114 protein-coding genes, 1 pseudogene and 1 riboswitch (2 of these 116 cut by a window edge) are annotated in these 110545 nt (G+C 68.4%); of the genes and pseudogenes, 51 read left to right on the top strand and 64 right to left on the bottom strand.

The annotated features are described in order from the left end of the window. Positions 1–1858 carry the 5' portion of a TonB-dependent receptor gene (locus ACQ859_RS21610; protein WP_431262689.1) on the bottom strand. Its footprint begins 416 nt before the window's first position, so 1858 of the gene's 2274 nt are visible here — the first part of the coding sequence; its start codon is at positions 1856–1858; its stop codon lies beyond the left edge, outside the window. Positions 1859–2154: 296 nt separating this feature from the next. Between ACQ859_RS21610 and ACQ859_RS21605 the strand changes: the two genes are divergently transcribed. Further along, complete coding sequence (locus ACQ859_RS21605) at positions 2155–2460, top strand: flagellar basal body protein (RefSeq protein ID WP_431262688.1); 306 nt, start codon at positions 2155–2157, stop codon at positions 2458–2460. Positions 2461–2528: 68 nt separating this feature from the next. Here ACQ859_RS21605 and ACQ859_RS21600 read toward each other — a convergent pair whose 3' ends face one another. After that, positions 2529–4487 (bottom strand): bifunctional 2',3'-cyclic-nucleotide 2'-phosphodiesterase/3'-nucleotidase, encoded by a 1959-nt coding sequence (locus tag ACQ859_RS21600; protein WP_431262687.1) that lies wholly within the window; start codon positions 4485–4487, stop codon positions 2529–2531. A 4-nt stretch (positions 4488–4491) separates the two neighbouring features. After that, complete coding sequence (locus ACQ859_RS21595; RefSeq protein ID WP_431262686.1) at positions 4492–5007, bottom strand: GAF domain-containing protein; 516 nt, start codon at positions 5005–5007, stop codon at positions 4492–4494. Between the two features lie 82 nt (positions 5008–5089). Here ACQ859_RS21595 and ACQ859_RS21590 point away from each other — a divergent pair, with 82 nt between their 5' ends. Next, the gene (locus ACQ859_RS21590) at positions 5090–5785 is read left to right on the top strand and encodes a hypothetical protein (protein ID WP_431262685.1); all 696 of its coding nucleotides are present in this window, start codon (positions 5090–5092) and stop codon (positions 5783–5785) included. Here ACQ859_RS21590 and ACQ859_RS21585 read toward each other — a convergent pair. Continuing rightward, positions 5764–6606, bottom strand: coding sequence for a sigma-70 family RNA polymerase sigma factor (locus ACQ859_RS21585; protein WP_431262684.1), 843 nt, complete (start codon positions 6604–6606; stop codon positions 5764–5766). The genes ACQ859_RS21590 and ACQ859_RS21585 overlap by 22 nt on opposite strands. Before the next feature lie 93 nt (positions 6607–6699). Here ACQ859_RS21585 and ACQ859_RS21580 point away from each other — a divergent pair, with 93 nt between their 5' ends. Beyond that, positions 6700–7287, top strand: a complete 588-nt coding sequence (locus tag ACQ859_RS21580) for an ATP-dependent Clp protease proteolytic subunit (protein ID WP_431266623.1) — start codon at positions 6700–6702, stop codon at positions 7285–7287. Between the two features lie 13 nt (positions 7288–7300). Here the strand turns inward: ACQ859_RS21580 and ACQ859_RS21575 are convergent, their stop codons facing one another. The 8 genes from ACQ859_RS21575 to ACQ859_RS21540 all read right to left on the bottom strand — a co-directional run bounded on the left by ACQ859_RS21575 (position 7301) and on the right by ACQ859_RS21540 (position 14374). Then, positions 7301–7777 (bottom strand): DUF2269 family protein, encoded by a 477-nt coding sequence (locus ACQ859_RS21575; RefSeq protein ID WP_431262683.1) that lies wholly within the window; start codon positions 7775–7777, stop codon positions 7301–7303. A gap of 67 nt (positions 7778–7844) precedes the next feature. After that, entirely contained in the window at positions 7845–8234 is a 390-nt protein-coding gene (locus tag ACQ859_RS21570; RefSeq protein WP_431262682.1) for a DoxX-like family protein, read from the bottom strand. Further along, the gene (locus ACQ859_RS21565; protein ID WP_431262681.1) at positions 8216–9097 is read right to left on the bottom strand and encodes an NAD-dependent epimerase/dehydratase family protein; all 882 of its coding nucleotides are present in this window, start codon (positions 9095–9097) and stop codon (positions 8216–8218) included. The genes ACQ859_RS21570 and ACQ859_RS21565 overlap by 19 nt, the downstream gene beginning before the upstream one ends. Positions 9098–9255: 158 nt before the next feature. Next, on the bottom strand, positions 9256–9786 hold the full coding sequence (locus ACQ859_RS21560; protein ID WP_431262680.1) for a GbsR/MarR family transcriptional regulator: 531 nt from the start codon (positions 9784–9786) through the stop codon (positions 9256–9258). Positions 9787–9888: 102 nt separating this feature from the next. Next, positions 9889–11172 (bottom strand): alpha/beta hydrolase family protein, encoded by a 1284-nt coding sequence (locus ACQ859_RS21555; RefSeq protein ID WP_431262679.1) that lies wholly within the window; start codon positions 11170–11172, stop codon positions 9889–9891. A 139-nt stretch (positions 11173–11311) separates the two neighbouring features. After that, complete coding sequence (gene ybaL / locus ACQ859_RS21550; protein ID WP_431262678.1) at positions 11312–13048, bottom strand: YbaL family putative K(+) efflux transporter; 1737 nt, start codon at positions 13046–13048, stop codon at positions 11312–11314. Then, positions 13048–13281 carry a DUF4936 family protein gene (locus ACQ859_RS21545; RefSeq protein ID WP_431262677.1) on the bottom strand — a complete coding sequence of 78 codons (234 nt, stop codon included), beginning with the start codon at positions 13279–13281 and terminating at the stop codon, positions 13048–13050. The genes ybaL and ACQ859_RS21545 overlap by 1 nt, the downstream gene beginning before the upstream one ends. After that, positions 13211–14374 (bottom strand): YgfZ/GcvT domain-containing protein, encoded by a 1164-nt coding sequence (locus ACQ859_RS21540; protein ID WP_431262676.1) that lies wholly within the window; start codon positions 14372–14374, stop codon positions 13211–13213. The genes ACQ859_RS21545 and ACQ859_RS21540 overlap by 71 nt, the downstream gene beginning before the upstream one ends. A 145-nt stretch (positions 14375–14519) precedes the next feature. Here ACQ859_RS21540 and mltG point away from each other — a divergent pair, with 145 nt between their 5' ends. The 12 genes from mltG (at position 14520) to ACQ859_RS21480 (ending at position 22383) form a co-directional block, all read left to right on the top strand. Then, on the top strand, positions 14520–15479 hold the full coding sequence (mltG, locus tag ACQ859_RS21535) for an endolytic transglycosylase MltG (protein WP_431266622.1): 960 nt from the start codon (positions 14520–14522) through the stop codon (positions 15477–15479). Positions 15480–15545: 66 nt separating this feature from the next. Beyond that, a complete protein-coding gene (gene tmk, locus ACQ859_RS21530; protein WP_431262675.1) occupies positions 15546–16157 on the top strand; it encodes a dTMP kinase in 612 nt (203 codons plus the stop codon). After that, complete coding sequence (locus tag ACQ859_RS21525; protein WP_431262674.1) at positions 16151–16639, top strand: hypothetical protein; 489 nt, start codon at positions 16151–16153, stop codon at positions 16637–16639. The genes tmk and ACQ859_RS21525 overlap by 7 nt, the downstream gene beginning before the upstream one ends. Then, positions 16564–17214 carry a hypothetical protein gene (locus ACQ859_RS21520; protein WP_431262673.1) on the top strand — a complete coding sequence of 217 codons (651 nt, stop codon included), beginning with the start codon at positions 16564–16566 and terminating at the stop codon, positions 17212–17214. Before ACQ859_RS21525 ends, ACQ859_RS21520 begins: the two co-directional genes overlap by 76 nt. Positions 17215–17385: 171 nt before the next feature. Beyond that, positions 17386–17712: a PilZ domain-containing protein gene (locus ACQ859_RS21515; RefSeq protein ID WP_431262672.1), complete on the top strand. Its 327-nt coding sequence runs from the start codon at positions 17386–17388 to the stop codon at positions 17710–17712. Positions 17713–17777: 65 nt separating this feature from the next. Further along, positions 17778–18563, top strand: a complete 786-nt coding sequence (locus ACQ859_RS21510) for a TatD family hydrolase (RefSeq protein ID WP_431262671.1) — start codon at positions 17778–17780, stop codon at positions 18561–18563. Between the two features lies 1 nt (position 18564). Then, positions 18565–19320 (top strand): ankyrin repeat domain-containing protein, encoded by a 756-nt coding sequence (locus ACQ859_RS21505; protein ID WP_431262670.1) that lies wholly within the window; start codon positions 18565–18567, stop codon positions 19318–19320. Between the two features lie 196 nt (positions 19321–19516). Beyond that, the gene (locus tag ACQ859_RS21500) at positions 19517–19786 is read left to right on the top strand and encodes a hypothetical protein (protein WP_431262669.1); all 270 of its coding nucleotides are present in this window, start codon (positions 19517–19519) and stop codon (positions 19784–19786) included. 164 nt (positions 19787–19950) lie between these two features. Further along, on the top strand, positions 19951–20613 hold the full coding sequence (locus ACQ859_RS21495; protein WP_431262668.1) for an OmpA family protein: 663 nt from the start codon (positions 19951–19953) through the stop codon (positions 20611–20613). A 461-nt stretch (positions 20614–21074) separates the two neighbouring features. Continuing rightward, positions 21075–21347 (top strand): hypothetical protein, encoded by a 273-nt coding sequence (locus ACQ859_RS21490; RefSeq protein ID WP_431262667.1) that lies wholly within the window; start codon positions 21075–21077, stop codon positions 21345–21347. 263 nt (positions 21348–21610) lie between these two features. Further along, a complete protein-coding gene (locus ACQ859_RS21485; protein WP_067270282.1) occupies positions 21611–21772 on the top strand; it encodes a DUF1328 domain-containing protein in 162 nt (53 codons plus the stop codon). Positions 21773–21834: 62 nt separating this feature from the next. Then, positions 21835–22383, top strand: coding sequence for a hypothetical protein (locus tag ACQ859_RS21480; protein ID WP_431262666.1), 549 nt, complete (start codon positions 21835–21837; stop codon positions 22381–22383). Positions 22384–22579: 196 nt separating this feature from the next. Here ACQ859_RS21480 and ACQ859_RS21475 read toward each other — a convergent pair whose 3' ends face one another. The 3 genes from ACQ859_RS21475 to ACQ859_RS21465 all read right to left on the bottom strand — a co-directional run bounded on the left by ACQ859_RS21475 (position 22580) and on the right by ACQ859_RS21465 (position 23647). Then, positions 22580–22723 carry a hypothetical protein gene (locus tag ACQ859_RS21475; protein ID WP_431262665.1) on the bottom strand — a complete coding sequence of 48 codons (144 nt, stop codon included), beginning with the start codon at positions 22721–22723 and terminating at the stop codon, positions 22580–22582. A gap of 22 nt (positions 22724–22745) precedes the next feature. Continuing rightward, positions 22746–23072 (bottom strand): hypothetical protein, encoded by a 327-nt coding sequence (locus tag ACQ859_RS21470; RefSeq protein ID WP_431262664.1) that lies wholly within the window; start codon positions 23070–23072, stop codon positions 22746–22748. A 95-nt stretch (positions 23073–23167) separates the two neighbouring features. Next, on the bottom strand, positions 23168–23647 hold the full coding sequence (locus ACQ859_RS21465) for a carboxymuconolactone decarboxylase family protein (RefSeq protein ID WP_431262663.1): 480 nt from the start codon (positions 23645–23647) through the stop codon (positions 23168–23170). A gap of 151 nt (positions 23648–23798) precedes the next feature. On the opposite strand from ACQ859_RS21465, the gene ACQ859_RS21460 reads away from it, so the two are divergent. Beyond that, positions 23799–25088: an MFS transporter gene (locus ACQ859_RS21460; RefSeq protein ID WP_431262662.1), complete on the top strand. Its 1290-nt coding sequence runs from the start codon at positions 23799–23801 to the stop codon at positions 25086–25088. Positions 25089–25225: 137 nt separating this feature from the next. On the opposite strand, the gene ACQ859_RS21455 is transcribed toward ACQ859_RS21460, so the two are convergent. Then, positions 25226–25447, bottom strand: a complete 222-nt coding sequence (locus tag ACQ859_RS21455; RefSeq protein WP_431256604.1) for a hypothetical protein — start codon at positions 25445–25447, stop codon at positions 25226–25228. A gap of 335 nt (positions 25448–25782) precedes the next feature. Here ACQ859_RS21455 and ACQ859_RS21450 point away from each other — a divergent pair, with 335 nt between their 5' ends. Continuing rightward, positions 25783–25905, top strand: coding sequence for a hypothetical protein (locus tag ACQ859_RS21450; RefSeq protein WP_431262661.1), 123 nt, complete (start codon positions 25783–25785; stop codon positions 25903–25905). Next, positions 25902–26303, top strand: coding sequence for a hypothetical protein (locus tag ACQ859_RS21445; RefSeq protein ID WP_431262660.1), 402 nt, complete (start codon positions 25902–25904; stop codon positions 26301–26303). Before ACQ859_RS21450 ends, ACQ859_RS21445 begins: the two co-directional genes overlap by 4 nt. Before the next feature lie 92 nt (positions 26304–26395). Here the strand turns inward: ACQ859_RS21445 and ACQ859_RS21440 are convergent, their stop codons facing one another. After that, positions 26396–27091 carry a Bax inhibitor-1/YccA family protein gene (locus ACQ859_RS21440; RefSeq protein ID WP_431262659.1) on the bottom strand — a complete coding sequence of 232 codons (696 nt, stop codon included), beginning with the start codon at positions 27089–27091 and terminating at the stop codon, positions 26396–26398. 105 nt (positions 27092–27196) lie between these two features. Here ACQ859_RS21440 and ACQ859_RS21435 point away from each other — a divergent pair, with 105 nt between their 5' ends. From ACQ859_RS21435 to ACQ859_RS21415, 5 genes are all read left to right on the top strand, one after another. Then, positions 27197–27598, top strand: coding sequence for a GlcG/HbpS family heme-binding protein (locus ACQ859_RS21435; protein ID WP_088406615.1), 402 nt, complete (start codon positions 27197–27199; stop codon positions 27596–27598). Between the two features lie 494 nt (positions 27599–28092). Continuing rightward, positions 28093–29220 carry a glutamine-hydrolyzing carbamoyl-phosphate synthase small subunit gene (gene carA, locus ACQ859_RS21430; protein ID WP_431266621.1) on the top strand — a complete coding sequence of 376 codons (1128 nt, stop codon included), beginning with the start codon at positions 28093–28095 and terminating at the stop codon, positions 29218–29220. 18 nt (positions 29221–29238) lie between these two features. Further along, on the top strand, positions 29239–32505 hold the full coding sequence (carB, locus tag ACQ859_RS21425) for a carbamoyl-phosphate synthase large subunit (protein WP_431262658.1): 3267 nt from the start codon (positions 29239–29241) through the stop codon (positions 32503–32505). Positions 32506–32590: 85 nt separating this feature from the next. Then, a complete protein-coding gene (greA, locus tag ACQ859_RS21420) occupies positions 32591–33070 on the top strand; it encodes a transcription elongation factor GreA (protein WP_088406621.1) in 480 nt (159 codons plus the stop codon). A gap of 11 nt (positions 33071–33081) precedes the next feature. Next, positions 33082–33519, top strand: a complete 438-nt coding sequence (locus tag ACQ859_RS21415; protein ID WP_431262657.1) for a DUF4149 domain-containing protein — start codon at positions 33082–33084, stop codon at positions 33517–33519. 90 nt (positions 33520–33609) lie between these two features. On the opposite strand, the gene ACQ859_RS21410 is transcribed toward ACQ859_RS21415, so the two are convergent. Beyond that, the gene (locus ACQ859_RS21410; protein WP_431262656.1) at positions 33610–34089 is read right to left on the bottom strand and encodes a YhbY family RNA-binding protein; all 480 of its coding nucleotides are present in this window, start codon (positions 34087–34089) and stop codon (positions 33610–33612) included. An 18-nt stretch (positions 34090–34107) separates the two neighbouring features. Between ACQ859_RS21410 and ACQ859_RS21405 the strand changes: the two genes are divergently transcribed. From ACQ859_RS21405 to phoR, 11 genes and pseudogenes are all read left to right on the top strand, one after another. Next, positions 34108–34782: an RlmE family RNA methyltransferase gene (locus ACQ859_RS21405; RefSeq protein ID WP_431262655.1), complete on the top strand. Its 675-nt coding sequence runs from the start codon at positions 34108–34110 to the stop codon at positions 34780–34782. A 263-nt stretch (positions 34783–35045) separates the two neighbouring features. After that, complete coding sequence (ftsH, locus tag ACQ859_RS21400; protein WP_431262654.1) at positions 35046–36950, top strand: ATP-dependent zinc metalloprotease FtsH; 1905 nt, start codon at positions 35046–35048, stop codon at positions 36948–36950. Between the two features lie 204 nt (positions 36951–37154). Next, positions 37155–38003, top strand: a complete 849-nt coding sequence (gene folP, locus ACQ859_RS21395) for a dihydropteroate synthase (protein ID WP_431262653.1) — start codon at positions 37155–37157, stop codon at positions 38001–38003. A 156-nt stretch (positions 38004–38159) separates the two neighbouring features. Then, entirely contained in the window at positions 38160–39497 is a 1338-nt protein-coding gene (glmM, locus tag ACQ859_RS21390) for a phosphoglucosamine mutase (protein WP_431262652.1), read from the top strand. A gap of 375 nt (positions 39498–39872) precedes the next feature. Then, positions 39873–40906 (top strand): annotated as a pseudogene (pstS, locus tag ACQ859_RS21385) (phosphate ABC transporter substrate-binding protein PstS). 169 nt (positions 40907–41075) lie between these two features. Continuing rightward, positions 41076–42089: a phosphate ABC transporter permease PstC gene (pstC, locus tag ACQ859_RS21380; RefSeq protein ID WP_431266620.1), complete on the top strand. Its 1014-nt coding sequence runs from the start codon at positions 41076–41078 to the stop codon at positions 42087–42089. After that, positions 42086–42946, top strand: a complete 861-nt coding sequence (pstA, locus tag ACQ859_RS21375; protein WP_088406635.1) for a phosphate ABC transporter permease PstA — start codon at positions 42086–42088, stop codon at positions 42944–42946. Before pstC ends, pstA begins: the two co-directional genes overlap by 4 nt. A gap of 73 nt (positions 42947–43019) precedes the next feature. Then, complete coding sequence (gene pstB / locus ACQ859_RS21370; RefSeq protein WP_067270340.1) at positions 43020–43805, top strand: phosphate ABC transporter ATP-binding protein PstB; 786 nt, start codon at positions 43020–43022, stop codon at positions 43803–43805. Positions 43806–43824: 19 nt separating this feature from the next. Continuing rightward, complete coding sequence (phoU, locus tag ACQ859_RS21365) at positions 43825–44532, top strand: phosphate signaling complex protein PhoU (protein WP_088406637.1); 708 nt, start codon at positions 43825–43827, stop codon at positions 44530–44532. A 77-nt stretch (positions 44533–44609) separates the two neighbouring features. Further along, positions 44610–45311, top strand: a complete 702-nt coding sequence (gene phoB / locus ACQ859_RS21360; RefSeq protein ID WP_091733626.1) for a phosphate regulon transcriptional regulator PhoB — start codon at positions 44610–44612, stop codon at positions 45309–45311. Between the two features lie 10 nt (positions 45312–45321). Next, the gene (phoR, locus tag ACQ859_RS21355; protein ID WP_431262651.1) at positions 45322–46701 is read left to right on the top strand and encodes a phosphate regulon sensor histidine kinase PhoR; all 1380 of its coding nucleotides are present in this window, start codon (positions 45322–45324) and stop codon (positions 46699–46701) included. 230 nt (positions 46702–46931) lie between these two features. On the opposite strand, the gene ACQ859_RS21350 is transcribed toward phoR, so the two are convergent. The 4 genes from ACQ859_RS21350 to trxA form a co-directional block, all read right to left on the bottom strand. After that, positions 46932–48581, bottom strand: coding sequence for a hypothetical protein (locus ACQ859_RS21350; RefSeq protein ID WP_431262650.1), 1650 nt, complete (start codon positions 48579–48581; stop codon positions 46932–46934). A gap of 218 nt (positions 48582–48799) precedes the next feature. Further along, entirely contained in the window at positions 48800–49069 is a 270-nt protein-coding gene (locus ACQ859_RS21345) for a type B 50S ribosomal protein L31 (protein WP_331614594.1), read from the bottom strand. A gap of 139 nt (positions 49070–49208) precedes the next feature. Further along, positions 49209–50471, bottom strand: a complete 1263-nt coding sequence (gene rho / locus ACQ859_RS21340; RefSeq protein ID WP_067270357.1) for a transcription termination factor Rho — start codon at positions 50469–50471, stop codon at positions 49209–49211. Positions 50472–50707: 236 nt separating this feature from the next. After that, entirely contained in the window at positions 50708–51037 is a 330-nt protein-coding gene (gene trxA / locus ACQ859_RS21335) for a thioredoxin TrxA (protein ID WP_067270361.1), read from the bottom strand. A 195-nt stretch (positions 51038–51232) separates the two neighbouring features. On the opposite strand from trxA, the gene ACQ859_RS21330 reads away from it, so the two are divergent. From ACQ859_RS21330 to ACQ859_RS21315, 4 genes are read left to right on the top strand one after another with little or no spacing between them, the layout of a single operon-like run. After that, a complete protein-coding gene (locus ACQ859_RS21330; RefSeq protein ID WP_431262649.1) occupies positions 51233–53989 on the top strand; it encodes a PD-(D/E)XK nuclease family protein in 2757 nt (918 codons plus the stop codon). After that, a complete protein-coding gene (locus tag ACQ859_RS21325; protein ID WP_431262648.1) occupies positions 53968–54129 on the top strand; it encodes a hypothetical protein in 162 nt (53 codons plus the stop codon). Before ACQ859_RS21330 ends, ACQ859_RS21325 begins: the two co-directional genes overlap by 22 nt. Positions 54130–54152: 23 nt before the next feature. Continuing rightward, a complete protein-coding gene (locus ACQ859_RS21320; RefSeq protein WP_431262647.1) occupies positions 54153–56519 on the top strand; it encodes a UvrD-helicase domain-containing protein in 2367 nt (788 codons plus the stop codon). Continuing rightward, positions 56426–57541: a 3'-5' exonuclease gene (locus ACQ859_RS21315; RefSeq protein WP_431262646.1), complete on the top strand. Its 1116-nt coding sequence runs from the start codon at positions 56426–56428 to the stop codon at positions 57539–57541. Before ACQ859_RS21320 ends, ACQ859_RS21315 begins: the two co-directional genes overlap by 94 nt. A 7-nt stretch (positions 57542–57548) precedes the next feature. On the opposite strand, the gene ACQ859_RS21310 is transcribed toward ACQ859_RS21315, so the two are convergent. Then, positions 57549–58295, bottom strand: a complete 747-nt coding sequence (locus tag ACQ859_RS21310; protein WP_431262645.1) for a hypothetical protein — start codon at positions 58293–58295, stop codon at positions 57549–57551. Between the two features lie 97 nt (positions 58296–58392). On the opposite strand from ACQ859_RS21310, the gene ACQ859_RS21305 reads away from it, so the two are divergent. After that, entirely contained in the window at positions 58393–59085 is a 693-nt protein-coding gene (locus ACQ859_RS21305) for a glutathione binding-like protein (protein ID WP_431262644.1), read from the top strand. A 47-nt stretch (positions 59086–59132) separates the two neighbouring features. Here the strand turns inward: ACQ859_RS21305 and ACQ859_RS21300 are convergent, their stop codons facing one another. Continuing rightward, positions 59133–59360: a hypothetical protein gene (locus ACQ859_RS21300; RefSeq protein WP_421033822.1), complete on the bottom strand. Its 228-nt coding sequence runs from the start codon at positions 59358–59360 to the stop codon at positions 59133–59135. A gap of 45 nt (positions 59361–59405) precedes the next feature. Then, entirely contained in the window at positions 59406–60233 is an 828-nt protein-coding gene (locus ACQ859_RS21295) for a PEP-CTERM sorting domain-containing protein (protein ID WP_431262643.1), read from the bottom strand. Positions 60234–60646: 413 nt separating this feature from the next. Here ACQ859_RS21295 and ACQ859_RS21290 point away from each other — a divergent pair, with 413 nt between their 5' ends. Further along, a complete protein-coding gene (locus tag ACQ859_RS21290; protein ID WP_088406659.1) occupies positions 60647–60904 on the top strand; it encodes a hypothetical protein in 258 nt (85 codons plus the stop codon). Between the two features lie 15 nt (positions 60905–60919). On the opposite strand, the gene ACQ859_RS21285 is transcribed toward ACQ859_RS21290, so the two are convergent. The 7 genes from ACQ859_RS21285 to ACQ859_RS21255 form a co-directional block, all read right to left on the bottom strand. Next, positions 60920–61903 carry a PA2778 family cysteine peptidase gene (locus tag ACQ859_RS21285; protein WP_431262642.1) on the bottom strand — a complete coding sequence of 328 codons (984 nt, stop codon included), beginning with the start codon at positions 61901–61903 and terminating at the stop codon, positions 60920–60922. 7 nt (positions 61904–61910) lie between these two features. Beyond that, a complete protein-coding gene (locus tag ACQ859_RS21280) occupies positions 61911–62381 on the bottom strand; it encodes a PA2779 family protein (RefSeq protein ID WP_431262641.1) in 471 nt (156 codons plus the stop codon). 203 nt (positions 62382–62584) lie between these two features. After that, positions 62585–63382: a hypothetical protein gene (locus ACQ859_RS21275; RefSeq protein ID WP_431262640.1), complete on the bottom strand. Its 798-nt coding sequence runs from the start codon at positions 63380–63382 to the stop codon at positions 62585–62587. A gap of 351 nt (positions 63383–63733) precedes the next feature. After that, a complete protein-coding gene (locus ACQ859_RS21270; protein WP_431262639.1) occupies positions 63734–64504 on the bottom strand; it encodes a hypothetical protein in 771 nt (256 codons plus the stop codon). A gap of 156 nt (positions 64505–64660) precedes the next feature. Continuing rightward, positions 64661–64885, bottom strand: coding sequence for a DUF350 domain-containing protein (locus ACQ859_RS21265; RefSeq protein ID WP_067270396.1), 225 nt, complete (start codon positions 64883–64885; stop codon positions 64661–64663). Positions 64886–65014: 129 nt separating this feature from the next. Beyond that, a complete protein-coding gene (locus ACQ859_RS21260) occupies positions 65015–66616 on the bottom strand; it encodes a DUF4178 domain-containing protein (protein WP_431266619.1) in 1602 nt (533 codons plus the stop codon). A gap of 40 nt (positions 66617–66656) precedes the next feature. Then, positions 66657–67724 carry an SPFH domain-containing protein gene (locus ACQ859_RS21255; protein ID WP_431262638.1) on the bottom strand — a complete coding sequence of 356 codons (1068 nt, stop codon included), beginning with the start codon at positions 67722–67724 and terminating at the stop codon, positions 66657–66659. Positions 67725–67963: 239 nt separating this feature from the next. Here ACQ859_RS21255 and ACQ859_RS21250 point away from each other — a divergent pair, with 239 nt between their 5' ends. Then, positions 67964–68452 carry a spore coat protein U domain-containing protein gene (locus ACQ859_RS21250; protein WP_431262637.1) on the top strand — a complete coding sequence of 163 codons (489 nt, stop codon included), beginning with the start codon at positions 67964–67966 and terminating at the stop codon, positions 68450–68452. Between the two features lie 84 nt (positions 68453–68536). On the opposite strand, the gene ACQ859_RS21245 is transcribed toward ACQ859_RS21250, so the two are convergent. The 10 genes from ACQ859_RS21245 to ACQ859_RS21200 all read right to left on the bottom strand — a co-directional run bounded on the left by ACQ859_RS21245 (position 68537) and on the right by ACQ859_RS21200 (position 78724). After that, the gene (locus ACQ859_RS21245) at positions 68537–70027 is read right to left on the bottom strand and encodes a carbohydrate-binding protein (RefSeq protein ID WP_431262636.1); all 1491 of its coding nucleotides are present in this window, start codon (positions 70025–70027) and stop codon (positions 68537–68539) included. Positions 70028–70256: 229 nt separating this feature from the next. Then, positions 70257–70739 carry a hypothetical protein gene (locus ACQ859_RS21240; RefSeq protein WP_431262635.1) on the bottom strand — a complete coding sequence of 161 codons (483 nt, stop codon included), beginning with the start codon at positions 70737–70739 and terminating at the stop codon, positions 70257–70259. Then, the gene (locus ACQ859_RS21235; RefSeq protein WP_431262634.1) at positions 70739–71083 is read right to left on the bottom strand and encodes a hypothetical protein; all 345 of its coding nucleotides are present in this window, start codon (positions 71081–71083) and stop codon (positions 70739–70741) included. Before ACQ859_RS21235 ends, ACQ859_RS21240 begins: the two co-directional genes overlap by 1 nt. Positions 71084–71342: 259 nt before the next feature. Beyond that, entirely contained in the window at positions 71343–71981 is a 639-nt protein-coding gene (locus tag ACQ859_RS21230; RefSeq protein ID WP_431262633.1) for a hypothetical protein, read from the bottom strand. Beyond that, the gene (locus ACQ859_RS21225) at positions 71978–73516 is read right to left on the bottom strand and encodes an aspartate aminotransferase family protein (RefSeq protein WP_431262632.1); all 1539 of its coding nucleotides are present in this window, start codon (positions 73514–73516) and stop codon (positions 71978–71980) included. Before ACQ859_RS21225 ends, ACQ859_RS21230 begins: the two co-directional genes overlap by 4 nt. Continuing rightward, the gene (locus ACQ859_RS21220) at positions 73516–74178 is read right to left on the bottom strand and encodes a class II aldolase/adducin family protein (RefSeq protein ID WP_431262631.1); all 663 of its coding nucleotides are present in this window, start codon (positions 74176–74178) and stop codon (positions 73516–73518) included. The genes ACQ859_RS21225 and ACQ859_RS21220 overlap by 1 nt, the downstream gene beginning before the upstream one ends. Then, complete coding sequence (locus ACQ859_RS21215; RefSeq protein WP_431262630.1) at positions 74175–75824, bottom strand: xylulokinase; 1650 nt, start codon at positions 75822–75824, stop codon at positions 74175–74177. The genes ACQ859_RS21220 and ACQ859_RS21215 overlap by 4 nt, the downstream gene beginning before the upstream one ends. Beyond that, positions 75824–76762 (bottom strand): TorF family putative porin, encoded by a 939-nt coding sequence (locus tag ACQ859_RS21210; RefSeq protein WP_431262629.1) that lies wholly within the window; start codon positions 76760–76762, stop codon positions 75824–75826. The genes ACQ859_RS21215 and ACQ859_RS21210 overlap by 1 nt, the downstream gene beginning before the upstream one ends. 41 nt (positions 76763–76803) lie before the next feature. After that, positions 76804–77244 carry a DUF2147 domain-containing protein gene (locus ACQ859_RS21205; RefSeq protein WP_431262628.1) on the bottom strand — a complete coding sequence of 147 codons (441 nt, stop codon included), beginning with the start codon at positions 77242–77244 and terminating at the stop codon, positions 76804–76806. Positions 77245–77539: 295 nt separating this feature from the next. Next, entirely contained in the window at positions 77540–78724 is a 1185-nt protein-coding gene (locus ACQ859_RS21200; protein WP_431262627.1) for an MFS transporter, read from the bottom strand. Positions 78725–78964: 240 nt separating this feature from the next. Here ACQ859_RS21200 and ACQ859_RS21195 point away from each other — a divergent pair, with 240 nt between their 5' ends. Beyond that, positions 78965–79627, top strand: coding sequence for a TetR/AcrR family transcriptional regulator (locus ACQ859_RS21195; protein ID WP_431262626.1), 663 nt, complete (start codon positions 78965–78967; stop codon positions 79625–79627). Positions 79628–79699: 72 nt separating this feature from the next. Here the strand turns inward: ACQ859_RS21195 and ACQ859_RS21190 are convergent, their stop codons facing one another. From ACQ859_RS21190 to ACQ859_RS21160, 7 genes are all read right to left on the bottom strand, one after another. Further along, on the bottom strand, positions 79700–80653 hold the full coding sequence (locus ACQ859_RS21190) for a glycoside hydrolase family 6 protein (protein ID WP_431262625.1): 954 nt from the start codon (positions 80651–80653) through the stop codon (positions 79700–79702). Continuing rightward, complete coding sequence (locus ACQ859_RS21185) at positions 80653–81177, bottom strand: hypothetical protein (RefSeq protein ID WP_431262624.1); 525 nt, start codon at positions 81175–81177, stop codon at positions 80653–80655. The genes ACQ859_RS21190 and ACQ859_RS21185 overlap by 1 nt, the downstream gene beginning before the upstream one ends. Next, the gene (locus ACQ859_RS21180; protein WP_431262623.1) at positions 81134–81859 is read right to left on the bottom strand and encodes a hypothetical protein; all 726 of its coding nucleotides are present in this window, start codon (positions 81857–81859) and stop codon (positions 81134–81136) included. Before ACQ859_RS21180 ends, ACQ859_RS21185 begins: the two co-directional genes overlap by 44 nt. 114 nt (positions 81860–81973) lie before the next feature. After that, the gene (locus ACQ859_RS21175; protein WP_431262622.1) at positions 81974–82195 is read right to left on the bottom strand and encodes a hypothetical protein; all 222 of its coding nucleotides are present in this window, start codon (positions 82193–82195) and stop codon (positions 81974–81976) included. Positions 82196–82585: 390 nt separating this feature from the next. Continuing rightward, entirely contained in the window at positions 82586–83200 is a 615-nt protein-coding gene (locus ACQ859_RS21170) for an alpha/beta fold hydrolase (RefSeq protein ID WP_431262621.1), read from the bottom strand. A gap of 58 nt (positions 83201–83258) precedes the next feature. After that, entirely contained in the window at positions 83259–83579 is a 321-nt protein-coding gene (locus ACQ859_RS21165) for a hypothetical protein (RefSeq protein ID WP_431262620.1), read from the bottom strand. Between the two features lie 31 nt (positions 83580–83610). After that, positions 83611–83823 carry a hypothetical protein gene (locus tag ACQ859_RS21160; RefSeq protein ID WP_431257523.1) on the bottom strand — a complete coding sequence of 71 codons (213 nt, stop codon included), beginning with the start codon at positions 83821–83823 and terminating at the stop codon, positions 83611–83613. Between the two features lie 470 nt (positions 83824–84293). On the opposite strand from ACQ859_RS21160, the gene ACQ859_RS21155 reads away from it, so the two are divergent. Then, positions 84294–84677, top strand: a complete 384-nt coding sequence (locus ACQ859_RS21155; RefSeq protein ID WP_431262619.1) for a hypothetical protein — start codon at positions 84294–84296, stop codon at positions 84675–84677. A gap of 137 nt (positions 84678–84814) precedes the next feature. Here the strand turns inward: ACQ859_RS21155 and ACQ859_RS21150 are convergent, their stop codons facing one another. The 11 genes from ACQ859_RS21150 to ACQ859_RS21100 all read right to left on the bottom strand — a co-directional run bounded on the left by ACQ859_RS21150 (position 84815) and on the right by ACQ859_RS21100 (position 96777). Further along, positions 84815–85132, bottom strand: a complete 318-nt coding sequence (locus ACQ859_RS21150; protein ID WP_431262618.1) for a hypothetical protein — start codon at positions 85130–85132, stop codon at positions 84815–84817. A gap of 67 nt (positions 85133–85199) precedes the next feature. Continuing rightward, positions 85200–86162 carry a hypothetical protein gene (locus ACQ859_RS21145; protein WP_431262617.1) on the bottom strand — a complete coding sequence of 321 codons (963 nt, stop codon included), beginning with the start codon at positions 86160–86162 and terminating at the stop codon, positions 85200–85202. Positions 86163–86320: 158 nt separating this feature from the next. Further along, entirely contained in the window at positions 86321–86965 is a 645-nt protein-coding gene (locus ACQ859_RS21140) for a glutathione S-transferase (RefSeq protein WP_431262616.1), read from the bottom strand. Next, positions 86962–87444, bottom strand: coding sequence for a GreA/GreB family elongation factor (locus ACQ859_RS21135; RefSeq protein WP_431262615.1), 483 nt, complete (start codon positions 87442–87444; stop codon positions 86962–86964). Before ACQ859_RS21135 ends, ACQ859_RS21140 begins: the two co-directional genes overlap by 4 nt. Before the next feature lie 82 nt (positions 87445–87526). After that, positions 87527–89113, bottom strand: a complete 1587-nt coding sequence (locus ACQ859_RS21130; protein WP_431262614.1) for a carboxylesterase/lipase family protein — start codon at positions 89111–89113, stop codon at positions 87527–87529. A gap of 149 nt (positions 89114–89262) precedes the next feature. Next, entirely contained in the window at positions 89263–90624 is a 1362-nt protein-coding gene (locus ACQ859_RS21125) for a TAXI family TRAP transporter solute-binding subunit (RefSeq protein WP_431262613.1), read from the bottom strand. A 95-nt stretch (positions 90625–90719) separates the two neighbouring features. Continuing rightward, complete coding sequence (locus ACQ859_RS21120) at positions 90720–92594, bottom strand: carbohydrate-binding module family 20 domain-containing protein (RefSeq protein WP_431262612.1); 1875 nt, start codon at positions 92592–92594, stop codon at positions 90720–90722. A 240-nt stretch (positions 92595–92834) separates the two neighbouring features. Continuing rightward, positions 92835–93731, bottom strand: a complete 897-nt coding sequence (locus ACQ859_RS21115; RefSeq protein WP_431262611.1) for a lysostaphin resistance A-like protein — start codon at positions 93729–93731, stop codon at positions 92835–92837. Between the two features lie 124 nt (positions 93732–93855). Further along, positions 93856–94470, bottom strand: coding sequence for an immunity protein Imm33 domain-containing protein (locus ACQ859_RS21110; RefSeq protein WP_431262610.1), 615 nt, complete (start codon positions 94468–94470; stop codon positions 93856–93858). Positions 94471–94502: 32 nt separating this feature from the next. Continuing rightward, positions 94503–95084: a hypothetical protein gene (locus ACQ859_RS21105; protein ID WP_431262609.1), complete on the bottom strand. Its 582-nt coding sequence runs from the start codon at positions 95082–95084 to the stop codon at positions 94503–94505. Positions 95085–95628: 544 nt separating this feature from the next. Next, entirely contained in the window at positions 95629–96777 is a 1149-nt protein-coding gene (locus ACQ859_RS21100; protein ID WP_431266618.1) for a PrpF domain-containing protein, read from the bottom strand. A 203-nt stretch (positions 96778–96980) separates the two neighbouring features. On the opposite strand from ACQ859_RS21100, the gene ACQ859_RS21095 reads away from it, so the two are divergent. Further along, complete coding sequence (locus ACQ859_RS21095) at positions 96981–97367, top strand: VOC family protein (RefSeq protein WP_431262608.1); 387 nt, start codon at positions 96981–96983, stop codon at positions 97365–97367. Positions 97368–97385: 18 nt separating this feature from the next. On the opposite strand, the gene ACQ859_RS21090 is transcribed toward ACQ859_RS21095, so the two are convergent. From ACQ859_RS21090 to ACQ859_RS21075, 4 genes are all read right to left on the bottom strand, one after another. Beyond that, positions 97386–97847 (bottom strand): DUF2141 domain-containing protein, encoded by a 462-nt coding sequence (locus ACQ859_RS21090; protein ID WP_431262607.1) that lies wholly within the window; start codon positions 97845–97847, stop codon positions 97386–97388. A 168-nt stretch (positions 97848–98015) separates the two neighbouring features. Continuing rightward, complete coding sequence (locus tag ACQ859_RS21085) at positions 98016–98345, bottom strand: hypothetical protein (RefSeq protein ID WP_431262606.1); 330 nt, start codon at positions 98343–98345, stop codon at positions 98016–98018. An 819-nt stretch (positions 98346–99164) separates the two neighbouring features. Beyond that, positions 99165–99548, bottom strand: a complete 384-nt coding sequence (gene crcB, locus ACQ859_RS21080; RefSeq protein WP_431262605.1) for a fluoride efflux transporter CrcB — start codon at positions 99546–99548, stop codon at positions 99165–99167. A gap of 58 nt (positions 99549–99606) precedes the next feature. Next, positions 99607–99675, bottom strand: a riboswitch (Fluoride riboswitch). A 65-nt stretch (positions 99676–99740) separates the two neighbouring features. After that, a complete protein-coding gene (locus ACQ859_RS21075; RefSeq protein ID WP_431262604.1) occupies positions 99741–100859 on the bottom strand; it encodes an ABC transporter substrate-binding protein in 1119 nt (372 codons plus the stop codon). 449 nt (positions 100860–101308) lie between these two features. Here ACQ859_RS21075 and kdpF point away from each other — a divergent pair, with 449 nt between their 5' ends. From kdpF to kdpE, 7 genes are all read left to right on the top strand, one after another. Next, positions 101309–101398: a K(+)-transporting ATPase subunit F gene (gene kdpF / locus ACQ859_RS21070; protein ID WP_431262603.1), complete on the top strand. Its 90-nt coding sequence runs from the start codon at positions 101309–101311 to the stop codon at positions 101396–101398. A gap of 1 nt (position 101399) precedes the next feature. After that, complete coding sequence (gene kdpA / locus ACQ859_RS21065; RefSeq protein WP_431262602.1) at positions 101400–103193, top strand: potassium-transporting ATPase subunit KdpA; 1794 nt, start codon at positions 101400–101402, stop codon at positions 103191–103193. Positions 103194–103389: 196 nt separating this feature from the next. Further along, on the top strand, positions 103390–105471 hold the full coding sequence (gene kdpB, locus ACQ859_RS21060) for a potassium-transporting ATPase subunit KdpB (RefSeq protein WP_431266617.1): 2082 nt from the start codon (positions 103390–103392) through the stop codon (positions 105469–105471). Between the two features lie 16 nt (positions 105472–105487). Then, on the top strand, positions 105488–106201 hold the full coding sequence (kdpC, locus tag ACQ859_RS21055; RefSeq protein ID WP_431262601.1) for a potassium-transporting ATPase subunit KdpC: 714 nt from the start codon (positions 105488–105490) through the stop codon (positions 106199–106201). 93 nt (positions 106202–106294) lie between these two features. After that, a complete protein-coding gene (locus ACQ859_RS21050) occupies positions 106295–107149 on the top strand; it encodes a TorF family putative porin (protein ID WP_431262600.1) in 855 nt (284 codons plus the stop codon). Between the two features lie 35 nt (positions 107150–107184). Continuing rightward, a complete protein-coding gene (locus ACQ859_RS21045) occupies positions 107185–109944 on the top strand; it encodes a DUF4118 domain-containing protein (RefSeq protein WP_431262599.1) in 2760 nt (919 codons plus the stop codon). A gap of 54 nt (positions 109945–109998) precedes the next feature. Continuing rightward, positions 109999–110545: the 5' portion of a two-component system response regulator KdpE gene (gene kdpE / locus ACQ859_RS21040; protein WP_431262598.1), read on the top strand. The gene runs 161 nt beyond the window's last position; the window shows 547 of its 708 coding nt (coding positions 1–547); it begins with the start codon at positions 109999–110001; its stop codon lies beyond the right edge, outside the window.

Here is a 110545-nt window from a genome sequence, read left to right as displayed (position 1 = left end):
TCGGCTCGCCGAAGGCGGTCAGCTCGATGCCCTGGTGACGGTCCTCGCCCTGCGCTTCGAACCCCAGCGTGCTCGTCACGACACCCCGCGGCTTGGCCGTCGAGAAGAACGCGAGCCCGCCGCCCACGCGTCCGGCATCGACCTTCAGGCCGACTTCCTTCTGCTTGGACAGGTAGGGATCCAGCACCTTGCCGATCGCCGCGGTCGCGGTCGACGGTGCGGAGTCGCCCTGCGTCAGGCCCTCGATGTAGTTGCCGTAGACCGAGAGCCACTTGCTGAACTTGAACACGACGCCGCCCATCGGGCTGGTCTTGCTGCGGTCGTAGGGCGTGCCCGGCGCGCCGGTGTTGTAGGCGTAGGTCCGCAGGTCCAGCGACTGGTGCCGCGCGCCCAGTGTCACGCGCAGCGCGTCGTCCAGCATCACCAGCGTATCGGCCACGGCGAGGCTGCGCAGGCGGGTCATGCCGGTGGTGGCGGGATCGTCCAGCCGGTTGCTGACGGAGATCAGCGCGGGCAGCGGCGCGGTGCCCTCGCCGTAGAGGTTGGTCGGGATCAGGCGCGGCGTGGCGGCCGTCGTGGAGACGCCGAAGGCGGCGCGCTTGTCGAGCCGGAAGGCGTTGGCCGACGCCACGAGTTCATGCTTCACCGGACCGGTGGTCAGCAGGCCGCGCAGGCCGACCTCGCCGGTGCGGACGCGGTCCTCGCGGGTGTTGTCGAAACGCGAGGTGGTGCCCGCACCGGTCGTGCTGTTGGTCAGCGTCAGGTTGGCCAGCGAGTTGGCCTCGTCGCTGCTACGCGCGCCGGCGGCGAACCACGCCGTCCAGCCCGTGCCCAGCCAACGGTCCAGGTCGACCTCGCCGCGCAGCGTCCCGAACAGGTCGCGCTCGTTCGAGTAGGTCCAGGGCTGCGCCCAGTTGGCGTCGCCGTCCGGCGCGGCAGGCACGGCGGTGGCGGTCGCGCCGAGGGTGACGTTGGTGCGGGTGCGCTTGAGCTTGTGGTCCTGGTAGCCGATGTCGGCGGACAGCCGCACGTCGCGGGCGCGCCAGTCCAGGCCGACCGAGGCCATGCCGAGGTTGACGCTTTCCTTGTCCACGCTGGTGTCGCCGGCGCGCGAGGCCAGGTTGACGCGCACGCCGGTGGCGTTGTCCGGGCCGAAGCGCCGGGCGACGTCGACGGCCAGGATGGTCTGTCCGCCGCTGGCGGTGCCGACCGTCATCTGCGTCAGCGGCTGGCTGGGCGCGCGCTTGGGCAGCAGGTTGATCGAGCCGCCGATGGCGTCGCTGTTGGGCGTGGAGCCGTTGAGGAAGGCCGAGGCGCCGCGCAGCACCTCGACGCGTTCGAAGAGCTCGGCCGAGATGTACTGGCGCGGCAGCAGGCCGTACAGGCCGTTGTAGGCGACGCTGTCGGAATTCAGGATGAAGCCGCGGATGAAGTAGCTTTCCTGGAAGTTGCCGAAGCCGCGGGCGAGGCGCACGCCGGGATCGTTCAGGAGCACGTCGCCGACGCTGTGTGCCTGCGTGTTCTGGATCAGCTCGTTGGTGTAGGCCGTCGTGCTGAACGGCGTGCTCATGATGTCCTGGTTGCCCAGCAGGCCGACCCGGCCGCCGCGCGCCACCTGGCCGCCGGCGTAGGACTTCACCAGCCCGCCGCGCGAGGCGTCCGCGCTGGCTTCGACGACGACCTTCTGCAGCTGTGTCGTCGCGGCCGAGGAGGCCGCCGAAGCGGGCGCCTCAGGGGCCGAGGCCTGCGTCACCGAGGGGCCAGATGGGGCCGACTGGGCGAAGGCGCCGCCATGCAGCGCGGCGGTCAGGGCGAGCGCCAGGGGCGCGAGGACGGGGCGGAAGGCGGCGGACGACATGACGATGAGAAGAGTTCGCAGATAAGAATGTTTCGCATTATCTGGAGCCCGCATGTCTGTCCGCTGCGGTCGCCACGTATGGCGCAGCAAACACCCCTTCCGAGGTAGGTAAGGGGGCGTTTGGTGGCTGGATTGCCCCGTTCTGGGGCGTTGGCCGTCGTTTTGAGGGGAAACCCGGGCGAAGTCGATCCAGAAAAATGAGCCGGGAACCCATTTCTTTTCTAAAGATCGGCTGGAAAGTGCCGATGACGGCGGGATACCTGGTCGCTTGAGGCCGGGTTCCTGGGGAAAAAGCCATGTCCAACGTCAGCCTGTCGACCGCCTTGTCCGGCCTCTCCGCCGCCAACGAGCGCCTGCGCGCGTCCGCGAACAACGTTGCCAACGCGGCCACGCCGGGGTATCGCCGCGAGCGGATCGAGGCGCAGACCGCCCAGGACGGCAACGGCGTGACGACCAAGGTCGAGAAGCTGCCGGAACCTGGCGCCGACCTGGCGGCGGACGTCGTCGAGCAGAAATCGGCGACCTACGCCTTCGTCGGCAACCTGCGGGTGCTGCAGACGCAGATCCGGGCCGAAGGCGCGCTGCTCGACATCCACGTCTGATCTGTCGCTCCCAATGACAAACGGCCGCGTTGAGCGGCCGTTTGTCGTTTCTGGAGACAGGGCTCCGCTCAGGGCTTCAACTCGAACAGCGACGAACCGTCGCCGTTGTCCTTGACCCGGGTCACCTGCGGCGTGTCTTTCAGATGCGCTGTGGCGCCGTTGCCGGACACGAACTGCAGCGCGACGCCCGGCACGGGCCGGATGCGCCAGGACGAGGCCGCGACCGCCGCGCTCAGCGACGGCTGCGCCGCCAGGAAATGCGCCAGGGCTTCGCGTGTCTCGTCCGGTGCGTCGACGACGACCTTGTCCGCCGCCAGCGCCGGGAAGTGGCCGCCGCCGTAGGCGCGGTAGTTGTTCGTCACGACGAGGAAGTCCGCGCGCTCGTCCAGCGGCTGGCCGCGCCAGCTCAGGTTCACGACACGCTGACCGTCGCTCACGCGCTTGCCATCCTTGTCGAAGCGGGCCGGCTGCGTCAGGTCGAGCTCGTAGCGCAGGCCGCCGTCCTGGCCCAGCATCATGTCGAAGTTGAAGCTCGGATAGCTCGTGTCCACGACGTCCTGACGCGCGGGCCCCTGCGGGTCGATGCGGCGGAATTGTCCGGCGGACATCTCCAGCCAGTCGCGCACCTGGGCCCCGCTCAGCTTCACGACCTTGATCGTGTTCGGGTAGACGTAGAGGTCGGCGACGTGCTTGATCGCCACGGGTCCGGCGGGGATGTCGGTGTATTGCGTCCAGCCCTGGCGGCCGCCCGACTTGAAGGGCGCGGCGGCGCTGAACATGGGCAGCTTCTCCAGCGCCGTGCCCTGGACCGCCTTCAGCGCGTAGGCCAACTGCGCCTGCGCGACCAGCCGCACGGCGGTGCCGTCGAGCACCTGCGAGAAGTAGCTCTGGATCGGCTGGTCCGCCACCGCGACCTGGCTGCGGACGTAGTCCAGCGTCGCCTGATGCTCGGTGGCGATGACGGCGGCCGGCATCGGGTCGGCGTCGACCAGCGGCTTGCGCGCGGTCCGGTCGAAGATCGGGCGCAGGCTGGACCGGCTGTCCGCCACGTGCCAGGTCTTGCCGGTCTGCTTCAAGGTGAGATCCACGATGCCGAGGTGATCGCCCCAGCGGCCGGGCATGACGGCGGGCGTACCGTAGAGCCGGCCCTTCTCGAGATCCACGCCGGGGTATCCGGCGAAGCCGGGACCGGGGAACTCCGTGTGGGCGTGACCCAGCAGCAGCGCGTCCACGCCCTTCACGCGGGCCAGTTGTGCCGCCATGTTCTCGGACAGCTTGGGCAGCTCGGTCTTGTCGATGCCGGTGTGGGCGATGACGACGACCAGGTCGGCGCCGCGCTTGCGCAGGTCGGCGACCTGTTCGGCGGCGGCGTCGACCATGTCGCGCACGCGCACCTTGCCGGCGAGGTTCTGACGATCCCACTCCAGGATCTGCGGCGGCGTCACGCCGATGACGCCGATCTTCAACGCGTGGTCCTTGCCGGACTCGTCGCGCATCGTGCGCTCGAGCATCACGCTGGGCGTGAACGCATGACGGCGGCCGTCGGCCTCCATCACGTTGGCGTTGAGGTACGGGAAGTTGGCGCCGGCGATGGCCTGACGCAGGAAGGGCAGGCCGTAGTTGAACTCGTGGTTGCCGAGGTTGGCGGCGTCCACGTCCAGCAGGTTCAGGATCTTGTAGGCGGGATGGACGTCCCCGGCCTTCAGCGGCTTCACGCGCGCGACGACGTCGCCCAGCGGATTGCCCTGCAACAGGTCGCCGTTGTCGAACAGCAGGCTGTTGGGCACCTCGGCGCGGGCGCGGTGGATCAGCGTGATCGTCTTGGCCAGGCCGAACTCCTGGGCCGGGCGGTCCTGGTAGTAGTCGTAGTTCAGCAGGTTCATGTGGATGTCGCTGGTCTCCAGCACGCGGAGCTTGAGCTCCGCGGCGGACAGCGGCATCGACAACACGCAGAGTCCGGTGAGCGCGACCCGGGCGATCACGCCCCGCGCTTGGCCCCGCAGGGCGCGCATCGACGTCGTGCGCATCGGATCAGGCCCAGTCGGTGCCGGCGACCAGCGCGGCGATCGCACGCTGGAAGCCTTCGGCATCGATCGCGTCGAAGCGGGCGGGCTCGGGGCTGTCGAGGTCGAAGACCCCGCGCAGCCGGCCCCCGGCGACGATGGGCAGCACCAGTTCCGAGCGCGAGGCCGCGTCGCAGGCGATGTGGCCGGGGAAGGCGTGGACGTCCTCGACGAGCTGGACTTCCTGCGTCCGCGCGCAGGCGCCGCAGACACCGCGGCTGAAGGCGATCCGCACGCAGGCGACCTTGCCCTGGAACGGTCCGAGGACCAGTTCCTGGTCGTCCTTCGGATTGACGAGGTAGAAGCCGGCCCAGTTCAGCGTCGGGACGGCGTTGAAGACCAGCGCCGAGAACTGCGCGAGGTTGGCGATCCAGTCGCGCTCGCCGTGCAGCAGGGCCTGGGTCTGGGCGACCAGCGTGTCGTACGAGGCGCGTTTGGCCTCGGCGCTGGACATGTTCAGCAGCGGAGTGGGTTCGAAGCTCATGGGGCGGGATTGTGGCGGAGGTCATGCCGGACGGTCGTCCGTCACGGCGAGAATGCGCCCCGATTCAAGGGAGATCGGAACGATGAACGCACGAGGGAAGGCGACGCTGCTGGCCGTCGCGATGGGACTGACGATGGCGGCGGGTGGCCGCGCCCAGGCGGACACGGCCGGGCCGGCCGCTGTTTCCGCGTCGGCGTCCGCGCCGGCCTCGCCGCTGCTGGGGCCCGACGAGCAGGTCGGATGGGTGACGCAGGGCGAATGGTCGCGCCGCTGGTGGGAATGGGCGCTGTCCTTCGAGGACGAGATCAGCCCCGTTGCCGACCGCTCCGGCGTCCAGTGCGGCAACCGGCAGTCGGGCGACGTGTTCTTCCTCGCGGGCACCTATGGCACCGCCCGCACCGTCCGCACTTGCCGGGTGCCGGCCGACAAGTACCTGTTCTTCCCGCTGATCAACTACGTGTTCACGCCGACGCGCACCGGCATGCCGAGCTGCGCGCAGGTCACGCGGGACGCCGAGCGCATCACGGACGGCGCGGAACTGCTCGTGCTGGAGGTGGACGGCGTGCGCTACGGCGATCTTCAGCGCCACCGGCAGGCCAGCCCGGAGTGCTTCAACGCGTGGGCGCGGCATCCCAGCGGCGCACGGCTGTTCCCCTCGGCGTCCAACGGCTACTACGTGATGCTCAAGCCGCTCCCGCGCGGCCGTCACACCGTGAACTTCGGCGGTGCGCTGCCGCGCATGTCGCAGGCGGTCAGCTACACATTGATCGTCGAGTAGGCCTCTTCTCGCGAGTCCTGCACGCCCAGCGGCAGCACGCACAGCGTGACCCCGTCGAGCGTGAGCACCAGTCCCAGCTGCCCGCCGACCTGCAGGACGCCGGAGGCGGCAGTGCCGCTCGACGCGGCGACGCCCGGACCGGCCGGAGCGGTCGCGGATCCCGCCGCCATCGCGCGGATCGGCGGCTGCCCGAGCATCGCCCAGAGCGCGCGCGGATCGCGCAGTCGCAGGCTGTCGAGGTACTGGCGGAAGACGAGGTCTTCGGCGGCATCGGGGGCCGTGGCGACCTCGACGTCGTCACGCCGCTGCCGCGTTCCGCCTGCCTCGATGGCAGCCTGGCGCAGTCGCGCGAGCGCGCGGCGCAAGCGCTGCCGGCTGGCGGTCTCGGATTGGCCCTTCGCGTGGGCGATCTCCGCGTGTTCGACCTCGAAGACCTCGTGCAGGAGGAGGGCGGCGCCATCCATCGGCGTCAGGTGCCAGGCCATCAGGCGCAGGGTCTGTGCGACTTCTTCCGCGAGCGCCGCCACCCACTCGGTCGACGGCGCCAGGGCGGACGTCGATCCCGGCGCCTCCCCGTGCATCGCTTCCAGCCACTGCCGCATCCAGTCGCGCCGCCGCAGGTGATCGATCGCCAGGTGGCGGACGACGGTGAGCAGCCAGGCCTGGGCGGCGTTCAGGCCCGTCGGAGCCGTCTCCAGCGCGCGGACGTAGGCGTCCTGCACCGCGTCTTCGGCCTCGGCCGGACCCAGCAGGCGGGTGGCCGCGCGGACCAGTCGGCGGTGGTCGGCATCCAGGAGGGGGTGGGCGCTGTCGTCGTGCATGGGGCGAGCTTGCCACAGGCGCTCGCTGTCACGCGGAAGGTGTCTCGTTCGTCAAGGCATCAGTCCAACCACGAGGAAACGCCCCCATGGAGCATCCCCCCCGCCGCCCCGTCCAGCGTCACCGAGCCGCGCACCTCCTACCTGGAGGAGAAGGCCTTCAAGGCGCGCACGCTGCTGATCTTCGGCACCGTCACCGACGTCCTGGCCGCCGACGTGACGCGTCGCCTCATCGCCCTGGACGCCGAGAGCGCCGATCCGATCGACGTGCTGGTCAGCTCACCGGGCGGACACCTGGAGTCCGGCGACGCGATCCACGACATCGTGCGATTCATCGCCGCGCCGGTGAACATGATCGGCACCGGCTGGGTCGGCAGCGCCGCCACCCACCTCTACCTGTCGGTGCCGCGCGAGCGTCGCTACTGCCTGCCCAACACCCGCTTCCTGATCCACCAGCCCAGCGGCGGCGCCGGCGGTCCGGCGAGCGACATCGCCATCCAGGCCCGCGAGATCATCAAGGCCCGGGAACGCATCGCCCGGACCATCGCGCGCGAGACGGGCAAGTCGCTGGAGGGGGTGCTCGAGGACATCGGCCGGGACCGCTGGCTCTCCGCCGAAGAGGCCGTCGAGTACGGGCTCGTGTCCCGCATCATCGAACGCAAGACCGAGCTCCGGGGCGGCTGAGCGGCCGCTCCGCTCAGCCCCACAGCGCCGGCTTGTTCACCATCAGGTAGAAGACGACGAGCACCGCGAGGAAGGCCGGGTAACCCAGGCCCTCCCACCAGCGGGCATAGCGCCAGTAGAGCGCCGGCAGCGGCTGGCCACTGGCGAGCGCCGCGTCGGCCATCTGCGACAGGCGGATCTGCAGCCACACCACCGGCAGCCAGCAGGCGCCCGCGATGACGTACAGCGCGATCGAGAGCGCCAGCCACGGCGTGTCCAGCGCCCAGCCGGCGGTCATGGCCAGCCACACGCCGGTGAGCGGCTGCACGATCACCGCGGGCGTGGTGAACCAGAGGTCCGCGCGCTTGACCAGCCGCGCCACCACGGCCTGCGCCGCCAGGGATCCGCTCCGGTTGGCGAAGAACAGGTAGAAGGCCGAGCCGAAGCCGGTGCCCGCCAGCAGCACGCTCGACACGATGTGCAGCCACTTGATCACGAGGTAGGTGTTCATCTTTTCCTCCTGGAATTCTTCTTCGGGTGTCTTGTCGCCGGCGTCCGCGACGGTGCCGGCCGCGGTGTCAGGCCGGCGCGTCCTCGTCGAGGATCAGCAGCAGGATCGCCACCGGCAGGTTCTTGGTCAGGCAGCCCAGCGGATCCAGCCACAGCGAGGGCAGGATCACGGTCGCCACCGCCGTCATCAGCAGCATCATCCCGCCCGCCAGGCGGTACACCCAGCGGCGGTGCCAGCGCCACATCGCCAGCCCGATCAGCAGGTCGACCAGCGCGCCCGCGACGATGACCGGCGCGATCCAGGCGTCGGGGGTCTGCGCGGCGACCATCAGGTCGCGGCTGCGGCCGTCGAGCTCGATCAGGCTGGCCGCGCCGGTGGACAGCCACAGCGCGATCAGTCCGCCGCGCGCGACGATGCGCGTGCGGCGGTGCCGGAAGTTCACACGTCCGATGCCCATGCGGCCTCCACGAACTGTTCGACGGGAACCGACGGCCGGCCGAGCACGCGCTCGAACGCGGCGGCGTCGCCGATGTTGTCCTGCTCCAGCAGGGCCAGGCTCTCGCTGCTCCAGGGCTGACCGCTGACGAAGTCGCCCAGGCGGGCGCTCCAGCGGCTGGGCGCGTCCGGCAGCGGGATCACGCGGGCCGGTGCCTGCCCGCGCTGCCGCCGGAGTTCCCCGATGAAGGCGGACAGGCTCAGCGCCCGCGGACCGACCGCTGTCACGATCTCGGGGCCGCCGTCCTGCAGCAGCCGGAGCACGGCCTGCGCCACGTCCGGCACGGCGACCGGCTGCACCTGGGCCTGGACCGCCGCGCGCGGCAGGACCAGCACCGGCAGCCGGGCCAGGGTCATGAACAGCGCGGCGCTCGCGCCGCCGCGGCCGAAGACGATGCTCGGGCGCAGCACGGTGCCGTCGAGCCGGCCTTCGGCGCGCAGGCGCAGCAGCCCCTCGTCCGCGGCGCGCTTGGTCGTCGCGTAGCGGGTGGGGCTGTGCATCACGCCGTTCGCGGAGATCTGGATCACCCGCGTCACGCCCGCGCGGGCGCAGGCCTCGAACAGCGCGGCCGGGGCCTGGTGGTGGACCGGTTCGAGTTGGCGGCGCAGGGTGTCGCGCAGCAGGCCGACGGCGTTGACGACGGCGTCGAAGCCGGTCACGCGGGGCAGCCAGACGTCGGGTGACAGGTCTTGCTGGAAGTCCTGGGTGCGGGAGCTGCCCGCGGTCACGGCCAGACCGGCTTCGCGCAACGACCGCACGATGCGGCGGCCGACGAAGCCGCTGGCGCCGCACACCAGCACGGACCGGATGGCGGGCGCGTTCATGAGGGATCTCCGCTGCGGTCAATGCAGGGGATCAGCGAGTAGCTCGTCGGAGCAGCGCGGGAAACGGGGGTGGGGATGGCTCGCATGGCGTCCTCCTGTTTGTGGTGTGTTTGATATTTCAGTAGAGACAGAAATTCATGCTCAAAAAAGGGACCGGGTCAGGTCCCGTCCCCACGCACGAAGCGCTGCACGCTGGCGCCGAGCTTGAGCACCTTCTCGAGCGTCGACGGGGAGAGCCGCATCATTTCCTCGGACCAGGCGCCCAGCGTCTGCATCAGGCGCAGGCACTCGCGCACGCGGTCCTGCGCGTCGGGAGATTCGTCCTGGAAGCCCTTGTCCTCGACCAGCTCCGAGAGCATGCGCACGGTCGGATCGAATTCGCGGTGCTTGCGTTCGCGCACGATGGTGCGGAGCAGTTCCCAGACGTCGGCGGTCGTCTCGAAGTAATCGCGGCGGTCGCCCAGCACATGGGTCACACGGATCAGGTTCCAGCTCTGCAGTTCCTTGAGGCTGGTGCTGACGTTGGAGCGCGCGACCGAGAGGGTGTCGGCCAGCTCCTCCGCATTCAGCGGGCGGCCGTGGAAGTAGAGCAGCGCGTGGATCTGCGCCACGGTGCGGTTGACGCCCCAGGCGCTGCCCATCTCGCCCCAGTGCAGGACGAAGCGGCGGGCGGTGTCGGTGAGTTCCATGCGAACGACTGTAGCTCGACAGAAATTTCTGTCAAGACAGAAATTAATGCTGCGTCGGCGGGCGCTGTCCGCATTCCCCGGCCCGTGCCCCCTGCGCGGTGCTCACTCCCCTGGTTGCCGCGCGCCGTTGGCGTCTTGCGGACGCGTGATCGTCGCCACCTTGCCCATCCATTGCGACGCCGCTCCCGACAACCAGGCGCGGGCGGTTTCGGAGCGCTTGAGTTGAAGGTCGAGGTAGGCGACGCTGACCTGCTGGGCCGCGGTGAGCCCGAGCTGCTGTTCGTGGAGTTGCCGGTAGTCGGGGACGGCGGGCACCGGCGCCAGCCGGGTCGGGCCCTCCTGGCCGCGTCCGCCTCGACCGCCGCCGCGACGTCCCTGCTGCTGGGGCTGCGATTGCGCCTGTTCCTCGGCGCTGCGGATGCGCTTCTGCTCGCGCTCGGCGTCCTCCGGACGCGGCTCGTTCCCGCCGAAGGCCGCGTGGCGGACCTCGTTCACGCTCAGCAGCCAGCCCCGGCCCGGCGGCATCGCGGGGAACGGCGCCCGGCGCCACTGGACGTCGCGCACCAGGCCGAGCACGTCGCTGTCGTCCGGTCCCGTCAGGCCGAGGACGGGCATGGCCACGTCCCGGTAGCGCGCCGGATCCGGCTGCGCGAACACCTGCGGACTGATCACGATCGCGGCGACGGGCTGGACCGCCTTCAAGGCCAGCACCGTGCCGTCCGCCTGCCGTTCGCCCGCCAGCGCCATGGCCGTCTGGGCGCCCAGCTCGTACCCGGCGACGACCGTCTTCGACCAGTCCAGCGAGCGCCAGGGCGCGTCGCCCTGGCGGCCGAGCCGCTGCGCTTCCGCGAGCAATTCGTCGAGCCGGGCCAGGCGCCGGCGCATCTGGGGCTCGGCATAGTGCCGGCGGCCCAGTTCGGTGAATTCCGCGGAGCGGGCCAGCGCCGACGACCAGGCCGTGGCGTCGTCCTCGAGCGGCTGCAGCGACAGCACCGCATACCCCGCCGCCGCCCACGCGCGGCGCCAGCGGATGCCGGCGGCGTCGGACTCGCCGAGACCGGGCAGGTAGAGGATGACCGGACGCGGGGCGGCGCTCGCGCCGGCTGGCAGCGTCAGGGTCAGCGGCACGTCGTCGCCGCGCAGGCGCCAGTTGATCGGCAGCACCGACACGGCCTCGCCCTGCGGCGCGTACCCGCGGGACGCGAACTCGCGTTGCTGCTGCTGTTCCTCGATGCGCGCCTTCGGCGGCCCGCCGCCGCAGCCGCTCAGCAGCAGCGCCGTGCCGAGCAAGGCCGCCGCCGCGAGAGCCAGGGAGCGTGCGGGGGCGTGCGGGGACGGCGTGGCGGCGGAACCGAGACGGAAACGGGGATGGGTCGGGTCGATCATGGGCGGCGACGCTAAGCGGACGATGTAAAGCGGGGATTGCTGGGTGCAAGTCCCGCCGCGCGGGCATGAAAAAGCGGCCCCGCAGGGCCGCTCATCATCGTCGCTCCGGCGCCGGTCACGCGGCGCCGGGGCGGCAGGCTCAATGCGCCGGCGCCGCGACCGGCGACAGGCCTTCCGGGATGTCCGCGTTGAAGCGCTGCAGCACATGACGGCTCATGCCCTTGGCGAGTTCCTCCTCGCCGTAGAACACGGTGCCGAGCTTCTCCCGGCGCAGCAGCTCGGATTCCTCTTCGCCATGCGTGCGCAGCACGATCTCGATGCCGGGGTTCAGCTGACGCGCCGTGTCGGCCATCTGCCGCGCCTTCATCGAGTCGGGCACCGCCACGACCAGCATCGCCGCGTTGGCGATGTGGGCCTGGACCAGCACCATGGGTTCGCTCGCGTCGCCGCTGACCGCCGCCATGCCGCGCTTGCGCAGCGCCTCGACGGTCTCGCGGCCCTCGTCGGCGACGACGAAGGGGATGCCGCGCTCGGTCAGCGCGTCGGCGATGCGCCGCCCCACGCGGCCATAACCGACCAGCACGACCTGACCCTCCAGGAACTGGCGGTCGGTGGACTGCGGCAGTTCGGCGTAGGGATCGTCCCGCTCCTCGAGCTTGCGCGCGAAGGACGAGCGCGCCAGCACCCAGCGCTGCAGCGGCGCGATCATCGCGAACATCACCGGGTTCAGCGCGATCGAGATCAGCGCCGCCGCCAGCACCAGGTTCATCCCGGCCTTGGGCAGCAGCCCCAGCTGGACGCCCAGGCCCGCGAGGATGAAGCTGAACTCGCCGATCTGCGCCAGGCTGGCCGACACCGTCATCGCCGTGTTGAGCGGATAGCGGAACACGATCACCAGCGCCGCGGCGGCGATCGCCTTGCCCAGCATCACGATCGCGACCACGCCCAGCAGGTGCAGCGGCTGGTCGATCAGCGTCATCGGGTCGAAGAGCATGCCCACCGACACGAAGAACAGCACCGAGAACGAGTCCCGCAGCGGCAGCGATTCCTGCGCGGCGCGGTGGCTGTACTCGGATTCGCGCATCACCGTGCCGGCGAAGAACGCGCCCAGCGCGAAGGACACGTGGAACAGCTCCGAGGCGCCGTAGGCGATGCCGATCGCCACCGCGATGACCATCAGCGTGAACAGTTCGCGCGAGCCGGTGCGCGCCACCTGCCACAGCATCCACGGCAGCACGCGCCGGCCGACCACCAGCATCAGCACGACGAACGCGGCCATCTGCGCCAGCGTCTCGGCGATGGTGCGCCACAGCGGCGCATCGGAGGACGCGCCCGGCGCGGCGTTGCCGCCCAGCACCGACGCCAGCGGCGGCAGCAGCACCAGGATCAGCACCGTGGCCAGGTCCTCGACCACCAGCCAGCCGACCGCGATGCGGCCGTTCATGGATTCGAGCGTGCCCCGCGACTCCAGCGCCTTCAGCAGCACCACCGTGCTGGCGCAGGACAGCGTCAGACCGAACACCAGCGCCTGGCCCGCGGGCCAGCCCCACCACATCGCCAGGCCCATGCCCAGCGCCGTGGCCGCGGCCATCTGCACGACCGCGCCGGGCAGCGCGATGCGCTTGACCGCCATCAGGTCCTTCAGCGAGAAGTGCAGCCCGACGCCGAACATCAGCAGCATCACGCCGATCTCCGACAGCTGCGCGGCGATGCCGACGTCCGCGACGAAGCCCGGCGTCGCCGGGCCGATCGCGATGCCGGCCAGCAGGTAGCCCACCAGCGCGGGCAGCTTGAGCCGCTCGGCGATGAAACCCAGGATCAGCGCCAGGCCGAAGCCCGCCGCCAGCGTGGAAATGAGGGAGACGTTGTGTTCCATCAGTGCACCGCTCCCGGACCGGCGACGGCGGCGAAGGCCTCGCGGTGACGGGGACCCTGCGCGAACGCGCCCAGGGCGGCGGCGATCCGGCGCTCCGCGTCCGCCGCGTCGGGCAGGTCGGGGCCGTAGATCTCCATCCAGGTCTGGAAGACCGGATCGTTGTCATGGCGCTGGAGCAGCCGCACCGGCCGTTCCTCGCGTGCCTGTTCGAAGGCGGCCAGCGCGGCCGTCAACTGGTCCGCGTGTACGCGGTAATAGACGTAGAGCTCGACCGGTGCGGTCGAGCGGTCGACAAGACGGGCAGGGGGCGCGGCGGCGCGCGTCGGCGGCGATGCAGTCATTCAGGTTCTCCGATGAGGTAAGGCAGGGGACGGGGGTGAGGACGGCGCCTTGCGCGCTGCCCAGGTGCAGGGTGCCGGACTCGAGCGCGGCGAGTTTCACCTCGGCCAGCAGCAGCGGGCGGCCTTCCTGCCGGCCGAAACCGGCGACCATGCCCGCGGGCTGGTCCGGGTCGGCGCTGTGGAAGATCTCCTGGCCCGGCGTGGCGTCGGCGTCGCTGCCGTCCAGCGCGAACAGGTGGGTGCGGCGCTTGATCGTGCCGCGGTACTGGCTGCGCGCGACGATCTCCTGGCCCGGGTAGCAGCCCTTCTGGAAGTTCACGCCGCCCAGCAGCTCCAGGTTGAGCATCTGGGGCACGAACTGTTCCACCGTGCCCTGGCGCACCCAGGCCAGGCCGGCGGTCACGTCCAGGCCCTGCCATTCCTCGGGATCGATCACCGGCAGGGCCGGCGCGGCGGCATCGGCCGGCTGCAGCAGCAGGAAGCGCGGCGTGAGGCCGTCGTCGGGCAGGCGGGTGGCCAGCGCCTCGCGGCCGTCGGCCAGGGGCACGCGGCCCACGGACCAGGTCGTCGCCGGAGCGGCGCCTTCCCCGGCCTCGGCCAGCCAGTCGCGCGCCTGGGCGCCGGACAGGCCCCAGACCGCCCAGCCCGCGCTGTCGTCGCTCAGCTTGCACTTGGCGCGCAGCACGAACATCGACAGCCGCTTGACCGTCGCCGGCACCACCTCGGCGGGCAGGGCCAGCAGCACGGACTGGTCGTCGGGCTTGACCGCCAGCATCGTCGCGAGCAGGCGTCCCTTGGCCGAGCAGTAGCCCGCCAGCCGGGCCTGGGCGCCGGTCTGCAGGGCCAGGTCTTGCGTCAGCTGGGTGTGCAGGAACTTGGCGGCTTCCTCGCCCTGGGCGCGGATCACGCCCCAGTCGGCGAGCCGGACGGCGCCCAGCGCCGAGGACGGCACGGGCGGCGGAGCGTGGTGGAGGTCTTCGATCATGGTCCGATTATCATCAGCCCCCGCATTTCACGAAGGGCATCGGGTCTTGTCACGCGCGAAAAACAGATCTCGCGGCACCGCGAGGAAAACGAAGAAGCAGTCGGGCCGCATCGGGCGCTGGCTGCTGTCCGCGCTGGTGGCGGCGATGGTGCTGGTCGGCGGGGGCGCGGCCGCGCTCTGGTGGTGGCTGCAGGCGCCGCTGGTGCTGGAGAAGCCGGGCGTCGAACTGTCGATCGAGCCGGGCACGCCGCCGCAGCAGGTCGCGCAGGCCTGGGTGGCGGCCGGCGTGCAGACCGATCCGCGCTTCCTGTACGCCTGGTTCCGGTATTCGGGACAGGCCCGGAAGATCCGGGCCGGCAGCTACGAGATCCATGCCGGCGTCACGCCGCGCGAGCTGCTCGACAAGATGGTGCGGGGCGATCAGGTGCTGGAACAGCTGCGCCTGATCGAGGGCTGGAACTTCCGCCAGTTGCGCGCCGCGATCGCCGCGGCACCCGCCTTGAAGCAGACCACCGCCGCCATGACGGACGCGCAGATCATGGCCGCGCTCGGCGCGCCCGGTCAGGCGCCCGAGGGACGTTTTTTCCCGGATACCTATGCCTACAGCCTGGGCGTCAGCGACCTGACAGTGCTCAAGCGGGCGCATGCGCTGATGCAGAAGCGGCTGGAGAGCGCCTGGGCGGGCCGCGGCGACGGCCTGCCGCTCAAGAGCGCGGACGAGGCGCTGATCCTGGCCTCCATCGTCGAGAAGGAGACCGGCGCGGCGGCGGACCGCGGCCTGGTCGCGGCGGTGTTCGTCAACCGGCTCAAGGTCGGCATGCCGCTGCAGACCGATCCGACGGTGATCTACGGCCTGGGCACGGACTACGACGGCAACCTGCGCAAGATCCACCTGCAGACCGACACGCCGTTCAACACCTACACCCGGGGCGGCCTGCCGCCGACGCCGATCGCGATGCCCGGCCTGGCCGCGCTGCAGGCGACGCTGCATCCGACGCCGTCCAAGGCGCTGTACTTCGTGTCGCGCGGGGACGGCACCAGCCAGTTCAGCGAGGACCTGGCCGCGCATAATCGGGCGGTCAACAAGTACCAGCGCGGCCGCTGAAGCGCCCGCGCTTCGCTTTTTGCGCTTCTTCCATCCGAGCTCAAGAGAGCCGAGAGAGCACCACGCGTGAGCGGTCGATTCATCACCTTCGAGGGCATCGACGGGGCAGGCAAGTCCACCCACATCGAGTCCGTCGCCCAACACCTGCGCCTGCACGGCGCCGAGCTGGTCCAGACCCGGGAGCCCGGCGGCACGCCGCTGGCCGAGTCGCTGCGGGGCCTGTTCCTGCACCAGGACATGGACGGCCTGACCGAGGCGCTGCTGGTCTTCGCCGCGCGCCGCGATCATGTGCAGCGCGTCATCGCCCCGTCGCTGGCGCTGGGCCAGACGGTGCTGTGCGACCGCTTCACCGACGCGAGCTTCGCCTACCAGGGCGGCGGACGCGGCATGGACGTCCAGGTGCTGGCCACGCTGGAGCAGTGGGTGCAGCAGGGGCGTCAGCCGGACCTGACCTTCTGGTTCGACGTGGACCCGGCCATTGCCGCGCAGCGCCGGGCGCAGGCCCGCGACGCGGACCGGCTGGAGCAACTGGATCTCGATTTCTTCGCCCGCGTCCGGGCCGGGTATCAGCGCCGCGCCGAGGGGTCGCGGGGGCGCATCGTCCGCATCGACGCTGGCGACACGATCGACGGCGTCGCGGGCCAGATCCGCGCCGAGCTGGAGCGCCGCGGATGGTGACCGATGCCGCCCTGAATGCCGACGGCGCCGCGGCGCTGGCCGAAGGCGGCCGTCTGCCGCTGCCCTGGCTGGCCGAGCCCCTGCACCAGGCGCTGACGCAGGGCCGCAGCCATGCGCTGCTGCTGCAGGGACCGGCCGGCGTCGGCCAGTTCGACCTGGCGCTGTTGCTGGCCCAGGCCTGGCTCTGCGAGGCTCGCAGCTCGACGGACCAGCCCGGCTGCGGCCGCTGCGCGAGCTGTCACCTGCTGCGTTCGCGCTCGCACCCCGACTTCCAGGTGCTGCTGCCCGAAGCGCTGCGCGAGGCCCTGGGCTTCGGCGCGATGGAGGCGGAGGGGAGGGCGCGTCCTCGGCCAAGGCCAGCAAGACCAAGCCCAGCCGCGAGATCAAGATCGAGGCGGTCCGCCAGATGCTGTCGTTCGCGCAGGTCAGCGCGGCGCGCGGCAAGGCCAAGGTGGTCCTGGTGTACCCGGCGGAGGCGTTGAACACCGTGGCCGCCAATGCGCTGCTGAAGACCTTGGAGGAACCGGCCGGACTGCTGCGTTTCGTGCTGGCGAGCGCCGCGCCGCAGCAGTTGCTGCCGACCATCCGCAGCCGCTGCCAGCCGCTGCAGATGGCGCTGCCCGGGCGCGAGGCCGCGCTGGCCTGGCTGACGGGGCAGGGCATCGACCAGCCCGGCGTGCTGCTGGACGCCACCGGCGGCCGTCCGCAGGAGGCGCTGCAGTGGAGCGAGGAGGGCATCGCCGCCAGAACCTGGCTGGAGCTGCCCCGCCGCATCGCCAAGGGCGAGGCGGTGGCGCTGACGGACTGGCCGGTGCCGCGCGCGATCGCCGCGATGCAGCGCCTGGTCCACGACCTGATGCGCATCGCCCACGGCGCCGGCCCGGCCTACTTCCCGCGCGACGCGCTGCCCAAGTTGCCTGCGGTGCGCACGGCGCTGGATCAATGGGCCAGGACCTTGCAGCAGGCGGCACGGCATGCCGATCACCCGCTCAACGCCGGGCTGCTGATGGAGTCGCTGGTGGCTCAGGGACAACAGGCGATGCGGCCGGCGCGCTGAACAATGCGTGATCGGCGCGTGATCTGCGCCTGCTCGACGCGGTAACCAAGTCTGACGCCGGGGCGCGGCGAGTAGACTTGTCATCATGAGCGAACTCAGCCTGAAACCGATGAGCACCACGCCCCCGCGTCCGCCCCCGTCCCGGCTCCCGCCGGCGGTGCCCGACCCAGCGTGATCCAGCTGGTGTTCAAGGAGAAGGGTGCGCTCTACGCCGCCTACATCCCGATCTTCTCGGAGGGCGGCGTCTTCGTGCCGACCACGCGTGACTACAAGCTCGGCGAGGACATCTACCTGCTGATGACCTTGCCCGAGGATCCCAACCGCTACCCGGTCGCCGGCAAGGTGGCCTGGCTGACGCCGGCCAACGCCTCGGGCGGCCGCACGCAGGGCGTGGGCGTGAAGTTCCCCGGCGACGAGAAGACCCGGGTGATCAAGCTCAAGATCGAGGAACTGCTGGGGACGGCGATCTCTTCGTCCAAGCCGACGCAGACGATCTGAGATCCCGGAGGTCGGCGGCGCGGGCCGCCGCAGCGCCCGGCCTTGAGCCGGGCGGAGTTGTTGCCATGTACATCGATTCCCACTGTCACCTGAGCTTCCCCGAGCTCCAGTCCCAGCTTCCCGACCTGCTCGCCGCGATGGACGCGGCCCTGGTGACGCAGGCCGTCTGCATCTGCACGACGATGGAGGAGTTCCCCGAGGTCCGGGCAATCGCCGATGCGCATCGGCAATTGTTCGCGACGGTGGGCGTCCATCCGGACAGCGACGAGGTCCATGAGCCGAGCATCGACGAACTGGTCGAGGGCGCCGCGCATCCGAAGGTCGTGGCCATCGGCGAGACCGGACTGGACTACTACCGCCTCAACGGCCGGACCATCGAGGAGATGGAATGGCAGCGCGAGCGCTTCCGCAACCACATCCGCGCCGCGAAGCGGACCGGCAAGCCGCTGGTGATCCACACCCGCTCGGCCGCCGAGGACACGCTGCGCCTGATGCGCGAGGAGGACGCCGGCCAGCCCGGCGGCGTCGTGCACTGCTTCACCGAGACCATGGACGTCGCGAAGGCGGCGCTGGACCAGGGGTTCCACATCTCGTTCTCCGGGATCGTGACCTTCAAGAACGCGGCGGACCTGCGGGAAGTCGCGAAGATCGTGCCGGCCGACCGGATCCTGATCGAGACCGACAGTCCCTACCTGGCCCCGGTGCCCTACCGCGGCAAGCTGAACCAGCCGGCTTATGTGCCGCATGTCGCCAAGCTGATCGCCGAGGTCCGCGGCGTGCCCGTGGAGACGCTGGCGGCGCAATGCACGGCGAACACGCGGCGGCTGTTCCAGCTGCCGGAGGCGGCGTGAGATGACGGCCCGCCCGAGCCGGAAGAACCCGTCGCGTCGAGCGGCGTTCGCCGCGGGCGCGGCGCTGTTCGGGCTGATCCTGGTGGCGCCAGGGGCGCCGCTGCTGGCGCAGGGACGATTCGGATCGCAGGCGCCGACGGCGTCGTCCGACACCGCGGCAGCGCCGGAGTTGCATGTCGCCGCCCGCAACGACCACGCGACCACCGTGATGAAGCTGCTGCTGGCGGGTGTCGATCCGAACGTCCGCGACGCGCAGGGCAACACCGCGCTGCACGTGGCCATCCGCGAGGAATCCGGCAAGGCCTTCGAGACGCTGCTCAAGAGCCCCGGCACCGACGTCAGCGCGATCAACCAGGCCGGCGAGACGCCGCTGATGCTCGCCGCGCTCAAGGGCCAGCTGGACTGGGCCAAGGAACTCGTGAAGCGGGGCGCGTTCGTCAACGAACCGGGCTGGTCGGCGCTGCATTACGCCGCCGCCGGTCCGAACGAACACGTGGTGCGCTGGCTGGTGGAGCAGGGCGCCGACATCGACGCCCGCTCGGCCAACGGGACGACGCCGCTGATGATGGCGGCCGGGTACGGCGGCCTCAGCGGCGCCGAGGTGCTGATCGCCGCCGGCGCGGATGTCACGCTGAGCAATGATCACCAGATGACGGCGGCCGACTTCGCCCGCCGCGCCGGTCAGGACGAGATGGCCGAGAAGCTCGATCAGTTGGCCCGGGCGCGGCATCCGTCACGCCCGCGCACGTCGCCGTGAGGCGGCTGCTGGCAACCCCCTAGGAATCTGTCTGACAAGCGGTTTGGCCCGCCGCCCACTGTTGGCGGACGGGGTCGGTCCCTACAGTTCACTCCATGCCGACACGGTGTCGGTGCCGCCCTCAGGGCCTCGCAAGCTGGTGCTCGCGAGCTGGCCCTCGGAACGGACTGACCCCCTGGATCCCCTGGAGACCGACATGCAGACCACGACCCAAGAGTTCTTCGCCGCCAACCCGTTCGCGATGCTGCTGGATCCCGAGCGTGTCGCCCACGAGGTTGCGACCTCCGAACGCCTCTCGCGCCTGCGCAGCCGCATCTACCGCCCGCTGGACAAGCCGCTGATCGCGCACGTCGGTGCCGACGAGCAGGCCGCCTTCGACGAGGAAGTGGATGCCGCCGAGCTGTCCGAAGCCGATCTGCTGCCGCTGGACGACGACACGTCGGCCGGCGCCCCGCTGAGCGCCTGATCACTGCCGGGGCAAGGAATCGGCGGCGCTTCGGTTTGTCAGTCCAGTCTGACTTGCGCTTCCGACAGCCGACTACACCTGCCGCCCCGCAATCTCCCTAGCATGACGCTTAGCAAGGTCGATTTATCGTCTGACCAAGCCCCACAGCCGTCCTGGAGACTGTCATGCGCCGCCCCCGAGTCCTCACCGTCCACGCCGCCGACGCCTCGCGCGTCTCCGTCGAGAGCCGCTGGCGGCTGATGGCGGCGACGAGCCTGCCGGTCCTGGCGATGGCCCTGCTGCTGGCGCTGGGCGGCTGCGGTTCGATGCAGGGCACCTCGGGCACCAGTACCCCGGGCCCCACGACCGGTGCCGCGCCAGGCGCAGCGCCCTCCGTCCTTGGTGGCAACCTCTGGTCGTCGCAGATGGAAGAGCGCCGTCTGGCCCTCGTCCAGGCAGGCGCCGGTGCAGGCATCAGCGTTGCCCGTACCTCGGACAACCAGCTCAAGCTCAGCGTTCCCGCCGATGCGTCCTTCGACATCGGCCGTTCCGAACTCAAGCCGGCCCTGAGACCGGTGCTCGACGAAGTCAGCCGAAACCTGGACGACGCGGTCCGCGTGACCATCGTCGGCCACACCGACAGTTCGGCCGGCGACGCGATCAACGGCCCGCTGTCGCTCGATCGGGCGGAAGCCGTGCGTGAGTACCTGGTCCATCACGGCGTCCGGCGCGGCCGGCTGCTGGTGGAGGGCCGCGGCGGACGTCAGCCGGTGGCCAGCAATGCCACCGAGGCCGGACGGGCCGCCAATCGTCGGATCGAGATTTTCCTGTCGCAACCCGCGTCCTAAGTTGTCATCAAGAACGGGAGTTGAGTCATGAATGCCTTCTGCCCCCGAAACGTCCTCCGCGCCGCGCTGATGCCGGCGACCCTCTCGCTGGCCTCGCTCGCGCAGGCGGCGCCCGCCGTCGACCCGACGCCCAGTTCCCTCGACGATCGCGTCGAGCTGTCGGGTCGGAGCCTGGCAGAACGCACGCACCAGCAGTCGTTGCGCGAGGCCTCTTCGGGCGCCCGTTATACGGTGACCCAGAGCGCCGCAGAGCCGCTGGCCACCGCCAACCAGTCCGCGGGTGCCGCCGGCTGGTACGGGCGGGCGCCGCAGGCCACGCAGACGATGCTGTGGGCCAAGCCTTTGTCGGGCAGCGGACTGCGGCTGGGCGTGGGGGTCGAGCAACGGGGGCTGCAATTGGCGGCGGCCGGTATTCAACGCCTTACCAGAACCTTCGTCCCGGCGCGGCCGGGGATGCTGGCGTGCTGGTCGGGTTGGCGATGCCCACCGGGCCTCGCTCCCATGCCTTCGTCCAGACGCCCCTCCTCGATGCGCAGCGCGCGCAGATCGATGATCTCAACGTGCCAGGGCTCAACAACCGCGAGCGCCAGGTGCGCGTCGGGCTGGCGTTCACCAGCCGCAAGGCGTATGCGGACCTGCGCAAGGGGTTCAAGATGGAACTCAGCGGGCAGTCGTCGCTGACCTTCCGTCCGCGAGGCGGGCGCGTCGGGGTGACCTTCCAGAAGATCTGGTGAGGCGGCGCGGCATTCTCATTCCTTGTCACCCGTCCACGAAAGCCGGCGCCAGCCGGCTTTTTCGTTGGCGTCCGACCCCGGCCTCGCTGGGAAACCTCATTGAACAAGCCCATCGGACCGGCGGTCCAGGTCCGGTAGGTCCTCTCCTACAGCGTGTCGGTTGCGGCTCCGACGCCCGCTCGCGGTGCGGGACTGCCCGCGGCGGACGGGCCAGTCCCTAAAGTTCATTCCATCGCGGCACGGTGCCGCGCAGGAGAACCGAGATGCTGCACTACGCCGTCGTCTTTTTCGTCATTGCGTTGATCGCCGCGCTGTTCGGCTTTGGCGGCATCGCCGCCGGCGCCGCGAGCATCGCGAAGATCCTTTTCTTCGTCTTCGTGATCATGGCTGTCGTCACCTTCGTGATGAGCCTGTTGCGAAAGTGACGTCGCCGGACAGCCCGTCGACCGCTTCACTGCTTTCCTCCAAAAACAAGCAAAGGATGACCATGAACAAGCCCGCAATCACCGCACTGATCGCCGCCGCCTTGAGCCTGTGCGCCGGCATGGCGAGCGCCGCCAACTTCTCCAAGTCGGTTTATGACGGCGCCAAGGACGACATCAAGAAGACCTACAAGGTCGACAAGGATGCGTGCGATCAGCTGTCGGGCAACGCCAAGGACATCTGCGTCAAGGAGGCCAAGGGCCGCGAGGACGTGGCGCTGGCCCAGCTCGAATACAACTACAGCGGCAATGCCAAGGACGAGGCCAAGCTGATCGAGGCCCGCTACGAAGCACGTTACGACGTGGCCAAGGAACGCTGCGACGACCGCTCGGGTGAAGCGAAGGACGTGTGCCAGCGCGAAGCCAAGACCTCCTATGAGAAGGCCAAGGCCGAGCTGAAGATGAACAAGAAGGTGGCTGCGGCTGTCGATGACGCGGAAGAGACCCGCGTGAAGGCCGACTACAAGCTGGCCTCCGAGAAGTGCAACACGCTGTCGGGCGATGCCAAGGACGTGTGCGTGAACTCGGCCAAGGCGCGCTACAACCAGCGCTGATAGGCCAGAGACGATTCAACCCCGGTGGGGGCGCGTTCGATCCGATGTCGTTCTCGCCTGACGTTGCACCGGCGGATCCGGGCCCACAACTCGAACATTGTCCGGATCCCCCTGTCGACACCAATTGCAACGGCGCCCCTCGGGGCGCCGTTTTCTTTGAGGTGGAATCTTGTGGATCTGCAGGGATCACAGTCGATCAAGAGGCAGAGTCGCAGAACGTCGCTCCCGAGGGCGAAGCCGCAGAGGCGTTGTCCTCGGACCAGACCGGAGCCGTGAGGATCATCGCGCCGATGCCGGAGGCCAGGACGATGAGCAGGGCTCTGCCGACGACGCTGCCCACGCTCCTCGTCCTTGTCGGGATTTCATGGAACACGACGCACCTCGTCACCGAGACGGCGGTCTGCCTGCAGCGCTTCGGAGTCGCTGATCTCGTTGCCGATCTTGATCCGCGGCTGCGGTCGTGACGGGGCGGCCGACGCGGCCGTGGGCGTCTGGGCGTCGATGTCGGCATCCGGCTCGTCGCTGCCACCGCCGCCGCAACCAGTCAGCACCAGGGCGCCGAACAGCAGTGGCGCCATGACGAAGGATCGACCGTAGCGGGCAAGCACCCGGGAAAAAGGAGGGGTCGGGAGGGAAGACGTCATCGAGGAACTCCATGAGCAAGCTTCGACGTGAAGCGGAGCGCTCATGGTCGGAATTCCTCAAGGAACGTCCTATGGCCTGCCTTGATTGCAGATGCATTCAAGCCGGCAGGTGTAGGTGGGGCACTGGCTGAAATGGAGGATCAGACCAATCCGGCCTTGTCCAATCCAAAGGCTTTGTCCTGCGACCCAGGCACGTTGCGGAACGCGACATTGAGGCGGTTCCAGGCATTGATCGACGACACGAGCCAGGTCAGTTCGGAGAGTTCCTTCTCGCCGAAATGCTCGCGGACCTCGGCGTACACCGCATCGGACACGCCGTCCTCCGGGATGCGCGTGAGCGCCTCGGTCCACAGCAAGGCGGCGCGCTCGCGAGCGGAGAACAGCGGCGACTCGCGCCAGATGGCGACGTGGTGCAGGCGCAGCGGCCGTTCGCCGCCGATGACGGCCTGCTTGACATGCATGTCCAGGCAGAACGCGCAGCCGTTGAGCTGCGAGGCGCGGATCTCGACCAGGAACTGCAGGCCGTGCTCGAGGCCGCCTTCCTTCAGGGCCATGGACAGCTCGACCAGCTTCTTGAAGGCGGCGGGCGACTGCTGCATGTAGTTCAGACGTTGGCTCATGGGGACTCCGTGATGGGTAGGGAAGTGATGGGGCAGGTACCCACAAGACGACGCAGCCCCCGCACTTGTGACATCGCCCTGCGCCCAAGCCTGCGGGCAGGCTCGCTAAACTGGCCGGCGCCCGCCAAGAAGGCCTCGAACACATCGCGCCGTGACTGCTCCCGCCCCACCGTCTTCCCCGTCCTCCACCGCCGCGCCGGCCCCCAAGACCAGCGTCTTCCGTCATCCCGGCTTCACGGCTTTCCTGATCTGCCGCCTCGCGGCGGTGTTCGCCGGACAGATCCAGGCCGTGGTGGTCGCCTGGCAGGTCTACGACCTGACTCGCGAACCGTTGGCGCTTGCCTATGTCGGCCTCGCGCAGTTCATCCCGATGCTCCTCCTCCTGCTGCCGGCCGGCGATCTGATCGACCGCTTCAGCCGCAAGCCGATCCTGGCGATCAGCTGGGCCATCAGCGCGAGCTGCAGCATGGCGTTGTGGTGGCTGTCCGGTCACGGTCATGCGGGCGTGACCGGCATCTATGCGGTGCTGGTGCTCTTCGGCTGCGCGCGGGCCTTCTCGGGTCCGGCCTTGCAGAGCCTGCTGCCACAGATCGTGCCGCGCGAGCAGCTGGCGCAGGCCATCGCCGCCAACAGCATGCTGATGCGCGTGGCCAGCATCGGCGGCCCCTTCCTGGGCGGGCTCCTGTACGGCTTCGGCGGGTCGGGCCTGACCTATCTCGTCTGCCTGGCCGGCTTCGCGCTGGGCACCGCGCTGCTGATCGGCGCCGTGCCGGTGCGCTTCGCCGCGCCGCCTTCACCGGCGGGCGGGAACATCTGGCAGCGCTTCGGCGCCGGTATCCATTTCATCCGCTCGCGGCCCATCATCCTGGGCACGATCTCGCTGGACCTGTTCGCGGTCCTGCTGGGCGGCGTCGTCGCACTGTTGCCGATCTACGCCCATGAGGTGCTGCATGCCGGACCGGAAGGACTCGGCGCGCTGCGCAGCGCGATGGCGGTGGGGGAGGTTACCGCCGGCTTCTACCTGAGCCTGCGCCCGTTCAACCGGCATGTCGGGAAGACGATGTTCGCGGCCGTCGCGGTGTTCGGCCTGGCCAACCTGGTGTTCTCGCTGTCCACGACCTTCTGGCTGTCGTTCGCGGCGTTGGCCATCGCCGGCGCGGCCGACATGGTCAGCGTCTACATCCGAGGCGCGCTGGTGCAATTCTCGACACCCGACGAGATGCGTGGCCGCGTCAATGCGGTGAACATGCTCTTCATCGGGTCGTCCAACGAACTGGGCGAGTTTCGGGCCGGCAGCGCCGCTGCGGCACTGGGCGCGGTGCCCGCGGCCGTGACGGGGGCCGTCTGTACGCTGGGCGTCGTGGCGACCTGGGCCACCCTGTTCAAGCCATTGCGCAACGTCGATCGCTTCGAGGAAGCGACGCCTGCCGTCACCCGCTGACGCGCGCCTTCAACGCGCACCCCTGAAAAAGAGCCGCGCCGACCCGGAGGGTGCAGCGCGGCAACAGGGGAGGATGCAGTCCTTGTCCGGCAATCGGTGGACCCGCCGCAGGCCCTGACGGGCCTGGATTTCGGCGGTCAGTGGCTGTTGCGACCGCGGACGGCGGGCGGAAGGTAATCCTTGCCGACCATGGCGCGGGCGAACAGGTAGTTGTTGCGAGCGCGGGCGGGAAGGCTGTCCAGATCGACGTGGCCTTGCGGGTCGCACGGGAAGGACATCGCACGACCGGCGTCGAAGATGGACTCGAAGCGGATCTCGAACTGGGACGCGGCGGCGTCTGCGGCGATCTGGAGGCTCATTTGGGTTCTCCTGGTGAGTTCCTTTGCTTTCACTATCGGCGCTGGGCCGAGTGCTTCCCATAAGCGCAGCTCGGTGTGCGATGTCGGTGCGGGGAGGTGGCCCGTGTCCGGCGTCGTCCTACAGCTTGTGGGCACAACGGAAGTGCGTCGGACGGCGTTGACGGTGCGGTCAGTGTTCGCCCAGGACTTCACACAGATTTGCAGTACGGCGCAGGTCCGGCGATTGCTGTGGGACAGCACCTACAGCGCGTCGCGGTGGGCGCCGCTTCGCCGGCGGCCCGGCGGCAGCGACCATGCTTCATCGCAACCCGATCCCGCTCCGGTTCGAGGCCACCATGGACGACAACATGCTCATGCTGATGACGTTGGCCACCTGCACCGCCACCGCGTTGGCCGTGCGCATGTGGCAATGGCTCGACGAACTGCCGCGGGATGAATCCCAGGAGGACCTTCCATGAGCGCCCGACCCCCACTGCCGCCCGAGCATCCCGCCGACGCTTCCACGGTCGATCCTTCCGTTGAGCGCCAATCCGGCGACGAGCAACGTCTGAGCCAGTCCGCCTTCGTCTGCGGCGAGGTGACCTACCGGACCGGCGACGGTCCGATGATGGCCGTCCGTCCCGGTTCTGTGCAAGTCGAGATCAACGAACACGACGTGACGCTGGGCTGGGAAGATGGTGACTCCAGGTTGAGCGCCCTCATGCCGCGCAGCGAATACGCGCGCTTCATCGGCACCGGCGCCATCAAGCCTGTCGTGACGCACCGTCCGGACGAGGTGGGCACCCCCGGCGGCGCTGAGGCCGCATCCAGTGCGCAGCCGGAACTGGACAAGGCGCAGGGCAAGCCTGGTCATTGATTCCGGTTTGAATCCGGCACCAGCGGTTCACGCCGCCCCATGAAAAACGCCTCGGAGATCCGAGGCGTTGCTGTTTGCGGTTGGGCTGATGGTCAGTCGCGGTCGCCGCCGAAGATGCCCAGCAACTGCAGCAGCGCGGTGAACACGTTGTACAGGTCCAGGTAGATGTTCAGCGTGGCGCTGATGTAGTTGGTCTCCCCGCCGTCGATGACGCGCTTGACGTCGACCAGCATGAAGGCCGAGAAGATGCCCAGCACGGCGACCAGCAGCGCCAGGTGCACGCCGGTGGATTGCAGGAAGACGTTGGCGATGCCGGCGATCATTGCGATCACGGCGCCGACGAACAGGAACTTCTGCAGGCCCGAGAGATCGCGCTTGACCACGGTCGCCAGCGATGCCATCGCGAAGAAGATGCCGGCGGTGCCGCCGAAGGCCGTCATGATGAGCGTGCCGCCGTTCTTGAAGCCCAGGATCGTCGCCAGCAGGCGCGAGAGCATCAGCCCCATGAAGAACGTGAAGGCCAGCAGCGAGGCCACGCCGGCGGCGGAGTTCTTGGTCTTCTCGACCAGGAACATCAGCCCGAACGCGCCGACGAAGAACAGGATCATGCTCGCGCCGGTGCCCATGGCGGCGAGGAATCCGGTGCTCACGCCGATCCAGGCGCCCAGGACGGTCGGGATCAGCGACAGCGCCAGCAGCGCGTAGGTGTTGCGCAGGACGCGCTGGCGGTCGGCCGACAGCGAGGAGCCGTAGCCGCCGGAGTTGAGATCGATGATGCGGTCGTTCATGTGCGTGCGCCCCATGAAGTGAGAGTTGCTGTCGATTGTAGGCGCGGGCCTTAAGGCTTCGTTAAAGTGACCGTCTTTCCTTCAATGATCCCGACGAGGCCGCAGATGAAACAGAAGCCCTTCCTGACCCTGGACGACGTCAAGCGCATCGCCGCCGCCGCGGAAGCCGAGGCGTTGAAGAACAACTGGGCGGTGACCATCGCCATCGTCGACGACGGCGGCCATCTGCTGTGGCTGCAGCGCCTGGACAACGCCGCGGCCACGTCGGCCGTGATCGCCCCCGCGAAGGCCAAGACGGCCGCGCTGGGTCGTCGCGAATCGAAGGTCTACGAAGACATCGTCAACAACGGCCGCAACGCCTTCCTCAGCGTGCCGCTGGAGGGGATGCTCGAAGGCGGCGTGCCGGTGCTCGTCGAGGGCTTCTGCGTCGGTGCGGTCGGCGTCAGCGGCGTGAAGTCGAATGAAGACGCGCAAGTCGCCAAGGCTGGTATCGCCGCCCTGGGTTGAACCAACGACGTCCTCGGTCCCAGACCGTGGAAGTCAGCGGTCGATCGGGGGCGGCCAGGCGCGAGGTTTCGGCGCTTGACGCCGGGGGAGAGGCGGACCGAGTTCAGTCCAATGGACTGAACGACGCCGACGAGCGCTGGAGGACCGAAGGTCTGACAGCCTTGCGCCTTGGCGGCCAAGCGCACTGGAGAGTGCAGTCAAGGGCTGCAAGCACATGTCCCCCTGATGACCCGTTTGCGCAAATCTTCTCCGTGAATACCCCGACGGGTTATACTCGTCAGGTTTACCCGCAACCTACCGCGTCCCGCAAACTTCACCCCCGATCGCATCGGATCCCACTCGGATCGACTCCCTCACAGGAGACCCGGTCGCACCCGCGCGCCAGCCGTCCATGGCGCGTGCCGGCGGCGATTCCAGGGCCCTGAAGCAGAGCCGGGCGCGCGCACAACAACGGAGTTTCCCGTGCTGCCCGATCTGCTTTCCGCTCCCCCGCGATTCTTGCCCTGGCAGACGGCACGGTCTTCAAGGGTTCCGCGCTCGGCGCCGCCGGCCGGACCGTTGGTGAAGTGGTGTTCAACACCGCGCTCACCGGCTACCAAGAAATCCTCACCGACCCCAGCTACTGCCGCCAGATCGTCACCCTGACGTATCCGCACATCGGCAACTATGGCGTCAATGACGAGGACGTCGAGGCGTCGAAGATCTTTGCCGCTGGCCTGATCATCAAGGAGGCGCCGGTCCTCGACTCGAACTTCCGCAAGGGTCGCACGCTGCGCCAGTACCTGAAGGACGAGGGCACTGTCGCCATAGCCGATCTGGACACGCGCCGCCTGACGCGCGTGCTGCGCGAGAAGGGCGCCCAGAACGGTTGCATCCTGGCGCTGAACGCCGGCGAGCAGATCACCCAGGCGCACATCGACGAAGCCGTCGCGCTGGCCAAGGGCGCGCCCAGCATGGCGGGCCTGGACCTGGCGAAGGTCGCCAGCCGCACCGAACGCGAAGTCTGGACCGAGACCGAGTGGACGCTCGGCACGGGCTACGGTCAGCAGACCGCGCCGAAATTCCACGTCGTCGCGTACGACTTCGGCGTCAAGAGCAACATCCTGCGCATGCTGGCCTCGCGCGGCTGCCGCATCACGGTGGTGCCGGCGCAGACGCCGGCCTCGGAGGTCTTCGACCTCGAGCCGGACGGCGTGTTCCTGTCCAACGGCCCCGGCGATCCGGAACCTTGCGACTACGCCATCAAGGCCACCGCGCAGCTGATCGAGGCCGGCATCCCGACCTTCGGCATCTGCCTGGGCCACCAGATCATGGCGCTGGCCTCCGGCGCGAAGACCTTCAAGATGAAGTTCGGCCACCACGGCGCGAACCACCCGGTGAAGGACCTCGACAACGGCCGCGTCAGCATCACCAGCCAGAACCACGGTTTCGCGGTCGATCCCGACACGCTGCCGTCCAACCTGCGCGCGACGCACGTCAGCCTGTTCGACGGCACGCTGCAGGGCCTGGCCCGCACCGACAAGCCCGCGTTCTGCTTCCAGGGGCACCCGGAAGCGAGCCCCGGCCCGCACGACATCTCGTATCTGTTCGACCGCTTCATCGGTCTCATGTCCAAGGCCTGATGAAGAGGGAGACGACTCATGCCCAAGCGTTCTGACATCAAAAGCATCCTCATCATCGGCGCCGGTCCGATCATCATCGGCCAGGCCTGCGAGTTCGACTACTCGGGCGCCCAGGCCTGCAAGGCGTTGCGCGAGGAGGGCTACAAGGTCATCCTGGTGAACAGCAACCCGGCGACGATCATGACGGACCCGGACACCGCGGACGTCACCTACATCGAGCCGATCACCTGGCAGGTGGTCGAGAAGATCATCGCCAAGGAGCGTCCCGACGCGATCCTGCCGACCATGGGCGGCCAGACCGCGCTGAACTGCGCGCTGGACCTGCACAAGCACGGCGTGCTGGACAAGTACAAGGTGGAGATGATCGGTGCCAACGAGCACGCGATCGAGAAGGCCGAGGACCGTCTGAAGTTCAAGGACGCGATGACCAAGATCGGGCTGGGATCGGCCCGCTCGGGCATCGCGCACTCGCTGGAAGAGGCGTGGTCGGTGCAGAAGCGCATCCACGCCGAGATCGGCGGCGCGGGCTTCCCGATGGTGATCCGCCCCAGCTTCACGCTGGGCGGCACCGGCGGCGGCATCGCCTACAACCCGGAAGAGTTCGAGGAGATCTGCAAGCGCGGTCTCGACCTCTCCCCGACGAACGAGCTGCTCATCGAGGAGTCGCTGATCGGCTGGAAGGAATACGAGATGGAAGTGGTCCGCGACAAGGCGGACAACTGCATCATCGTGTGCTCGATCGAGAACCTGGATCCGATGGGCATCCACACCGGCGACTCGATCACCGTGGCGCCGGCGCAGACGCTGACCGACAAGGAATACCAGCTGCTGCGCAATGCCTCGATCGCCATCCTGCGCGAGATCGGCGTCGACACCGGCGGTTCGAACGTGCAGTTCTCGATCAACCCGGTCGACGGCCGCATGGTCGTGATCGAGATGAACCCGCGCGTGTCTCGTTCCTCGGCGCTGGCCTCGAAGGCCACCGGCTTCCCGATCGCCAAGATCGCCGCGAAGCTGGCCGTCGGCTACACGCTCGACGAGCTCAAGAACGACATCACCGGCGGCATCACGCCGGCCTCGTTCGAGCCCAGCATCGACTACGTCGTCACCAAGATCCCGCGTTTCGCCTTCGAGAAGTTCCCGATGGCCGACTCGCGCCTGACGACGCAGATGAAGTCGGTCGGCGAAGTGATGGCCATGGGCCGCAACTTCCAGGAATCGTTCCAGAAGGCGCTGCGCGGCCTGGAGACCGGCATCGACGGCCTGTCCGAGATCAGCACCGACCGCGAGGAGATCGTGCAGGAGATCGGCGAACCCGGTCCGTCGCGCATCCTGTTCCTGGGCGACGCCTTCCGCATCGGCATGACGCTGGACGAGGTCTTCGAGGAAACGAAGATCGATCCGTGGTTCCTCGCCCAGATCGAACAGCTGATCAAGATCGAGCTGTCGCTGAAGGGGCGCTCGCTGGCCTCGCTGAGCGTCGACGAGCTGCGCCTGCTGAAGAAGAAGGGTTTCTCGGACAAGCGTCTGGCCAAGCTGCTGGGCACCAACCAGCACGAAGTGCGCAAGACGCGTCACGCGCTGAACGTGCGCCCGGTCTACAAGCGCGTCGACACCTGCGCCGCCGAGTTTGCGACGCAGACGGCCTACATGTACTCCACGTACGACGAGGAGTGCGAGGCCAACCCGACCGACAAGAAGAAGATCATGGTGCTGGGCGGCGGTCCGAACCGCATCGGCCAGGGCATCGAGTTCGACTACTGCTGCGTCCATGCGGCCCTCGCGATGCGCGAGGACGGCTACGAGACCATCATGGTCAACTGCAATCCGGAGACGGTCTCGACCGACTACGACACCTCCGACCGCCTGTACTTCGAGCCGGTGACGCTCGAGGACGTGCTGGAGATCGTGGCCAAGGAGAAGCCGGTCGGCGTGATCGTGCAGTACGGCGGCCAGACGCCGCTGAAGCTGGCGCTGGACCTGGAAGCCAACGGCGTGCCCATCATCGGCACTTCGCCGGACTCGATCGACATGGCCGAGGACCGCGAGCGCTTCCAGAATCTGCTGCATGAGCTGGGCCTGAAGCAGCCGCCCAACCGCACGGCGCGCAACGAAGACCAGGCCGTCGCGCTGGCCAACGAGATCGGCTACCCGCTGGTCGTGCGTCCCAGCTACGTGCTGGGCGGCCGCGCGATGGAGATCGTCCATGGCGACAAGGACCTCGAGCGCTACATGCGCGAGGCCGTGCGTGTCAGCGAGAAGTCGCCGGTGCTGCTGGACCGCTTCCTGGAGGATGCGGTCGAGGTCGACGTCGACTGCATCTGCGACGGCGAAGACACGATGATGGGCGGCATCATGGAGCACATCGAGGCGGCCGGCATCCACTCCGGCGACTCGGCCTGCTCACTGCCGCCGTACACGCTGTCCAAGGAACTGCAGGACGAACTGCGCCGCCAGACCGCGGAGATGGCGAAGGCGCTGAAGGTCGTCGGCCTGATGAACGTGCAGTTCGCGATCCAGGGCGACGTGACCAAGGGCTTGTCCGAGAACACGGTCTACGTGCTCGAGGTGAACCCGCGCGCCTCCCGCACGGTGCCGTTCGTGTCCAAGGCGACCAGCCAGCCGCTGGCCAAGATCGCCGCGCGCTGCATGGCCGGCGTCAAGCTCAAGGACCAGAAGGCCGCCGGCGGCAGGCCGCCGGTCGAGATCCAGCCGCCGTATTTCAGCGTCAAGGAAGCCGTCTTCCCGTTCAACAAGTTCCCCGGTGTGGATCCGATCCTCAGCCCGGAAATGCGTTCGACCGGTGAAGTCATGGGCGCCGGCCGGACCTTCGGCGAAGCGATGCTGAAGAGCCAGCTGGGCGCGGGCTCGCGCCTGCCGCGTCAGGGCAACGTCCTGATCACCGTGAAGAACAACGACAAGGATCGTGCGGTCGCGCTGGCGCGTGATCTGGCGGCGCTGGGCTTCGGCGTGGTGGCGACCAAGGGCACGGCCGCGGCGATCGAAGCCGCCGGCATCCCGGTGCGTGTCGTCAACAAGGTCAAGGACGGCCGCCCGCACATCGTCGACATGATCAAGGGTGGCGACATCCAGCTGGTGTTCACGACCGTCGACGAGACCCGCGCGGCCATCGCCGACAGCCGTCACATCCGTCAGGCGGCGCTGGCCAACCGGGTGACCTACTACACGACGATGGCCGGCTGCGAGGCCGCCGTCGAGGGCATGAAGCACAAGGACGGCCTGCTGGTGCAATCGCTGCAGGAACTGCACGCCGAACTGCATTAAACTTGGCTCATCCCATTCCGCCGCCGCTGCTCAGCGATCCTGAGCGGCAGCGGCGGTTTGTTTTGTTACTCAAGGTTCTAGAGACATGGCCACGACGATCCCATTGACCAAGCGCGGCGCTGAGAAGCTCAAGGAAGAACTGCATCGGCTGAAGACGGTCGAGCGGCACGCCGTGATCAACGCCATCTCGGAAGCCCGCGCGCAAGGCGACCTCTCGGAGAACGCCGAGTACGAGGCGGCGAAGGACAAGCAGGGCTTCATCGAAGGCCGCATCCTGGAGATCGAGGGCAAGCTGTCGTCGGCGCAGGTGATCGATCCGTCGTCGGTGAACGCCGGCGGCAAGGTGGTGTTCGGCACGACGGTCGACCTCGAAGAGGAAGAGTCCGGCAACGAAGTCACCTACCAGATCGTCGGCGACGACGAAGCCGATCTGAAACAGGGCCTGATCTCGATCAGCTCCCCGATCGCGCGCGCGCTGATCGGCAAGGAGGCGGGCGACGTCGCCGAAGTCGTGGCGCCCGGCGGCATCAAGCGTTACGAGATTGTCGACGTCCGCTACATCTGAGGCGTCGGACGATGCTGCTGCGGATCCGCGCGCTGCTGGCCGCGCTCTGGGCTGGCGAGTTGCTCGCGGTGGCCTTGCTCGCGGCACCGAACGCGTTCACGACGCTCGAGCGGGCCATGGCCGGCAAGTACGTGGCGCGGCTGTTCGAGATGGATGCGCGCTTTGCGCTGGCGGCCGGCGCGCTGCTGATCCTGATGGAGCGGCGCCTGCACCGTGACGGCGTGGTGCGTGGTTCGGCGATGAGCGCGGACTTCTGGCTGCCGCTGGTGGCCATCGGATGCACGGCCGCCGGCTTCTACGCGCTGCAGCCGCTGATGGAAGCGGCGCGGCAAGGGCAGGGGAGCTGGACTTTCCTGCAACTGCACGCGGTGTCGCTGGCGCTCTTCGGGGTGAGAACGGTTGCCGTCCTGGCATTGGCCTGGCGGGTGAACGGGGCGACGGCCCGCTGATCGGGGCCTTCGAACGACGAGGGAAAAGAAAGACGGCCCGCGGGCCGTCTTGTCGTTGGTGCTGAAACGTGACGACGTGGTGTCGTCACCTCAGCCTTGGCTGGACTTCTTCACGCTGGTCTGGCGCGGCTTCTTGGCGCGCTTGACCTCGCCGCCGTAGGTGACACGCTGGTTGCCCAGCACCGTGACCTTCTTGATCTGCGGACGGTTGTTGCCGCTCTTCGAGAACTTCACGATCTTGACGATCTTGGGCGCCGAGCGCGCGTCGTCCTTGGGGGCGGCCTTCTCCTTCTCGGGCATCGGGCGCCACAGGACGAGCAGCTTGCCGATGTGCTGGATGGGCGCGGCATCGAGTTCCTCGGCCAGGGTGGCGAGGATGGCTTCGCGGTTGTCGCGGTCGTCCGACATGACGCGCACCTTGATCAGTCCGTGGGACTTCAGCGCGAGGTCGACCTCCTTGGTGACGGCGGCCGTCAGGCCATCGCCGCCTATCATCACCACAGGATCCAGGTGATGAGCGTCGGCGCGTTTTTCCTTGCGCTGGGCAGGGGTCAATTGAATAGCAGGCATCTGCTTATTATCAGTGCAATGAAAGTCGATACCAAAAGCAAGAAGCTGAACAAGGCGTGGTTGAACAACCACGTCAACGACACCTACGTCAAATTGGCCCAGAAAGAGGGCTATCGCTCCCGCGCGGCCTACAAGCTCAAGGAGATCGACGAGGAATTCCAGTTGATCCGCCCCGGGCAGGTGGTCGTCGATCTCGGTGCCTCGCCGGGCGCGTGGAGCCAGTACCTGCGCCGCCGTTTCGCCCCCAAGGAGGCGGGTGCCGGCGGCGCCGCAGTCGGTGAACTGAATGGTCGCATCATCGCGCTGGACCTTCTGGAGTGCGAGCCGATCGAAGGCGTGGAGTTCATCCAGGGCGATTTCCGCGAGAGCGAGGTGCTGGCCCGGCTGGAAGCGACGCTCGACGGCAGGAAGGTGGACCTGGTGGTCTCGGACATGGCGCCCAACCTGTCCGGCATCGAAAGCACCGACGCGGCGCGCATGGAGCACCTGATCGAACTGGCGCTCGATTTTTCCCAACAACACCTGAAGCCGGAAGGCGCGCTGGTTGCCAAGGTGTTCCATGGCAGCGGTTATGACCAGCTGGTGCACGCCTTCCGTGCGCAGTTCAAGCGGGTGAAGACGGCCAAGCCGAAGGCGTCGCGGGAAAGATCGGCAGAAAACTTCCTGGTCGGCATCGGCCTGAAAAAGTCCTGAAAGAGGCCTGAAAAGGCCGGGATCGGCCGTGTGATGCGGCAGACGGGCCCTGAACACGGCTGAAAGCGCGATGAGGCGTCAAAGTTAGGGGCGCTTCGGGCGGTTGGCCGCCGCCACGCGTGGCAATATCTATCGAGGTGTATGGGAATGCCAATCAGGTCTGGGGACTTGACTGGCCTAGAATCCGCCCCATATGCCATGAAAGTCCGCTGCCCGAGGCTGTATCCGTGGGCGTGCGGTGATGGAATGACTAAGGAGTCGCGGTGAACAATCAGTGGTTCTCGAAAGTGGCTGTATGGATGGTGATCGCCCTGGTGCTGTTCACTGTCTTCAAGCAGTTCGATCGCAGCGCAACCCAGGGGAATCCGATCGTCTACTCAGACTTCCTCGATGAAGTCCGTGCGAAACGCATCAAGCAGGTCACGCTGCAGGAAACCCCGGCGGGAACGGAAATCGTGGCGCAGACCAGCGATGGCAACAAGCTGCGCACGACCGCCCCGTACATGGATCGCGGCCTGATCGGTGACCTGATCAACAACGGCGTCAAGTTCGACGCCAAGCCCCGTGAAGAGCCCTCGGTGCTGATGAACATCCTGCTCAGCTGGGGTCCGATGCTCCTGCTGATCGCCGTGTGGGTGTACTTCATGCGCCAGATGCAGGGCGGCGGCAAGGGCGGCGCGTTCAGCTTCGGCAAGTCGAAGGCGCGCATGCTCGACGAGGCCAACAACACCACCACCTTCGCCGATGTCGCCGGATGCGACGAGGCCAAGGAAGAGGTGAAGGAGCTCGTCGACTTCCTGAAGGATCCGCAGAAGTTCCAGAAGCTGGGTGGCCGGATCCCGCGCGGCGTGCTGCTGGTAGGCCCTCCGGGGACCGGCAAGACGCTGCTGGCCAAGGCCATCGCCGGCGAGGCGAAGGTGCCGTTCTTCAGCATCTCCGGCTCCGACTTCGTCGAGATGTTCGTCGGCGTGGGCGCGGCCCGCGTGCGCGACATGTTCGAGCAGGCCAAGAAGAGCGCTCCCTGCATCATCTTCGTCGATGAAATCGACGCGGTCGGCCGCCATCGCGGCGCCGGCCTCGGCGGCGGCAACGACGAGCGCGAGCAGACCCTCAACCAGATGCTGGTCGAGATGGACGGCTTCGAGACCAACCTGGGCGTGATCGTCATGGCCGCGACCAACCGGCCGGACATCCTGGATCCCGCGCTGCTGCGTCCGGGTCGTTTCGACCGCCAGGTCTACGTCACGCTGCCCGATGTGCGCGGCCGTGAGCAGATCCTGACCGTTCACATGCGCAAGGTGCCGGTCGGCCAGGACGTCAGCGCCAATGTGCTGGCTCGCGGCACGCCCGGCATGTCAGGCGCCGATCTCGCCAACCTCGTGAATGAGGCCGCGCTGATGGCCGCGCGCCGCAGCGCTCGCATCGTCGAGATGCGCGATTTCGAGAAGGCCAAGGACAAGATCTTCATGGGTCCGGAGCGCCGCTCGGCGGTCATGGATCCGGAAGAGCTGAAGAACACGGCGTATCACGAGGCCGGACACGCACTGATCGGCATGATGCTGCCGAAGTCCGATCCCCTGCACAAGGTGACGATCGTCCCGCGCGGCCGCGCGTTGGGCGTGACCTTCACGCTGCCTGAGAAGGACCGCTACGGATACGACAAGATCTGGGCCTTGTCCAAGATCTCGATGCTGTTCGGCGGCCGGATCGCGGAAGAGGTCTTCATGGACCAGCGCACCACGGGCGCGTCCGATGACTTCAACAAGGCGACGCAGTTGGCCCGCGACATGGTGATGCGCTACGGCATGTCGGATGCGCTGGGCCCGATGGTCTACACCGAGAACGAGGGCGAGGTCTTCCTCGGCCGCTCGGTGACGCGCACCACGAACATCAGCGAGGAGACCATGCAGAAGGTCGACCTTGAGGTGCGCCGCATCCTCGACGAGCAGTACGCCATTGCACGCAAGCTGATCGAGGACAACCAGGACAAGATGCACGCGATGGCCACGGCCCTGCTCGAATGGGAAACCATCGATGCCGAGCAGCTCCATGACATCATGGAAGGCAAGCCGCCGCGTCCGCCGAAGGACTGGACACCGCCGGCCAACAAGCCGGACAACGGTGGCACTCCGGCGGTCAGCACCGGCAGCGCTCCGGCAGCCGCCTGATCGCCAACGGACTCAGGTGAGCCGCAAAGGCGTCTGAGTTCATCTCGATCCCGAAGGGCCGGTCTCACGACCGGCCCTTCTGCTTTTGCGATCTACCCCGGCGGGAATCACTGGTTCTTTGGGCATTGCGTCATACTTGTCGTTTGGCGTGACGGTCCATGGCGCAATCGAGTGCGCAACCACGCCCTCGACACTCAGCCGTCCATGACTTCTCCCTTGATCTGGCAGACCACGCGCTTCGACCTCGATCTGGCGGAGCGGCCATTGGTGATGGGCATCGTCAACGTGACGCCCGACTCCTTCTCCGACGGCGGCCGGCATGCCGACGCATTGAGCGCCATCAACTTCTGCGAACGGTTGCTCGGCGAGGGCGTCGACATCCTCGATCTGGGCGGCGAATCGACACGTCCGGGGGCGCCGCGGCTCGATGCGGACGAGGAGTGGAAGCGGCTGGAGCCGGTGGTGCGTGCCGCGCTGAATTTCGGCGTTCCGGTGTCCGTCGATACCTGCAAGACCGAGGTGATGCGCCGTGCGCTGGACTTGGGCGTCGACATCATCAACGACGTGCAGGCGCTGCGCGACGAGGGCGCCGACAGGCTGCTGGCCGAGCACGGCAACGCCGGTCTCTGCCTGATGCACATGCGCGGGGATCCCGCCGGCATGCAGCAATTGACCGACTACGGCGATGTGGTCACCGAGGTTGCCGACTTCCTGCGTGAGCGGATGCACCATCTGATCGACGTCGGTGTGGCGGCCGAACGGATCATGCTGGACCCGGGTTACGGCTTTGCGAAGACGGTCGAGCACAACCTCGAGTTGCAACGCCGCCAGCGCGAACTGCTCGCGCTGGGGCGCCCGCTGCTGGTCGGCTGGTCGCGCAAGTCGACGCTCGGCGCCGTGACGGGCAAGGCCGTCGATGAGCGCATGCCGGCCAGCGTCGGCGCGGCACTGGCGTCGGTGGCGCTGGGCGCGCGCATCGTGCGCGTGCACGATGTCGGTCCGACGGTCGATGCGCTCAAGGTCTGGCAGGCCTTCGGCGCTTCACGAGACTGAGCGGCGCTGGCGGACTGCGTACGACGGACCCTTCCGGCTCGTCGGAAGTTGTCAGTGTCCCTCGATCGTGTGCCCCTGCTTGGGCGAGCAGCGACCATCTCCGCATCGGCGACAATCCGCGGATTCAAGATCCAGAAGTCGCAGGAGATCGCCTCAATGAGCCGGAAGTATTTCGGAACCGACGGAATTCGCGGAACCGTGGGTCGCACCCCCATCACGCCAGACTTCATGTTGAGGCTGGGCCACGCCGTCGGGCGCGTGCTCAAGCGCAGCTATGCCAAGCCCAGCGTGCTGATCGGCAAGGACACCCGCATCTCCGGCTACATGCTGGAGTCCGCGCTGGAGGCCGGCTTCGCGTCCGCCGGCGTCAACGTGCTGCTGACCGGGCCGCTGCCGACGCCGGGTGTCGCCTACCTCACGCGGGCGCTGCGCCAGCATCTGGGCGTGGTGATCTCGGCGTCGCACAACCCGTTCGCCGACAACGGCATCAAGTTCTTCTCATCCAAGGGCGAGAAGCTGCCCGACGCCTGGGAGCTGGATGTCGAGGCCGTGCTGGACGAACCGCCGGTCTGGGTCGATTCCGCCAGCCTGGGGCGTGCCCGCCGCCTGGACGATGCGCAGGGGCGCTACATCGAGTTCTGCAAGGCCAGCTTCAGCAGCGACCTCAGCCTGCGCGGCATGAAGCTCGTGATCGACGCGGCTCACGGCGCGGCCTACCAGGTGGCGCCGGCGGTGTTCCATGAACTGGGTGCCGAGATCATCACGATCGGCAACAAGCCCGACGGCTACAACATCAACGACAAGGTCGGTGCCACTGCACCGCAGGCGCTGGTCGCGGCCGTCAAGGAGCATCAGGCCGACTACGGCATCGCGCTCGACGGCGATGCCGACCGCCTGCAGATGGTCGACGGCGAAGGCCGTCTCTACAACGGCGACGAACTGCTCTACGTGATGGTCGCGGACCGGCTGGCCCGCGGCGAACGCGTGCCGGGCGCGGTCGGCACCTTGATGACGAACATGGCGATCGAGCTGGCGCTGCGCCAGCGGGATGTCGAGTTCGTCCGTGCCAAGGTCGGCGACCGTTACGTGCTGGAGGAGCTGGCCGCCCGCGGCTGGCAGCTGGGCGGGGAGGGCTCCGGCCATCTGCTCTCGCTGGACCGTCACACGACCGGCGACGGCATCGTCAGCAGCCTGCTGGTGCTGGAGGCCGTCTGCCGCAGTGGTCGCCGCCTGGCGGATCTGCTCGACGGCGTCACGCTGTTCCCGCAGACGCTGATCAATGTCCGCCTGCAGGCGGACCACCAGGACTGGAAGAGCAACCCCGCGCTCGCCCGCGTCGAGGCCGAGGTCATGGCCGAGCTGGGCGAACGGGGGCGCGTGCTGATCCGCAAGTCGGGCACTGAACCGCTGCTGCGAGTCATGGTCGAGGCCAGCGATGCCGAGCTCGCGCTGCGCTGCGCCGAGCGTCTGGCGGACGCCATCCGCGGCGGCTGACCCTCCACCGACCGAAAAGAAGGGCCGCCGACGCGAAAGCGTCCGCGGCCCAATTTGCATTGGTCGGGTCGCGTCGGGCGCGACTCTTCGGGAGCTGGGCGGATGATGCTTTCGCGTCATGACGTGCGCCGTGGCGTCGTCACAAGCGTCGAGAGGGTATTCCCGCACGTCCCGAAGGCTAGGGATCGAAGATGACAACGGGGTGAATCGAATATGACAATGGGTCATCGACGCCCGCCGGAGCCTTGTTTCTCCTCTGGGCGCTGTACGTAACGACATTTTTCCGGTTCCAGGCCGGCGTCACGGATGTGTCACATTGAGGTCATAGCATCCGCTCCGTTCGCCAACCAACCCAAGCGATAGGACTGAATGATCATGAATCAACTGCGTGCTGGCCTGCTGTTCGCCGCGTGCGCCGCGATGTTCTCCGCGGCCCATGCTCAAGAAGTGACCGGTGCGGGTGCTTCGTTCCCGGCTCCCGTGTACGCCAAGTGGGCGGATGCCTACAACAAGGCCACCGGTGTCCGCATCAACTATCAGTCGGTCGGTTCCGGCGCCGGCATCAAGCAGATCCAGGCCAAGACCGTCGACTTTGGCGCGTCCGACGCCCCCTGAAGGACGACCAGCTGGCCAAGGACGGCCTGGTCCAGTTCCCGACCGTGATCGGCGGCGTCGTGCCGGTGATCAACGTCAAGGGCATCAACGCCGGCCAGCTGAAGCTGGACGGCAAGGTCCTGGCCGACATCTACCTGGGCAAGGTCACCAAGTGGAACGACCCCGCCATCGCCGCCCTGAACTCGGGCGTCGCGCTGCCGGACGCCGCCATCGCCGTGGTCCGCCGCGCCGACGGTTCGGGCACCAGCTTCCTGTTCACGAACTACCTGTCCAAGGTCAACGCCGAGTGGAAGGACAAGGTCGGTGAAGGCACGGCCGTGAACTGGCCCACCGGCGCGGGCGGCAAGGGCAATGAAGGCGTGTCGGCCTTCGTGACGCGTCTGCCGAACTCGATCGGCTACGTCGAATACGCCTACGCCAAGCAGAACAAGATGACCTACGTGCTGATGAAGAACGCCAGCGGCGCCTTCGTCAGCCCGAGCGACGACGCCTTCAAGGCCGCCGCCGCCGGTGCCAAGTGGGACCAGTCGTTCTACCAGGTGCTGACCGAACAGGCCGGCAAGGACAGCTGGCCCATCACCGGCGCGACCTTCATCCTGATGCACGTCGCCCAGGACAAGCCGGCCCAGGCGGCTGCCGCCCTGAAGTTCTTCGACTGGGCCTACACCCAGGGCGACAAGATGGCCGACGACCTGGACTACGTGCCGCTGCCGGCCGCCGTGAAGGACCTGGTCCGCAAGCAGTGGACGACCAGCGTCAAGGACGGCTCGGGCAAGGCAGTCAGCTTCAAGTGATCAAGGCCTGACGAAGACGGCCCGGTGTTCTCCTCGAGGGCACCGGGCTTTCGCGCAGGACCTCGACAAGATCTCGAACGAGACGTCGTGACGGACGCGTCGAACCCGCCGGAGGAGGCGGGCGGCGCGCCAGGATTTCAAACACTCCAGCGGAGGCCCCGTGGCCGCAATACTTCCAGCCAATTCACTTGACCGAGAGCGCGGCGAGGAGCGCGTCAAGCCCGGCGGCAGTCCGACGCCGCGACGCCGCGTCGCGCCGTGGGCCGACGCGGTGTTCTCGCTGCTGACGCATGGCGCGGCCTGGCTGACGCTGGCACTGCTGGCCGGCATCATCGGCTCGCTGCTGATCGGCGCCGCGCCGGCGATCAAGCAGTTCGGCCTGAACTTCCTGATCACCGCGGAATGGGATCCGACCAAGGAGCAGTTCGGCGGTCTCGTGATGATCTACGGCACGCTGATGACCTCGTTCATCGCGCTGCTGATCGCCGTGCCGGTGAGCTTCGGCATCGCGCTGTTCCTGACCGAACTTTCCCCGGGCTGGCTGCGCCGCCCGCTGGGCATCGCCATCGAGCTGCTGGCCGCGGTCCCCTCCATCGTCTACGGCATGTGGGGCCTGCTGGTGTTCGGTCCCATCCTGGCCACCTACGTGCAGCAGCCGCTGCAGTCGCTGTTCGGCGGCATCCCCTACCTGGGCGCGCTGGTGTCCGGCCCGCCGGTGGGCATCGGCATCCTGTCGGCCGGCATCATCCTGGCCATCATGATCATCCCGTTCATCGCCTCGGTGATGCGCGACGTGTTCGCCGTCACGCCCGCGATGCTGAAGGAATCGGCCTACGGCCTGGGCTCCACGACCTGGGAAGTGGTCTGGAAGGTCGTGCTGCCGTACACCAAGACCGGTGTCGTCGGCGGCATCATGCTGGGACTGGGCCGCGCACTGGGTGAGACCATGGCCGTCACCTTCGTGATCGGCAACATGAACCAGCTGAATTCGCTGTCGGTGTTCGAGGCTGCCAACAGCATCACCTCGGCGCTGGCCAACGAGTTCGCCGAAGCCGGCGCGGGCCTGCACCAGGCCTCGCTGATCTACCTGGGCCTGGTCCTGTTCTTCATCACCTTCGTGGTGCTGGCGTTCTCCAAGGTCCTGCTCAACAAGCTGAAGAAGAACGAGGGAGCCCGCACATGAGCGCCACCGACGCCAAGCGCCTGGCGATGTACAAGAAGCGCCGGCGCATCAACACGATCGCGCTGTCCCTCTCTCTGGCCGCGATGGCCTTCGGCCTGGTCTGGCTGATCTGGATCCTGCTGGAGACGCTGATCCAGGGCATCGGCGGGTTGACCATCGCGACCTTCACGCAGATGACGCCCGCGCCCATGTCCGAGGACGGCGGCCTGGCCAACGCGATCTACGGTTCGCTGGTGATGGTGGGTCTGGCGACCTGCATCGGCACGCCGATCGGCGTGCTGGCCGGCGTCTATCTGGCCGAGTACGGCCAGAAGACCTGGCTCGGCGCCGTGGTGCGCTTCATCAACGACATCCTGCTGTCGGCGCCGTCCATCGTCGTGGGCCTGTTCATCTACACGGTGGTCGTGACGCGGATGAAGTCGTTCTCGGCGCTGGCCGGCATCCTGGCGCTGGCGCTGATCGTGATCCCGGTGGTGATCCGCACGACGGAGAACATGCTGAGCCTGATCCCCAACGCGCTGCGCGAAGCTGCCTACGCGCTGGGCACGCCGAAGTGGAAGGTCATCATGACCGTCACGCTGAAGTCGGCCCGCGCGGGCGTGATCACCGGCGTGCTGCTGGCCCTGGCCCGCATCTCCGGCGAAACCGCACCGCTGCTGTTCACCGCGCTGTCCAACCAGTTCTGGACCAGCTCGCTGGGCAGCCCGATGGCGAGCCTGCCGGTGACCATCTTCAAGTTCGCGATGAGCCCCTACGAGAACTGGCAGAAGCTCGCCTGGGCCGGTGTTTTCATCATCACGATCGGTGTGCTGGTGCTGAACATCCTGGCGCGCGTGCTGTTCAAGGAAAAGCATTGACCGGTTGAGCCACGCCGGGGCCTGAGGGCCCTGGCGACTCACGATCCACGAATCCAACGAATCGAGAAACAACATGGACGTCAAAGTCGACATGCCGGTGACCGAGAAGGCGAAGCTCTCGGTGAAGAACCTGAACTTCTACTACGGCAGCTTCCACGCGCTGAAGAACATCAACCTGGACATCCCCGAGAACAAGGTGACCGCGTTCATCGGTCCGTCGGGTTGCGGCAAGTCCACGCTGCTGCGCACGCTGAACCGCATGTTCCAGCTGTATCCGGAGCAGCGCGCCGAAGGCCAGATCCTGCTGGACGGCGAGGACATCCTCACCAGCAAGGAAGACGTCTCGCTGATCCGCGCCAAGGTCGGCATGGTGTTCCAGAAGCCGACGCCGTTCCCGATGTCGATCTACGACAACATCGCCTTCGGCGTGCGCCTGTTCGAGACGCTGTCGCGCGTCGAGATGGACGAGCGCGTCGAATGGGCGCTGAAGAAGGCCGCGCTGTGGAACGAGGTCAAGGACAAGCTCAACCAGAGCGGTTCGGGCCTGTCGGGCGGCCAGCAGCAGCGCCTGTGCATCGCGCGCGGCATCGCCATCAAGCCGGAAGTCCTGCTGCTGGACGAACCGTGCTCGGCGCTGGACCCGATCTCGACCGGCAAGATCGAGGAGCTCATCCATGAGCTCAAGCACGACTACACCGTCGCGATCGTGACCCACAACATGCAGCAGGCCGCGCGCTGCTCCGACTACACCGCCTACATGTACCTGGGCGACCTGATCGAATTCGGACCGACCGCGGAGCTCTTCATGAAGCCCAAGCGCAAGGACACCGAGGACTACATCACCGGACGCTTCGGCTGATCAACAGGGAGAGAACACCATGACCGACAAGCATCTGTCCACCCAATTCGACGCCGAGCTGAGCGGTATCTCCACGCGCGTGCTGGAGATGGGCGGCCTCGTGGAGTCGCAGGTCGCGCAGGCCGTCGAGGCGCTGGGCACCTTCAGCGGCGACATCGCCAGCCACGTGCTCAAGCAGGAAGAGATCGTCAACACGATGGAGATCGAGATCGATCGCGACCTGTCGACGATCATCGCCCGCCGCCAGCCGACCGCGCGTGACCTGCGCCTGCTGATCGCCGTGTCCAAGACGATCGCCAACCTCGAGCGTGTCGGCGACGAGGCCGCGCGCATCGCCCGCACCGTGCAGCGCCTGATCAACACCGGCGTGTCGAGCCGCCTGCGCCTGCCGATGTCGGACCTGTCGTACGAGGCCGAGCTGGCCACCGCGCAGCTGCGCAAGGCGCTGGACGCGTTCGCGCGCCTGGACGTGGACCGCGCGCTGGAAGTGCTGAAGGCCGACGACCAGATCGACAAGGAATTCGACGGCCTGATGCGCAAGCTCATCACCTACATGATGGAAGACCCGCGCACCATCTCGTCGTCGATCGACCTCGTGTTCGTCGCCAAGGCGATCGAGCGCGTCGGCGACCACGCCAAGAATCTCGCCGAAGTCATCATCTACGTGGTCAAGGGCACCGACGTCCGCCACAACTCGCCGGACGCCGTCGAGAACATGGTGCGCTGAGCACCGACGAGCGATCACCCGTCCGGCCCGCCCGCCACGGGCGTCCCGGCGGGACCCAATAAGAGGAGTTACCCCGCATGAGTCGCATCCTGGTCGTCGAGGACGAATCCGCCATCGCCGAGCTGATCTCCATCAACCTGCGCCACGCCGGTTATGAGGTCACGCTGGCCGGCAATGCCGAACAGGCGCAGCTGGAAGTGGACCGCGTGCTGCCCGATCTGGTCGTGCTCGACTGGATGCTGCCGGGCCAGACGGGTCTGGCGCTGGCACGCCAGTGGCGAGGCGCCACCCGCACCCGCGAGCTGCCCATCATCCTGCTGACGGCGCGCGCGGAGGAGGTCGACAAGGTGTCCGGCCTGGACGCCGGCGCGGACGACTACCTGACCAAGCCGTTCTCGACCAACGAGCTGCTGGCGCGCATCCGCGCGGTGCTGCGCCGCAAGGCGCCCGAGGCGCTGGACACGGCCGTCGAGGTCGGCGGGCTGGTGCTCGATCCGGGCACGCGCCGCGTCAGCCGCGAAGGCGTCGAGGTCAAGCTCGGCCCGACCGAGTTCCGCCTGCTGCACTTCTTCATGACGCATCCGGAGCGCGTGCACAGCCGCTCGCAGCTGCTGGACCGCGTCTGGGGCGACCACGTGTTCATCGAGGAACGCACCGTCGACGTCCACGTCAAGCGCCTGCGCGAGGCGCTCGAGAAGGTCAGCTGCGCGCGCATGATCGAAACGGTCCGTGGCGCCGGCTACCGGCTGACCCAGCAGAGCAGCGCCCTGTCGGCCTGAGGACGCATCCATGGCATGGATGTTGTCTCGCGTCCTGATGCTGGTGCTGGGCACCGGCGTGGCGGGCGGCCTGGGGTACTGGTTGGGCGAGTGGACGGGGATGCCGCATCTGGCTGCGGCGCTGGCCGCGGCGGCGGCCGTCATCCTGATGGCGGTCTGGGATGCGGCCCGGGCGCACCGGCTCGTGACCTGGCTGCGCGGCGAGCAGAACGATGACGCGCCGCGCGTCGGCGGCCTGTGGGGCGAGATGGCCTACCGCGTCGAGCGTGGCCTCCGGGACCGCGAGCGCCGCTATGAGCGCGAACGCCAGCAGCTCGAGCAGTTCCTGCTCGCGATCGAAGCCTCGCCCAACGGCGTGATCCTGCTCGACGGGCAGGATCACATCCAGTGGTGCAACGTCGTGGCCGGCGATCATTTCTCGCTGGACCCGCAACGCGACAAGCTGCAACGCATCACCAACCTGGTCCGTTATCCGGCTTTCGTGTCCTACCTTCAGAGCGGTAACTTCCAGCAGCCGCTGACCTTGACCAACACCCGCGCAAAATCGACCTTGCAGGTGCTGGTGCGTGATTACGGTGTCGGCGGGGAGTCTCGCAAGCTGGTGCTGTCGCTGGACGTCACCGACCGCGAGCGCAACGAGTCGATGCGGCGTGACTTCGTCGCCAACGTCTCGCACGAGATCCGCACGCCGTTGACGGTGCTGGCGGGCTTCATCGAGACGATGGCCAGCCTGCAGCTGACCGAGGCCGAGCGCAAGCGGGTCCTGCACCTGATGCAGCAGCAGACGACGCGGATGCAGACCCTGGTCGGCGACCTCCTGACGCTGGCGCAGCTCGAAGGCAGTCCGCGGCCGGGCGCGGATCACTGGATTTCGCTGGATCCCCTGCTGCAGCGCATCGGCGCGGACGCGCAGGCCTTGTCGAACGGGCGGCATGAACTCGTCTGCGAGCGTCAGACGGGCGTCGAGCTGGCCGGGGTCGAGACGGAAATCCTCAGCTCGATCGCCAACCTGGTGAGCAACGCGGTGCGCTACACCCCCGAAGGCGGGCGCATCGAACTCCAATGGCGCTGGCTGCCGGACAACGGCGGCGAGATCTCGGTGATCGACAACGGACCGGGCATCGCGCGGGAACACCTGCCGCGGCTCACGGAGCGCTTCTATCGCGTCGACGGCAGCCGTTCGCGCGATACCGGCGGCACCGGGCTGGGACTCTCGATCGTCAAGCACGTCGTGCAGCGCCACGGCGGTGAACTGCGCATCGAGAGCGAACCCGGGAAGGGCTCCAAGTTCAGGCTGCTGTTCCCGGCGGCGCGTGTTCGACTCGTCGATGCGACGGCGATGGGCGATGAAGCCGCCCCAGCCTTGCTGGCGGGACGCGACGAACTCTGAGGTTGGTCGATCTCACCCGAAAGAATGGCTCCGGTAAGGAGCCATTCTGCTTTCTGAGCTTGCTGTCGTTCGAGCGGTCGGCGCGCTTGGCCGCGGATGCGTGGGGCCCGGACGGCGAGCGTCCAAACCCCACGCATCCCCGTCCCCGAACCACCCAGGACTTCCTCGGTCTGGGACCGAGGACTGCTTCGGTCTTGAATGGAGGACTTCCAGGGCGTTGGGGTCCCGGATCAGCGATCCTTCTGCATCACCAGGTAGGTGCCGAAACGATCCGTCGGACGACGGACCACGCCGAGGACGCGCCAGCCGCTCGGCGGCATGGGCGTGCTCTCGGCCTGCACCGTGATGGCGACGGGGCAGGTCGTGCGGGCCAGGTCTTGCGTGGCATCGACCTTCCAGTGGCCCTGGAACTCGAAGGCCGCCAAGGCGTGCGTCGGCACGCCCGGTGCGGCGATGCAGTCGACGTTCGACGGCAGGTGCGCGGCAATGCGCTCGATCAGCGGCATGTTGCTGCGCGCGTAGTTCAGCGTGTGCAGTCCCAGCGTCATCGCCAGCAGCCAGGCCAGCGCCACGCCGCCTGCTGGCAGCGCAAGGCTCTTCCAGAGCGCGTGACGGTGGCGCGCGGTGCGCCAGCGCACCAGCCACAGCCAGGCCAGCGTCCCCAGCACGGCCACGACGAAGGTCAGCAGGCTGAACTGCGGCTCGTAGCCTTGCGCCAGCTTGCGGACATTGGCCAGCAGCTTGGCCGGCCAGCCGATCTGCAGCGCCATGTAGTACAGCCACAGGAAGATCGCGCCGACGGTGAAGAAGAAGACCGAGAACCAGTCGAGCAGGGCGCTCGCGCTGCGCTGGAAGGTCGGCAGCGCGAAGCTCGCCAGCACCGCCAGCGGCGGCAGCGCGAGCAGCATGGCGCGATCGTCGGCGCCCATCAGCAGGCTGGTCAGCAAAGGCACCAGGGCGGCCAGCAAGGGGACCGAGAGGTGCCGGCGCATCAGGTGCGAGCGCCAGCGCCACAGCGACCAGGCGGCGAGCGGCCACGCCGGCCAGCAGAACCAGCCCAGCAGCCGCAACCAGTCGAGCACGCTGCGTTCGCTGGCCTTCACGCGCCAGGCCCAGCCGTGCATGGGCCAGGCCACCAGCGCGGCCAGGGCCATCGCGGCCAGGATCCAGGGCAGGAACTTGCGGGCGTCCTCGTAGGTCGAACGGAAGCAGAGCCACAAGGCGCCGACAGCCAGCGCCAGCGCGACGGCGGGCGCGCCGCTGGTGGCGAGCACCGGCAGCGCCACCAGCATCGCCGTGCGCGCCTTCCAGGCGCGGAATGGCAATGCCGCCAGGCTGTAGACGAAGAGCGTGATGCCGAACAGCTGGAGGATTTCCGGCGTGATCTCATGGCCCAGGCGCAACAGGCCGAGGCTGGCGATCAACGCGAGCAGGCAGCCGTCGGCCATCGCGCGGGCGTAGTCGACCGCGTGGGCTTCGCCGCCGAAGGCGAAGGCGACCGGCTGTGCGGCTTCGGTGCGCGCGAAGTGCAGGCAGCTGTACCAGGCCAGCGCCAGCACCGCCGCCAGCAGCAGCCCGAACGGGATCCGCGCCGCGACGGCGGCATCGAGGAAGGGGAGCAGCTTGACGCCGAGCGCGCCGACCCAGTACGGCAGCAGGCCGCCGTCGGCGGGCAGGCCGGCGATCGCGGGCTGCAGCCAGGGGGCGTGGCCTTGCGCGATGCTGGCAATGAAGCCGAAGGCGGTCAGGTCGGCATTGCGCCAGGGATCGCGGCCGAACAGGCCGGGCAGCACGTAGGCCGCGCACAGCAGCAGGAGGGCCCAGCGCGGGATCGGGTGCGTGCTGCGCTCGGCCACGACGGCCGGGGTGGGCAGATTCATGCGCGTCTGTCTCGTTGTCGTTGTGGATGCCGGTGCGCATCATGCCGCAGCTTGGGCGAGCTCAGGAGGAGTCTCCTGACAGGGCACGGTAAAGGGGGGCGAAGGCGCGGCGGCGGGGACGAAGGGCCGGGAAGGGCCTGCCGGCGCGCCATGAAAAAGGCAGCCGAGGTGGCTGCCTTCTTGCGGTGACCGGATCAGGTCCGGTCGGGCGGGCCTGCTCAGGCCTTGGCGCCAGGGCGCAGGTTCGCAAACTTGTTGCGGAACTTCTCGACACGACCGCCCAGGCTGTCGATGCTCTTCTGCGTGCCCGTGTAGAACGGGTGCGATTCGCTGGAGGTTTCCAGCTTGACCAGCGGCAGTTCGCGGCCGTCGTCCAGCTTGATCGTTTCCTTGGTCTGAACCGTCGAGCGGATCACGAACTGGGAACCATTGGACTGGTCCACGAAGACCACGTCGCGATAGTTGGGGTGAATGCCTTCTTTGGCCATTTGAAAATCCTCGCTGCAGTGCCGCCAGCCACACTGCCCCTTGCAGCGCACTTGTCGACAGCGGAAAAACGCGGAGTATAGCTGAAATGAGAGAAGCCGCCCAGAGGCGGCTTCTTTGAAGTCCAGAGAGGGGGCCGGATCAGCCGCCGCGTCTCATCATGTCGAAGAAATCGTGGTTGTTCTTCGAGGACTTCATCTTGTCGAGGATGAACTCCATCGCCTCGATCTCGTCCATCGGATACAGCAGCTTGCGCAGGATCCAGGCCTTCTGGAGGATCTCCGGCTTGAGCAGCAGTTCTTCGCGGCGGGTGCCCGACTTGTTCAGCAGGATCGACGGATAGACGCGCTTCTCGGCCATGCGACGGTCCAGATGGATTTCGCAGTTGCCGGTGCCCTTGAACTCTTCGTAGATCACCTCGTCCATCTTGGAGCCGGTGTCCACCAGCGCGGTGCCGATGATGGTCAGCGAGCCGCCTTCCTCGATGTTGCGCGCGGCGCCGAAGAAGCGCTTGGGGCGCTGCAGGGCGTTCGCGTCCACACCGCCGGTCAGCACCTTGCCGGAGCTGGGCAGCACGTTGTTGTAGGCGCGGGCCAGGCGGGTGATCGAGTCCAGCAGGATGATCACGTCCTTGCGCAGTTCCACCAGGCGCTTGGCGCGCTCGATGACCATTTCCGCGACCTGCACGTGACGCGCGGCCGGTTCGTCGAAGGTGGAGCTGATGACCTCGCCGCGCACGGTGCGCTGCATCTCGGTCACTTCCTCGGGCCGCTCGTCCACCAGCAGCACCATCAGGTGGGCGTCGGGATAGTTGGCCGCGATCGAGTGCGCCAGATGCTGCATCATCATCGTCTTGCCCGACTTGGGCGGGGCGACGAGCAATGCGCGCTGGCCTTTGCCCAGCGGGGCGATCAGGTCGATGATCCGGCTGGTGATGTTGTCGTCGCCGCGGATGTCGCGCTCGAGCTTGAACTGCTCCTTCGGGAAGAGCGGCGTCAAGTTCTCGAACATGATCTTGTGCTTGGACTCCTCCGGCGTCAGGCCGTTGACGCGGTCCACCTTGACCAGCGCGAAGTAGCGCTCGCCGTCCTTGGGCACGCGCACTTCGCCTTCGACCATGTCGCCGGTGTGCAGGTTGAAGCGGCGGATCTGGCTCGGGGACAGGTAGATGTCGTCCGTCGAGGCCATGTAGCTGGCCTCGGGCGAGCGCAGGAAGCCGAAGCCGTCTGGGAGGACTTCCAGCACGCCGTCGCCGAACACCTGCTCGCCGGCCTTGGCGCGCTTTTTCATGATCGCGAACATCAGCTCCTGCTTGCGCAGACGGGCGACGTTGTCGATCTCCAGTTCTTCGCCCATTTGGATCAGGGCGGAGACGTGAAGCGCCTTCAGTTCAGAAAGATGCATGGGGGGATTGACCCGGTCTGTCGTCCAGAGCCTGCCAAGGCCAGAGACACAAACAACGGCGAGCCCAAGGGACGCGCATCCGCGTTGCGGCGGACTTGAGGAAAGCGTGGAGACTTGGGCGCCGAGTCCACGCGCTCACCCGGAACGTCGACGGCGTCCGAAGACGCCGTTGGGCCCGGGAGGGCGTGGTGGCAAGTTGTTCGCCAGGACCGCAGGGGCCCCGACGAATGGAATCATTATAGGTTGGCGTCGAGGAAGGACGTCAACTGGGCCTTGGACAACGCGCCGACCTTGGTCGCGGCGAGCTGGCCGTCCTTGAACAGCATCAGGGTCGGGATGCCGCGGATGCCGAACTTGGCCGGCACTTCGCGGTTGTCGTCGACGTTCAGCTTGGCGATCTGCAGGCGGTCGCCGTAGTCCTTGGCGACTTCGTCCAGGATGGGGGCGATCATCTTGCAGGGGCCGCACCATTCGGCCCAGTAATCGACCAGCACGGGCTTGTCGGACTGGATGACGTCGCTGTCGAACGAGGCGTCGGAGATGTGTTTGATCTGTTCGCTGCTCATGGAGATGGTCCTTGCGTGATGTCCCTGCCGGGCGGATGCCACGGACGGGCGGCCAGCCGGGCGACAATGTGTACCGCCTCGGGGGCCCCAGGGTTGCAGGGTGAGACGATTCTCACACAAGCCCGGAAACCTCGGCCCGAGTAGGCGCTCCCTGGACATGACGGTGCGCAGGGCGCATCTCAAGGGGAGAGGCCCTTGGATTTCGCTATCGTCGCGATGCGGGGAACCTTCGGGCCTGCCGCCCGCGACCCCGCCACCGCCGCCACTGTCTCCCTCGTCACCGCCCACGTCACCGCCTTGTCGATCACGCCGCCGCCCTCGATGACGTCCCCGCCGCCGGTCGACTTTCCACTGTCGTCGGTCGACTTTCCGTTGTCGCCGGCCCACACCAGCGCCGCCATCTGGGACGGCGTCGCCCGCCGGGCGGCGGATTGGCTGGAGGCGCAGGGGCTGTCCGCCCGCGACGCGGTGCTGCTGCTGCCCTTCGCGCAGCACTTGAAGCCCGCCCGCGTGGCATGGATGAAGCTGTCCCGCTGGCAGCCGCGCATCGAGACGACGCGCAGCCTGGCCTCGGCGCTCGGCCCGAGCCCGCTGCCCCACGCCCAGCAGATCACCGAGGACGCGGCCATCGATGCCTTGGCGGCCCGCACGCTGCTGGGCGGCCAGACCTGGGCCGAAGCGCTTCGCCAGGAAGATCCGCGCGCCTATGACGCGGCGGTGCAGCGCCTCGTCGAGGCCGCGCACGCGCTGGCCCGCGCCGCCGCGCTGCGCGATCCCGCGCACCGCGGCGATTTCTGGGAGCAGGGGCGCCAGGCACTGGCGCAGCAGGGCGGCGTGGGTCATCTCGAGCGCGCGCTGCTGGCGGTCGCGCTCGAATGGGCCGCGGCCGACCCGCGCGCGCCGGCCACCGATGCGCTCTTCGCGCTGCGGCCGAGCGCCTGGCTGCACCTGCAATGCGGCGGGCCGGATCCGCTCGCCGAGGCGCTGCTCGCGAGCGCGGAAGCGGCCGGCATTCCCTGCCTGCGCCTGAATGCCGATCTGCCGCTGGATGCCGCCTTCGATGGCGGCGCGCCGGTCGGACGCATCGAGCAGGCCGTGTGCGACGACTTCGAGGACCTGGCGCAATGCAGCGCCGCGTCGGTGCTGGACCACCTGCAGGCCGGCCGCGCGCCGGTCGCGCTGATCGCGCAGGACCGTGTGCTGCTGCGACGCGTGCGCGCGCTGCTGGAGCGGCAAGGCCTGGGCATCCAGGACGAGACCGGCTGGACGCTCGCGACGACCGCGCCGGCCGCGCAGCTGATGGCGATGCTGCGCGCCGCGCGACGTGACGCGACGGTCGACGACTGGCTCGCCTGGCTGAAGACGCCGCTGGCCGCGTCGCTGCGGGAGAAGGGCGGCAGCGCCTCGCTCAGCGCGCTCGAAGCGCACTGCCGCCGGCGCGGCTGGTCCGCGCCGCAGGCGGTGCGCGCCGATCGACTGCCTCCGGGCAGCGAGCGGCTCTGGGAGGCCGCCCGCGAGGCCCTCCTGCCGCTGCAACTGCGCGGCGCCCAGCCGCTCGAAGCCTGGATCGCCGCGCTGGGTCAGGCGCTCCAGCAACTGGGCGCCGACGAGCAGCTCAAGCGTCAGCCCGCCGGTGGTCCGCAGGTGCTGGAGGCGCTCTGGCTGAGCAAGACGCCGTGGCCGGGGTCGGGCCACGAGGCGGTCCTGCGCGGCGCGCAGCTGACGGCCTCCGAATTCGTCGACTGGGTGTCTCAGACGCTGGAGGCCGGCGACTACAAGCCGCCGCTCGAAGGCGGCCTGCAGATCATGATCACGCCGCTGGCGCGCACGATGCTGCGCCCGTTCGGCGCGATCGTGCTACCGGGCGCGGACGCCGCGACGCTCGGGCCTGTGCCGCCGGGGCCGGTGCTGATCGGCGACACGTTCGCGCGCGAACTCGGCCTGCCGACCGTCGACAGCAAGCGTCAGGCGCTGGCCTGGCAGTTCGCGCAGCTGCTGCGCGCGCCGGCGGTGACGCTGCTGCGCCGCGGGCATCTCGGCAGCGAGCCGCTGGCGGCGAGTCCGCTGGTGGATCGGCTGGACCTCGCGTTGCAGGCGGCCGGCCACGTGCTGCCGCATTGGCACGATCCGCGGCTCGATGCGGCCGTGCCGGCCGCGCATGTCGACCGTGCCGCGGCGCACGCGGAGGGACGCCTGCCATCGGCGCTCAGCGCGAGCGCGGTGGAATCGCTGCGCCAGTGCCCGTACCAGTTCTTCGCCCGGGTGCTGCTGGGGCTGCGCGAAGCCGGTGAGCTCGAGGTCCAGGCCGACAAGCGCGACTACGGCACCTGGCTGCACGCGGTGCTGCATCAGTTCCACACGGAGCGCGTGGAGCGCCGCGACCCGGAACTCGACGACGACGCCCGCCTGCAGCGCGCCTCGCAGGATCAGATGCGCGAGCTCGGCCTGGCGCCGGCGGAGTTCCTGCCGTACTCGGCGAGCTTCGCGCGCTTCGTGCCGGCCTACCTCGGCTGGCTCGCGGAACGCGAGGCGGAAGGCCAGCGCTTCGAACGGGGCGAGGTCGATCGCCGCGTGCATCCCTGGGCGCAGATCGAGCCTGCGCTCGCGGAACTCGCGCTGCTCGGGCGCATCGACCGGATCGACGATGCCGGCGATGGGCAACTGCTCGTCGATTACAAGACCGGCAGCGTGAAGGGGTTGAAGGACAAGGTCGCGAATCCGCTGGAGGACACGCAGCTCGCCGTCTACGCAGTGCTGATGGGCTCGCGCCAGTCGCACGACCCCGGCCCTCACCCCGCCCTCTCCCGCAAGCGGGAGAGGGAGAGGGCAGGGGTGAAGGCCAGCGGCCTGGGCAGTCCACCGGCCCGCTGCGTGGGCAATACCTGGCCCTGGACGACGCCAAGGGCATCGCCGAGATCGAGCATGAACACGTGGAAGAGACGGCGACCGTGATGCTGGACGGCCTGCGCCGCGATCTGATGGCGATCCGTGGTGGCGAGGTGCTGCCCGCGCTCGGCGAAGGCGTGGCCTGCGCGTACTGCGAGATGCGCGGCCTGTGCCGCCGCGACGACTGGGACGGAGCCGCGCCGTGACCGCGCCGACGGACGACACCCCCATGAGCGCGGCAGCCTACACGCTCGACGGCGCGCCGGTTGCGCGTGAACGCTTCTATGAGCTGGCCTGCGACCCCGCGCGCAGCGTCGTCGTCGAGGCCTGCGCCGGCGCGGGCAAGACCTGGATGCTGGTCTCGCGCATCCTGCGCGCGCTGCTGGACGGTGCGCGGCCGCAGGACATCGTCGCGATCACCTTCACCCGCAAGGCCGCCGGCGAGATGCGCGCGCGCCTGAACGAATGGCTGCACGAGTTCGCCCACTGCGACGATGCGGGCCGCGTGCTCGCGCTCCGGCAGCGCGGGCTCCCGCCGGCGCAGGCCGAGGCGCTCGCGCCGCGCCTGGCCACGCTGCAGCAGCGCCTGCTGCAGGAGGCGCGCCCGGTGGAGATCCGCACCTTCCACGCCTGGTTCTCGCAGCTGCTGCGCGCCGCGCCGCTGGAACTGCTGCGCGCGCAAGGCCTGTCGCCCGAACTCCAACTGCTCGAGGACGAAAGCGACCTGATGCCCGAACTCTGGCAGCGGTTCCACGCCGCCGTGCTCGAGGACGAGGCGTTGCTGGCGATCTATCGCGACCTGAGCCTGATCCACGGCCGCAACAAGCTGCTGGACTGGCTGACCTCGGCCTTCGAGAAACGCGTCGAACTGCGCCTTGCCCACAAGCACGGCCGGCTCATGGACAGCATGCCGACGGCGGCCGAAGCCGTGCCTGAACTCGCCGCATTCGCCGATCCGATCGAAGCCTTCGCGCCGATGCGTGGTGAGCTCCAGGCGCTGGCCATCGAGCTCGGCCAATCGACCAAGGTCACGCCGAAGAAATGCGCGACCGCGATCGAGCAGGCGCTGCAACTGGCCGACGAAGCGGCGCTGGCCGGCGTGCGCCAGGCCTTGTTCACGGCGGAAGGCGCACTGCGCAAGAACCTCGGCGACTCGCCCGCGTTGTCGGCGGCGTCGGACCGGCTGCAGCGCCTGCTGCTCGCGATCGACCAGGACCGCGCGCGCCTGTGGCACCAGCAGATGTGCGCGCTGGCGCTGACCTTGCTGGACGCCTTCGACCGCCTCAAGCGCGAGCGCGGCATCGTCGACATGAACGACCTGGAGCGCGGCGCGCTCGCGCTGCTCGGTGACGTCGACCTGTCGGGCTGGGTGCAGGAGCGCCTGGACAGCCAGGTCCGGCACCTGCTGATCGACGAGTTCCAGGACACCAGTCCGCTGCAATGGCACGCGCTGCACGCGTGGCTGTCCGGATATGTCGGCGCCGGCGGCGGCGCCAGCGGTCAGCGGCCACCGTCGGTGTTCATCGTCGGCGATCCGAAGCAGAGCATCTACCGCTTCCGGCGCGCCGAGCCGCGCGTCTTCGCGGCGGCGCGCGATTTCGTGCGTGAAGGCCTGGACGGCGTGCTGCTGGCCTGCGACCACACGCGGCGCAACTCGGTGCCGGTGCTGGCGGCGGTGAACGCCGTCTTCGAGTCGGCGAGCCTGGCGCAGCAGTACAGCGGCTTCCGTCCGCACACGACGGAGTCCGGCGGCGGCGATCCGCTGGACGGCGTCTTCTTCATCGCGGGCGATCAGGTCTCCGATGACGAAGCCTCCGGGACGGATCGGGAAGAAGGCGCTTGGCGTCCGAGCCTGACCGAGCCGCGGCGCGAGCCGGAGCTGCATCGCCGCGAGGCCGAGGCCGAGCGGATCGCCGCCTGCATCGGCGATCTGCTGGCGAAGGGCGAGGCGCAGCCGGGCGAGATCTTCGTGCTGGCGCGCAAGCGCGAGGGCCTGCGCGTGCTGGCGCAGATCCTCAAGGGTCACGGCATCGCGCATGCGGCGCCCGAGGACATGGCGCTGCTGGACGCGCCGGACGTCCGCGATCTGCTGGCACTGCTGGACGCCTTGGCGTCAAGCGGGCATCAGCTGTCGCTGGCGCATGCGCTGCGCAGTCCGTTGTTCGGGGCGAGCGAGGCGGACCTGCTGTGGCTCGCCGCCGAATCACGGTCGGTGAAGTGGTTGGATGAGCCGGTCGTCGAGCCCGTGGTCGCCATGGTCGAAGGAGCCGAGGTGGCAGAAGCGCCCGTCGTGAAGAGCTGGTGGGAGACGCTGCTCCAGGCCGACGTGGAGGCCTTGAGCGAGCCGTTGCGCCGCGCGCGGGAATTGCTGTCGCGCTGGGCTTCGACGGCGGTGCTGCGCAGCCCGCACGACCTGCTCGACGCGATCGTGCACGAGGGCGACCTGATGGCGCGCCTGGCGGCCGCCGTGCCGGCCAGCGAGCGCGCGCGCGGCTGCACGCGGTGGAGGCGCTGCTGGCGCTCGCGCTGGAGCTGGATGGCGGCCGGTATGCCGGCCTGTACGGCTTCGTCCGCGCGCTCAAGAGCCGCGCGCTGAAGCTGGTGGCGCCCGCCGAGCCGGATGCGGTGCAACTGCTGACGGTGCACGGCGCCAAGGGGCTGGAGGCGAAGGTCGTGATCCTGATGGACGCGGAAGCGGGACCGGCGCGCGCGGAGAGCATGGCGCTCGCGATCTCCTGGCCGGTGCAGGAGGCGGTGCCTCGGACGGTGGCCTTCCTCGTGTCGGAGGCGAAGCCGCCGCCGTCGTTGCAGGCCTTGCTCGACGACGAGAAGGACCAGCGCCAGCGCGAGGAGCTCAACGCGTTGTACGTCGCGATGACGCGCACGCGGCATCGCCTGCTGCTGAGCCGCACCCCGGCGAAGCGCCAGAGTTCATCGGGAAGCTGGTGGACGCGGGTGCAGCCGCAGGCCGAGGCGATGGTCGTGCCGGAAGTCGCCGACGACCCGGCGGTGCCGGACGAAGACGTCGCACGGCTCAAGGTGCTGCCGCGCGTCGATCCGTTGCCGGCCGAGGTGGCCGAGGCGGTCGCGGACGTCGGCCAGAGTCCGGATGAGGTCGACGACAGCGCGGCGCTCGGCGAGGCCCTGCACCGCGTGCTCGAATGGCACAGCGGGCCGCGGGGCGGCGCGCATGCGCTGGAGCGGCTGATGGCCGCGGCGGCGCAGATGTACGGGCTCGATGCGCGACGCACCGAGCGTCTGGAGCGCAGCGTGCGCGCGATCCTCGGCAGTGCGGACTGCGCCTCGTTCTTCGATGCCACGGCGCTGGACTGGCACGGCAACGAGGTGCCGCTGAGCTGGAACGGACACGACATGCGGCTGGACCGCCTCGTCAGCCGTCGCGACGGCGCGGGCGGGCGCACGTGGTGGGTGCTCGACTACAAGCTCCACCCGGCGCCGCAGCGCAATTCCGAGTACATCCTGCAGCTGTGGCGCTACCGCGAGGCCGTGATGGCGCTGCAGCCCGGCGAACCGGTGCGCTGCGCCTTCATCACCGGGCAGGGGCGCCTGATCGATTGCACGGAAGCGGTGGCCGGCGCGGCCGACCTGTTCGCCTGACCCGGGGTCAGGCCGGCGAGCCGTAATCGCCTTCGGACGGCCGGCTGTGCCAGGCCACCGACGTGGTCGTGGGCCACGGGCCGCCGTCCCCCAGGCGCTGGTGCACCGCCTGCGCGCTCGCCGCCGCGGCCTCCAGCACGCGGGTCAGCGCCTGGAACTCCGCCAGCGACGGCTCCGGCATCGAGGTGCGCAGGTAGACGTTGCCTCTCAGGCTCAGCAGCACGAACGGCCGGCCTTCGACCAGGATGTCCTGCGTGGCCTGCGCCAGCCGCTCGGACAGGTCGGTGTCCAGCCAGGCCATCACCAGCTCGCGGTTGATGCCCACCGCGCCGAAGCGCTGCCGCACGAGCTTGGACTCCAGCTGCGAGTGCTTGGGGAACATCACCAGCCAGCGCATCTCCTCGGGCGTGTCCGTGTCCACGCGCGTGCGCAGCGTGTCGGTGTAGGCCTCGAAGACGCTGCTCTCGAGACGCTCCATCAGCTTGCGCTCGATGAGCATCATCTGCATGTCGGGGTTGACCTTGAGCTCGCAGCGCATGCGCAGCTCGTAGCCCTCGATGTAGCTGCGCTGCGAGGGGCCCCATTCGATGCGGGTGAGGCCGGGCAGCGTGCGGGGCAGGTCGATGACGAAGCCGCGCCCGTCGCGGGCCTGGCGCAGCTGGCCGCCGCGTTCCGAGGCCCAGTCGCTCAAGGGACGCCACCGGGCCGCGTTGGCACGGGCGGCGAACCACAGTTTGATTTGTTTGATTACCATGAGGCGGGACGATGCGCGCAGGGCCCGGGGTCCGTGCAATGAGGTGTCGACTGGAGTGTCGACGAACAGGGCCTCGCGCCCGAACGGAGAACGCTTGATGATCGAAGTGTATTCATGGCCCACGCCCAATGGCCACAAGGTCCACATCATGCTGGAAGAGTGCCGGCTGCCTTACCGGGTGATTCCCGTGGACATCGGCGCCGGCGAGCAGTTCGATGCCAAATTCCTGGCCATCAGTCCCAACAACAAGATCCCCGCGATCGTCGATCCGGACGGCCCTGACGGGCAGCCGATCTCGCTGTTCGAGTCCGGCGCGATCCTGCTGTACCTGGCCGGCAAGACCGGGCAGTTCCTGCCGCCGGACACGCGCGGGCGCTACGACGCGCTGCAGTGGCTGATGTTCCAGATGGGCGGCGTCGGCCCGATGCTGGGCCAGACCCACCACTTCCGGATGTACGCGCCCGAGAAGATCGAGTACGCCATCGACCGCTACACCAACGAGGCCAAGCGCCTCTACGGCGTGATCGACCGTCGCCTGGCACACACGAAGTACATCGCGGGGGACGCGTACGGCATCGCCGACATGGCGATCTTCCCGTGGCTGCGCGGGGCGAAGAACCAGGGCGTGGAGATGGCCGACCATCCCCACCTGAAGGGCTGGTTCGACGAGATCACCAAGCGGCCCGCGGTGGTCCGCGCCGTCGAGGTGCTGGCCGAGAAGCGCCGGCCGCTGGTCGACGACAAGGCCCGCGAGGTGCTGTTCGGCAAGACCCAGTACGAGCGGCGCTGAGGCGCGCCGGCCCGGACGGCCGAAGCCGCGGGCCGTCCGCGGCGGGGTCAGATCTTGCCCAGCCGCGCGCGGTCGCCCAGCTCGGTGAGCCAGCGGCGGCCGTCCTCGCGGATCCCCGTCGCCAGGCCCTTGTCCTGCAGCCGCTGCTGCATCTCCTCGCTGACCGGCATGCCGCCGGGCGACTGCGGGAGGAAGTAGAGCGCGGCGCGCTCGTCCTCGGTGATCACCAGGTCGGCGGGCGGGACGGGGAAGCTGAAGGTCGGCGGCGTGGACATGCGCCGCAGTATCCCTCAGGGGCCGGCTCCGTCAGGCGTCGGTGCTCAGGCCGTGGCCGCGGCCTTGACCGCCCGGCTGCGCCGGCGGCCCGCCACGCCCGCCGCCACCGCGGCGATGCCCAGCAGGGCGAGCGAGCCCGGTTCCGGCAGCTCGCGCGCGGCGAAGGCCAGCGCGTTGGCCATCAGCAGCGCGCCGTCGGTCGACGGATCCCACAGGCCCGACAGCACATCGCCGGACACCGGATTCATGTTCAGGCCGACGACGATGCCGTTGTGGTCGGTGCGGTAGCCCAGCAGCGCGTTGCCGTTGGTCCAGGACGCCACGGAGACGGCGCCGGCCTTGGGGGTGATGCGGTAGCAGATCGCGGACAGGCCGCCGCTGAAGCTGTCGATGTCGCGCATCAGCGGGCTGTCCGGCAGGGCGACGGCGCCCAGGCTGCCGCAGGAGTTCTGGTTGGTGCTGCTGTTGTAGACGTCGTAGTTGCCGCTGACGAAGCGGCCGGTCAGGCCGCGCAGTCCGACGGTGGCGTGCGAGAGGCCCGCCTCGACGACACCGCCGCCGGCGTCCACGTAGTCGGCGAGCAGGTCGCCCAGTCCCGCGGCGTTCGCGTACTTGGCGTCCGAGAACACCATCACCGCGCTGTACGACTGCAGCTGCGCCAGCGTGGGCGTGCCGGTGGCGACGTTGAAGACGTCGACGACGCCGCTGACCACGCCCGTGCCCGCGATCTTGGATTGCACGTCGGCCAGCGCGCCGGCCTGCTGCGGCGCGCCGAGGATCAGCACCGAGGCCTGGGCGGCAAGGGCCGTGGCGCACAGGGCGGTGGCGGCCAGGGCGGACCGGAGGACGGGAAGGAGGGGCGAGCGCTTCATCGGGTTCTCTCTCTGCTGTCTGTCGTTCTTGTGGTCGGTGGCGGGAGGCCATCTTCCCGGAGGCGGAAGGCCATCCGCAAAACGGATCCGGAAAGCAACATCCAAGCCACGGCCCCCGAATGTCCGGCGCCTCAAGGACTTGCGACGCCTGTCCCTGGAGAATGGGTCAGCAGGTGTAATGAATTCCGACACTTCCGGCGTGGAAGTTGCTTCGCGGACCGCCCACGGGGCGCCGACATGGCCTGTGGAAGCGCCGCCGGAGGGAAGGTCGGCCTCCCTTGTAATGCGGGGGTAAAACACCGTCGCTGCGCGTGGCGTCCGGCGACGGTTGGAGGGAAACTTGCCATGGCGTGAAGGCGCGACCTGCTTGCCAGCGGGTCGCGATTCCGATCACAACGCAAAAAGGAGTCCTCATGTCAGCCAAGCCAGACCACACCGATGCCGTCGGGGGCGTCGAGAGTCACAACGGACGCTGGTTCGTCCGCGAAGTCGTCGGCGAGGCGCCGCCGTTCCGGGCCCGCTACCTGGTGATCGCCGCGCACCCGGCGCCGGGCGGCAAGCCGGAGCTCAACGGCTACTGGCATGAGCTCGAACGCAGCTTCGACACCTGGAGCTATGCGGCCGATGCGGCGCTCGAAGCGGCGCAGCGCACCATCGATTTCCGACCCTGAGCGGGCGGGGCCGGCTCACATGCCGGCCGTGATCTTCTTCTGCAGGGCCTTGTACTGGTCCAGCCGGGGGCCGCCGAGCGCGACCGCGCGCTCGATCGCCAGCGAGGCCTTGTAGCGCAGCCCCTGCTCGAGCAGCACCTGCGCCAGGTTGTTCCAGCCATCCGGCAGGTCGGGGCGCACGTCCGTCAGCCGGGCATAGTGCCGGGCCGCGGTGCGCCGGTCCTTGGCCGCATAGGCGGTGTTGCCGGCACCGAGCAGCAGCACGGGCTCGCCGGGCCAGCGCGTCAGCGCGGCGGCGTAACCCTTGCGCGCGGCGGGCGCGTCCAGCCGTTCGAGCGCGGCCAGCGCCGCGCCGGTGCCTGCGCCGTCCAGCGAGGCCGGCAGCAGGTCGGGCGGGAGCGTCGTCATCGCCCAGTAGTCGCCGCGCGCCCAGGTGCGCTCGAAGACCGGCAGCTCGACCTCCTGGCGCGCGGTCTTGCCGCTGTGCAGCAGGATGGTCCGGCGCTGCCGGTCGTAGCCGACGACCACCGAGTAGTGCCACACCGGCGCGATGTCCAGCGACAGGTTCTGGAACACGATCACCGGATGACCGGCGGCGACCTCGGTCAGCAGCGCGTCCAGCCGGGGAGGCAGCACGTAGGCCGGCAGCCCCTGGCGACGCGTCGCGACCAGTATCTCCGTCTGCAGCGAGCCCTTGCGGCCCGGCAGGAAGACCTGCGGCTTCAACTGCTCGACCGTCGTGGACTTGCCGGCCGTGCGCAGCAGCATCGCGAGCGCGGCGGGGCCGCACTCGTAGTCGTCCTGCATGATGAACGGCGTCTTCCCGGACAGGTCGACGCGCGCCGGCAGGTCCGCGGGCCACTGTCGTTCCAGCGCCTGCAGCTGCGGCGGCGTGCTCGCGCAACCGCCGAGCAGCAGCGCGAGCGCCAGCGCGGGCGCGGCCAGCGGGAGCAGCGGTCGCGAGAACAGGGCGGGGCGCGCCGGCCGGGTCATCGGCATGAGGGCCTCAGCGGATCGATCGCGTGAACGGGAAGACCTTGGTGAAGCCCAGGATGTCGGTCACCAGCAGGATCACGAACACGGCGAAGATGATGCCGAGCACGTCGCCGCCGGCGGGCGCCTGGGCGATGCGGCCGTCCAGCGCGCGGATCTCGTCGTCGGACATCGCGTCCACGCGCGCCTGCGCGGCGGCGGTGTCGACGCCTTCCTTGACCATCGCCTGACGCACGTCCTCGCGGGCGAAGAAGGCGTTGACGCGGACGCGGCTGTCCGCGGCAGTGCCGGCGGGGGCCGCGGGCTGCACCAGCGCGTCGGTCGGCACGACCTGGGCGCTCGCGTGCATCGGCAGGGCCATCAGCGTGCAGGACGCGATCAGCGTCGATGCGATCGCGCGCTTGGCCAGCGAGGGGCGCGACACGAGGGGCGCGGACGCGACGGTGTTGGACGCGGCCTGGAAAACTTGTTCTTGTCGGTTCATGGTGGACCTGGATGAAGGGGTGCCGAAATCCTAGGTCCGCGACCGAAGCTGTTACAAGTTCGATTACCGGGCGTCACATCGGATGCAATTGCCGGGTGATCCCGTCCCCGGGGAGGCGGGGCGGACGTGTTAAGGCAGCGCGGCGCTGAGGCGGCCCCGCGGTGCCTTCCGCCTCCTTGCCGGCGTCGATGTCGATGTCGATGTCAGCGATCGCAGCGCTGACCGCTGGCGCTGCGCAGGATCCAGCGCTCCGCCTTGCGCGACAGCAGCGCGGTGGAACTGAGGGTCCCCAGGTCGCAGGTTCCGGCGTCGACTTCAGCGAACTGCGCCAGTTCGACCGTGTCCGCGTTGCGCCAGCGCATGAAGCGGAAGCTGATGGCCGCCTGCTCCGGCGAGGGCTGGAAGCGGTAGCGTTCGACCAGCCGGCCGTCCTCGAGGCTCCAGAGGACGACGCCGTTGAACTCCTGGCCCGGCGACGCATGCGTCACGACCAGGTAGCGGCCGTCCGGCGACGGATGCACGTTGCCGTGCATCTCGTACCGCGTGCCGTCGGCACGCGACACCCACAGCAGTTCGCTGCCGGCGGCCAGCGTCGCGCGCACGACGTAGAACTGGCCGTCAGGGGACAGGCCGTCGAGGCGGAAGTCCACCGAGGGCAGCAGGGGATCGGCGGGATCGGGCCGTTGGCTGTCGAGGACCACCGGCCGGCCCTTGGCGACGGGCAGCCAGAGTCGCAGGTCGTCGCGACGTGCGGGAAGGCCGAGCCGGCGCAGCACCTCGGCTTCCGCCTGGGCGCGGAACTGCTCGTCGGAGCCTTCCTGGGCGACGGGCGCGCCGGCCGTCTCGGACGACGGCGCGAACAGGCTGCCGCGCGGCGCCAGCCCGACGGACGCGACGGGGCGCGGCGGCGCGGGCCAGGCATTGGACGTCGCTTCGGCCGCGAACCCCGTCAGCACCAGCGCGAGCAGGAGGGCGGTCCGGCAGGCGAGGCCGCGGCGCACGGTGAAAGCGGAGGGACTGGCGAGGTCGGAGAGGTCGGCAGCGGGAAGGGCTGCCTCGACAGCGGACGGAACGGACAACATCGGACGGCGGCGCGCACGCAGGCGCTGGCGGAATGGGAGGCGAGGCGCCGAAGTCTAAAAGGGCCTCCGTGCGCTGGCCCACAGACGTTACGCCTGGTGACAAGGCCTGGCCCCGCGTGGACGGGTCAGGTCTTGACGTCCACGGCGGGTCGATCGCGAGGTCCACCGCGACGTCCCTCGCGAGGCCGACCACGCCGCCTTTCCGCTTTTCCGCTCGTCGGCTTTTCAGCCGGTTCAGAGCCGCTCAGAGCCGCTCAGCCCCTTGGCCCCTCAGCGCCGGCAGCGCGGCGCGGTGACGTCCTTGAGCGACCAATGATCGCCGTCGCGCGCGAGCAGGACCAGCGTTTCCTCCACCGCATCGCGGCAGGTCAGGGGATCGCCCGGGGTGGTGCGCTCGAGCTCGATGGTCCGGTTGTCCTTCCAGCGCATGAAGCGGTAGAGCGTGTCGCGGTCGCCCGGTTCCTGCCGGAACTTCTCCACCAGCCGGCTCGACGCCCGCTCCCAGAGGAGGATGCCGTTGAAGTCCGCCGCCTCGGACGCGTTGACGACGGCCAGCAGGCTGCCGTCCGGCGACGGCCGGGGCGTGGCGCGCAGCCGGTAGCGTTCGCCGTCCTGGCGCGAGACCCAGATCACGTCGCTGCTCTCGTAGTAGGTGGCGCGCACGACGAAGAATTCGCGATCCGGCGACAGACCGTCGAAGCGGTAGTCCTCGTAGGCGGCTTCGCCATGGCCGCTGGCGTTGGGCCAGACGCTGTCGAAGAGCTCCGGCCGGCCGGACACGGTGGGCAGCACCAGCCGCGAGCCGTTGCGCTTGATCAGGTCGTGCCGACCCGCCGCGTTGGCCTTGCGGATCGCCTCCGCCTCGGCCTTGGCGCGGAAGGCCTCGTCCGAGCCTTCATTGCCGGCGGCCTGTCCGGGGTCCGCTTCCGGCCGCGCGCGCTGCAGATCCGTCGTGAAGTCGCCCTTGGGGGCGATGCCGGTCGACTTGGCCGGCGGGGGCGGCTTGTAGGGCGTCATCTGCGCGCAGGCCGGGCCGGCCATGGCGAGCAGGGCGGCCAGGGCCAGCGCGTGAGTCGCCGTCAGCGCGGGTCGACGGGTGCGCGAGGACCTCGCGGACGCTGCGGACGTTGCGGACGTTGCAAGGGGCGCGGCAGGGGCGACGGATCGGGCAGGGAGGGGCATGAAGGTGGCGTCAGTTCAACCGTGGATCGCCGCGGCGACGATCTGGCCGATGGAGATGCACATGGCCGCCACCACGACGGCGAGGGCCATGTTCTTGTGCTCGACGATCTCTTCCCACAGCTTGTACGGGGTCAGCTTGTCGATGACGATGAAGCTGATCCAGAACACCAGCACGCCGATCAGGGCGTACAGGATGGAGCCCAGCACGATCGCGGGCTTGAGCCATTCGAAACCTTCCATGTCGTTCTCCTGGTCGATCTTTCGTTCGATGTCGATGTCGATGTCGAGGTCGCGCATGCCAACCATGGGCGGAGGTCCGAGCGGCCGGAGTGTCTCCGCGATTGCCGGGCGACGCGTGACCGCTCGTGTCTATTTGTGGCCGCCGCCACCGCTGCTGTAACCGCCGTAAGAGCCGCCGCTGGAGCCCACGTACCCCACGCCCGACCCGCGGCTGCTGCGCTTGCACTGCTGGTACTCGGCGCTGCTCTCGCTGTAGGTGTCCTTGTAGCGGTCGCAGTCGTCCTTGCTGCAGGCGCGCAGCATCGCGAACAGCACCGCGATGATGAAGATGCCGATGATGATGTTGCGCAGCAGCTTGCCCTGGTCCATGCCGGACGAGACGTCGCGGCGCAGCGCCGGCATCTTGTCCTCGGGCAGCGCGGAGAAGCGGCGCACCTCCGCGGCGTCGAGCGCGCGACCGTGGCTCCAGGTCACCTCGTTGCCGGCCTGCTCGCTGCTGAGCAGCTCCAACCGCGTGCCGTTGCGCCACTCGTAGTCGCGCACGAGCGCGCGTTCCTCGCGCTTGACGCGCCAGTAGAACTCGCCCAGCACATAGGTGACCTTGGCGGTGTAGGTCCACTTGTGCTTGAAGTCCTTCTCCTGGTAGGTGACGGCCTTGGCTCTCGCGTTCGACGGCGCGCCGGTGATCGGGCGCACGACGCTCCAGCCGTCCTCGGTGTCGACCAGGAAGGCGAAGCCCTCCATGCGGCTGAACAGCAGGTACTCGCGCCAGAAGGTCTGTTCGTCCTCGCTGGACTCGGGGATGTCGCAGCGCTCCAGGTAACCGACGACCTGCCACGGCTGGGGCGTGCCGCCCGCGATGGCGAGCAGGCCGGTGGTGCCGAGCGGGATCTGCGGTTCCCCGCCGGTGTTCTGGCGGTAGGCCGTCAGGTCGGCGCCGGCGCCCTTGGAGACGTCGACGACGGACTTGCACTGGCCGCAGACGATGGACTGCGTCGTGCCGAGTGCCGGCTCGAGCGCCGCGCCGCAATTCGGGCAGGGCAGCGACCGGGACTTGAGCGTCGCACTGCTGTCCTCGCGCAGGCCGGTCAGCTTGAGGTCGGCGAGCACCACCGCGCGCCCGACCGACCAGGTGGGTCGCGCCGGATCGCTGTACTCGAGCGTCGCGACCTCGTCGGCGGTGTTGCGCAGGTCGACGACCGGGAAACTCGTCGCGAGATGGGGCGGATGGGGCAGCTCGCCCTCGACGGCCGCGATCGTCGCGTCCTCGATGGACGCGACCTGCCAGGCCGAGCCCGCCAGCATCTGCAGACCGCCGGGACGCAGCGTCGCCGGATCGGGCGCGCGCTCGTCGAGCGGTGCCTCGAAGCTGACGACGAAGCGGCCGTTGTCCTCGGCCAGCCAGCCGCTGCGGGGCGGCCGGTCGGCGCCGGCGTCGAACAGGATGTGCCACTCGTTCCAGCCACCGTCCGCATAGGACATCTGCAGCCGGCCGACGACGACGAAGCCCGTGCCGGCATACCGTCCGGCGGCGCCGAGCTGCAGGGGCGAGTAGTCCTCGAAGACTTCGGAGGTCGTGCCGATCTTGCGCAGCGCGTCGCCTTCACGCAGCAGCGTGGAGCGGCAATAGCTGCAGACGGCGCTGGCGGACGCGGCCGAGGCGAACTCGACCGGCGCACCGCAATTGGGGCAGTGCGCCTGCCAGCGGCGCTGGGGGAAGCGGTAGCCAATCAGGATCCGGGGCGGGACCAGCCGGTGACGCCGGACGGCGTCAGCTGAGCTTCTTCAGCAGCTCGGCCTTCTTGGCCGCGAACTCCTCGTCGGTGAGGATGCCCTTGGCCTTGAGGTCGCCGAGCTTCTCCAGCAGCAGGAGCACCTCGTCGGCGCTGGCGCTCACCGGTTGCGGCTGGATGGGCGCGGCCCCCTGAGCGGCGCCTTGAGCGGCGGCCTGGCTGGCGCCGGCCAATCCCTGCTGCAGCTGCTGCGCCATCGTCTGGCCGAGCGCCAGGCCGGCGCCCAGGCCCATCGCGTCGCCCGCGATGCCGCCGCCGCCCGAGCCGACGCCTTCGGCCAGCTTGGGGATGGCTTGCGCGGTCTGGTACTGCATGAACTGGCCCATGTTCTGGCCGATCATGCCCATGCCGATCTTCTGGTCGAGGATCTTCTGCAGTTCCTCCGGCAGGGAGACGTTCTGCAGCGTGACCATCTCGAGCTTGAGGCCGAGCGCGTCGAAGGACGGCGCGGTGGCTTCCTGCAGCGCCTTGGCGAACTCGACCTGGTTCGCGGCGAGGTCCAGGAACGGGATGCCGGACTGGGCGACCGCGTCCGAGATGTGCTGCAGCATCAGGCCGCGGAGCTGGCCGTCGAGCTCGGTGACGGTGTAGCGCTCGCGGGTGCCGGAGATCTCGGTGTGGAACTTCTTCGGATCGACGACGCGGTACGAGTAGTTGCCGAACGCGCGCAGGCGCACGGCGCCGAAGTCCTTGTCGCGGATGGTGACCGGCTGGGTCGTACCCCAGCGCTGGTCGATCTGCTGGCGGGTGGAGAAGAAGTAGACGTCGCTCTTGAAGGGGGACTCGAAGAGCTTGTCCCAGTTCTTGAGGTAGGTGAGGACCGGCAGCGTCTGCGTGGTCAGCTTGTACATGCCGGGGCCGAACACGTCGGCGACCTTGCCTTCGTTGACGAAGACGGCCATCTGCGATTCGCGGACGGTGAGGGAGGCGCCGTACTGGATCTCGAAGTCCTGCATCGGGTAGCGGAACGCCAGGACGCCGTTGTCGTCCTCGGTCCACTGGATGATGTCAATGAACTGTTTCTTGATGAAGTCCATCAGGCCCATGGCGCTGCTCCACGAAAAGGCACGGTCCAAACCGACCGTCGCGGGGGAGTATCCCTCAGCGCAAACGCGACCTTGGTCACCCCGAGGGGGAGGGTTTCCACATGGAAACGACGGAGCGCCCTTTGCCCCGTCACCAGGGCGTGACGCAGAACGAGCGGGCCACGACCGGTTTCCCGTCAGGGTGACCGGACTGTCCGCGCGGCAGCGCGGACTGCAGGGCAACAGGTCCGGGGTGACGCATGAAGAGGATCCAGGCGGCCGCGGCGGTCCTGCTCGTGGCTTCGGCCGGCTCTGCCCACGCGCTGTGCGCGCTGCTGTGCACCTGCACGCTCACGACCACGTCGCTGCAGTTCGGCGTCTACAACCCGCTGGCCTACGGGGACGTCAGCAGCACGGCCAAGGTGCAGGTGAAGTGCGGAGGCGTCCTCGGGCTGCTGATCCCGCTGACCGTCTACCTGGGCGCGGGCAACGGCACGGTCGCGGCCAGGCGCCTGTCATCCGGCACCGCCAGCCTGGGTTACGGCCTGTATGCCGATCCGAACTTCACCGTGCCGCTGGGCGACGGCACCAACGGGACGGTCACGATTTCGGGCTCGGTGGACATCGACCTGCTCGGGCTGTCACCCGGGCTGGAGTACACGATGTTCGGCCGCATCCCGGCGCGGCAGCTCACCACGCCGCCCGGCGTCTACGTGGACGTGATCCCGGTCATCCTGGAATTCTTCTGAGCGTCTTCCACGAGCGGGCCACGCCGGCCCGTCAGGTCCGGCGCGGTCCGGTCAGCCACCCGCTGCTCGCGGCCTGGAAGAGGGCTACCTGGCGCTGCCGCAACTGGCCGACGCCGGCGTCCACAGCGTCGGGGTCGTGGCCGGGGTCCAGCCGGCGCCGGCCCATGCGGTGTGCGTCACGAGGGCCTTGTAGGTCTTGCCCTGGTAGCTGACGACGGTGCCGGCGTTGAAGGTCTTGCCTTCGCTCCAGGCCGCGCAGCTCGGCGCAGGCGCGGGAGACGGTGCCGGGGCCGGTGAGGGCGCTGGCGCTGGCGCCGGAGACGGAGCAGGAGCAGGAGCGGGCGCAGGAGAAGGCGCCGGCGGTGGCGGCGTGGCGCCGCTGGTGTCGGTGCCGTGGGTGGCGGTGGTCCAGCCGAGGAACTCGTACCCGCCCTGGTCCGGTCCGTGCGAGCGCACGTACGACTGGAAGTTGGGGATGGCGACGCTGCGGCTGACGTAGCCGTTGAGCGCCAGTTCGGTGTAGCCGGACTCGGTGTGATAGTTGCGGCAGTCGCGCACGCCCGAGCCGTTGGCGAGCGACTTGGCCATGTATTCCAGGCCCATGGCCAGACGCGGCAGCGCGTCCTTGGCGTTGGGCTTGTGCATCCAGACCGAGTTGTCGCCCTGGTTGGCGGCCATCTCGGCGGCCTGGGCGATGCCGATCAGGTTGTACTGCGGGTGCCAGCAGTCGCGGGCCTTCAGCTCGTTGATCTCGCCGTTGCCGTAGATCGACACCGGGATCATCTCGATCAGCCGGGTCAGGCCGGCGGCATAACGGGTCGGGTTGTCCTGGTAGACGCCGGTGGCCATCATGCCGAGCGCGGCCGACACGGCCCAGTTGTTGACGCGCGATTGCGCCTTCGCGGTCTCGGTGTAGAGGCGGTCGACGAAGCCGTTGAAGCGCGTGACTTCAGCGGCCGGCCAGTTGCCGAGCCCGCCGCCGTGGTGGCGCAGGAGCTCGGCGGCGCTGATCCACACCGGCAGCATCCACGCCGCCTCGAGCTGGACCTGCGCGGCGTTCGTGCCGGAGGCGACGGTGAAGCCGCGGAAGGTCGTGGCCCAGTCGTTGAGGATGGCGACGGCCTTGTCGCGGTGGCGCACGTCGTTGGTCTTCACCCAGCGCAGGGTGTTGAGGTAGGCGGCCATCGCGTCGTTCTTGAAGCGCGACTCCTGCGGACCTCTGGCGCTGCCGACGACCTCGACGGTGGTCAGCGCCTGATGCGCATACGTGTAGTTGCTGCGCGAGTCGGCGAGCACGACGGCGTAGCCGGTCTTGATGCCGCTGCCGGACGGGGAGTTGGCGGCGGCCTTGAAGGTGTCGAGGCGCGCCTGGCTCATGAAGATGCCGGGGTGGCGGAACTTCGCGGGGGCCGTGGCCTGGATGGTCGCGCGGGCGCCGTCGTCCTGCGCGACGGTGGCATCGATCGCATCCGTCGCATCGGACGCATCGGACGCGTCGGACGCGGACGCCGAGCCCTGCGCGACGACGCGCGGGTCGAGGCCTTCGCCGCCGCCGCAGGCCGTCAGCGCGGCCAAGAGGAGGGGCGCGAGCGTCCATCGGAAACGGCGGGCAAAGGTCGCTTGTGGCGAGCGTGCGTGGCGCGTGGAGGTGTCCAGTCCGGTCATGTTCTTGAAGCTCCGCTGATGAGGGCGAGGCGACTTTACGAACCTGAAAACCGGCGGGGTGTGACGGGCGGTAATGAGATGCGAGCGGCGAAACGTCTGCGCGTTGGAGCTACCGCGAAAGGGGTAGGGTGGGGCGCGTTCAATCGCCGGGATAACGATAGGTCTTCGTGAACGGGACGCCGTTGAACGTGTGCGTGCAGCAGCGGCAGGTCGGTGCCAGGGTGGACGGGCCGACGTCGGGATTCACGAGTTGCAGCAGGCCTGCCTCATCGACGTAGAGGCCGCTGAAATGGCTGGACTCCCCGGTGCACACGTAGTCCTTCCGATCGTCCTCGTGCAGCGCGACCATCCAGAAGATCGGGTCGGGACGATCGAGTCTGCCGACGGCCTCCGAATGGACCTCCGACCACGGTTGTCCGACCTTGGACAGCAGGAATCGATAGAGCGGCGTGTAGTCACGACCACGTTGCTCCTTGCCATGCATGGGGCGACGCGTGGCGTCCGACATCTGCTCGGCCTTGGTGTTGCGCGTGTCGCCGAAGTCGCGTGCGCGATGGCGATCGCGCATCGTGTGCGCGGTCGTGTTTTCCTTGCGGTAGAGCGGCGGCTTGGGCTTGTTCATCACGCACTCCCGTCAGGCAGGTCGCCGGGCGTCGGCGCATCGCGATAGAGCCGCAGGAAGCGGAACATCTTTGGCCACTCCTCGCGCGGCTTGAAGACGATGGCGACTTCCTGATGGCCGAGTGCGGATTCGGTGAGCACGACGTGATCCTCGAACTGCTTGGCCTGTTCGAACTCCCTGGCGCTCACCTTGCAGACCGCCTTGAAGAACGGGCCGGGATCCAGCCATCGAGCGACCTCCGGCGTGTCCCGGAACTTGAGGTAGCCCGCCAGGGAAGCGTGCGCGACGGCGACCATCGCGAAGCCGAGGGGAATATCGTCTCTGACGAGGATGTACATCTTCATGGGGAAATCCTGATTCGATGCGCTGCTGCAAGCGGAGGCGCTTCGCTTGCAAATGGCCAAGCGCACAGCGCGTTGTAATCGAATTGATCGACCCATGGCCAACGCGTGTCACGGCCTGCGGATGGCGCCGGCGAACGGACGCGGAAGGCGGTTGGATGGCAGGCGCCGTATCCACGCGCAACTGCCTGCATTACCCCCTCTCCCGCTTGCGGGAGAGGGGAGGGGTGAGGGCCAGCGGCCGCCGCAGTCCTCGCTCCGTTCAGTATCCGCGCGTCTCCTCGGGCCGCAGTCCCCGCCGCACCTGCTCCCGCGCCCGCGCCTCTTCCTTCATGAGCCTGCCGTTGGCGACATGCCGCACCAGCCAAGGCAGCGTGCGCAGCTTCGCACCGCTGGCCGTGGCCGGGACCCAGGCCTTCGCGCATTTCTCGAAGAGCTCCGCGTTGAGCGCCAGGCGGGACGGCGTCATGCCGAGCAGCAGCAGTTGTCCCGCATGCAGCGCCACGTTGCCGCCCTCGGCCAGCGCGCCGGGCAGTTGCGACAGGTGATGGGTAGGAGGCGCCATGTGACCGAGCTGGCGGATCTGTTCGTCGAAGACGGCCGGCATCCATCCGCCGAAGGCCGACATCTGCCGGCAGAACGGGCCGCCGCCGACGAGCACCGCGCAGACGTCCTGTCGTGCCTGGTAGACCGCGCGATGCAACGCAACCCCCGGGGACCCCTGCGGGCCTGGATCGAGCGGCAGCGCCTGCATCGAGGCATCCCCGGCCGTCCCCCACCACATGCGCCCGCTCGCGGGATCGCGCAGCGACACGCTGTCCGAAGCCTGCGGCATCAACCCGCGCGCCAGCAGCCGCTGGCGAAGGCTGCGCCAGGTCTCGGGAAAAGTCTCTTCGCTCATGTCAGCGCCATCACGTCATCGAAGCGGTTCAACGCATCGTCGATCACATCGTCGGTGTCGGCCAAGCTCGTGTAGAGCCGGCTGCCCGCCACCGAGATCAGCCCGTGCGCGGTGAACGCCGCGCCCATCTCCTCCATCATGTGCTTGCGCCGCTTCGCCTCGTTCTTGACCTTGATGAGCTTCCACAGGCTGCTCGTGTCGAGCAGCAGCACGCCCGAAGTCTGCAGGTGCACGATGGAGCCGAGGTTGTACGCAACGTAGGGCAGACCGCGCCGCTGGATGATCTCTTCCAATCCGATGCGCAGGCGCTCGCCCGCGCGTCCTGCCACCGCCGGCGCGTTGGTGCGTTCCACCTCGAGCAGCGAGTGGTAGCCCGCCACGCAGCTGAGCGGATTGGCCGACAAGGTCCCGCCGACGAAAGCCCGCCGCGAGGTCGTCCCGATCCCGCCGACCAGCGACATCATGATCTCCCGCTTGCCTCCGATCGCGCCCGCCATCGGGTAGCCGCCGGTCAGGCACTTGCCGAGCACCGTCAGGTCGGGCGTCACGCCGAAGTAGCCCTGCGCGCCGCCTATGCCGGCGCGGAAGCCGGTCACCACCTCGTCGAAGATCAGCAGCGCGCCGAACTCGTTGCAGAGCGCGCGGACCTGCGCGTTGTACTCGCGGTGCACAGGCCGCGTGCCGCTCTCGGGACCGAAGGGCTCCAGCAGCACCGCCGCCGTGCCGCCGCGCAGGCGGTTCCAGCGCAGCAGCCGGCGCAGCGCCTCGGGGTCGTTGGGCAGGCACTCCTGCGTGTTCGCCGTCGCGCCGCGCGGAATGCCGATGGCCTCCATGCGGCCGGTCTTGGGCAGCCGCATGCCGTAGACGAGCTGATCGCTCCAGCCGTGGTACGCCCCGCCGATCTTGATGACGCGCTGGCGCTTCGTGAACGTGCGGGCGAGCCGCACCGCGCCCATCACCGCCTCGGTGCCGGAGCCCAGCATGCGCAGCATCTCCACGCCGGGCATGTGCCGGCAGACGAGTTCGGCGAGCTTGACCTCGTACTCGTGCAGCAGGCCGGTGACCGGGCCGCAGTCGTCGAGCAGCGCGTGCACCGCAGCGCGCACCGCGGGCGGATTGCTGCCGAGCAGCGTCGGTCCGCCGGCCTGCAGGAAGTCGATGTAGCGGTTGCCGTCGATGTCGGTGAGGTGCGCGCCCTCGGCCCGCGTGATCGCCAGCGGGAACGGATGGTTGAAGGCGAGGTTGTGCTGCACGCCGCCGGGAATCACGGTGGCGGCCTGCGCCGCGAGACGCTTCGAACCGGCGCAGTGGTCGTCGAACCAGCGCAGGACCTTGGGCATCGCGTCCGGCCGGATCGGCCGCATCGGCTGGTTGACCAGCGCGGCGAAGCGCTCGTAGAGCGCGTGCGTGTCGGGCCAGGAGGGAAGCGCGGCCGCCGCCGGCGGCGGGGTGCCGGCGGCCGACGCGGCGGGGCGCTCCTGCGCAGAGGCGGATGGGGAGGTGGCGGCGGCGGAGGCGGGGGCAAGCATGGACATCACGGTCCCTTCGGATGAAGCAGCAGATTGCGCACCGGGGCGAGTCGGGCCATGAGCCCGGGTTCGCGGCGGGCGCGTTCGTCGATGCGCGCCGCGAGCAGATCGCGGGCGAGGGTCTCGAGGTGCTCGACGGCGTCGAGCGCGGTGGCACTGTCCGCGGCGCAGCACAGGATGCCATGGTTGCGCAGCAGATAGGCTTGGCGGTCCGGGCGGACCGCCTTGGCCAGCTTGCCCGCCAGCCACGCGGTGCCCGACGGCGCATAACCGACGACCGGCACCTCGGCGCCGAGCCAGCGCCGGTGCGCCTCCGGCACCACCAGCGCCTCACCGATGAGCGCGCAGGCGCTCGCCAGCGGTTGATGCGTGTGGACGCTGCAGCCGACGTCCGGCCGCGCGCGCAGCACGCGCGCATGCAGGGCGGTCTCGACGGAGGGCTTGCGTTCTCCGCTGCTCGCGTCGTCGACGACGGTCAGGTCGGCGAGCCGCAACACGCAGACATCCTCCGGCCGCATCACCAGGTAGTCCGTCGCCGATGGCGTGACGGCGACGAGTCCCTCGTCCATGCGCAGCATCAGGTTGCCGCCGGTGCCCGCGAAGTAGCCGCGTTCGGACAGGCGCAGGCAGAGGTCCACGACGTGGAGGCGGGCGATCTCGTGCTTCATGGGGCGACTCCCGGCGCGGGCACGCGATTGAGGCGGTGGTACAGCGGCGCCAGACGTTCGCGGACTTCCTTGAAGGCTTCGAACTTGTCGCCGTAGAGCCGGCTCAATGCGACGGCCGGTTCGTAGACGCGGCGCGTGCGCCGCAGCGCCGCCAGGTCCCCGAAGCCCAGCGCGCCGGTACCGATGCCCGCGAGGTAGGTCGCACCGATCGCGTTGGCCTGGATGGGATTCTCGAGCTGCCGGATCGGCTGGCCGGTGACGTCCGCGAGGATCTGGCACCAGACGTCGCTCTGCGCGCCGCCGCCCACCGCCGCGATGGTACCGGGGGAGCGCCCCAGCAGCCGCGCGAACGGCGCCATCATCCAGCGCGTGTTCAGCGCGACGCCCTCCAGGAACGCGCGGAAGATGTCCTCCCGCGAGTGCTCCAGCGAGAGGTTGATCAAGCCCGCTCGCAGCAGCGGATCGTCCACCGGCGTGCGTTCGCCGAAGAGCCAGGGCGTGTAGATCAGCCCGCGCGCGCCGGGCGGCACGCGCGCGGCGATCTTGTTGAGCAGCTCGTAGACGGCGGGATGTTCCTCGTCGGACGCCAGCTCGTCGGGGTGGTAGAGGATGCGGTCGCGCAGGAAGGACAGGTTGGCGCCGGCCGTCGACTGCAGCGCGAGCGCCAGGTAGCGCTGATCGACCGCGCAGGGCACCGCCGCGATCTTGTGGCGGACGTCGGTGCGCATGGTCGGCACGTGCGCGCCCAGCCATGACGAGGTGCCGAGGTAGAGATGCGTCTCGAAGTCCGACACCGCCGCGCCGACCGCGACGGCGGAGGTGTCGACCGCGCCGGCCACGACCGGCGTGGACGCGGGCAGTCCCAGTGCCGCCGCGACGTCGGGCAGCAGCGGCCCCAGCACGTCGGTGGAGCGCACGAGGGGCGGCAGCTTGTCGGCGTCCAGTCCCAGCGCGCGGATGAGGCCGTCGTCGTAGCGGATGCGCGAGGGATCGCGGTTGTCGGTGACCCAGCTGGTGAGGATGGAATCCTGCGTCGCGCAGACACGGCCGCAGAGCCGGTAGTTCAGGTAGTCGAGCGCGTTGAGGAAACAGCGCGTGGCATCGTGGACAGCGGGCTGTTCATCGCGGATGAAGGCCATGTGGCCGGCGGCGTCGCGGCCGCTGAGCGACGGCGCGCCACCGGTGAGCCGCAGCCAGCGCCAGAGCTTGAGCGGCGCGTAGCCCTCGATGTTGAGCCAGCGGCCGCGCAGGCGGCGCCGGATCGCCGCGGCGCCGCGCGCATCCAGCCAGCTGAAGGCCGGACCGATCGCGCGGCCGTCGTGACCGAGGCAGACGGTCACCTCGGTCTGCGTGGAGCAGCACACCGCCGTGACACGCCGGCGCCGCGCCGCGTCGGGCGCGAGCACTTCGCCGGCGGCGTCGAGCAGTGCCTGCCACCAGGCCTGCGGGTCCTGCTCCGCCCGCGCGCCGTCGACGTGCAGCGGAACGGGTCGGAAGGCCCAGGCGACGACCTCGCCCGCCAGCGTTACCAGCGCGCACTTGCAGCCGCTGGTGCCGAGGTCCACCGCCAGCACCAGCGGCGCGGCGGACGAGGAGAAGGGACGCGACGACTCGGTAGGGGCAGGCGCGGTGGCCGACGACGTCATCAGAACTTGCGCGACACCGACACCACGACGGTGTTGTTGTCCTGGCGCTTCCAGCCGTCGCCGTCGGGGATCATGAAGAGCTCCGGCCGATGGGTGCTGGTGGCGACCCATTCGGCGGTGAAGTTGAGGCCCCAGCGCACGTGGGTGACGCCGATCGAGTAGTCGCTGAAGTCCGCCTCCTTGAAGTGGCGGATCTTCTGCGTGCCGGCATGCAGGTTGAGCGTGGTGGTGGGCGTGAGCGGATGGCGGTAGGTGAGGTCGTAGAGCAGGCTGCCGCGGGAGTTCTGGTCGCCGCGCGCATAACACTCGAGCGCCGGCGTGGGGTCGACGCCGGCGACGAGGATCTGGCCGCAGACGCCGCCGGTGTCCGCGCCGCGGTAGGAGCGCGAGAGCACGTTGAGGATACGGCCTTCGAGCTTGCCCCAGCCGATCTCCAGCACGGCGTAGGCGGTGTCGTAGCGGGTGCGGCGGAAGTCCACCGGCACGCCGGCCTCCATGTCGATGCCGTGGGGCGCGTCGAACTTCGCGCCGGGGAAGAACTCCTTGGCCAGGCCGACGCCGAAGTGCCAGCCGTCGGGATCGCCGAAGCGGTAGCCGGTGCCGAGCAGCAGGTTGAAGCCGTCGCCGTCGGTGAATGCCTTCTTGCTGACGGTGGACAGCTGCGCCAGGCCGATGATCCCGGACTCGTGCGCGAGCTGCACGCCCAGCTGCAGCGACGGCTTGCGGCCGGAGTCCGACACGCCGCGGTTGCGCAGGTCGGACAGCAGCTTCACTTCCGTCTCGATGCCCATCGTGGCGGTGCCGGACTCGTCGGCGCGGGCGGCCATGGGGGAAAGGGCGCCAAGGCAGCCAAGGACGGCGGAGGCGCACAGCGCCATCCGGGGCGCCAGCGACGACAGCGAATCGATGGGGGACTGCGCGGGAGTCTTGTCGGTCATCTCGTGTCTCCTCGTTCTGGTATTCAGGACCTGCGGGGTGCTCAGGACTTGCAGGCCGGCGTGGCGGGCAACTCCGCCACACGCTTCATCTGCTCGGTCTGACCGAGGATCTCGGTCCCGATGTAGGCGCGGATGTAGAGATCGCCGCTCCTCACGCGCAGGGCGCCCTTGTATTTCTTCTTGTCGCGGGGGTCGTAGACCCAGCCGTCGCGCCAGGCCTCGTTCTCGTAGCGGTCCAGCTGCGCGATCTGGATGCCGCAGGTGTCGTTGGCCTGGCCCGCATCCTTGTCCCAGACGATGCGGCCGCACAGCGCGGTCGGCTTGTCGTCGCAGGGCTTGAACTCGATGACGGCGCCGCCGTCCGCGCTCAGCCATCGGCCCTTGGCGTCGTCCGGGCCGATGGCCATCGCCAGGCCGGGGAGCAGCGCGAGGCACAGCGCCGCGCTCGCGGTTCGTCGTGGAAGGGCTTGTCGAGCTGCCATCGCGACCTCTCCGGAGGGACCCGCCCTCGCGTCAATTGGATAGTGATAGCTATGGTATAGCGATGACTATCGAATTTGATTTGCGGAGAAACCCTGGCGGTCGACGGTGGAAGTGCGGGAGTCTTCCGACTCCCTCTCCCGCTTGCGGGAGAGGGCAGGGGTGAGGGCCAGCAGCGGCGGAAGTGCGGAAGCCTTCTTTCTGACTGCCGAGTCCGCTGGCCCTCACCCCAACCCTCTCCCGCAAGCGGGAGAGGGAGCAAGAAGGGCGCTGCTGCCTTCGGAATGGACGGCGGAATCAGTCCACCGCGAGCCGGGAGGGCGAGCGCGTCAAGGGCAGCGCGAGCACCGCCAGCGCGGCGAACGCGGCGGCCACGAAAGGCACGGGCGCGACCTCGTCGCCGGTGACGACCAGCGAGGCCATCAGCGGTCCGAATGCGCTGCCGAAGAGCTGGGCGGCCGGCACCAGCGAGGCGACACGTCCGCTGCCGTCGACGCGGAAGGCGAGCGCCATCTGGAAGGGCAGCATGAACAACCAGGTGAAGGTGAACAGGCCGCAGAGCGTGGCGAAGGCGACGGTGCCGCCCTGCGCGGTCCGCGCGATGGCGAGTGCGCTGAGCCCGAGCACGACCGCGCATCCCAGCAGCACGGGTCGCACCGGCAGGCGGCGCACGAGCCAGGTGCCGACGCTGCCGCCGACGACCTGCATGCCGAGCCCGGCGGCGATCAGCGTCTGGACGGCCAACGGCGAGAAGCCGGCGCGCGTGCCGAGCGGCTCGGCATAGGCCCACAGCGCGCCGAGGGTGGCGAGTTGCAGGAAGACGAGCAGCAGCGTGCCGACGCGGGGCCGGGTCCAGGTCATGCCGATGCCGGCCTGGCTCACCGTGGACGTGAGCGGGGCGAGCGGCCGGGCGAAGAGGAGGGCGAGCAGCGCGGCCGCGCCGCAGAGCCCGGCCAGCACGGCGAAGCCGCCCGGCCAGCCGGACCCGGGGATGACGAGGTGCGCCAACGCGAGACCGAGCATCGACTGCGCCAGCGTCTGCACGACGAAGAACAGGCCGGCGAGGCGCTCGGGAACGGCGGCCCGGACGATGACGGCGGTGGTGCTCCAGACCATCAGGCCTTCGGCGACGCCGGCCCCGGCGCGGACGAGCCCCAGGGCCAGATCACCGGTGACGCGCATGGTCACGAGGTTCAGCGCCGCCGCGGCGAGGGCGGCCAGGACGGTGACCGATCGCAGCGAGCGCACCGGCAGCGCCAGGTCGCCGATCAGGACGCCCAGTCCCAGGGCCACGATCTCTCCCATCGCCACCAGGCCGACGCCTTCCAGCGTCACATGGCCGGCTTCGAGCAGGGCGCCCAGCAGCAGCGGCTGCAGGCCGAGCATCAGCAACGCCACCGAGCCGACGATGATCGCCAGGGCCTGCGCGCCACGGGAGCGCGTCGAGGCGGGAGCCGGAACCGCGAAAGGAAGTGTGCTCATCTCGGCGCAAACCATGCGTTGGAAGATGAGCGGAGATCTTATAGTCATGGCTATCTTTCCGGCATCCTCGTCGACCCTGGAAGAATCCCGCAGAGCCCAAGCCCGCCACGCCCCATCGATGCCTCCGTCGATGCTCATGCCGATGCCTACGCCTATGACTGCTTCGCGCCGCAAGATCCCCGCAGACGTCCCGGCGTCCGCGCTCGCCCTCGCACCGTCGATCGCGCCCGGGGCGGGGGCGTGACAGGTGTCGCCGCCGAGGCCGACCCCGATGCCGTGACGGCACCGGCGCTCGCCGCCAAGAAGCTGCCGGCGCAGCAACGCGCCACGGAGACCTACGAGCGCATCCTCGAGGCGGCGGCGCAGACCCTGATCGAGGTCGGCGTGGAGCGGCTCTCCACCAACCTCGTCTGCATGCGGGCGGGGCTGTCGCCGCCGGCGCTCTACCGGTACTTCCCGAACAAGTACGCGCTGCTGTTCGAGCTCGGGCAACGCCTGATGCAGCGCCAGAACGAGTGCGTCGCGAAGTGGATGTCGGTGGAGGTGGTGCAGCGCGGCGTGCCGGCGCTGGAGGAGGCTTTGGCGGGCCTGTTGCTGGACACCTACGCGGCCACGCGCGACACGCCCGCGGGCGTGTGGATCATGCGGGCGATGCGGGCCGTGCCCGCGCTGCAGGAGGTGCGTCTGGCGTCGCACGCGGCGGTCACGGAAGCGCAGACGCGGCTGCTGGTGAAGGCACTGCCGGGCGCGAAGCGCGCGGAGCTCAAGCTCGCGAGCCGCATCGTCGTGGAGCTGATCTACGCGACGGTGGAGATGCTCTTCGACGAAAGCCTCAAGCCCAAGGAGGTCGCGCGCATCACGGCCGGCATGATGGCGAGCCACCTGGCGAAGGTGATGCGCTGACGGTCTCGATGGCCGATGCGAGGGTCGACGACATGGTCGAGGAGACGGGCGGCGCCGGCTGCCCGGCGTCCTTCAGTAGCCGTGGATCAGCTTGTAGGCGAGTTCGGGATCGAAGATCCCCGCCTTCGCGCTGCTCGTGCCGCACTGGCCATCCGAGAGTCCGGGGTTCTTGAGCCACAGGCGCATCTCGGGGGACTCGCCGGCGGGCGAGACCGAGGGTGCCACGCCGATCTTCCGCGCGGACGGGTTGCACCAGTTGCCCTCGTAGACGGGCGGCGGGCCGTTCCCGTTGCGGCTGGTGTCGACGACGAAGGTCTTCGTTCCGAAGCCGCCCTTGGCGAGTTCCGCCGCGACGGCCTTGCCATAGGTGGTTTCGGTCTGCGTCGTCTTGAAGTTGGAGACGTTGAGCGAGAAGCCGCTCGCGTCCTTGATGCCGGCCTGGCCCAGCAGATCCGCGGCCTGTGTCGTCGACAGCCAGCTGCTGTGGCCGATGTCGAGGTAGACCTTGCTCAGCGGCGACTTCTTCTTGAACTGTGCGGTGGCATAGGCCAGCAGCGACAGGCGCGTGGCCTTGAGGCTGGCGCACTTCGTGCCGCCCAGGTCCGCGAGCGCATCGGGCTCGAGCACGATGACCGCCGAGCGCGTCGCGCCCACGGCGGAGGCGAAGGTCGAGATCCAGTCGCGATAGGCGGTGGCCGATGTGGCGCCGCCGCTGCTTTCTTCCCCGCCGCAATCGCGGTCGGGGATGTTGTAGGCGACGAGGACCGGCGTGCGTCCCGCCGCGGTGGCACGGCCGACGTAGCCCGCGACGTCCGTGCCGATGTCGGTGGTCCAGTCGCCGAACCAGCGCGCGGCCGGTTGATTGGCGATGCGGTCGCGGATGTCGTTCACGCGGCCGTCGGACGGATGGGCCTTCACCCACTTCTGGGCTTCTGAATTCGGGTCGCCGTAGAAGTCGGCGGCGTGGGCGATGCCGGTGATGGCGAGGAGCAGGGCGGGCAGGCGTCGCAAGACAGTCGTTCTCATCAGCGGCAGACCTCGTCGATCCATTCGGGGGATCCGGGCTTCAACGACACCAGCTTGCGGCCGGCCGTGTCGTCGGGCATGAAGCAGAACTTGCCGACGTAGCCGCGCGTGGGATCGGACGAATCCGATGACCTCGTGTTCAGATGGACCTGATAGACCTTGCCCGATTGAAGCTCGGGCACGGGCGCGGGCTTCGAGGTGGCGCCTTCCGGCGTCTGTCCGTAGGCGACGCAGCTGTCGGGCGACATCGTCGGCAGGCGCTGCTGGTCGAAGCTGACCGACCAGACCCGGTCGACGGGCTTCGTCGAGGTGTCGCTGATCATCACCGCCTGCAGGCGGATCGTGGGACCGCGTGCGGCTTCCTTGGCGGAGATGGTGAAGCAGGGTTGACCGCCCTGCGCCCGGACCTCGGCGTCGCCCATGCGGGAGTAGGCGCAGGCGGTGTTCAGCGACGCGCAGAGCGCGAGCGCCAGGGTGGATTCAAGGCAGGTTCGCCTTGTCGGCCGGGTTCTGGAGGAAGGCATTCAGGACCTCTTCGAAGAGCGTGATCTGATTCGCGAACTGCTGCTGGCGCATCGCCTCGGGCGCATTCATGTGCTTCAGGGCGAAGTAGTCGGCCAGCAGGTCGCCCTGCGACTCCATGTTGTAGTCGCCGAGGGTGGTGCCCGACTTCAACTCGTAGTCGTACCCGAGGCCGATGCGGATGGCGCCGCGCAGGCGCACCGGGTAGCCGAGCTGGTACTGCCAGACGTGCACCATCTCGTGGATGAACCACTGGCGGGTGTAGACGTCGGTGAGGGAGAAGTCTTCCTTGAAGTGCTTCTGGTTGAAGTAGATCTCGCCGTTGGGCGTCATGGCGGTGTCGTCGGGCTGCCAGCCGAAGGGCAGGTACTCGTCGTTGTGGACCTTGACGCTCGTGTAGTCGAGCGCGTCCTTGAACAGCAGGCGGGCCATCGCGATCTCGCCGGTGGTGAGCCCGCGGGCGCCGCCCTCGGGCGTGGCGATGGGCTTCTGTGGCGCGGGGACGTACGGGGCGTTGGCCGGCGGCGTGAAGTCCGCGGCCACGAGCAGCCAGTTGTCGCCGGCGGACGCGTCCAGCCCCACCGGCCCGGGGCGGGGCGAGTCGCCGATCCACTTCGTGCCCGGATCGGACATCAGCCGGGCGACATCCAACCCGATCGGACCAGGAACGACGGCACGTGCCATGACGAACTCCCTGCAAGGCGCCGCCGGACGGTCCGGCGGCAAGCGGCCCATGTTGCCGGGTCGGCGGGACGGGTGCAAATGACTCTTGGCCAGCCGTCCCGATGGTGGGGGACGTCAGTTACAGATGCAAACGGACGGGACGCCTTTCCCCGACGTGTCGCGCGCCGCGAGCGTCGGGTCGGGGGCCCAGATGCCGTGCCGCGGCAGGCAGTGCTGCGCGCAGGCCGCCTGCTGCGCCTCGGCGCCGGGACGGATGGCGATCAGCAGGACGGTCACGCCGATCACCGCCGATGCGATCAGCCAGGCGGTGATCCGTTTCGTCCGCACCGATGGCATCGCGTCTCCTCTGTATGGGGCGGTCTGAAGTATCGCCGTGCCGTGACGCGCCCTGGGCCTGCATCAGAATGGGGAGACCTCCGGAGTCCGCCGGCGAGCGGTCCGGCGCAACTTGGAGAATCAGACAGATCATGGCGGGGCGCGACTGGATGCCATGGTTCGGCAATCCTCATGGCCCGAACACTGCGTCTTTGATCGCTACGGAGCGGGCGGCGGCCTCAGGCTGAGAGCAGACCTTGAGCGGAAGCTCGCCGGCGAGGTAACCTGCTCACGAGAATGAACGCCGAAAGCGCCTTATGACTTCTCGTGTCGCCAGCGAGAGGGCCCGTTTGAAGAAGGACGCTCTGGCGGGTGAATATCGACTAGCAGCCTACCCGAACGCCGTGCCTGCTATGCCCCCACGAAATCGTCGATCAGCGTGGCGACTTGATCGGGAAACTGGCCCGCCAGTCCGTGATCCCCGCCGGGCACGACATGCATCGTTGCTTGCTGGATCAGCGACGCCAGATGCTCACCAGCAGCCGGCGGACTGATCTCATCGCGGTCGCCCCAGATCAGCAGCACGGGCATGCGCAACCCTTGCAAAGCCGACGTGAGGTCCGGGCCCGGGCCGAGCGCCCAACTCGGCGTTTCCGGGAACCGCTTGACGAAGTCGTCTCGCCAGTCGACCGCGCCGTGACGCTGGACGTCGAACCCGCCCGAGGTCGCGACAAGGACGAGCCGGGAAATACGCTCAGGATGGCGGTGGGCCAGCTGCACGCCCAGAATGCCCCCCATCGACTGAGCGACCACCACGACGGAGCCGGCGAGCTCCAATAATTTTCTCTCCGCCAGCGTCAGCAAATCGGCAGGACTGTTCACCGATGGAGAGGCAGGCTGAGCGCCAAGTCCCGGATAACTCACGAAGGACCGGGCGCCCGATCTCGTCAAGCGCTCCCCGACCGGGCACCAGAAGTTGCCGTCGCCGGTGACACCGGGCAGAAAGAGGAATGAAGCTTGGGACATGTGTAGGTTGGATGGATCGGTTCAGGCGGGAAGCGGACACGCCTCTGCGTGAATGGATCTAAGGCTTCGCAAGTTTTGCCTCGACACGCCGCTGAATTTCGCTGAAGCGTGCGGAGAGGTGCGGACGGTCACCATACATATCGAATTCCCGGACAGCGATAAGCCCCATCGAAAACGGTCCGGGCCTTGGCCCCGTTTCCAGTCCGAGCGCGAACATCTTGGTCCACTCGAGTTGTCGCCCGATGCTTACCGCGGGCTTCCAAGCGGTGGCAGCCATCGGCTGAATGTCCTTCATGGCTTCGTCAATCAGCTCAAGCAGCGATTTCTCGATGGGCTGATTCTCACTCGGCGATGTCCGCTTCAGGCTGAAAGCGGGCATTGACAGTGCGCTGGAACGCCAAGCGTCACATTTAAGGCTGTTGGCGTGAGGAGCATTCGTCATACGCTGCCAGCTCCGCTTGTGCCTCTTGGAGCGACAGATTGAACGTGAGTCGCAGCATTCGAAGCTGCCGCAACTCGTGCAGTTCGGCCTCCTTTGCAACCGCCAGCAGTTGCTGCCGGGACAGGCCGAACGAAGCCAGTAGTGCATACACCTTGTAGTTCGTGGTGTCTTGGACGGACATAGTGATATCAGTTGTGGACATCCAGCATAGCGTCCGCTTTCGCTGCAAAGCCGACGCGTGGGGTGGCCGATCTGCTTGGCCACCAACTGCGGCATCTTCTAGAAAGCCTATCGGTAGCCTGCCAATAAAAGTCACCGACAAGTCCTGACCCTTAAGGGGGCGTCCTCCGCATTCCCTCTAAAGAACGAACCGCCAGAAGTCTTTGATATAGATCAGAGATCGAAGTCCCGATCGGACCGAGCATGGACCCCGGTGTTTCAAAAGCGCCATGCAATTTCCGGCTCCGGTCCTGCGATCGGTGTCTGCGTCCCTGATCTCTCGATCATGGGCGAGATGGGCCTCTCCGCGAGGACGGCCATCACGTCATTGCCGTGCTTTTGACATCTCGCCCACCTCTCCGGTCGATCCGAAGGCCTGTCGCCTTCAACGCCGTAGCCGGTGGCTTCCAACGTTGACCGGGGTAGTACGACATGGCAAGTTTCCAACAAGCACGCATCGACGAGTCCGACAAGCCGCTGCGCTCGCGGCATCCGCTCGCGGGCTGCGATCAGCAGACGCTGATCCACCTGCAGCACGACTGGGGCATGACCGAGCCGCTGATCTTCGGACCGCGGCTGGGCTCCGATGCGATCTGCCTGCGGGCGGATCTGACGACGGGCTCGGCGCTGGCCAACCTGCGCGCACTGCTGGTGAGCGGTGCGTCGATGCTGTCCATGCTCGCCGACAACTGCGCGGAGGGCGATCCGGCCAAGCACGTGGCCACCGCGGTGAAGGAGTCGCTGCGCGAAGGCCTCGGCATGCTTGGGGTGGTGGAGCGCGCGGTGGACGACGATCGGAAGAAGGTGGTTTCTTGAGCGGCAGAGCTAAAGCAGCGAGGTGACGGCCATGGCTGAGCACCTCGCGTGGAACCTCTTGCTCAGAGACGGTAGGTGAGGGCATGCGTCTTCAACACGCTGCCCAAGGCGTGCTTCTGGCTGGACGTTCACCTGCGTTACTTCGACCAGCCGCTTGCCACCCCGTTCGACTCCACAACCACGAACCCGGAAAACTCGCGGTTGGCGAGCAGGATGCGGCCCTTGTTCGCATGAGCAGCCACGAAGTCGATGGCTGCGGGGATGGCGAGCATTCCGCCGATCTTTCTGTTGGCCTCGACCAGCACCAGGTCGGCAGCGATATACCTTCGCACCAGGTCTTCGAGGACCGACACGCGAAGCCCCTGCTCATCGATCGCCACGACCCATTCGCTGGCCGACTTCGGGCGCTCGGGAAAATGCTCTCGCATCAGCTCATGCACACGACGGGGATTCATCGCTTCATTCTCAATCGTGAGGCCGAAGGAACGCAGGTTCCTGCTAATCGATCCTCGACCGCGGACATCAGAAAGCAGGCGCCTCCACCTTCGCATCCTGTCCCCACGGATCCGTCACGACGAGATCGGGGCTTCTGCTCAGATCCACCAGCGCGCGGAACGACGCGGAGAACTCGCGTTGCGTCAGCAGCGCCCGGGTGCGTTGCACGAAGCGGTTGCGGGGACTGTTCTCAGGCTCGCCTTCGCGATCGAAGTGGAAGATGCGATAGAGCGCAAGCAGCACCAGTTCACGGTCGGCGCGAGCCTTCGGCGCGTCTTTCGTCGAGCAATGGAGGTACCACAGCTCCAGCGGTCGTTCGTACTGGAAGATCATGTCGCTGTCGCCGCGGCTCGACGTGGCGGGTCGTACCAGCCATCGACTCATGCTCCACAGCGTTGCCAGTGATTCGGACGGCAGATCGAACTCCTCCTGGTCGACCGGAAACCTCGGCGCCCGATGGCGGTAGGTGTCGCGGGTGACGGGCAAGCTCACGCGACGCTGATTCAGATCGGGCCACATGAGATTGAACAGGCGCTCGTTCTGACCCTCGGTATGGACCTCGACCCAGCGGCAGTCCTCGTAGGGCGCAGGCAAAGCGGGCAGGTCCCCGCACGGCTGTCCCAATTCCTTCTCCAGCTCGGACAGGCGGAACATCCGCTGGCCTCCTTGTGAGGCCCAGGTCAGGCCCAGGGCCCACAGGTGATCGAAACCCATCAGCCGATCGGCTGGCAACGCATGAGGGTTGTTGAGGAACTGGTCGCGCAGCGGGCGAAGCACGGCGTCGTCGCGGCTGGGATGAAGGTAAAGAAACAGCAGCAGGTCCAGGTGCCGGGTCGTGGAGTTCTGATTCCAGTCATGCAGCGCCTTCCAATCGGGCAGGATGCCTTTCAGGAAGTAGCGCTTGATGATGCCGCGCGCCTTCTTGTTGTCCTTTTCCAGCACCAGTAGCAGCTTGTCGGTCTCGACCCATTGCTGCTTGCGTTCGGCCACCCACGCCTTGTCCGCAGTCTTCCAGTGGCTGGTGTCGAAGTCGTCGAAATGGTCCATCGCTCCCTCTGTGATCTCTGTTGTGGGCGCGATTGTGCTGGAAGGGTGGCGTCGGTGGTCTCAAGACGTCCAGCTTGTGCCGCGCGTTGTGCGAGCACGGGTCAGAGCGGCGGAAATCGATTCGCCCCTTCCGCGGGCAACTTGTGCATGCAGGCGGCGAACAGCGGATCGACGAGCCAGCCGTCCAGCCATGACCGTACCGACGGCAAGTCCAGCGTTGCAAACCATCCCGGGTCCACTGCGGCGAACTGGCGGACGAAGGGCATCACGGCCACGTCGGTGGCGCATGGCGTGGCGCCGCCGAGGCAGGGCGCGCTGCTCAGTCGCGCCTCCAGCGGTCGCAGAAGCGCATCCACCGCCTTGTCTCGGTGTCCGTCTGGCGTGAGGGTCTCACCCGCGTAGCGCTGCGGGTACTTCCAGCGGTCCAGGTGACGCTTGAAGTCGCCGTCATTCCGCTGCAGCAGGTCGAGGTTGTCGGGCGACTGCGCCCGCGCCCACCAGCCCTGTGCATCCGACTCCGCGAACGCCCAGCGCATGATGTCCCAACTCTCCTCGATCACATGGCCGTCGGGCAACTGCAGCACCGGGACCGTCGCCTTGGGCGACAAGACCAGCAAGCTGGCCGGCTTGTCGCGCAGGCTGACCTCCACCGCGTCGAAGGCCCGCCCGGCTTGCAGGAGCGCCATCCGCGCGCGCATCGCGTAGGGGCAGCGGCGGAAGGTGTAGAGCAGCGGCAACTGGCTCAACGCACCCACAGGACCTCGAACTGCTGTCGGATTGCTGCGACCTGCATCGACACCTCATCCCCTTCGCATTTGCCCATCACGGCCCTGCCCAACGGGGCGTCGCTGCTGATGACCTGAACGAGCTGAGCGTCGTTCACCAACTTCATGCTGCCCCCATCTGGGCCGAGGAAGAGCAGCTGCTGCCGGTCGTCGGCATCGACCAGGCAGACGAGCGCGCCGAGCTGTATGCCTTTGCTGGCGTCGTAGGGGCTCGGGCGGAACTGGCGCCAGTTGGCCATCGCCTGGCGGATGGATTCGGCGCGACGCGCCTGGCCGGTGGCCAGATAGGCAGCTTCGAGACCCAGGGTGTCGTACTTGTTTTCGGCGATGTTCTCTTCGTGAGTCGCCGTTTCATGCGCAGCGCGCGCCGCCTGTTCGACTTGCAGCAGGTCTTCGGCGAGCCGTTCCAGCACCTGCTGCTGCAGCAACGATTTATCCATGATGAAAGGGCGACACCTCGAACAATCTGAGACCCCCGGATTGTGACGGCCACGACCAGCCCGGTGACCGCGGGTCCCGGCCTCAGTGATCAGTCACCGCAGCGGCATCCTTGCCGCGCGCGGCCTGAAACAGCGCGTCCATGGCCTCCAACGCCCCCGTGCCGGTCTCCGGCGCCGGTTGAATCCTTGGCCCGAGGCGCATCACCTGTGGCGGACGACCGGACGCCCCCGGAGCGTAGCGCGGCCAACGCGGCAGACCCGCCCCGTTGGGATTGCCGGTCTTGGCGAAGTTGGTCCAGTAGTCGGCCATCGCGGTGGCGAGGCGCTGGTCAGCGCGGCGCGACGTCCAGCCCTGAACGGCGAGGGCGTCGAACACGTAGGGCAGTTCAGCGCCGTGCGTTGCGCCAAGGCCGTGCCACGGCGAACCCGGGCGCGCGGGCGGCTGCTGATCGAAGCGGTAGGCAAAGACGCGGCCCTGGCCCGTGCGCGCCTGCAGGCGCATCCAGGTCCAGGTGTCGTAGCCCATGCGCAGGTCGCCTTCGAACGCGGCCCGCGCGGCGCGAGCCTCGACATCGGTCCTTGCGCGGTACCAGGGGCGCAGCGACGCGGGGAATTCGCCGATCATGTCGGCGATCCCCTTCTCCAACGTGGCGGCCGTCACCTGCTGGTCGGCGATGAACAGTCGACCCTCGTCGGCATTCCAGCCGATCAACAGGTCGGCCGGCGCCTGGCGCCCCGCGGCATAGGCCGCCCACGGCTCCTGCGGCAGCATCTCGTGGTCGAGGATGAAGTGGAAGGAGAAGCGCCGCTGCGCCTCGACGATCGCAGCCGCGGGCACCTGGCGGAGCGCCTCGAGGGTGGGAGCGCCCAGCGCCTGCGCGAAACGTGCGCCTTCGGCCTGAGCGCCTTTCAGGCGGAACGCGTCGCCGCCCGCCATCGCGGGTGGAATGAAGACGGCCCCGCTCTGGCCGATCACGCGTCGGAACAGCCCGCGCGCCGGCGGCGAGACGGTCAGGAGATTGGCCGACATCGCGCCCGCGGACTGGCCGAAGAGGGTGACGTTCGCCGCGTCGCCGCCGAATGCGCCGATGTTGTCGCGCACCCATCGTAGCGCCGCGACCTGATCGCGCAGGCCGAAGTTGCCTGAGCTCCCGTGCGCGTTCTCCTTCGACAGCGCTTCGTGGGCGAGGAAGCCGAACGCGCCGACGCGGTAGTTGAGCGTCACGACGATGACGCCACGCTGCGCCAATCGGCTGCCGTCGTACAGGGGAGCCGAACCGGAGCCGTCCGTCCAACCGCCGCCGGGGATCCAGACCATCACGGGCAGGCGGGCGGTGGCCGCGACGCCCGAGGGCCGCCACACGTTGAGAAAGAGGCAGTCCTCGCTCTGCGGTTCCGCAGGGGTTCCGATCGGCCACGGATTGCCGGCCTGCATGCAGGCCGGCCCGTAGCGCCTCGCATCCCGCACGCCGTCCCAGGCAATGGCCGGTTGCGGCGCGCGCCAGCGCAGGTCGCCCACCGGTGGCGCCGCGAACGGCACCCCCTTGAACGACTCGACCTTGCTGGCTGTCGCCCCGGCAAGTTCGCCTTCGGCGACCCGGACGGTCGCGGCTCCGGCCAGTGAGCTGAGGGCCAGGGCTGCAAGGCCGAAAAAGTGGCTCAGGGACATGCGTGCTTTCGCGATGAAAGCGTCGACTCTCCGCCTCGCGCCGACAGGCGGCAACCCACGCGCGACGAAGCGTCAAAAGCGGCAGACGATCCGCACGGCCGGGGAACTGCACGCGCCCGCCGGCCGGGCCGGCAAGTCCTGACCCCGCGCTACGGTTGAGGCCGCTGCGCCATCAGCCGCTTGCGCACCGCATAGATGTTGTTGCGCAGCGCATAAAGCTCTTCGGCATAGGACAGCGGCACCGCGATGCGGTGCGTGACGCGGTCCAGCTCGTCGAGCTCGTCGAGCAGGGCCTCGCGCTCGCCGGTGCCGGTTTCCAGTTTGGCTTCCACCTCGCGCAGCCGCGCATACCAGCGGAACACACGCGAGCGCACCCGGAAGGTGTAGAGCGGCGGCACCACGCGCGACAGCGGCAGCATCAGCACCAGCAGGCCGCCGACCACCAGCCACATGCGTTCCAGCAGGTTGCCGGCCCAGAAGGGCAGGTAGCGGGCCCAGGCCGGCGGCGTGCCGTTGATCGCGCGGTCGCCTTCGGCGCTGACCGGCAGCTCGCTGGTGCGGGTGTTGGGGAAGTCGCGTGCGCCGTTGAACCAGCCGGCCCCGCTGTGCTGGCCCAGGGCCGCCTGCGCGAACAGCTGTCGCAGCGCGGGGTGCGTCTGCTCGCGCGCCAGCAGCGCCGTGGTGGTAGCCAGCAGCGGCACGTCGTGCGGCGGCAGGTCGGCCGCCAGGTCCACGACGCCGCGCGGCAGCGTCACGGTGGACAGGAAAGGCAGGTGGCGCGAGTAGGCCTCGTTCTGCTCGAAGGCCATCAGCGCGATGGCCGGATCGCGCAGCAGTGCCCGGATCAGGCGGGCCTGCGGCGCGGAGATCAGCACCGCGGCGTCCAGCCGGCCCTCGCGCAGCGCCGCGCCGGCGTCGTCGGGCGACAGATTGGACAGCTGCAGATCGGTCGGCTTCAGGTGGTTCAGCGTCAGCAGCTTCTCGACGATCTGCGGGACGCCGCTGCCGTCCTGGTCCACGTTGACGCGCAGGCCGCGCAGCTGGGCCAGGCGCTCCAGTTCACCGCCAGGCTGGCGGCGCGCGATGCCGAGATCGCGGCGGTAGAAGATCCAGATCGGCTCGTAGAACAGGCTGCCCAGCGAGACGATGCCGGCCTCGGTGTCGGCCGCCGGATCGGCCATGCCGCCGCGGACGAAGCCCACATCCGCCGTGCCCGCGCGCAGATGGGCCAGATCGTCCTGCGCGCCTTCGCTGGCGATCAGCGTCACCTGGATGCGCTCGCGCGCCAGCGCCTTCGCATAGCCCTCGCCGAAGTTGGCGTAGGCGCTGCCGGCCGGGCCGGTGGCCAGCCGCACCTGGCGCGGGGGCTGCGGATCCAGCCACCAGTAGGCCGCGATCAGCAGACCGCCGCCGAGCAGCAGCAGCGGCCCCATCGAGACCATCATGTCGCGCAGCGTCTGCACCAGCAGGCGCAGGCTGCGGGTGGCATGCCATTGCTGTATCGGGGTCATGGAGGGGCGCGATCTTTTCCGAGGGAAGGACCGGCCCATCGTATGCGAGGCGTGCGGGCCGGACTGTTACCTCCGGCTTCATTGCAAGGCCGCGTTCAGGACTTGAAGTTGCCGTCGGACCGGGCCTGCGAGCCGCTCGCGCAGCTCGTGAACTCGCGGTTGCCGCTGCCGGTGGCCTGGTTGCTTTCCCAGACGGCGGCCGAGCCGTTCCACTTCACGTACTTGTACTGGACGGCCGTGCCGGCGGGCAGGGTGACGGTCCCGGTCCACGGCACGTTGGCGCCCGAGCCCTGGATGGTCAGCGCGAAGCCGGCGCCCGGCGCCCAGGCGCCCAATCCGGTCACGTTGCCCACCACGCGCAGGTTCTGGCCGACCACCGTGTTGGCATTGGCGATCGTGAACGTCACGGCGCAGCTGGCGGTGCCGCCGCCGCCGCCGCCGCTGACCTTCTGCCCCGTGTAGATCGCCACCGCGGGTGTGCTGCCGCTGGTGTTGGCGGGCACCGTGAAGCTGGCGTTGCCGCCGGCGTCCACGGTCACGGTATCGGCCGTGCAGCCGGTGCCGGCGGCATTCTTCGTGCCGTTGATGACGTTGCAGTAGGTGCCGGCGCTCAGCCCGGTGGCGAAGCTGCGGGTCCAGGCGCTGCCGCTGTTGTTCAGCGCGACGAAGCCGACGTTGCCGCGGCTGAAGGCGACCTGGTTGCCGTTGTCGCCGACGATCCAGTTCTGCTGCGCCTGCCCGATGCTGGCGTTGCGGAAGCCCACCATGTTGGCCAGCGGCGTCCAGCGGTGGGCGAAGTCCCAGGTCACGTTGATCTGCGGCACGCCGCCGCTGTACGGGCTGGCCGTCGGTCGGTCAGCGTCGGTGTTGCTGAACTTGAAGCCGGAGTACAGCTGCGCCTCGGCATAGCCCTGGGCCAGCATGAAGACGTTGGCCAGCGTGTAGCGCTGGCTGGCGGCGTCGTTGTTCGCGGCGTTGTTGATGTTCAGCGAGCTCCCGTTGCGCTCGGTGTCCCAGTTGGTGACGAAGACCGTGGCGTTCTGCGGCTGGAGGAAGCCCCAGCTGCCGCCCCAGTTGCCCCACGTGCCCATGATGCCGGGGAGGCTGGACAGGGTGTTGCCGTTGGTGCCTCGGAACACGTCGCGCATCGCGTACGGGAACTGGAACTCGTTGATCGTGCCGACGGGGAGGTAGCTGGGCCGGTCCACCTCGCCGTCGTTGATGATCTCCTGCGTGATCCAGATGTCCTCGCCCTGCAGCGTCTTGGGATAGCTCGCCTTCACGGCGCCCATGATGGAAGTCCACGCGCCGGCGGGCATGTGCTTGGCCGCGTCGATGCGGAAGCCGTCGATGCCCATCGCCAGCAGGGCCTTCAGGTAGTTGGCGATCTGCCCCTGCACGTAGCTGCTCTCGGTCGCCAGGTCGGGCAGTCCGCCGAGGCGGCAGTTCTGGACGTTGCTGCGCCCCGACGGCGAGTTGTAGTCGGCGTCGTTGATGTTGCAGTTGGCGTGGAAGTCGCTGGCGCTGAAGAAGGGGTAGCTCAGCGTCGCGGCGTTCCAGGTCGAGCCGTCGGTGGCCGTGCCGCTGCCGTCGGCCATCTGGTTGACGACGATGTCGGCATAGACGCGCACGCCGGCCGCATGGCAGGCGTTGACCATGCTCTGCAGCTGCGCGGGCGTGCCCATGCGGCTGGTCAGGTTGGTGTAGTTGACGGGCTGGTACACGCCCCACCAGCCGTTGGCGTTCTTGGACGCGCCGGGCGGCGAGATCTGCACGCCGCCGAACCCTTTGGGGCCCAGCCATTGCGTGCATTCGGTGGCGATGTCGGGCCAGGCCCACTCGAACATCTGCACCGACGTGCTGTTTGGATTGAGCGCCTGCGCGGGACTGCCGAAGGCGGCAAGGGCGACGCCGGCGGCGGTCGTCAGGGCGTGGGCGAGCCGGCGGCTCGAGAAGGGCAGCTGGGGCATGTTGTCTCCGGTGTTGATCGACCGCCGCCCTCGTCGCGGGGCGGCTGGTGTCGGCCAGTCGACTGCATGCCATGGCCGCTTCTCCACAGCGGAGAAGTGCAGCAACTCTAAGCTTGCATGTGCCGGAGATGCGTAGGAAAACTACTAAGTCGCGCCGTTTGCCTATGTATATGGAGCGGGTGATTTGTTTTTGATTGTAGTTTCGCTACTGAATGGACAGTGGAGCGAGCTGCCGATGGATCATGAGGTCGCCATGCCGTTGAACCGGCCGCGCCGGTGCGCGAGCATCAACAGGGCGCCTGTCATGGCCAGGCAAAGCACGACCGCCACCACGGAGCCTTCGGCGCCGAAGGCACCGCCGGACAGCCAGGTGGGGCCAGTCAGTGAGCCGTGGAGCCAGGAGTCCCCCGACTGACCGGAGACGGCGATGGAAAACACGGCTCCCTGCACGAAGTTCCATCCGAAGTGCAGTGCGGTGCACATCCAGAGCCGCCGGGTCAGCAGGTAGGCCGCACCGAACAGCAGACCGAGTTCCAGCCCGAGCAGGACGCCGATCAGTGGCGTCGCGCCAGCATTGCCCAAGTGGGCCAGGCCGAAGAGGAGGCTGGAAACCGCCAGCGCCCAGGCGATGCCGAAGGAACGCTCCAGCAGTCGCAGCAGCACGAGCCGGAACAGCACTTCCTCGATCAGCGCGCCGGCTGCAATTTTCGGAACCATGCTCACCAGCACCGCGCCGAGGTCGCCGAGCGTTCCCACTGTTTCCAGCGAATACGCGCCGAGGACGGACAGGATGACCACCACGCAAGTGAAGAGCAGGCCACCCAGCAGCAAGCCGGCCAGCAGTTCGGCGCCAGCCCCTGACGCGGAAAGCTCCCGCACGGGTCGTCGTTCCCAGTAACGGACGTAAGCCCAGTATCCGGCGACGAGGACCAGCGCCTTGATCAGATTGCGCCACTCTCGCAGGTCGGGGTCAGGCATGAAGAGCTTCGTGCCGATGTTCGCTGCGATGAAGGGGAGGGCGATGAACAGCAGGGCGGCGAGCCAGATGCCTGCGGTCGATGTGCCGAAACGCTGCGTCCACGGCGCAAGGCTCGTTGGCGACACGGCTACGCCTTGTTTCATGCCGGGAAGGTTCATGGTGCGACGCAGCGACTGCGCGGTGAATCGATCGATCAGGCACTCTGCCCGATTGGTCGATCAGACCCCATCGCTCGCCGACAGGCTGCAAATTGCGAGGCTTGAACTGCAGCGACCGGACGCGTCAAGCGCGTGAATCTGCAACGAAGAGCCCCGATACGTCATCTCGCTTGAACGACGAGCCCGTCGGCTCGTCCAGAAGGTGGAGGACCGAATCGTCCCTCGACAGCACGGCGCCCAGCGTCACGTAGCGGATGTTGGCCGTGTCCTGCATGTACTCGTCCGTCTCGTCGCCGGCCGTGAACCGCCAGCCGCTGTCGTTCTCTTCGTCCGGTGCCTCGCGATAGAGGAAGCAGATCGGCTGTCCGCCATGAAGGATTCGGTTCGTCACGAAGGCGCGCTTGATGTACCTGGCTGTGACGTCGTGGGGATCGTGGTGCTCGGTGTTGATGATGTGCCGAGCCTCGAAGCTCACCGGATCGCCAGACTGGAGACCGCGGATGTGAAACGGATCGTTGTCCAGCCGGCCCTCGAAACGCGCGCCGGGGTGGACAGCGTCCACCAGCACCCACATGCGCTCGACATGAACCTCGCTGGCGTCGTCGCCAGGACCGCGGAAGATCAGCTTCACGACCTCGCCGACCGAGACCTTGGAGAGGACTTCCGGCGACGGCTTGTAGAAGGTGTACTTGTGCTCCGCCGCGATGTCGGTGGGATCGTCGAGTTGCCAGTTGAGCATGGGGAAGAGGCGGTTGAGTGGACGAGGCGAAGTCAATGCCAATCAGGCATCTGCGACTTCGTGGCATTGCGCTCGTGCAGTCGGATCAGCTCCGATCTGGAAACCGACAACTCGTTGGAGTACATGAAGCCGCCAATCATTTGGACCCCGACCAGCTGGCATCGGATCCGGTCATAGTCGCGCTTCAGGAGGTTGAAATCTGCAGGCTGATTGACCTCAGTGAACGCCTTGAGGCCAGGATAAAGAATCGCCTTGTAGCGATAGCGCTCCCCCTCGCTGGACAACTCTCCGGGAACGAGGAGGCTCACTTGACCTGCAGGCGTTGCCGGGCCTTCAAAGAACACCCAGCCGATCCCGGTGTCCGTGACTGGAGTGCCTGTGGCGTCCAGCACATGGCAACGGAACTGCGCTTGCCGCTGCTCATTGGCGATGGCGGCAAAAGGAGCATTGCCTTCGAAGTTCAGAGCCAGCGCAAGCGTGCCAGAAGGCCAGGTTGGAGAGTATTTGGCGAACTCAACAAGCTCAGCGTCACGCTTCGCAAGACGCAGACTGTCTGGCTGGGTTGAGCATCCGGCTATGGAGAGCAGCGCAAACGCGAGGCCAAGGATCTTCATGACATGGAGCCTAGCAGCGACAACCGCTCCTCAGCCCATGAGGCAGTCCGCCGCTCCCTGGGTCGCGAAGATTTCATCAAGCTCGCTTGAGGGCTATCAGTTCAGCGAGTGAAACGCCTGGCGCGTCAGCTTTCAACCAAGCTTCGAATCGCTGCGGGTTGGAAAAGTGATGCGTTCCGTCGCTTGTCTCTACATGCGATACCTCGCGGCCGAAGCGAGCGATGAACGCTAGATGTCCCCTAGCGGCAGCGACTAGCTTTGTCTCCGCTATGGGAGCCAGTTCAGCCGACGCTTTAACGGGCCGTTCACAGAGTGGGGAGAGCCCTCGGAGCAAAGCGAGAAGCTCATTGGAGCGTCCCGAAGAGACTAAACCTTCAATGAGTTCACGCTTTGTCATCTGTACCATCGTCAAAGATGCTCGGTTGAGAAGCCCTGGGGCGTTGCTCAGCATCTGAGCATGACCTTCTGGCTCGGCTCCGGTGAAATCGTTCAGCGCGCGCGGCATGCGCATCGGGTCGTGTGAGCAGAGGCTCGTGGAGGAGCCTCAGGTTTCGGCGATCCGCTCAAATTCCCGTCGCAGCGCTGCCGAGGCGCCGTAGAGCGGCGCAAACCCACTGAGCAGCACCTGCGCGCTGCGCTGATAGGCGGCGGATTCGACGTCGAGCTGGCCGTCCCGGAGTGCCGCAACCACGGTAGTCGACAGGACCCCTGCGGGATTCTCGATGTCGACGCCGATCTCGGCGAACGAGGCCGATGCCTGCTTCGGGGCCAGGTCATGCGCCACCGAGCCCGGGATCAGCGTGGCGGCGGCCAGGCAGCAACCACCCGATACCGCCAGCGACGAATGCACCGTCTGTGGCGTGAAGTATCGGACGGCCAGGTCGGCCCCGACGGTGGACTCACCGATGAGGCAGACCTTGGGAATGGTTTCGCTCAGCAGCAGCTCCTGCGCCGTCATGAGCTGACCGTCCTTGCGACGGAGCTGCATCTTCAGGCCCGCTTCGACCCAGATCTCCCGCAGGCGCTGCATCAGCTCGACGTCGGCTGCGAGCTCGCGCGTGGACTCGTGTCCGGTCTTCCCCAGATCGCCTGCGGGAATGATGACCATGGGGACCGCGACGTCCACGCAGCTCGCGCGCACGCCCTGGAAGACATCGACCGCTTGACCCGTCGGAAGCAGCGCGCCCGTCTTGGCGCCCGCCGGTCGATGCAGGAAGAGATCCACCGCGGGGTGGCGCCCCATCACGCCGGGGATCTCGCCGGTGGCGAAGGTCCCGTCCGGCTCGATCACCATGCGCGACGTTGTCAGGACGCCGGTGTTGGTGTTCAGGATGTCCAACTCGTTCTTGCCGGCGTCCAGCCCGCTCACCAGCCCGGTGTCCAGGGCCCAGAGCTGCAGCGCCGACGACATGTTCCCGCAGTTGACGCTCCAGTCGATGCGGCCGTGATCCGACGCCAGCTGGGCGAGCGTGCTGACCAGGCGCGGCGTCCCGCCGCCGTCTTCCAGCGAAGCGAAGAAGACCTTGTTGCTGGTGGCCGGACCTCGCCCCAGGCCCGTGATCTGGCGGTTGCCGGGCCATTCGCCGGCCAGGGGGACGCCCATCAGGTGGCGCAGCAGTTCCTCGCGGAGCTCGTGGTCCTGCGGCGCGATGGCGTCCCAGATCACCAGCCCGGTGGATGTGCCGCCGCGCATGTGATGCACGGGGAATTCCCACGTGCTGCCGCGAAGACGGGGGCGGGGAAGCTGAGTCATTGCAAGGAAGCTTGGGGTGCGGAGTCTGAAGCGTATCCCGTTCGGGCGTCGGTCGCGTCAAGCGGCGCGGCACATCGATGAGCGCATGGGCGAGTGCCGGCGCCATCGGATACTCGCGCCTTCCTCCGCTCTGGCTTGCGCACGTGCTCCACCACCTTGAAATCGGTGTCTCCGATCTTGAGAACTCGCTTCGATTCTGGACGCCGTTCCTGCGGCAGCTCGGCTACGAGGAGTCGCAGCGATGGTCGGGCGGCGTGAGCTACCGCTGCGGCCCCACCTACCTCTGCTTCGTGCAGACCCCGAGCGAGCACCTGGAGGCCGGATTCCATCGCAGACGGATCGGGCTCAACCACCTGGCATTCCATGGCGAGTCCCGGGCGCATGTCGACGAACTCGCGCGATGGGTCGAGTCCGCCGGATACGCGACCCTCTACGCGGACCGGTATCCCCATGCTGGCGGGTCGGACCACTACGCGCTCTATTGCGAGGATCCGGACCGGATCAAGGTCGAGGTGGTGGCGCCGGCGTGACCCTCGTGTCCGGCGCGATCACGGCTGCGCCGGCAGCCGGATCGCGTGCCGCGTCGTGCCGGCGGGCAGCGCCGCCTGATCGAAGGTCGGCGGACCGAAGCTGCCCTGCGCCTGGCGCGAGAACGCGTAAGGCTCGATCGGGATGCCGATCACGCTGCTGTCGAGCTTGCCGTTGCCGTTGAGATCCTGGTAGATCGCGATGGCCACGGGCCCCTCGGGCAGGCCCTTCAAACGGACCTTGATGACGCCGTCGCGAGCTTCCGTCGAGGCTGTCTTCGCGGTCGCCACGGGCTTCTTCAACCAGTTCTCGGGGGAAGCGTAGGCGGCCACCTGGACCGGGCTGGGCTTGTCCGCGCCGGTGGCGGTGACACCGCTGATCTCGAGTTCGAGGTCGGCCGCGTGCGCCGACCGCGCTCCCAGCAGAAGGGCAGCGCCGATGAGCGCGACGGCGACAGAGGAACGGGCAGGGCGGATCGACATTCGAGACTCCAGGAGGCGACCCAGGGATCGGGTCGATGAGACGCACTCTAGGAAATCGTTCGGGGTCAGGCCTTGCGCTTCAGATGAAACGGCAGGAAGTGGCGTGAATCGACGGGGAATGGCGTGAGCGGGATCTGGCTCCCGCCGGCGCTGGATGTCCGCTCCGGGCTAGCCGGTGGTGGGCAGGAAGATCGACCAGATGGCCATGACCACGCCTCCAGAGAGGAACCAGGCGCCCATGCGCTTCACGAGGACGGCTTGGCGAGCACGTTCCTCGGGATCGAACATCCAATCCCACTCGAAGGGTTCGCCGCGCCCCAGAACGAAGAAGTAGGCCGGGAGGAGAAAGAAGAACAAACCGAACCCCAGGAGAAGAAGGTTGCTCTGCAGAGTGCTGAGTCCTTCCTGCTTGTCCAGCCAGAGCTCGAACGGCACGCCCCACAGCGCAAGCCACGCGCCCGCCGCAGCGGCTGTCCCCAAACTGGGTTGGATGTTCATGGTCGGAAAGTATGACTGCTTTCGCTACAGGTCCACGCTGGGAGCAGCCCCTCGGATCGCGGCGTTGTGACTGGCGATTGTCCGGCGGGCCTCCAAGGTCTGGATCGGCGGGACCATGACCGTCACCATGTCGAAGAGTGGTCTTGCAATCCTCACACTGATCAACACGCAGAGACACCGGACCTTATCCAGAGTGACTCGCGGTCCACATCGATGCCATGAGACCCTAAGCAGGCAGCGACGGCATCGAAGTAGATTTTGGGCAAGGGCACCGGCCTGGAGTCGGCCGACGCCCTCATCCAAGGTGGATCGCTCTGTTCGGGGCCAAGGGCGGCGGTGGGCGAACGCATCACTCGGGAGCAGCTTGCAAGTGCCGCTTTCGCTTCAGTCGTAGGCGGTAGCTTCGCCATCAACTGCGACGCCAGAAATCGGCGTCTTAGGACGTCGTCAGGAGGCGGATGGCTGAACCGCCAGCGGCAGGACTCTGGTGTGCTTTCCCGTCCTTCCACAGGAACGCCGACCTCGGACCACCCGCTGCGATCGATGTCGCCATCTTGACCATGGGCGGCCAAGGCAAGGAGTGCGAAAGCTGCACCCGCTAGAAGACGACGATTGGCTGCCTTCTTGGTCTGAGGCTGAATACTCATGTCCCTGCTCCATCCCTCTAGCGAACGAATCCGATGATTGTCACGAGATTCTCCCAAGTCCACCTCCGTTGCGAAGCGGTTGAATTCAGCCAGCAAGTGTTTTGCACTTGGAGGAATCAACCAAAAGCCTGGCTGAGCCGGCACTGCGATCGGATCGGCGGCGCCTCGACCATCACCGCCCCCTGAAGAACCCCACCGTCAAAATCCCCGCCGCGGTCAGCAGCAGCGACCCGCCCAGATGCATCGTCACCGCGATCGCCGCCATGGCGGGCCGCTCGGTCCTGAGCAGCTGGACGATCTCCGCGGAGAAGCTGGAGAACGTCGTCAGTCCGCCCAGGAAGCCGGTGATGACGAAGAGGCGCCAATGCGCGGGGAGTTCCGGGTGGGCGCCGAAGTAGGCGAAGGCCACGCCGACGAGGTAGCCGCCGATGAGGTTGGCGGCCAGCGTGCCGGGTGGGATGGCGGGGAAGAGCAGGTTCAGCGAGAGCCCCAGCCCCCAGCGCAACAGGCACCCGAGGGCGCCGCCCACCACCACTGCGAAGAATGAATTCACCATGTCCGTCCTTGTCGATTGGCCCGGACGGACGGCGAGTTCCTACGAAGCCATGCGCCGGGCTGTCGTAGGCATCATCAGCCGGCGGGGTGCCGGCGGTTCCTGGAGGTATGCCATCTCCAAGGGCAGGACTCTAGCCGTGGCGCGACCAGGCGCCATCGGCTCAAGCCCGCAGCGGATCCGCTGAGCGACCGCTCAGCGGCGGACCTTCCCGTCGTCGGTCAGGATCGTCATGTCCACGTACCGCGACCCGGCGTGCTTCTGGCCCGAGAAACTGATGTAGAAGCCGCCCAGGTCGAGCTGGCTCTGCGCTTCCAGGCCGCTGATGATGTTGGACGGCGACGGATCATTGCCCGCGCGGCGCAGGCCTTCCACCATCGTCTTCGCGGCGACGAAGCCCTCCATGCCGGTGTAGCTCGGGTCCACCTTCGCGGCCTTCACGCGTTGCAGGTACTCGCCCGCGATCGGCGTCAGGCCCGAGAACGGGAAGGGCACGACCTGCGACACGACCACGCCGCGCGCGTCCTTGCCCAGTTCCGCCGCCAGCGCCTGCGCGCCGACGAACGAGAAGTTGTAGAAGTTGCCCAGGAAGCCGGTCTTGCGCGCGCCCCGGATGAAGGCCGCGCAGGACTTGTAGGCCGCGACCTGCACGATGCACTCGGGCTTGCCGGCCATCACCGCGGTCAGCGACGCGGCCACGTCCACCGAGTTGCGCTCCACCGTGCCCTGCGACACCGGGGCCAGGTTGTGCTGCTTGAGCGCCGCGGTCACCGCCGCCAGGCCGGCCTGGCCGTAGGCGTCGTTCTGGAAGAACACCGCCACGCGCGTGATGCCCACCGAGGTGATCTGCTTGACGATCTCCGCCGCCTCGTCGTTGTACGACGCGCGGATGTGGAACAGGAAGCGGTTGAACGGCGTGCGCAGCGCCTCCGCGCCGGTGAACGGCGCCACCAGCGGGATCTTCGCCGCGGTCAGCAGCGGCACCGCCGCCAGCGTCGTGGGCGTGCCCACGTAGCCGAACAGCGCGTTGACACCGTCCTCGATCAGGCGTCGCGTGTTGGCCGCGCAGCGCTCCGGCTCATAGCCGTCGTCCATGCTGCGCAGCTCGATGCGCTTGCCGTTCACCCCGCCGCGCTGGTTCACCTGGTCGAAGACCAGCATCGCGCCTTCCTTGAACTGCTCGCCCAGTTCCTTCGCCGGACCGCTGAAGGGCGCGGACTGGCCAAGAAGGATGCGCGAGTTGTCGGCGAAGGCAGGCAGGCTGCCGGCGCCCGCGAGGGCGGCGAAGTTCTGGAGCAGGTGGCGGCGGTTCATGGCGGAAGACGTCCTGGCACTTCTGGAAAACCCGCAATCTTCCCCGAAGGCGGTGACCAGACGTGTATGCAGTAGCCACATCCCTGCCAGATCCCCTGCGTATCCGTATTGATCGTGGACAACTTCACGCCGCTTTCACATTGAAACACGCACCGATGCGGGGCAGGGGTTGATCCGGCGCGACTGGCGCCCGCCGGCGGGCTTGCTTCGGCAACGCCTCCCGAAGTCACCTCGCCGCGCAGTCTTTATGCAATCTTGATACCCCCGCCCCGAGCTTCTACAGCCCCTTGACGCGCCGGTTCCTAGAGTCCATCCATCCCATCCCGCCCTCAATCGAGAGGGCATGGGACCGCAAAAAACATGGATGCACTCTTTCTCGGATTGAGCGTCGTGCTGTTCCTCGTGGCGGTGGGCTTGGCCGTGGCCAGCCATCGCCTGGAGGCCAAGCAATGAACGCGCTCTACTGGCTGACCGGTTCCATCTCCGCCGGTCTGTTCGTCTATCTCCTGGTCGCCTTGTGGCGGGCGGAGGAGTTCTGACATGACGAACCTCGCCTGGGCCAACCTGGCCCTCTACCTCGCCGTCACGCTGCTGCTCGCCTGGCCGCTGGCCCGCTGGATCACCGCGCTCGCCAAGGGGCAGATGCCCGGCTGGATCGCGGCCATCGAGCGTCCGATCTTCCGGCTCGCCGGCATCAAGCCGGAAGAAGGCATGGGCTGGAAGCAGTACGCCATCGCGTTGCTGATCTTCAACTTCATCGGCGTCATCGCCGTCTACGCGCTGCAGCGCCTGCAGGGCGTGCTGCCGCTCAATCCGCAGGGGATGGGCGCGATCAGCCCGGACTCGTCCTTCAACACCGCCATCAGCTTCGTCGCCAACACCAACTGGCAAGGCTACGGCGGCGAGTCGACGATGAGCTACCTCACGCAGATGCTGGCGCTGACGGTGCAGAACTTCCTGTCCGCCGCCACCGGCATCGCCGTGGTGTTCGCGCTCATCCGCGGCTTCGCCTCGCGCCTGTCCGGCCACGTCGGCAACTTCTGGGCCGACATGACCCGCTGCACGCTGTGGCTGCTGCTGCCGCTGTCCCTCGTGTTCGCGGTGATCTTCGTCCAGCAGGGCGTGATCCAGAACTTCGACGGCTACCGGACCGTGCAGACGGTCGAGGCGCAGGACTACCAGACGCCCCGGCTCGACGTCGACGGCCAGCCGATGAAGGACGCCAAGGGCGAGCCCGTGATGGAGCGCCAGGCCACGCAGGCGCAGTCCCTTGCGATGGGCCCGGTCGCGTCGCAGGAAGCCATCAAGATGCTGGGCACCAACGGCGGCGGCTTCTTCAACGCCAACTCCGCGCATCCGTACGAGAACCCGACGCCGTTCACCAACCTGCTGCAGATCGTCGCGATCTTCGTGATCCCGGCCGCGCTGTGCCTGAGCTTCGGGCAACTGGTCGGTGACCGCCGGCAGGGCGCCGCGATCCTGGCCGCGATGAGCACGCTGTTCATCGTCGGCGTGCTGATCGCCACGCCCGCCGAGCAGGCCGGCAACCCGCTGGTGGCCGCGCAGGGCGTCGACATCCAGGCCACCGAGCTCCAGGCCGGCGGCAACATGGAAGGCAAGGAGACGCGCTTCGGGATCTCCGCCAGCTCGCTGTTCGCCGTCGTGACCACCGCCGCCTCCTGCGGCGCGGTCAACGCGATGCACGACAGCTTCACGCCCATCGGCGGCGCCGTGCCGCTGGTGATGATGCAGCTCGGCGAGGTCGTCTTCGGCGGCGTCGGCACGGGCCTGTACGGCATGCTGGTCTTCGCGATCCTGGCCGTCTTCATTGCCGGCCTGATGATCGGCCGAACGCCGGAGTACCTCGGCAAGAAGATCGAGCCCTTCGAGATGAAGATGAGCGCCGTCGCCATCCTCGTCACGCCGATCGTCGTGCTCGCGGGCACCGCCATCGCGGTCCTGGCGGGCGATGGCAAGGCCGGCATCGCCAACCCCGGCGCGCACGGCTTCAGCGAGATCCTCTACGCCTTCACCTCGGCGGCCAACAACAACGGCAGCGCCTTCGCCGGCCTGTCCGCCAACACGCCGTTCTACAACACGCTGCTCGGCATCGCGATGTGGCTCGGCCGCTTCCTGGTCATCGTCCCCGTGCTGGCCATCGCCGGCAGCCTGGCCGCCAAGAAACGCATCCCCGTCGGCGAGGGCACCCTGCCCACCCACGGCCCGCTGTTCGTTGTCCTGCTCATCGGCACCGTCCTCCTGGTCGGCCTGCTGAACTACGTGCCCGCGCTCGCGCTGGGTCCCGTCGTCGAGCACCTGATGCTCTGGAAGTGACCCTTCGGAGCCCATCATGACCCATCAACTCAAGACCCTCCATACGTCGGTGCCGGCCTCCGCCCGCACCGAGGTCCTCGGCGGCGCCAAGGTCTCCACGGGACCGCAAGGTCCCCAAGGATCCTCCGGCCCGCAAGGTCCGCAAGGTCCGCAAGGACAGGATCCGCAGCCCCCGCGCGCCAACGCCAAGACCGGCATGTGGGACGCGGCGCTGGTGAAGCCGGCGATCCGCGATTCGTTCATCAAGCTCGCACCGTCGACCCAGCTGCGCAACCCGGTGATGTTCGTCGTCTACGCCGGCAGCATCCTGACCACCGGCCTGTGGCTGGCGAGCTTCGCCAACCCGGCACTGGCCGGCGCCGAAGGCCCCGGCTTCATGCTCGCGATCGCACTGTGGCTGTGGTTCACCGTGCTGTTCGCCAACTTCGCCGAGGCGCTGGCCGAAGGCCGTTCCAAGGCGCAGGCCGCCTCGCTGCGCGGCCTGAAGGCCAAGACCTGGGCGAAGAAGCTCGAGACCCCGCGCCACGGCTCGTCGTGGCACCCGGTCGCCTCCGAGGAACTGCGCAAGGGCCACGTCGTGCTGGTCGAGGCCGGCGACCTGGTGCCGCTGGACGGCGAGGTCATCGAGGGCGTCGCCTCGGTCGATGAGAGCGCCATCACCGGCGAATCGGCGCCCGTGATCCGCGAATCGGGCGGCGACTTCTCCGCCGTCACCGGTGGCACGCGCGTGCTGTCGGACTGGGTCGTCGTGCGCATCGCCGTCAACCCGGGCGAGGCCTTCCTCGACCGCATGATCGCGATGGTCGAGAGCGCCAAGCGCCAGAAGACGCCCAACGAGATCGCGCTGACCATCCTGCTGGTCGCGCTGACGCTGGTGTTCCTGGTCGTCACCGTGACGCTGCTGCCGTACTCGCTGTTCGCGGTCGAGGCCGCCGGCGCCGGTACCGTGGTGTCGATCACCGCGCTGGTGTCGCTGCTCGTGTGCCTGATCCCGACGACCATCGGCGGGCTGCTGTCCGCGATCGGCGTCGCCGGCATGAGCCGGCTGATGCAGGCCAACGTGATCGCCACCTCCGGCCGCGCGGTCGAGGCCGCCGGCGACGTCGATGTGCTGATGCTCGACAAGACCGGCACCATCACGCTGGGCAACCGCCAGGCGAGCGCCTTCCTGCCGGCCCCGACGCTGCAGGAGCAGCTGCTGGCCGACGCGGCCCAGCTCGCCTCGCTGGCCGACGAGACGCCGGAAGGCCGCTCCATCGTCGTGCTGGCCAAGCAGCGATTCAACCTGCGCGAGCGCGAGCTGGCGACGCTGCAGGCGCACTTCGTCCCGTTCACCGCGCAGACCCGCATGAGCGGCGTCGATTTCGGCGATCTGGAACATCCCAAGCGCCAGCTGCGCAAGGGCGCGGTGGACGCGATCCGCCGCTTCGTCGAGCAGCACGGCGGCCAGATGCCGGCACAGGTCACCGCGGTGGCCGAGGAAGTCGCGCGCCGCGGCAGCACGCCGCTGGTGGTAGCCGATCTCAACGAGGGCCAGGCCCGCGTGCTGGGCGTCGTCGAGCTCAAGGACATCGTCAAGGGCGGCATCAAGGAGCGCTTCGCGCAGCTGCGCAGGATGGGCATCCGCACGGTGATGATCACCGGCGACAACCGCCTCACCGCCGCGGCGATCGCGGCCGAGGCGGGCGTCGACGACTTCCTCGCCGAGGCGACGCCCGAGGCCAAGCTCAAGCTGATCCGCGACTACCAGGCCGAAGGCCGCCTGGTCGCGATGACCGGCGACGGCACCAACGACGCCCCCGCGCTGGCGCAGGCCGACGTGGCGGTGGCGATGGCCAGCGGCACGCAGGCCGCGAAGGAGGCCGGCAACATGGTCGACCTCGATTCGAACCCGACCAAGCTGCTGGAGATCGTCGAGACCGGCAAGCAGCTGCTGATGACGCGCGGCTCGCTGACGACCTTCTCGATCGCCAACGACGTGGCGAAGTACTTCGCCATCATCCCGGCGATGTTCCTGGGCGTGTACCCGCAGCTGGCCGCGCTCAACGTGATGGGCCTGCACAGCCCGTCGTCCGCCATCCTGTCGGCCGTCATCTTCAACGCGCTGATCATCGTCGCGCTCATCCCGCTGGCGCTCAAGGGCGTCGCCTACCGGCCCATCGGCGCGGCCGCGCTGCTGCGCCGCAACCTGTGGATCTACGGCCTCGGCGGCCTGATCGTGCCCTTCGTCGGCATCAAGGCGATCGACCTGCTGCTGGTCGCGCTCCACCTCGTGTGACGCGGAGACATCCCTCATGACAACCACGCCATCCACTTCCCATTCGTCGTCACATTCGCCGCTGCGCATGTTGCGCCCCGCGCTCGTCGGCTTCGTGCTGCTGAGCGCCGTCACCGGCCTGCTGTACCCGGCGCTGGTGACCGGCGTCGCCAAGACCATGTTCCCGTTCCAGGCCGAGGGCAGCCTCATCCTGCACGACGGCAAGGTCGTGGGCTCCGAGCTGATCGGCCAGAACTTCTCGTCGCCGCGCTACTTCTGGGGACGTCCGTCGGCCACCGGTCCGATGGCCAACAACGCCACCGGCTCCAGCGGCTCCAACGAGGGTCCGACCAACCCGGCACTGGTCGACGCGGTGAAGGGCCGCATCGAGGCCCTCAAGGCCGCCGATCCGGGCAACACCGCGCCGGTGCCGGTCGACCTCGTCAGTGCCTCGGCCAGCGGCCTGGATCCGCACATCAGCATGGCCGCGGCGCGCTACCAGGCCGCTCGCGTGGCCCGCGAGCGCGGTCTGCCGGTCGAGGCCGTGCAGCGCCTGATCCAGGCCAACACCGAGGCCCGCGACCTCGCCGTGCTGGGCGAGCCGCGCGTGAACGTGCTCAAGCTCAACCTGACGCTGGACAAGGTGCCGGGGCAGAAGGCCGCCGAGCCCGCCGCGGCGCCTGTCGTCACGCCCGCCGTCACGCCCGCCGTCACGCCCGCCGTCACGCCTGCCTCGGTCCCGACGGCCTGAGCGGCGACCCCGCCCCCGTCTTTTCCACTTCTCCTGCGCAGGGGCTCTTGGCCGAGGCCGGCCGCCTGCGTGCTTTCTGTCGTCTTCACCTGTATGAAAACACGCCTTCTCTCGCTGTTCCTGATCTCGTCCTGCTTCCTGCACGCCGCCGCGCGTGCCGAAGGCGAGGCGTCGGCCGCCGTGCCTGCGCCGGCAGCGACGCCCGAGCACACCTTCACCGGCAACGTCGCCTTCGTCAGCGACTACCGTTTCCGCGGCATCAGCCAGACGTGGAAGCGCCCGGCCGTACAGGCCGGCTTCGACTACAGCCACGCCGGTGGCCTGTACCTGGGCACCTGGGCGTCCAACGTCTCGGGCAACAGCTACAACAACGGCGCCGGCATGGAGTGGGACCTCTACGGCGGCTACAAGCTGCCGGTGACCGATGCCATCACCCTGGATGTCGGCGCACTGGCCTACGTCTATCCCGGCGCACGCCTGAACGCCGCGCCGGGTCAGCCGACGTCCAACAAGTACGACAACGTCGACCTCTACGCCGCCGTCACGGCGGGCGCGTTCTCGGCCAAGCTGTCGGTCGCCGCGACCGACTACTTCGGCCTGGACAGCGAGACCGCCGGCTACGCCTACTTCAACGCGCTGCCGGCCAAGGGCTCGTCCAAGGGCACGGCCTACCTGGACCTGAACTACGGCTTCGAGCTGGGGCAGGGCTTCAACGCCGGCGTCCACGTCGGGCATCTGTGGGTGCGCAAGTACGGTGACCTGTCCTACACCGACTGGAAGCTGTCCGTGACCAGGGAGCTGAAGGATCTCGGCGGACTGACGCTGGGCCTGGCCGTCGTCGGCACCGACGCGGACAAGACGCTGTATCAGGCGGGCGACTCCGCCGCGGCGCGGGCGAAACGCCTGGGCGATGTCGGCGTCGTCCTGAGCGTCTCCAAGACGTTCTGATGTTCCCTCGGCCCTGACAGGGAGAGAATCGCCGGATGCCGAGCGCCGCTGACGAAAGACCTGACCCCGACAACCTGCTGGCGCAGATCCGTCAGCAGGAGGCGGCGCAGTCGCGCGGCCGGCTGCGCATCTACTTCGGCGCGTCGGCGGGCGTGGGCAAGACCTTCGCGATGCTGCAGGCCGCCCGCCATCTGGCGGACCAGGGCCGCACGCCGCTGATCGGCGTCGTCGAGACGCACGGGCGCGCCGACACCGCCGCGCTGCTGGACGGCGTGCCGCCGCTGCCTCGTCTGCCGATGCGGCAGGTCGACCACCGTGGCCGGGCGCTGCCGGAGTTCGACCTCGACGGCGCGCTCGAGCGCCTGCGCGATCAGCCGGACGCGCTGATCCTGGTCGACGAGCTGGCGCATTCCAACGTCGCCGGCTCGCGGCATCCCAAGCGCTGGCAGGACGTCGAGGAGCTGCTCGCCAACGGCATCAGCGTCTACACGACCGTCAACGTCCAGCACCTGGAGAGCCTCAACGACGTCGTCGGCGGCATCACCGGCGTGCGGGTGCAGGAGACGCTGCCCGACACCTTCTTCGACCGCGCCGACGAGGTCGTGCTGGTCGACACGCCGGCCGACGAGCTGCTCGCCCGGCTCAAGGCCGGCAAGGTCTACCAGGGCGCGCAGGCCGAACGCGCCGGCCAGCATTTCTTCCGCAAGGGCAACCTGATGGCGCTGCGCGAACTCGCGCTGCGCCGCACGGCCGACCGCGTCGAGGACGACGTGCAGGCCTGGCGCAGCAACGAGCGCATCGCGCCGGTGTGGAAGACCGAGGCCGCCATCCTCTGCGCGATCGGCCCCGGCGACGAGGCCGAATCCATCGTGCGCAGCGCCGCGCAACTGGCGCAGCAGCTGGCGGTGAGCTGGCACGCGGTCTACGTCGAGACGCCGGCGTTGCATCGCCTGTCCGACGCGCGGCGCGAGCGCAGCCTGCGCGTGGTGCGGCTGGCGCAGGACCTCGGCGCGACGACGGCGGTGCTGTCCGCGCAGGACCCGGCGCAGGCGCTGGCCGACTACGCGCGCGAGCACAACCTGTCCAAGCTGCTGATGGGCCGGGGCGCGCCACCCTCGTCCTCGTCGTTGCGCCGCTGGGGCAGCCGTGACCTCGCGGCGCACCTGGGGCGCGCGGCACCGGAGCTGGACCTGATCCAGGTCGGCGCTTCCGCGACGCAGCGCAGCAGCGAGGACGATCCCGGCCCGACCTTCGGGGCAGCGCCGCGCCGCTACCTCTGGGCGACGCTGGCCTGCGTGGGCGTGGCCGGGGTCTGCTGGCCGCTGTCGCATCGCATCGCCAACGACAACATCGTCATGCTGTTCCTGCTCGGCGTGATGGGCGTGGCCATGCGCTGGGGGCGCGGACCGGCCGTGCTGGCGAGTTTCCTCAGCGTCGCGCTGTTCGACTTCCTCTTCGTCGCGCCGCGGCTGAGCCTCGCGGTCAGCGACGTGCAATACGTGATCACCTTCGTCGTGATGCTGGCGGTCGGCCTGATCACCGGCCAGCTGACGGCGGGGCTGCGCTACGAGGCGCGCGTGTCGTCGGAGCGCGAGGCGAGGGCGCGCGGACTCTTCGAGCTCACCCGCGAGCTGGCCGGCGCGCTGCAGACCGAGCAGGTCATCGCGACGGCGGAGCTGCAGCTGGCGCAGCAGTTCGGCGGACGGGCGCTGCTGCATGTGCTGGACGACGACGACCGGCTGCAGCCGTCGCCGACGGAGCAGACGCTGTCGATCGGTGATCGGTCCGATGCCGGCACCGCGCGCTGGGCGCTGGATCACGAGCAGGCCGCGGGCCTGGGCACCGACACGCTGCCGGGCAGCCAATGGTTCTACCTGCCGCTGCGCGCGCCGATGCGCACGCGCGGCGTGCTCGCGCTGCGGCCCGGCGACGCGCAGACGCTGATGCTGCCGGAGCGCCGCGCGCAGCTGGAGACCGCTGCGCGCATCGCGGGGCAGGCGCTGGAGCGCGTGCACTACGTCGAGGTCGCACAGCAGGCGTTGCTGCAGATCGAGTCGGAGCGGCTGCGAAATTCGCTGTTGTCGGCGCTGTCGCATGACCTGCGCACGCCGCTGGCCGCGCTGCAGGGCCTGGCCGAGACCCTGACGAAGCGCCCGCTCGATCCCGATGCGGCCGAGACCGCGCACGCGATCGAGCAGCAGTCGCTGCGCATCAACGCGATGGTCCACAACCTGCTCGACATGGCGCGGCTGCAGAGCGGCGCGCTCAAGCTCAACCGCCAGTGGCAGCCGGTGGACGAGGTCATCGGCAGCAGCCTGCAGCTGATGGGCCCGGCGCTGGCGCGGCACCGCGTGGTGCTGGACGTGCCGGCAACGCTGCCGCTGGTGGAGCTGGACGCGGTGCTTGTCGAGCGCGTGCTGGCCAATCTGCTGGAGAACGCCGCGAAGTACACGCCGCCTGGGAGCGAGATCCGCGTGATCGCGCGGACGCACGGAGCGAATGGTGCGAGCGGTTCCGGCGAGATGCGCCTGTCCGTCGAGGACAACGGCCCCGGTCTGCCGCCGGGCCGCGAGGAGGCGCTGTTCGAGAAATTCACGCGCGGCCACAGCGAGTCGCACCTGCCCGGCGTGGGCCTGGGCCTGGCGATCTGCCGTGCCATCATGCAGGCGCACGGCGGCCGCATCTGGGCCGAGCGCGCGACGCCGCAGGGTGGCGCGCGCTTCAGCCTGGCGCTGCCGCTGGGCGAGCCGCCGGCGCTGCCGGCCTTCGATGAAGACGGCGAATTCCACCCGTGAGCGTCCAGCCTTCCGTCCATCGTGCGTCAACCTTGAGTCAACCGTGAGCCAACCGTGACCGAGCTGCAGACAAGCGTCGCCCCCGTCGCGCTGATCGTCGAGGACGAGCCCAACATCCGCCGCTTCGTGCGCCTGGCCCTGGAAGGCGAGGGCTGGTCCGTGCACGAGACCGGCACGCTGCGCCAGGGCCTGATCGACGCGGGCACGCGGCGGCCGGACCTGGTCATCCTCGACCTGGGCCTGCCCGACGGCGACGGCCAGGATTTCCTGCGCGACCTGCGCGCGTGGTCGGCGGTGCCGGTGATCGTGCTGTCGGCGCGCGGTGCCGAGGACGACAAGATCACGGCCCTCGACCACGGCGCCGACGACTATCTGAGCAAGCCCTTCGGCGTCGGCGAGCTGATGGCGCGGGTGCGCGTCGCGCTGCGCCGCAACCAGGCACGGGCGAGCGAGCAGCAGGATCCGGTCTTCCGCTTCGGCGACGTCGAGATCGACCTGGCCGCGCGCCGCGTGCGCCGTGCCGGCGAGGACGTGCACCTCACGCCGATCGAGTACCGCCTGCTCAGCCACCTGATCGGCAACGCCGGCAAGGTGTTGACGC

This window comes from Roseateles chitinivorans (assembly GCF_050632235.1).
Classification (GTDB): domain Bacteria; phylum Pseudomonadota; class Gammaproteobacteria; order Burkholderiales; family Burkholderiaceae_C; genus Roseateles; species Roseateles chitinivorans_A.
Note: the sequence above shows the minus strand (reverse complement) of the source record. Positions and strands in the feature narration are given on the sequence as shown.

Coding starts and splice junctions, on each gene's coding strand:
- ACQ859_RS21605 (WP_431262688.1), top strand. CDS start 2,155: ATGTCCAACGTCAGCCTGTCGACCGCCTTGTCCGGCCTCTCCGCCGCC.
- ACQ859_RS21600 (WP_431262687.1), bottom strand. CDS start 4,487: ATGCGCACGACGTCGATGCGCGCCCTGCGGGGCCAAGCGCGGGGCGTG.
- ACQ859_RS21595 (WP_431262686.1), bottom strand. CDS start 5,007: ATGAGCTTCGAACCCACTCCGCTGCTGAACATGTCCAGCGCCGAGGCC.
- ACQ859_RS21590 (WP_431262685.1), top strand. CDS start 5,090: ATGAACGCACGAGGGAAGGCGACGCTGCTGGCCGTCGCGATGGGACTG.
- ACQ859_RS21585 (WP_431262684.1), bottom strand. CDS start 6,606: ATGCACGACGACAGCGCCCACCCCCTCCTGGATGCCGACCACCGCCGA.
- ACQ859_RS21575 (WP_431262683.1), bottom strand. CDS start 7,777: ATGAACACCTACCTCGTGATCAAGTGGCTGCACATCGTGTCGAGCGTG.
- ACQ859_RS21570 (WP_431262682.1), bottom strand. CDS start 8,234: ATGGGCATCGGACGTGTGAACTTCCGGCACCGCCGCACGCGCATCGTC.
- ACQ859_RS21565 (WP_431262681.1), bottom strand. CDS start 9,097: ATGAACGCGCCCGCCATCCGGTCCGTGCTGGTGTGCGGCGCCAGCGGC.
- ACQ859_RS21560 (WP_431262680.1), bottom strand. CDS start 9,786: ATGGAACTCACCGACACCGCCCGCCGCTTCGTCCTGCACTGGGGCGAG.
- ACQ859_RS21555 (WP_431262679.1), bottom strand. CDS start 11,172: ATGATCGACCCGACCCATCCCCGTTTCCGTCTCGGTTCCGCCGCCACG.
- ybaL (WP_431262678.1), bottom strand. CDS start 13,048: ATGGAACACAACGTCTCCCTCATTTCCACGCTGGCGGCGGGCTTCGGC.
- ACQ859_RS21540 (WP_431262676.1), bottom strand. CDS start 14,374: ATGATCGAAGACCTCCACCACGCTCCGCCGCCCGTGCCGTCCTCGGCG.
- mltG (WP_431266622.1), top strand. CDS start 14,520: ATGGTGCTGGTCGGCGGGGGCGCGGCCGCGCTCTGGTGGTGGCTGCAG.
- ACQ859_RS21525 (WP_431262674.1), top strand. CDS start 16,151: ATGGTGACCGATGCCGCCCTGAATGCCGACGGCGCCGCGGCGCTGGCC.
- ACQ859_RS21520 (WP_431262673.1), top strand. CDS start 16,564: ATGCTGTCGTTCGCGCAGGTCAGCGCGGCGCGCGGCAAGGCCAAGGTG.
- ACQ859_RS21510 (WP_431262671.1), top strand. CDS start 17,778: ATGTACATCGATTCCCACTGTCACCTGAGCTTCCCCGAGCTCCAGTCC.
- ACQ859_RS21505 (WP_431262670.1), top strand. CDS start 18,565: ATGACGGCCCGCCCGAGCCGGAAGAACCCGTCGCGTCGAGCGGCGTTC.
- ACQ859_RS21500 (WP_431262669.1), top strand. CDS start 19,517: ATGCAGACCACGACCCAAGAGTTCTTCGCCGCCAACCCGTTCGCGATG.
- ACQ859_RS21495 (WP_431262668.1), top strand. CDS start 19,951: ATGCGCCGCCCCCGAGTCCTCACCGTCCACGCCGCCGACGCCTCGCGC.
- ACQ859_RS21485 (WP_067270282.1), top strand. CDS start 21,611: ATGCTGCACTACGCCGTCGTCTTTTTCGTCATTGCGTTGATCGCCGCG.
- ACQ859_RS21480 (WP_431262666.1), top strand. CDS start 21,835: ATGAACAAGCCCGCAATCACCGCACTGATCGCCGCCGCCTTGAGCCTG.
- ACQ859_RS21470 (WP_431262664.1), bottom strand. CDS start 23,072: ATGAGCGCTCCGCTTCACGTCGAAGCTTGCTCATGGAGTTCCTCGATG.
- ACQ859_RS21465 (WP_431262663.1), bottom strand. CDS start 23,647: ATGAGCCAACGTCTGAACTACATGCAGCAGTCGCCCGCCGCCTTCAAG.
- ACQ859_RS21455 (WP_431256604.1), bottom strand. CDS start 25,447: ATGAGCCTCCAGATCGCCGCAGACGCCGCCGCGTCCCAGTTCGAGATC.
- ACQ859_RS21450 (WP_431262661.1), top strand. CDS start 25,783: ATGGACGACAACATGCTCATGCTGATGACGTTGGCCACCTGCACCGCC.
- ACQ859_RS21445 (WP_431262660.1), top strand. CDS start 25,902: ATGAGCGCCCGACCCCCACTGCCGCCCGAGCATCCCGCCGACGCTTCC.
- ACQ859_RS21440 (WP_431262659.1), bottom strand. CDS start 27,091: ATGAACGACCGCATCATCGATCTCAACTCCGGCGGCTACGGCTCCTCG.
- ACQ859_RS21435 (WP_088406615.1), top strand. CDS start 27,197: ATGAAACAGAAGCCCTTCCTGACCCTGGACGACGTCAAGCGCATCGCC.
- carB (WP_431262658.1), top strand. CDS start 29,239: ATGCCCAAGCGTTCTGACATCAAAAGCATCCTCATCATCGGCGCCGGT.
- greA (WP_088406621.1), top strand. CDS start 32,591: ATGGCCACGACGATCCCATTGACCAAGCGCGGCGCTGAGAAGCTCAAG.
- ACQ859_RS21415 (WP_431262657.1), top strand. CDS start 33,082: ATGCTGCTGCGGATCCGCGCGCTGCTGGCCGCGCTCTGGGCTGGCGAG.
- ACQ859_RS21410 (WP_431262656.1), bottom strand. CDS start 34,089: ATGCCTGCTATTCAATTGACCCCTGCCCAGCGCAAGGAAAAACGCGCC.
- ACQ859_RS21405 (WP_431262655.1), top strand. CDS start 34,108: ATGAAAGTCGATACCAAAAGCAAGAAGCTGAACAAGGCGTGGTTGAAC.
- folP (WP_431262653.1), top strand. CDS start 37,155: ATGACTTCTCCCTTGATCTGGCAGACCACGCGCTTCGACCTCGATCTG.
- glmM (WP_431262652.1), top strand. CDS start 38,160: ATGAGCCGGAAGTATTTCGGAACCGACGGAATTCGCGGAACCGTGGGT.
- pstA (WP_088406635.1), top strand. CDS start 42,086: ATGAGCGCCACCGACGCCAAGCGCCTGGCGATGTACAAGAAGCGCCGG.
- pstB (WP_067270340.1), top strand. CDS start 43,020: ATGGACGTCAAAGTCGACATGCCGGTGACCGAGAAGGCGAAGCTCTCG.
- phoU (WP_088406637.1), top strand. CDS start 43,825: ATGACCGACAAGCATCTGTCCACCCAATTCGACGCCGAGCTGAGCGGT.
- phoB (WP_091733626.1), top strand. CDS start 44,610: ATGAGTCGCATCCTGGTCGTCGAGGACGAATCCGCCATCGCCGAGCTG.
- phoR (WP_431262651.1), top strand. CDS start 45,322: ATGGCATGGATGTTGTCTCGCGTCCTGATGCTGGTGCTGGGCACCGGC.
- ACQ859_RS21350 (WP_431262650.1), bottom strand. CDS start 48,581: ATGAATCTGCCCACCCCGGCCGTCGTGGCCGAGCGCAGCACGCACCCG.
- ACQ859_RS21345 (WP_331614594.1), bottom strand. CDS start 49,069: ATGGCCAAAGAAGGCATTCACCCCAACTATCGCGACGTGGTCTTCGTG.
- rho (WP_067270357.1), bottom strand. CDS start 50,471: ATGCATCTTTCTGAACTGAAGGCGCTTCACGTCTCCGCCCTGATCCAA.
- trxA (WP_067270361.1), bottom strand. CDS start 51,037: ATGAGCAGCGAACAGATCAAACACATCTCCGACGCCTCGTTCGACAGC.
- ACQ859_RS21320 (WP_431262647.1), top strand. CDS start 54,153: ATGAGCGCGGCAGCCTACACGCTCGACGGCGCGCCGGTTGCGCGTGAA.
- ACQ859_RS21310 (WP_431262645.1), bottom strand. CDS start 58,295: ATGGTAATCAAACAAATCAAACTGTGGTTCGCCGCCCGTGCCAACGCG.
- ACQ859_RS21305 (WP_431262644.1), top strand. CDS start 58,393: ATGATCGAAGTGTATTCATGGCCCACGCCCAATGGCCACAAGGTCCAC.
- ACQ859_RS21300 (WP_421033822.1), bottom strand. CDS start 59,360: ATGTCCACGCCGCCGACCTTCAGCTTCCCCGTCCCGCCCGCCGACCTG.
- ACQ859_RS21295 (WP_431262643.1), bottom strand. CDS start 60,233: ATGAAGCGCTCGCCCCTCCTTCCCGTCCTCCGGTCCGCCCTGGCCGCC.
- ACQ859_RS21290 (WP_088406659.1), top strand. CDS start 60,647: ATGTCAGCCAAGCCAGACCACACCGATGCCGTCGGGGGCGTCGAGAGT.
- ACQ859_RS21285 (WP_431262642.1), bottom strand. CDS start 61,903: ATGCCGATGACCCGGCCGGCGCGCCCCGCCCTGTTCTCGCGACCGCTG.
- ACQ859_RS21280 (WP_431262641.1), bottom strand. CDS start 62,381: ATGAACCGACAAGAACAAGTTTTCCAGGCCGCGTCCAACACCGTCGCG.
- ACQ859_RS21270 (WP_431262639.1), bottom strand. CDS start 64,504: ATGGCCGGCCCGGCCTGCGCGCAGATGACGCCCTACAAGCCGCCCCCG.
- ACQ859_RS21265 (WP_067270396.1), bottom strand. CDS start 64,885: ATGGAAGGTTTCGAATGGCTCAAGCCCGCGATCGTGCTGGGCTCCATC.
- ACQ859_RS21255 (WP_431262638.1), bottom strand. CDS start 67,724: ATGGGCCTGATGGACTTCATCAAGAAACAGTTCATTGACATCATCCAG.
- ACQ859_RS21250 (WP_431262637.1), top strand. CDS start 67,964: ATGAAGAGGATCCAGGCGGCCGCGGCGGTCCTGCTCGTGGCTTCGGCC.
- ACQ859_RS21240 (WP_431262635.1), bottom strand. CDS start 70,739: ATGAACAAGCCCAAGCCGCCGCTCTACCGCAAGGAAAACACGACCGCG.
- ACQ859_RS21235 (WP_431262634.1), bottom strand. CDS start 71,083: ATGAAGATGTACATCCTCGTCAGAGACGATATTCCCCTCGGCTTCGCG.
- ACQ859_RS21230 (WP_431262633.1), bottom strand. CDS start 71,981: ATGAGCGAAGAGACTTTTCCCGAGACCTGGCGCAGCCTTCGCCAGCGG.
- ACQ859_RS21225 (WP_431262632.1), bottom strand. CDS start 73,516: ATGTCCATGCTTGCCCCCGCCTCCGCCGCCGCCACCTCCCCATCCGCC.
- ACQ859_RS21220 (WP_431262631.1), bottom strand. CDS start 74,178: ATGAAGCACGAGATCGCCCGCCTCCACGTCGTGGACCTCTGCCTGCGC.
- ACQ859_RS21215 (WP_431262630.1), bottom strand. CDS start 75,824: ATGACGTCGTCGGCCACCGCGCCTGCCCCTACCGAGTCGTCGCGTCCC.
- ACQ859_RS21210 (WP_431262629.1), bottom strand. CDS start 76,762: ATGACCGACAAGACTCCCGCGCAGTCCCCCATCGATTCGCTGTCGTCG.
- ACQ859_RS21205 (WP_431262628.1), bottom strand. CDS start 77,244: ATGGCAGCTCGACAAGCCCTTCCACGACGAACCGCGAGCGCGGCGCTG.
- ACQ859_RS21200 (WP_431262627.1), bottom strand. CDS start 78,724: ATGAGCACACTTCCTTTCGCGGTTCCGGCTCCCGCCTCGACGCGCTCC.
- ACQ859_RS21190 (WP_431262625.1), bottom strand. CDS start 80,653: ATGAGAACGACTGTCTTGCGACGCCTGCCCGCCCTGCTCCTCGCCATC.
- ACQ859_RS21185 (WP_431262624.1), bottom strand. CDS start 81,177: ATGCCTTCCTCCAGAACCCGGCCGACAAGGCGAACCTGCCTTGAATCC.
- ACQ859_RS21180 (WP_431262623.1), bottom strand. CDS start 81,859: ATGGCACGTGCCGTCGTTCCTGGTCCGATCGGGTTGGATGTCGCCCGG.
- ACQ859_RS21175 (WP_431262622.1), bottom strand. CDS start 82,195: ATGCCATCGGTGCGGACGAAACGGATCACCGCCTGGCTGATCGCATCG.
- ACQ859_RS21170 (WP_431262621.1), bottom strand. CDS start 83,200: ATGTCCCAAGCTTCATTCCTCTTTCTGCCCGGTGTCACCGGCGACGGC.
- ACQ859_RS21165 (WP_431262620.1), bottom strand. CDS start 83,579: ATGCCCGCTTTCAGCCTGAAGCGGACATCGCCGAGTGAGAATCAGCCC.
- ACQ859_RS21160 (WP_431257523.1), bottom strand. CDS start 83,823: ATGTCCGTCCAAGACACCACGAACTACAAGGTGTATGCACTACTGGCT.
- ACQ859_RS21155 (WP_431262619.1), top strand. CDS start 84,294: ATGGCAAGTTTCCAACAAGCACGCATCGACGAGTCCGACAAGCCGCTG.
- ACQ859_RS21150 (WP_431262618.1), bottom strand. CDS start 85,132: ATGAATCCCCGTCGTGTGCATGAGCTGATGCGAGAGCATTTTCCCGAG.
- ACQ859_RS21135 (WP_431262615.1), bottom strand. CDS start 87,444: ATGGATAAATCGTTGCTGCAGCAGCAGGTGCTGGAACGGCTCGCCGAA.
- ACQ859_RS21130 (WP_431262614.1), bottom strand. CDS start 89,113: ATGTCCCTGAGCCACTTTTTCGGCCTTGCAGCCCTGGCCCTCAGCTCA.
- ACQ859_RS21125 (WP_431262613.1), bottom strand. CDS start 90,624: ATGACCCCGATACAGCAATGGCATGCCACCCGCAGCCTGCGCCTGCTG.
- ACQ859_RS21120 (WP_431262612.1), bottom strand. CDS start 92,594: ATGCCCCAGCTGCCCTTCTCGAGCCGCCGGCTCGCCCACGCCCTGACG.
- ACQ859_RS21115 (WP_431262611.1), bottom strand. CDS start 93,731: ATGAACCTTCCCGGCATGAAACAAGGCGTAGCCGTGTCGCCAACGAGC.
- ACQ859_RS21110 (WP_431262610.1), bottom strand. CDS start 94,470: ATGCTCAACTGGCAACTCGACGATCCCACCGACATCGCGGCGGAGCAC.
- ACQ859_RS21105 (WP_431262609.1), bottom strand. CDS start 95,084: ATGAAGATCCTTGGCCTCGCGTTTGCGCTGCTCTCCATAGCCGGATGC.
- ACQ859_RS21100 (WP_431266618.1), bottom strand. CDS start 96,777: ATGCGCGGCGGCACATCCACCGGGCTGGTGATCTGGGACGCCATCGCG.
- ACQ859_RS21090 (WP_431262607.1), bottom strand. CDS start 97,847: ATGTCGATCCGCCCTGCCCGTTCCTCTGTCGCCGTCGCGCTCATCGGC.
- ACQ859_RS21085 (WP_431262606.1), bottom strand. CDS start 98,345: ATGAACATCCAACCCAGTTTGGGGACAGCCGCTGCGGCGGGCGCGTGG.
- crcB (WP_431262605.1), bottom strand. CDS start 99,548: ATGGTGAATTCATTCTTCGCAGTGGTGGTGGGCGGCGCCCTCGGGTGC.
- ACQ859_RS21075 (WP_431262604.1), bottom strand. CDS start 100,859: ATGAACCGCCGCCACCTGCTCCAGAACTTCGCCGCCCTCGCGGGCGCC.
- kdpF (WP_431262603.1), top strand. CDS start 101,309: ATGAACGCGCTCTACTGGCTGACCGGTTCCATCTCCGCCGGTCTGTTC.
- kdpA (WP_431262602.1), top strand. CDS start 101,400: ATGACGAACCTCGCCTGGGCCAACCTGGCCCTCTACCTCGCCGTCACG.
- kdpB (WP_431266617.1), top strand. CDS start 103,390: ATGTGGGACGCGGCGCTGGTGAAGCCGGCGATCCGCGATTCGTTCATC.
- kdpC (WP_431262601.1), top strand. CDS start 105,488: ATGACAACCACGCCATCCACTTCCCATTCGTCGTCACATTCGCCGCTG.
- ACQ859_RS21050 (WP_431262600.1), top strand. CDS start 106,295: ATGAAAACACGCCTTCTCTCGCTGTTCCTGATCTCGTCCTGCTTCCTG.
- ACQ859_RS21045 (WP_431262599.1), top strand. CDS start 107,185: ATGCCGAGCGCCGCTGACGAAAGACCTGACCCCGACAACCTGCTGGCG.